Raw genomic sequence first — 109880 nt, forward strand, 5'->3', positions numbered from 1 at the left:
CTGCCAGGTGAAGTCCGCGCGTACGGGGTACACGGCGGCGGCCACCGGCGGCCAGCGGCGCAGTGCCTCCGCCACGGCCGCTTCCGGGGACGCGGCGCCCACGGCGAGCAGGGCCAGTGCCTGGAGCACGGTCTCGGCGGCGGCCCGGGACACCAGTGCGAGCGCGTGCGCGACGGCCGGTCCGGCGGCGTCCGGATCGCCTCCCTGGCGCCCGGGGCCCCGGGCCGGGAGCCGGCCCGCCAGGGAGGCGGGGTCGGGGTCGGCCAGGTACGGTGCGAGCCGGCGCCGCAGGGCCTCGGCGCGGCCGGCGTACGACCTGCTGTCGGCGGCCGCCGTCGCCGCCGCGAGCACCTCGCTGAGCAGCGTGTCCTCGACGGCCGCGGCGCCCGCCACCACCCGCCGGCTCAGTCGCAGCATGCCGCGCTGCCAGTCGTGCCACTCCAGCGTGCCGTCCCCGCGCCGGGCCGCGATCACCCGGTCCACGTCCTCGGCCAGCAGGGCGCCGAGCTCCGCGGCAGGTACGGCGGCGTCACGCGGCAGCGGCACGTGCGGCGACAGGCCGTACCGCTGTCCGCCGGCCGTGAGGCCGACCGCGGGCGCGAGGGCCCCCGCCTCGTCCGCCGCCGCGAGCAGGCCAGCGGCGTCGGCGGCGGCCATCGGCAGCAGGAACGGCCCGAAGGGGGTGCTCAGTTGGACCGGACGGCCGGAGCGGGTGCGCCGCAGGAACGACAGCAGCCCGCGCGTCACCCCGTCCCGGGTCAGCATGTCCAGCCCGAGGGCGCGGGCCGGGGCGTCCACCCAGGGCAGCCGCTGGGCGACCATCGCCGCGCTGAACACGGCGTTCTCCAGGGGCCAGGCGGTGGCGGGACGTCGCGGCGCGGCGGCCGGGCTGTCGGCAGTGGTCATCGGTCGGTCTCCCTTGTGGTCACTTGTCGCGCAGCATGTAGGGCTGGTTGCCGACGACTTCGCCGTCGTACTCGGTGATCAGCTTGTTGACCTGGTCCCGGTAGGGCGTGAACCCCCCGCGCAGCGCGTCGGAGTAGGCCTGCGGGGCGTGCGACAGCGGGTAGTCGTACGAGTCGTCCAGCCAGGCCAGTTCGACCCAGCTCGCGGGGATGTCGTGGGGCGAGGCCGGTCCGCGCCCGTCCAGTCCAGGGATCACGTCGTGCTTGTTCACGAGGCTGATCACCTGGGTGGTGTGGTCGGCGGGCCGCTTGCCGTCGATCGGGGAGCCGATCGCGATCACGTGGCTGACCCGGTAGGTGGCGGACACCTCCACGTCGGAGGCGAGGTTCATCGCGGTGATCCCGCCCAGGCTGTGACCGACGATCATGAGGTCCGAGCCGGCGGGCACCCCGGCCCGCCGCAGGAGCTTCTTCGCCGCGCGCGTGTACGTCGTGTCGGTGCGCAGCAGTCCGTCGAACGCGCCGATCAGGTCCTGCGGGGTGCTGTTGCTGAGCAGCGCGAAGCTGGTGCCGGGCAGCAGGAGCACGTACCGCACGGCGCCGTCGGTGCATTCGACGCGGCGCAGCAGGACCAGGCCGTGGTTGCCGAGGGCCCCGATGTCGTTGACGTAGCTGACGATGTCGTTGCGCGAGGTGGCGAGCACCTTGGCGAGGATCGGGTCCGGCTCGATGCGCTCGGCGCGCCCCGGTCCGGGGTTGAGGAACTTGAGGACCGAGCTGGGCAGGCCGAGGACCGGGTCGGTGGTCGGCACCCCGCCGGCGAGCGTCACCCATGAGAAGTCGTCGTTCACCGGGTTCTCGTCGAGCATGCCGAGCAGGGCCATCAGCTCCATGATCACCGGGCTGATCGTGGTCAGGGCCCGGGTCACGCCGAGCAGCTCGACCAGCGCGAGCATCGCCCGCGCCGCCTCCAGCCGGTTCCCGGCCACCATCGCGTCGGTGAGGCGGCGGGCGGCCGGGGCGTCGAGGTTGGGGTGGTCGATCGCGGCCGCCTTGATCCGCAGGGCGAAGGCGTCCACCGCCATGGCCACCTTGGCGGGCCGACGGTACGTCATGTTCCCTGCCATCCGCAGGAGTTCGCCGACCAGGCCGCCGTTGGCCCCGAACCCGAGCCCGGCCGAACCGGTGAGGGCCTGCGCGCAGGATACGGCCGTGCCCAGGGCCCACCCGGGGCGCCGCAGCGCCTCCAGCCCGAACCGCCAGCTGAACACCGCGCCGGTCAGCTCCGCACCGGACCGCTTGGCCGTGAGCGCCGCGTCGGCGAGCAGGACGGAGGCGCGGATGAGGAGTTCGGCGTCGATCCGCCCGGGGTCCGGTTCGGGCGCGGTGGGGGCGGGTACGCGTGCGGCCGGGACCGCGCTCGGGACCTCATCCGGTCCCCTCCGCGCGGGGAGACGCTGAGCCGTTTCGTCGACCACCTGAGGCGCCACTTTCGTAACCTCTCATCCCTGTGAACGGCTTCGCCGCCCTGCCTGCCCGCTGTGTGCGGGGGAATCGTGGCATTGAATGTGATCCTTTCCGCGCGGCCGGAGCTCCGTCCGCACCTCTCACCCCCGCACCGAACCTGCCCCTCGGCCCCTCACGGACCAATGCCCACGGGCCTCGGCGGATCCGGCGGGCGCCCCGTTCACCCGACGGGGTGGGACGGCCCCGGGGGGATGACCGGGTCTCCTCCCTGTTGACGTGGCCCGGTCCGGCCATCTGCTTGGCATGGACGCGGCGTACAGTCGGCTGCCGACGCCGGGACCCGACCGAGAGCAGGGGCAATGACAGGCACCGCACCGACTTCCACCCTCGCCGGCTGGCGCCGGGCCCCCTTCTCCGCCGAGGGGCTCACGTACGACTGCTTCGAGAAGGGCGAGGGGCCGGGGGTGGTGCTGCTGCCGGAGCTGCCCGGCATCACGCCCGAGGTGCTCGGCCTCGCCGAACACCTGGTGGACGAGGGGTTCACCGTCGTGATGCCCTCGCTGTTCGGTACGCCCGGCAAACCCCTGTCCCTCGCCCGGACGGCGGCGGTCTTCGCCCGCATCTGCGTCTCCGCGGAGTTCCGGGCCTTCGCCACCAACGCCCGGCGGCCCGTCGCCGACTACCTCAGGGCCCTCGCCCGCGACCTCGCCGCCCGTACGCCCGCCGCCGGGGTCGGCGTCATCGGCCTCTGCTTCACGGGCGGTTTCGCCCTGGCCGCGGCGGTGGACGACGTCGTCCTGGCCCCCGTGATGAGCCAGCCGTCGGCCCCGATCGCCCTGACCGCCGCCCGGCGCGCGGACGCCGGTGTCTCCGAGGAGGAGCTGCAGCGCGTCGTCGAGCGCACGCGGAACAACGGCCTCTGCGTCATGGGGCTTCGCTTCAGTGAGGACTGGATGGCCCCCGAGGACCGGTTCGACACCCTGAGCTCCCGGCTCGGCGACGCCTTCAAGCCCATCCGGCTCAGCTCGGCCCCGGGCAACATCGACGGCTTCGGCCGGCAGGCCCATGCGGTGCTGACCCTGGAGGTCCGTGAAACCCCGGCGGACCACCCGGCCCTGAGGGCCCGCGCGGAGGTCACCGCGTTCCTGCACGCACGGCTGGACGGCTGACCGGACGGCCTTTCGTCCGGAAATGTGCTCCAGCCGGGTTGGCTCACGGGCAACACTCGCACCATGACCGGTCTCGACCCCCGTGAACTGCCCGACCGCAATCAGCGGTTGCCCTCGGAGCGGTCGGCGGCCCCCGCGCCGCCGCCCGCCGTGCAGCCCGGATAAGGCTCCGACTACCGGGCGCCGGCGCCCGGTTCGGGACCCGCGCCGGGGAACCCGTACGCACAGCAGCAGCCGACGCCTCTGCCCCCTCCTCCGCCCGGTGTTCACGGCGGTGCGGGTCGACAGCCCGCATTCGGGATCCGGGATCAAGCCGGGCGAGGCCCCGGTCTGGCTGAGTGAGAACAGGACCGGGGTACCCGGTTCGGGGGCCTCTCCGTACGGGCCGTGGCGGGTGGGCGACGTCGTGGTCCGGGCCATGTTCAAGGAGGCCACCGCCCATGCGGTGACCGACGGGCGCAAGCTCTTCGGCACGTCGAAGACGGGCGCATGCCGTCCGGCGGCCGTCGGCTTCGGCGGCGGCGGCGCCAAATTGATCAACGTACGGGACTGCCCCGACCCGAACGACCCCGCCGGCAAGCTCCGGACCGTGATCGAGGAAGCCGACCCGGCGACGGGCGCGCCCCGGTGGAACTACCAGTACGGGAAGGGCAGTCGCCGTCGATCTGACCAACGGTGCCGAGAAGTGGCATGCGGCCGCACCCAAGGGCCGTCCCATGGTGCCGCTGGCCGTCGAGGACGGAAAACTCCTCGTCTACGTCCAGTCCGGCGCCGGGGCGGCGGGCGCCGTCGCGGCGCTCCCGGTGGCGACCGGCGGCGAACCGCAGGTGGTCCTGCCGAGTCCGGAGGGCGCCGAGGGCGCCGAATCCGTCTTCTCCCCGACTCGGTGCGCCTGGCCCGGGCCGGCGGACGGCTCTTCCTGCTCAAGGGCCGGGTGTACAGCCCCAAGCCGTCGGAGGTGACCCCCGCCATCCTCTCCTTCGGCCGGTAGGGAGACGCGGGTGTCCGTGCCGCGTCAGCCCCGTGCGCTCCCGCCGGCCGGATCGTCCGAGGCGCGGGCGATGCCGTCGAGCTCCCTGGCGATCCACGCCCGCTCGGCGGCCTCGCACGGGGACGGGGGTCCCGCGGGCGCGGACTCCTGGCGGGGGCGGGTGTTGTCCACGACCGCCCACCCCTTTCCACCGTCGGGGGCGGCCAGTTCGACGAGGCGGTGGTCGAGGTGGCCCGTGATCATCACGGCCATCAGGGACAGGTACTCGCACTGGAGGTCAGGGGCGAGATCGGTCTCTCCCGGCACTTCGAGGACGGCCTCGCGGCCGTCGGCGAGCAGCGCGCAGGTGGTCTGGACGGCCCGGATGAGCACCTCGAACCGCTCGCCGCTCAGGCGCCCCCGCAGGACTTCGAGGTAGGGACCCAGGACATCGGCCTCCTCGCCGTCGCCCGAGTCCGCCGCATGGTGCTCGATCATGTTCCCCGCCCCTCCCGGACGGCTGCGTCCCCCCGAAGTGTAGGGAGCGCCCCGCACCGCCACGGCGCTCTTCGGCCACCGGCGGGCGGCACCGCCGCCCCACCTTCAACGGGCGCCACTGCCAACCGAGTTCGCGAACGGCCGTTCCGACGGTCCGAGGAGTGGCCGGAAGACGTCCATGACGGCAGGCGATCCGGAGGATCACCTTCCGAACAGCCGGGACTATGCCGCACGCATATCCTCCGGGGATATTCCTTGCGTAATAGCAGGGAGAATGCAGTATCTCCGCACTTTCTACATTGACAGCGCGCCGCGCCCTGAGGGTTAATTACTTCACGGGTGGCCTGATGTAGTCGTGCGCAGACGGGTTCTGCTCGGTTCCTGACCGGTTCTTACCGACAGTTGCGGAGTGTGCGGCCGTGACGGCGCCTCGGCGGGGGGCGCTCCGAAATCGCATGTGTCATGACGATCGTACATTGAGCGGGTATTGGCGAATCCGACTCTTCCGTGGGGGGATCAATGGCCCGGCTCGACCCTTTCCCTGTTCCCGATTTCCACCTTCCGTTCGGGAACTCCAAGCATCCGCTGGCCGCGCGGGCCAACGCCGAGGCCACGTCATGGGCGTTGGGCCACGAGCTCGTCACCGATGCCGCCGAGCAGTTCACCGCGATCGGCTGCGGACACCTCGCGGGCCGCGTGAGCGGCGATGTGCCGTACGAGACCATCGTGCTGCTCGCCGAGTGGATGGCCTGGTCGTTCGTCCTGGACGATCAACACGACCACCTCATCCGGAAGGGTGAACTTGCCGCCTGGCGCCCCGTCACCGATGCCATCACCGAGTATCTGGCCACGGGCAGGACCTCGCAGTCGTCATCGCGCCGCAATCCACTGGTGAGCGGATTCATCGAGCTGTGCGACCGGATCCTGGACGGCATGTCCGCGGGTACGGCGGCCCGATACCGAACACATGTCCCCCAGATGCTGCACTCGTTGGATCAGGAGGCGGGCAATCGGGGTGCCACCAGGCGCCCTTCGGTCCAGGAGTACGTGCTCATGCGCCGGCACAGTTCCCAACTGCTGCCCATGATGGACATGGTGGAGGCCGGACTGGGAATCGACCTGCCGCAGCACGTCCACGACCTACCCGCTTTCCAGGCGGTCGTGGAGAGCACCGTGGACATCATCTCGTGGGGCAACGACGTGTTCTCGCTGCCGAAGGAGCACGCCTGCGGGGACAACAACAACCTGGTGTCCCTGATCGCCTCCTGGGAAGGACGTTCGCTTCCGGAGGCGGTCCGATCGGTCGAGGCGCGCATCCAAGTCCGCATAGAGGACTACCTGGAGGCGGAGCAGCGGCTGTTTCAAGTCATCGACGCCCAGGCGGAGATGGACCCCGCCGAGCGGGCCGCGATCACCCGCTGCGTACGGAGTTACGAAGACTGGATGATCGGCGCCGATCTGTGGCAGCGTTACGAGTGCACACGGTACAGCGACGAACGGTTCGCGGCCGGGCTGGAGTCTGCGTACACCCGCCCGGACCTCGTCTCGGTGGCCTGACAGGGAGTCGACCCATGGCCCGTACGGAACAACTCGGCCCTGCGGTCCACGCACCGGCGGCTCCGGGGCGGTTACCGCTCCTGGGCCACGCCGTCCCCCTGTGGCGGCAGCCGATCGCCTTCCTCGAATCGCTGCGCGAGCACGGCGACGTCGTCAGGCTCGACATCGGCACCTGGCCCGTCCACGTGCTGACGAACCCGGACCTCGTCCACGCCGTACTGGTGCAGCAGGCGCAGAAGTTCGGGCGCGGCCGGATCTTCGACCGGCTGCGGCCGATGTTCGGCAACGGCATCGTGACGACGGACGGCGAGTTCCACCGCAAGCAGCGCCGGATGATCCAGCCGGCGTTCCACCGGAGCCACATCGCCGAGTACGCCGAGGTGATGAGCAGGGCGGCGGAGGCGATGACGGCTTCGTGGACGCCGGGCCGCGAGATCTCCATGGTCACCGAGGCGCGGCGGTACGCGCTGTCCTCGGTGGCCGAGATGATCTTCTCGGGGGATCTGAGCCGGCCCGCCATCGCCGAGGTGCACCGCTCCCTGCCGATCGTCCTGGAGGGCATGCTGCTGCGGGCGGTCATGCCCAAATCCCTGGACCGGCTGCCCATCCCGCTGAACCGGCGCTTCGACGCGGCGGCCGCCCGCCTGCGCGGGATCATCGACCAGGTGATCGCGCAGTACGGCGCCGAGGAGGGCGGGGAGGGGGACCGCCACGACCTCCTGTCGCTGCTGCTGTCGAGCGTCGACCCGGAGACGGGCACGACGATGAGCCCCGAGCAGGTGCGGGACGAGGTCATCGCCATCCTGTTCTCCGGTACGGAGACCTCGGCGACCACCCTGTCCTGGGTCTTCCACGAGGTCGGCCACCACCCCGAGGTGGAGAAGCGCCTCCACGACGAGGTCGACGCGGTGGTGGGCACGCGGCGGGTGCGCCCGTCCGACATCGCTCAACTGCCGTACGCTAACCACGTATTCCAGGAGGCGCTGCGCCTCCACTCCCCGCTGCTGTTCACCCGGCGTGCGCTGGTCCCGCTCACGCTGGGCGGCGTCTCGATCCCGGCCGGCGCCGAACTGGCCTACAGCCCCTACGCGTTGCACCGCGACCCGGCACTGTTCCGCGATCCCACGGCGTTCGATCCGGACCGCTGGGAGGAGAGCGCGGACGAGCGGCCGCGCGCGCACCGGTACATCCCGTTCAGTGCCGGCCAGCACAAGTGCATCGGGGACACGTTCGCCGTGGCGGAGATCCTGACCGCCGTCGCGACGGTGGCGTCGCGGTGGCGGCTGGTGCCCGCTCCGGGAGTGACGGTAAGGGAACTCCCGGCGGGGATGCCCCAGCCCAGCGAGCTTCCGATGATCCCCGTTTCACGCCATTGACGGAATCTGATCGATTCTGCTCATTTCAAGCCGAGTTCAACGATCACCCGTCGTCACGGCCTGCGTAAAGCCAGCGGAGGATACAGCGTTGTCCCCTTACGGGTGACGTGATCCCGCAATAATGTGCTTAAGCAGCAACTTCTCGTCCCCGGGGTCGTACACTCGGCCGCACGTGCTGGAGGGGGCAAGAATGTCACATGTCACGGAACCGCGCGGGTGGGCGACTCAGCCGCTGCTCGAACGGGAATCCGAGATTCGCGCGATCCACCGCGCGGTGGACGAGCTGTGCGGCACCTCGGAGAACGGTCCCACCGCACGCCGCGGGGGTGTCCTGACCTTCGCGGGATCGGGCGGCATCGGCAAGACCACCCTGTTGGTCGAGGCCCGTCGGCACGCGGCCGAGCGCTCGTGCACCGTACTGTTCGCCCGCGGCGGCGAGCAGGAGAAACAGGTGCCGTTCCACGTGATGCGGCAGCTCATCCAGCCGGCCTTCGCCGCCATGACCGAGGACGAACGGCGTGACGTCCTCGGCACCTGGTACAGCATCGTCGCCCCGGCCCTCGGACTCACCGCAGCACCGGAAGGCCCGACGGCACCCGACCCGCAGGGCGTGCGCGACGGCCTCGACTGGGTCGTCACCCACCTGACGGTACGCAGCGCGCCCGTCGTCCTGATCCTCGACGACGCGCACTGGGCGGACGCCGAGTCCCTGGCCTGGCTGACCGCGTTCGCGGCGCGGGCCGAGGAGCTCGCCATGCTGATCATGGTGGCCTGCCGGCCGGACGAGATCCCCGCCGGCGCAGGCGCCCTGCGCGCCCTGATGGGCCGGCAGGGAACCCGGCCCCACGAGCTCGCTCCCCTCACCACGACCGCGGTGGCCCGCATAGTCCGGGACGCCCTCGGCCAGAGCGCCGACGACGTGTTCTGCCGCGAGTGCTGGGCGATCACCGGTGGAAACCCGTTCGAGGTCGTCGAACTGGCCATGAAGGGCCGCGACCGTGAGCTGAAGCCGCACGAGGACAGCATCCCCCAGCTGCGCGATCTGGCCTCCGCCGTCAAGGGCAGCGGCCTGATCGACCGGCTCGAACAGCTCGGTCCGTCCGTCGTCCGGCTCGCCTGGGCCGCAGCGGTACTCGGCACCGCCGTCCCGACCGGCATCGTCGGAAGCGTGGCGGCCCTCGGTGACGCACAGGTCGCCGACGCCATCACCCAGCTGCGGGCCGCTCGTATCCTGACCGTCCTCACGGGACTGCGCCGCAAGGAGGTCGTCGAGTTCTTCCATCCGCTCGTCGCCACCGCCGTGTACCGGTCGATTCCGCCCGGTGTGCGCGTCGCCATGCACGGCATGGCCGCGCAGGCCCTGGTCGACGACGGGCAGGGAGCCGCGGCCGCCGCCCGTCACCTGCTGGAGATGCACCCCGACGGCGACCCCTGGGTCGTACAGCAGCTGCGCCAGGCGGCGCGCGAGAGCTTCTCCGCGGGTGCCCCCGACGCGGCACGCCGCTACCTGGCCCGCGCGTTGCGCGAGCCCCCGGATGTGGAGGACCGGGCGGAGGTGCTGTTCGAGCTCGGCTCCGCGAACCTCCTGCACGATCCCGCGACCACCATCAACCAGCTCAGGGCCGCGCTGGAGGAGCCGAAGGCCGAACAGGGCCTGCGGGAGGCGATCACGTACCGACTGGCCCAGGCCCTCGCCCACACGGGCCAGCTGGCGGAGGCCGCCCAGCTGCTCCAGGAGGAGGCCAAGCAGACCACCAGCTCCCGTACCCGGCTGCGCATGCAGGCCGAGCAGTTCAAGTGGAACTCGGTCCGGGTCGACGAGGAGAACTCGCCCGCCCGCTCCCGGCTCCTCGCCCAGTTCGCCAAGCGGATCACCGGCCGCGGTCTGGCCGAGCGGCACATCCTGGGCCTTCGGGCCTGGGACGCCGCCATGCGCGGCGAGCACGCCACCACGGCGCTGGACTACGCGGAACAGGCACTGGACGGCGGGATGAGCTGGACCGACCAGGACTTCGGGTTCGAAGTACCGTCGGTCATCGCGGTCACCCTGATGTACTGCGACCAGCCCGGCCGCGCCGAGGACCTGTTCAACACCGGCATCGTCGAGTTCGAGGCGAAGGGCTGGCGCGGCGCGCACCTGTCGTTCGTGTACACCCTGCTCGGGTACGTCCGCTACCGGCGCGGGCGGCTCGCGGAGGCGGAGGACTTCGTACGCAACGGCCTGCAGATCGCCGACCGTGTCGGACAGGGGATCCCGGCGCAGTGGTACGCGATCGGAACGCTCGTCGAGACACTGCTCGCCCGCGGGAACACCGAGGAGGCGCAGCGGGTCGCCCACACCTACAAGCTGGGCGAGGGCTTCCCGAACGCCGTCGTCTATCCCGATCCGCAGGCCGTGTGGGGCAAGCTGCTGCTGGCCCAGGGCCGGACCGACGAGGCGCTGCGGCACTTGGCCGCGGCGGGCAAGCGGCTCGATCTGCGCGGCACGCGCAATCCGTCGTGGAGTCCGTGGCAACTGGACCTGGCGCTGGCGCAGATCTCCCGCTCGCCCGAGCAGGCGCGTGCCACGGCGGCCGAAGCGGTGGCCCGGGCGCGGGCGTTCGGTACGTCCAGCGTGATCGGCCACGCCCTGCGCGTGTCCGCGGCGGCCACGGACCCGGCGCAGGCGGCCGTCCTGCTGCAGGAGGCGGTGGGCCACCTCGAACAGTCCCCGGCCGCCTGCGAGCTCGCGCACGCGCTCGTCGACCACGGCACGGCCCTGCACGTCCTCGGTGATCCGCACCGGGCGGCGCAGCAGCTCTACCGGGGCATGGAGACCGCCGCGGCCTGCGGCGCCGACGGGCTCGCGCGCCGCGCCCGCTCCCAGCTGGTCTCAGCCGGTCTGCGCCCCCGCCGGCTGCACACCTTCGAACAGGACACGTTGACCGTCGCCGAGAGCGCGGCGGCGGAGCACGCCGCGCTGGGCCTCGACAACACGGCGATCGCGGCGAAGATGCACAGCGACCCCCAGACGGTCTCCGAACTCCTGTCGGCGGTCTTCACCAAGCTGGGCACCGACCGCCTCGGCCTCCGCAGAGCCCTGGGGAGCTGACCGCCTGGCCGAAACCGGTCGCTGAGGCGATCACCACTGCCGTCGCCCGCACACCCCTGCATTAGCTTGAACGGACATGCGAACGCATGCCGACGGGGGTGTGATGGCGACGCAGTCTGTGGAGAGCGATGTCCAGGGCGGGGGGCCTCCCGGGACCACCCGCCTCGGGACCTCGACCGGGGCCCGGCTGGGCGTGGTCGCCCTGGGCGTGCTGGCAGCCGTGGCGCTCGCGCTCTGTGCGTTCGGAGCCGCTCGGAGCGCCGGAACTGCGGCGCAGCGGGCGGTGCTGGGGGCCGGCGCGGTCGTGTGGGCCGTCGTGCTCCTGCCGCTGCTCGTGGAGGCCTTCTCTCCGGAGGCCCTCACCGTGGGGCCGGGCGGCGTGGAACTGCGGCGCGGGCGGCGCCGGGTGCGGCTTGCGTGGGACGACGTGGAGGCCCTCTTCCTGCTGCCCTCGCGGAAGACGGGGCCGGCCGCGGCGCCCGCCGTCGGCACCTCCGCCGTGGCAGCCGCGGTCGCGGCCTTCGACGGGCGACTCGTGATCCGGCCGCGTGCGGGCAGTCCGGCGGGGCTCGCGCTGCGCGGTTCGCCGAAGTGGGACCGGCACTGGCAGGCCGTCGCCTTCGACCTCCGGCACGTGGAGGTGGGGACTTCGGAGCAGGCGCCCTCGCGCTTGGGGCAGCTCTTCGTTCCGTACGCGGGGAGCCGCTGGCGCGGGTCTGCCTCGCTCCCCTTCGACCGGACCGGTGGAGTGACCGTACCGGGGCGCGTACTGACCTGGCCCGCTGTCCTCGTGTTGCGGGTGCGGTGGCTGGTGATCCTGGTCGGCATGGCCGCCGCGGGTGCGGGGTCGGCGGGGCATGGTGTCGGGTTCCCGACGCGGGCCGCCACGGCGGCGGCGGGCATCGCCTGCGCCGTGGCGGGTACGGGGTGGCTGGCCCGGCGGCTGTGCCGGCGCTGTCGGCTGCGCCTGGACGGAGAAGGGCTGCGGCTCACCGTGGACGGCGCCGAACGCCTGCTCGGCTGGGGCGAGTTCACCGAGGTCACGATCGGTCCGGCGCTGAGCCGGCGCGGCGGCTCCACGGGTTCGGCCAGCGCGGTCCTGGCCCGGATGGCGCCCCACGCCACGCCGCCCGCTGCGCTGCCGGGCCGGCCCTTCCCCGTCCGGTCCGATCCCCGGCTCGTCGAGATCGCGCCGCTGCACTCCCCCGGCCTGCAGTACTGGCACGGACTCGACGTGTTCCCGGAGCAGTTGGCCGCGGCGCTCGACCGGGTCCGGTCCGACGGGGGCGTCGGCTCCGCCGGCGGTGGCCCGGTGGCCCCTGCCGCCACGGGAGAGACCCTCACCCTGCGCGTCTCGGCCACCGCGCCGGGCGCGCACCGCACCATCGCCTCCGCCCTGAGGGTCGAGGCGGGGGCCCGGCGGGTACTCGTCGTGATCGAACCCGGCACGTACCCGGAGGCCCTCCAGCCCTCGGGCACCGTCGAACTGTGCGCCGCCCAGGGCGGGCACACCGTGGTGATCGACGTGCCGGCCGGGACGGCGGGTGCGGCGGCCGTCGACTGCTCCGGGCACGTCACCCTCACGGGGCTGCGCATCGTCGGCCGGGCGGTGGCCGCCGTACGGGCGGGCGGCCGGCTGCGGCTGGCCGGCTGCGCCGTCGAAGGGTGGGCCGAGGACGCCGTACAGGCTTCGGGCGGGGCGGAGTTGACCGTGGAGGACTGCGAGGTCCGGATGGGTCGCACCTCGCTGATCGGGGCCCGCGCCGTCGTCCGCCGCAGCCGGTTCCACGAAGCGAAGGCCGACGCGATCGCCCTCACCGAGGGGGCCCGCGCCGAACTCCGTGACTGCCGGGTGTCCGATGCCCGGGGCGCGGCCGTGAGCGTCATCGCGTCCACCGCCGTCATCGAGGACTGCGAGCTGTACGGCGCCGACAGCCATGCGGTGCTCGCCCGCGATCACGCGGAGGTCGACATGGCGCGCTGCCAGATCCGCGACATCGCGTCGACGGCCCTTTCGTACGTCGATCAGGCCCGCGGAACCGTCGAGGACACCACGGTCTCCGGTGCCAAGCACGGGATGTACGTGGCCCGCGGCGCCGACCCCACCGTGCGCCGGGTCCGGTTCCGCGACTGCCGCGTCACGGGGGTGAGCGTGGGCGAGCAGGGGCGCGGCCGGTTCGTCGGCTGCTCGTGGGAGGAATCCGGGGACACCGGCATCAGCGTGTCGGGCGGCGCCGCTCCCGTGATGGACGACTGCACGGTCCGGGGCGGGAGGCTCGGGTTGCTCACGGAAAAGGCGCAGGGCCGGTTCACCGGGATGCGGATCAGCGACCAGAGCACGACCGCGATCCTGATCCGCGAGGAATCGACGGCCGAGCTGAGCGACGTACACCTGGAGAAGTGCGACGACGGACTGGTGGTCCGGGGCGACGCGGTCTCCGTCACCCTCGCCGGGGCGACCATCGCCGACCTTGCCGCCTCCGGAATCTGCCTGGAGGGCAAGGCGCAGCTGCGGGCGGAGCGGTGCACCATCGAACGGGCCGGCCTGTTCGGCTTCAACTGCCGTGACAACACCAGTCTTTCGGCACTGGACTGCGTCGTGACCGGCGCCGGGGAGGCGGGTGTCCTGGCGGTGTCGAACGCCACCGTGGACGCCGAGCGGCTCACGGTCACCGATTCGGCCAAATGCGCCGTCATCGCGAACGGCAACACCCGGGTGACCGTCGCCCATGCCGTACTGCGCGGGGGCGAGCAGGACGGCATCCGGCTCGCGGAGTCGGTCATCGGCCGGTTCGAGGACTGCGAGGTGAGCGGTTTCCGCGGCGAGGCCGTCTCCGGGAACGACCGCGTCCCCCTCGTCGACGTCCGCACGGGCGCCACCGACGCGGACATCGAACAACCCGAAGCGGGCCCACTCGCCGCGCTCCACGCCCTGATCGGCCTCGACGCGGCCAAACAGCAGGTCAGCGTCCAGGTGGACCTGATACGCCTGGCCAAATGGCGCAAGGAGGCCGGCCTGCCCGCCCCGCCCCTCGCCCACCACCTCGTCTTCTCCGGGCCGCCCGGGACGGGCAAGACGACCGTGGCCCGGCTTTACGGACAACTGCTGGCCGCACTCGGCGCGTTGAAGAAGGGGCACCTCGTCGAGGTGGCCCGCGGCGATCTGGTCGGCGAATACCTCGGGCAGACCACGCAGAAGACGAATCGCGTCTTCGAACGGGCCCGGGGAGGCGTCCTGTTCATCGACGAGGCGTACAGCCTGTCGAGGCGCTTCGGTGCCGGGTCGGACTTCGGCCAGGAGGCCATCGACGTACTCACCAAGCTCATGGAGGACCAGCGCGAGGAGATCGTGGTGATCGCGGCCGGCTACACCGAGGAGATGCGGACCTTCCTGAACTCCAACCCGGGTCTGCGCTCGCGGTTCTCGCGGACCATCGAGTTCGTCGCGTACGAGCCCGAGGAGCTGACCCGGATGGTCGAGATGCAGGCCCGCGCCCTCGCGTACGAACTCGCCCCCGGCACCGGCGGAGTGCTCACGGAACGCTTCGAGCGGCGGGCACGGCGCGGCGACCCGGCCAACGGACGGGACGCACGCACCTTGTTCGAGGGCATGGTCGAACGGCAGGCGGGGCGCCTGGCCGCGCACGAGCAGCCCACGCGCGAGGAGCTCGTCCTGCTGCTCGCGGACGACATTCCGGTCGAGCGGTAGCACCCGGATCCGAGGCGAAAGGCGCACAGCCATGACGGTGGAGGACTTGGCGAACGCGATCCTCGCCCGCGTCCCTCAGGAGTCCCACGATCCGGAGGCGATGAGCTGGTTCCTGTCCGGCGCGGCCGAGGAAGCCGCCGAGGAGTTGCGCAGGGCCGCCGTGCGGCCGGACGGCAGCGTCCTGCTGATCGCGGTCCACGCCTTCGCATGGCACAGCTTCTGCCGCTATCTCGCCGGCGGGGAAACGGAACCTGCGGCTCTGGGCCGCGCCGTGCTCTGCTTCCACGACGTGTACCGCGCCGATCCCGAGAGCGTCCCGGACCCGCTGAGGCCGGTCCTCGCGGCCCTCGTGGGCGATCTCGCGGGGGCGGACACCGATCCGGGCGACATGTACCTGACCGGCACCGCGGTGCTCACCCTCTACCAGCAGGAGCGCAATCCCGTCCAGCTCCAGGCGGGGGGCATCCTGCTGCGGCGCGCGGTCGACTCCTTCCCCGCGGGCGGCGTCGAACAGGGCACCGCCCTGTCCGATTTCGGTCTCGTGCTCCTGTACGCGTTCCAGGAAGGCGCGGGCCGGGAGCTGTTGGCCGATGCCGTGCGGCACAGCCGCGCCGCGGTGGCCGCCGCGCCCGGCGACCGGGCCGAACAGGCGCGCCGGCACGGCAATCTGGGGTTCGTGCTGAGGAACTGGGCGGAGGCGACGGACGACCCGGCGGCCGCCAGGGAGAGCGTGACTGAGCTGCGGCTGGCGACCCGTACCAGCGAACCGGGGGACCCGCACCACGTACTGCACCTCGCCGCGCTCGGCACCGCCCTCACCTCGGCGGCGGTCGCCCTCACCGAGCCCGCGCTGCTGTCCGAGGGCGCCGGGCTCCTGCGGCGTGCGGTGGCGGCCGCGTCCGGATCCGGACAGCCGGCGGCCGCTCACCTCTCCGAACTGGGCATGGCACTGGTCTCCCTGTCGCTCGCGCCACCGGAGCGGGCGGACCGGCCCCTGCCGCCGGGCGAGCGCACCACCCTCTTCGAGGAGGGGGTCGACGCCCTCCGCCAGGCGTCCGCCGCAGCCCTCAACCCCGTCGAACGGGCCGTGTACCTCACCCGTCTCGCCCTCGTGCTCAACGGCCGCACCATGAACACCGCCGATCCCGACGCCCTCGACGGCGCGTACACCGCCGCGCGCGAGGCCCTGGCGGCCGCTCCTCCCGGACATCCCGCGCACACCCAGGCCCAGTACGTGCTGAGCCGGGTCCTGCGCTCCCGATACGTCGAGCGGGGCCGTCTCGACGACCTGGAGTCCGCGGTCGACCGTGCCCGGCGCGCGCTGGAGGCGACCGCCCCCGACGCCCCGCAGCACGTCATCCGGACCGTGGACCTCGCCGACCTGCTGCGTCTGCACGCCGATGCCGTCGGCGCCACCGAGGCGCTCGCGGAACCGCTCGCCATGCTGCGCGCTCTGGCCGCCGCCACGCCGCCCGGCGCACCGCAGCGGGCCGAGGTGCTGCTCAAGCTGGCCCGGGCACTCGCGGCCCTGGGACGCGGCACGGGTGCGGCCGCGGAGGCCGCCGCCGAAGAGGCGGTACGGGTGTTCCGCGAGTGCCTCACCCTGCCCGGCCGGAGCACGGGTTACGAGGCCTCGGTGCGGTTCGCCCTCGGTGGCGCGGTGGCCCGGCGCGGGCAGTGGGCCGAGGGCATCTCCCTGATGCGGCAGGCGGTCGACCTGCTCGACGCCGGCGATCCGCGCCGCTCGGAGTTCCTGTCCGACTTCGCCGGCGTGCACTTGGACCGCGCCCGCGCCCGCAACGATCCGGCCGAGTACTCCGAGGCGGTACGCCTCCTGCGCCAGGCGGTGGCGTCGGTCCCGGCGGGTGACGCGCACCAGGAGGCGATGAGCCGGTCCAACCTCGGCGTCGCCCTCGTGGGGCTCGCCACCCTGGCCGTCGACGAGGAGCTGCTGGCCGAGGGGGTCCAAGCACACCGGGACGCCGTCGCCATGAGCGCCCGTGACGACCACTACCGGCCGCACCGGCTTGGCAACCTGGGGGACGCCCTGCAACAGCTCGCGCAGTTCCGCTCCGACGCCTCCCTCGCCGTGGAGGCCGTGGAGGTGCTGCGCGAGGCGGCCCTGGCCGGTGCGCCCACCGTGCCCAGCAGCGCGGCGAGCTACAGCCGCCTGGGCAACGCACTGCGCTCGCTCATCCGTTTCACCGGGGACGGTGCTCCCCTCGAAGAGGCCGTCGCATGGCACCGCAGAGCCGTCGCCGCGTTGTCCGGGGCGGAGGGGAGCGAGGGCGCAGGGGGCGCGCACCGCACGGGCGACCAGGCCCTCAGCCTCCCCGGCGCACTGCTGGGGCTGGCGAACGTCCTCGGTGAGCACTTCCGTCTCACGCAGGACGAAGCGGTCCGCGAGGAGGCCCTGGAGTCCTACCGGGCAGCCCTCGCGGCCGCTCCCCCGGTTTCCGGCGACCGCCATGCGATGCTCAGCAGTTACGGCCACATGCTGTGGGGCTCTGCCGTCGACGCCGGCGACGAGGCCCGCATGGACACCGCGATCGGCGCCCTGCGCGAGGCCGTCGCCACCGCGCCCCCGCGCCACTCGCGCCTCGGCATGGTGCTCACCAACCTTGGTTCCGCGCTGATGCAGCGGGCCAGGATCACCGGGGACCGCGTCTGGCTCGCCGAGGCCGTGACCGTACTGCGCCGCGCGGTGGACGAGAGCCCGCCGCGCGTCTTCGAGCGCGCCGGACTGCTCTCCAACCTCGCCGAGGCGCTGCGCGCCTGGTACGGGGTCACGGAGGACCGGGCCGCGGCCGAGGAGGCGGTCGCGCTGCTGCGTGAGGCGAGCACGCTGGAGCACGGGGAGCGGCACGGCCCGGACCTGGCCCGCGTCAACCTCGGCATCCTCTTGCACGACCTCGCCCTGGAGCCCGGACCGGACGGCGAGGTGGATCCGGGAGCCCTCGCCGTGTCGTGGGAGGCTCTGGAGGAGGCCGTCGCCCGCCTCGGCGATCGCGACCCGCTGCGGCCCCTCGCCCTGGCGAATCTGGCCGGCGCGGCCGTGGAGTTCGCGGAGCAGGCCGAAGAGGACTCCGGACCGGCGGTCCGCGCGGCGCTCGAACGCGCGGTGTCCGCCGCCCGGGAAGTGCTCGACCTCACGCCCGAGGGCCATCGCGACCAGGCCCGTACCCAGTGGGTCCTGGCCCGGGCACAGTGGCGGCGCGCCCGGCTCGGCGAGAGCGTCGACCTGGCCGAGGCGTCCCGGCTGGCCCGGCAGTCCGCACGGAACGAGGCCGCGTCGCTTCCCGTTCGGGTGCTCGCCGCCCGGGCCTGGGGCGATGCGGCGGCGGCCGCGGGCCGGGACGCCGAGGCCCGTACCGGATACGCGTACGCCGTGGAGCTGCTGCCCCGGCTCACGCCGCGCACCCTGGGGCGCGCCGACCAGGCGGCCCGGCTCGGGGCCGGTCTGGGCCTCGCCTGCGACGCCGCGGCCATGGCGCTGCGCGTGGGGGACCCGGAGGCGGCCCTCACCCTCCTCGAGCAGGGGCGCGGGGTGCTGCTCGCCCAGGGTGTCGAGATGCGCGGGGACCTCTCCCGGCTGCGAGCGGCGTCTGCGGCCCTGGCCGCCGAGTTCGAGCGGATCCGGGACGCGCTGAGCGCCGATCCGGCGCCCGATGCGGTCATCCGCACCGACCTCGCGTCCCCGGCCGGACCGGTCGCCGAGCAGGAGGCGGGTCTCCTGGCGGAGTCGCGGTACGCCCTGGCGCGGAGCTGGGACGAGCTGCTGGTCCGGATCCGGCAGCTCCCGGGGATGGACGACTTCCTGCGGCCGCCGCGGGTCTCGGACCTGATCGCGGCGGCGTCCGCCGGACCGGTCGTCGTGGTGAACGTCAGCCAGTACCGCTCCGATGCCCTCGTCGTCACCGCCGCCCGCGGCGTCGAGGTGGTCCCGCTCCCGGCCGTCACCCCGGACGCCGTCCTGGCCCACGCCGCCGCCTTCGCCGCGGGGGTCGACGCGGCGTACGGGGACCTGGGCACCGACGAGGCCGTGAGCGCCATGCGGATGCTCTCCGACACCCTGGAGTGGCTGTGGGACTCCGTCGCCGCGCCGGTCCTCGACCGGCTCGGGCTGCGTACGGTCCCGATCGACGGCGAACCGTGGACACGGCTGTGGTGGTGTCCCACGGGCTGGCTGTCGTTCCTGCCGCTGCACGCCGCGGGGCGCCGGGAGGCCCGCTCCGCCGAGAACGTCATGGACCGTGCCATCTCCTCGTACACGCCGACCCTGCGCGCGCTCGTCCGTGCCCGTCAGTCTTCCGGCACGGCTCCCGGGCCGCAGTCCCCTCCCGCCCCGCTGGTGGTCGCGCTGGCCGAGACGCCCGGCGCCGCGCCCCTGCCCGGGGCATCGCGGGAGGCGAGACTGCTGCGGGAGCTGTTCCCGGCGGGGGTGGAACTCGCGGGCGCCGCGGCGACCGTCGACGCGGTGCGGCGGGCGCTGCCCGACCACCCGTGGGTCCACTTCAGCTGCCATGGCGTCAGCGACCCCATGTCCCTGTTCGAGAGCGGTCTGATCCTCCACGACGGGCGGCTGACGACGCTCGACGTCGCGGCGCAGCACCCGAGCACGGCGTTCCTCGCCGTCCTGTCGGCGTGCTCCACCTCCCAGGGCGGGTTCCTGCTGCCCGATGAGGCGGTGCACCTTTCGGCGTCGTTCCAACTGGCCGGATATCCGCATGTGGTGGGGACGCTGTGGCCGGTCTCCGACAAGCTGGCGACCCGGCTGGCGGAGGAGTTCTACGCGGCGCTCGCCGACGACATCGCGCACGGCCGCCCCGTCGACCCGGCGGCGGCCCTGCACCGGCCGGTCCGGGCCCTGCGCGGACGCCTGTCCCGCGCCCCGCACCTGTGGGCCGCGCACATCCACGCGGGTGCCTGACCCGCGGCCCTGTCAGCCGGCGGGCGGCTCGGCGGGCGGGGCCGGCTCGGCCTGCGCGGTGCCCGACCCCGCCTGGGGCAGCTCCTCCGGTTCGGCCGTGTCGCCGGTCGGCCGGTAGACCCGGCGATCGGAGAACTCCTCCAGGAGGGCTTCCAGTTCCTCGTCGGACGCCCCGTCACGATGCGGTGTCATGGACGGCTTCCCCTTCGTCGGTGGTTGGCTGCGGCTGGTGCGGTACGGGCGGCAGCAGGACTTCCAGTACGTCGATGTCGGCGGCCCGGAGATAGACCCCGCCGGTGTCGGGCACCCGGCCGAGGAACCGGCCGTCGGGTGCCATCCGGTACTGGGACTGCAGGTAGAGGTCCCCCTGCTGGGGGAAGGCGGACACGGCCGACCGGGGGCCCAGCCAACCGCCCACCCACAGGCCGCTCTTGAGGCGGGCCCGGACGAAGCACGACCCCCGGTCGCGGAACAGCGCGTCCCAGGCCGTCGGCGTCGGCTCGTACCGGGCCCTCCTGCGCCGCCTCCCCCAGGCGGCCTCCACCCAGGCGATGCCCGAGGGCACCACGACCACCAGGAGCAGCGCGGCGAGGCCCGCCTGCCGGGGGCGCCGCATCACCCCGGCCAGCGGCCCGGCTCCGTCGCCGGCGAGCAGGCCCACCAGCCACGGCCCGGCGGCGAGCGCGTACACGGTGTCGAGCAGGGCGCCGGCCGCGATCGCGCGCACGATGCGGTTCTGCGGTTCCTGCTCGGCCGCGACGGCGCCGCGCAGGTGCTCCCGGACGGCCTGGTAGAAGACCCCGGGCAGCACCAGGATCAGCAGGATGGCGAGCTGCTGCACCGTCCCCGGAACCATGGCTCCCCTCCCTCCCCCTCCATGCCCGCGCGGGCATGCCGAACCCTTGATCACACGGTACGTCGGAGAGCCGCGCGGGGGGTCGGGATCCGGCCGGCCGAGAGCGTTCAGCCGCCTGCCGCGGAGGCCGCCCGTGCGCCGCCACGGAGCGCGTGGGACCGGACCATCAGGGCGGCGACCAGGCCCGCGAGCGCCACGCTGCCGGCCGCCCACCAGAGGTTGGCGGTCTGGGCGCGCAGCAGCTCCTTCTCGATCATCTGAGGCATCACGGAGCCGGCGCCCAGGTGGTCCACTCGGCCGGAGAGCACGGTGTCGAACACGGCCGCACCGATCGCCGTACCCAGCGCCTGCGCCGTGAAGACCGCTGCCGCGGCTCCACCGGAATGCTCTGCCGCGACCGCGCCGGTCGCGGTGGCGAAGACGGGGACGAAGGCCACGCCGATCCCGAGGCCGACGAGGAGCATGCCGGGCAGCACCCCGGTCGCGTACGAGCTCTCGAAGCTCAGGCCGGTCAGCAGGAACAGCCCGACCGCCGTGAGCACCAGGCCCGCCAGGATCGGGACGCGGGGCGCGACGCGGCGCGGCAGTCGGGCGGAGACCTGGGTGGAGCCGGCCACGATCGCGGCGAGCAGGGGCAGGAAGCCCTCTCCGGCCGTGGCCGGGTCGTAGCGCGGAACGACCTGGAGGTAGTAGCCCACGACCGGGTACAGGGCGAAGACGCCGGCGCCGGCCAGCAGCATGCCGAGGAGGCTGCCCGCGCGGTTCGGGTCCGTGAAGACGTACGCCGGGAGCAGCGGGTTGGGGGCCGCGGACTGCCGCCACAGGAAGCCGGCGAGCAGGAGGACGCCCCCCACGAGCAGCACCAGGACCAGGGGGGTGCCCCAGCCGCGCGGCTGGGCCTCGCCGAGTCCGTACATCAGGGCGGTGACCCCGCCGGAGCCGAGCAGTACGCCCGGTACGTCGAAGCGGCCGGCGGGGCGGCCCGGTGGCTCGTGCACCAGGGTGAGCGTTCCGATCAGCGCGACCACGGCGATGGGGACGCCGAGGTACAGCGAGACGCGCCAGTTCAGGGCGTAGACCAGCCATCCGCCCTCGGCCATCCCGAGTGCCGTACCTCCGGCCGCGATCGCGGCGTAGATCCCGAAGGCCCTGCCGCGTTCCTTCGGGTCGGTGAAGCCGGTGGCCACGAGGGACAGCGCGGCCGGTGTCAGCAGCCCGCCGAAGACGCCCTGCAGGACGCGGGCCCAGACGAGCGTGCCGGACTCGCCGGCCGATCCGCCGAGCGCGCAGGCGGCCGCGCAGCCGAGCAGGCCGACGACCAGTGTCCGTTTGCGTCCCACGAGGTCCGCGATGTGGCCGCCGATCAGCAGCACCGCACCGAAGGCGATGACGTAGGCGTCGGCCATCGTCCGCATGTCGTCGGCGGAGACGTGCAGGTCGGCCCGAACACCCGGAATGGCGACGCTGAAGTTCGCCGCTTGCAGGAACACCATCAGCTGCACCAGGGCGACCACCGCCAGGCTCCACCAGCGCTTGGAGTGCGCAGGCGCCGGGTCGGAGGTGGCGGCCCGGGGCGGGGCCGGCGGCCAAGCGCTCGGGGGCGCAGCCGGGGGCGGCCCGAAACCCTGCGCGGGATCGAAGGGCGCGGGAGGCGTCGGGGCGTAGGCGGGCGGCAGGGGCGGCGGCTGGTCCCGGGGCTGGTCCGGTGGGACGGGCGTCCGCTCGGGGGCCGGGGCGGGGGCCTGGGCGGGGATCACGGGGGCGTAGTCGAGCAGCTCGGCGGCATGGCGGCCGAGCTGCGCCAGCACGGCACCCGGCAGCCACTCCGCCGCCTGATCCGTCGCCGTACGCTCGGCCACCTCCCGGGGGCTCGGCCGCCGGGCCGGATCCTTGTGCAGGCATGCCCGTACGAGGTCGACCAGCGCCTCCGGCACGCCGGTCAGGTCCGCCTCCTCCTCGGCGACCCGGAAGAGGTGGGCGTTCAGGCCGGTCTCCGTGGCGCCGAAGAGGAGGCGCCCGGTGGCGGCGTAGACGAGGACGGCGCCCAGGCAGAAGACGTCGCTGGCGGGGGTGAGTTCGAGGCCGCGCACCTGCTCCGGCGACATGAAACCGGGGGAACCGATCAGCATGCCGGTGCGGGTGTGAAGGCTGTGCTCCTCGGCCAGGCCGTCCATGGCCCGCGCGATCCCGAAGTCGATGACGCGGGGGCCGTCGACGGTGACCAGGACGTTGGACGGCTTGAGGTCGCGGTGGATCAGGCCCGCCTCGTGCACGGCTTGGAGGGCGAGGGCGAGGCGGTTGGCGAGGGTGTGGACGGAGTGCTCGGGCAGCGGCCCGAAGTGCTTCGCGACGACGGCGTGCAGGTCGGGGCCGGGGATGTACTGGGTCGCCACCCAGGGGATCGCGGCCTCGGGATCGGCGTCGAGCACGGCCGCCGTCCAACTGCCGCCCACCCGCCGCGCCGCGGCCACTTCGCGGGCGAAGCGCCTGCGGAACTCGGGGTGGCCGGCGTACTCGGCCTGCACGACCTTCACGGCGACGGTACGGCCCACCTCGGATCGCCCCAGATAGACCAGGCCCATCCCGCCGGCGCCCAGCCGGGCGATGAGTCGGTACGGGCCTATGCGGGTCGGGTCTTCGGCGATCAGCTGGTCCACGGGGGAAGGATAGGGCCAACTGCCCCACGGCGGCGGGTACATCAGGCGGAACGACTCCCTGCCGCTCGCACGAGCGCGACCTGCGCGGAAGCCGTCCTCGACGCGGGGCCGGGCCCGCATCCGATCCGGCACCCGAGTGCGCCACACGGCCGCCGCCGCTGCTCGGCACCACCTGGCGGGCCTGGCCGCGGGCTGCTCCACGCCGGGCTGCCGGCCACCGCGGACCTGCCCGGAGCCCCCGCCGCCGCCCCGCTCCGGCCGCGCCGGGCGCAGCCGGGGCGGGGCGGGGATAATGGGGCGCATGAGCACAGGTGCCGGGCGCGGGCGCTACGGCGAGGCGGTGTTCCGTCCCGAGCAGGCCGGCGAGGGCGATCGCATCGACCTCGGGGCGCTCACGTACGACGACATGACGATGGACCGCCTGCGGGCCTTGGGCGCGGGGCCGGGCTGGAACTGCCTGGACGTGGGGGCCGGTACCGGCACCGTCGCCCGGCGGCTGATCGAGGAGGCCGGGGTGGCGGGCGTGCTCGCGGTCGACCGCGACGTCCGCTTCCTCGCGGCCCATCCGCGGGCGGGGCTCGAAGTCCTGGAGGCGGACGTCAGCGCACCGGATTTCGACCCCGGCCGTCGCTTCCAGCTCGTCCACGCCCGGTTCGTGCTGATGCACCTGCCCTCGTGGCGGCAGGTGATCGCCCGGCTCGGCGGCCTGCTGGCCGAGGGCGGGGTCCTGGTCCTCAGCGACGCCATCGACCTGACCAGCCCTACCGCCCCGCAGACCCCGTACACCCGGGTCATGCAGGCCATGTGGCAGGGGCTGCGGGAGACGATCGGCACCGACGTCTCGTGGGTCGCGCAGTACCCCCAGCACGTGCGGGACGCGGGACTCGTATCGGTCGCCGCTGAGATACGGGTGCCTCCCCTGATCCCGGGCAGCCCCATCAGCCGTTTCTGGGTGGGGACTTGGGACCGGGCCAGGGAGTCGATCGTGGCCACCGGACTGGTGGACGACACGACGATCGAGGAGGCGGTCCGGTACCTCGGCTCACCGGACTGCGCCGCGCTCTCACCGGGAATGATCACAGCCTGGGGCAGGCGCCCGCTGCCCGTGTGACGGAGGTCAGGAGCGCCCCGTCTCGGCGCCGAGCCGCCCGGGCGCGCCCCGGCGCCGCCTGTCGCTGCGGCACCAGATGCGGTAGGCGCTGAAACAGGAGGCCAGGGCGACCGAGACAGCACACCAGAGGCCGACGATGACGAGGATCGTGGCGAGCAAGGACATGTGGATCACTCCTGTCCGGATGGGTGCGCTGTCCGGGTCCCTCCGAAGTCCGGTCCTGGGCCCGCCTCTCGTCATGAAAATACGTGTGAAGGCGGGCAACCGGTTCGGTGAGGGAGGTGGTGGGGCGGAGATGCCGAATACCTCGTCACGTACCCGCGTCAGGGCGTCCTCCAACACGCTGCACGGCACCGGCTCGTGGCGGATTTCCCCGATCGCCGACGGCGGCGGGGCGCGCCGCGGTGCGCCTGAAGCAGGACCGGCCGGTCAGGCGGAGGCGACGGCCGCCGGTTCGGGCTCCGCGGGCGGGGTCTGCGCTTGCTCCTGCGTGATCTCGCGGGGCCGAACGGCCAGGCCTCCCACCCCTCTTCGGCAGCGGGAGGAGCGCGACGCAACCGGGTGCCGGCTGGTCGGGAGCGGGTACGGCCACATCCGGTGCGGGCGGCGAGGTCGGGCCGGCGGCGGCGCAGCACGGTCGCGGCCGGGATCCGGGAACGCGAGGTCGGCGTCGAAGGGCGTGGCCGCGGCGCGGACGACGAGCGCCACGGAGGCGATCACCGCGGCACCAGACGCCGCGGGCGGCGCCCTTCGGGCGCTCGGCCCGAGCTTGCGGACACTCCCTAGCGCAGCAGTCGCTCGGGGAGGTATTCCGGGTAGGGCGACAGGGCGTGGGTGGTGGCCTCGTCGATCAGGTCCTGGATCGGGTCCGCGAGGGGCTCGGTCAGGGAGGTGCCCAGCCGGGTGGCCACCTGCTTGCGCAGGGTCGGGAGCAGGGCGTAGAGGCGGTCGCCGGGGCAGGAGGTGGAGTTGAAGTCCCGGTGGCCGTAGATCTCCGAGGCGGGAAGACCGTACTGGGTGCAGATGTGGGCGCACAGGTCCGCCAGCATCGCGAACTGCGCCGCCGGCGGCTCCTCCGTCATGTACGTGCCCTCGTTCTCGATGCCGATCGAGACCGTGTTCTGTCCGACGCAGTGCGCCGCGCGCACCTGGCGCTTGCCCGTGCGCAGTTCCGCGAGGCTGTTGTGGCGCCCCTCCATCACGAACGCCCCGCGGCTGACCGTGAAGTGCTGACCGGTGTCGATCCAGCCCTGGGCGTCCATGTGGTACGTCTGGATCGCCCGGGCCAGGGCGTAGGCGCGCTGCTGCGAGTAGTCGGTCACATTGAGCGTCGCCGTGTGGTGGACGATGATCCGCTCCGGGCGGTTGTCCAGGACCACCACGGGCTCGGACGCGGCCCGCGCCCCCCAGCCGGCACAGCTCACGATCTCCGGTCCGGCCGCGGCAGCGGCGTGCGCGCGGCCCGTCGGGACGAGGGAGAGCGCGGAGCCGGCGGCCAGGGCGAACGCGCCCGTGACGACCGCTCGGCGGGTGTGCTGCGCGGGGGAGGTCATACCGTGGCCTTTCCGTCGGAGGCTGCCCATTGAAGGGGCCCCGTCCGCCGGGAGCACGTATGACACACCGGTGATCGGGTTCCCGGCGGCGCCACGGGGTGAGCGGGGACCGCCATCCGGGTGCGGCCCGGGCCGCGTCCGGCGCCCCGGTCGGGCCGTCTCTCACATCCTGGGCCGGGAGCACTGCCGCCCGCCCGGCCATCCAGCCATCAGCCGCCCAAGGAGTACGGGATGTCCTTCGACGCCGTCGACCGCTTTCTGACCGCCCTCGACCCGGCGCACCGCGAGGCCGTCGACGGCCTGCCGCGCGACGAACAGGAGCGGCTCGCCGCGGCCTGGGAGGAGGAGCTGGAGCGGGACACCGACATCGACACCCTGGACGAGCTGTCACCCCCCGCCGCCGAGAGCGAGGCGGCGCGGCGGGTCATGGAGCACCGTTCCGAGTAGCCGGGCCCGCGGGTCACGGGCCCGGCCGCCCGCTCAGACGCGGTCGGCCGCGATCAGCAGGTACTGGAACGAGCCGTCCTTGTAGGAGTTGATGAACGCCTCCTCGATGCCGGTGACGAGCGAGGAGGTGGCCCGCAGCTCCCAGTACGGCAGGGTCGCGGGGGTCAGGTCGATGACGGCCTGCGGTACGAGGCGGTTGTCGGCCATGGCCCGCATGTACTGCCGGCGGGAGTGGATGTTGCACTCGAAGTGCGCGTTGATCTGGGAGACCCACTTGGAGGGCTGGCCGTAACGGGGGTTCCAGCAACCGGTGATGGTCACGTACCGGCCGCCGACCGACAGGACGCGGGAGTGCTCGGCGAACAGGTCGTGGAGGTCGACGTACATGCTCGACTCGTTGTTCCACGAGGCCGCGGCCTGCCCCGTCTCGAACGGCGTGTTGAGCATGTTGCAGACACGGGCACGGACGGAGTCGTCGATGCCGAGTTCGCGGGCGCGCTGGTTCGCGAAGTCGGCCTGCTTCGCCGACAGCGTCACGCCCTCGACCTTGCAGCCGAACCGCTGGTGGGCCATGACCATCGATCCGCCGCGGCCGCAGCCGGCGTCCACGAGCGTGTCGCCCCGCCCGATCGGGCCGAGGTGGTCCAGGAGGACGTCGGCCTGCGCCGACTCCAGCCGGTGGAGCTCCGCGATCAGCTTCTTCTCGTATTCGCTGTCCTCGGCGTCTCCGAGGGCCGCCCGGTTGATGTCACCGATGCCGTAGTGGTGGTGGTACAGGCCGTCGACGTCGCCGAGGCGCAGGTTCACCGGCCGGGCCTCGTGGTCCCAGTAGCGGGCGATGTCGCCCTGGTAGGGCGTGGCCGGGCCCGGGATGAACGCCGAAGCGGTGGAAGCGGCTGCGGGGGCAACGGTGAGATCGATGTTGGTCACTTATAAATCCATCCTTACCAGAAGTCGGGCAGGCTGTAGCGGTAGGTGTTGGTCTGGTGCCAGTAGTGGTTGCCGTCGACCCAGGCGGCCACGCCGCGCAGGAAGCGCGGCACGCTCGGGACGGGGCAGGCGGCGGCCAGGTCGGCGGCCGCGGCCTCGAAGGCGTGCATGAGGTCGTTGTGGACCTCGACCGCCTTGAGGTAGGCCTCCTTGACGGAGACGCCCTCGCGTTCGGCGATCACCACGGGCAGGTTCAAGTGCTTGCCGGGGCTGGCGAGTTCCTTGGTGTACGAGTACAGGTCGTTGACGATGGTCGTGGCGTTCCCGGCCAGCGCGATGACCCGCTGCATGGCGGGTTGGGCGTGCAGGTCCGCGGGGAGTTCGTAGCCGCCGACGGTGTCGGTGATGGTGGGGCACGGGCGGAAGTTGTTGAACTGGCGCATCGCCAGGTACTCCCACACCTCCGGGACGTAATCGGTCTCGGACCATGCCGCCTCCGCGAGGTACCCCATGTGCAGCCGCGCCATGTCGTGCCGGAACCGGTCGGCCTGGGAGGGGGTGGCCCCCTGGAGGAGGTGTTCCATGGCCGAGCGGTACGCGCGCCGCGGGGCGTCCGAGTGCAGGGACTGCGACCACTGCGGCTGGTACTCGGTCGTGGTGTGGAGGGGGTCGAGCGCGGTGTGGGCCAGCAGCAGGCGTCCGCCGAGGCCGACGGGCGAGCCTCCGTGGTCCTCGCAGTAGCAGTCGTCGACCACGTTCTCGGCGACCATCAGCCGGGTGGCGAGCATCAGGTGGTCGACGCTGGGGGCGTCCGGGTGGCAGGCGACCATGTACCGGCCGACGGAGAAGCCGTCGAACTGGTCTTCCCACTCCGGTGGGTAGAGGTCGACCTCGTCCGCCCATGCCTTGATCCTGCGGCTGACCTCCTCCACCCGTACGGGATCGGGCTCCGGTACGGGGTGGTGGTAGAGGCCCGGGACCGGACGGCCCGCCGCCGGCTGCGGCGGCTCCACCGGCTCCCGCGCCGCGGGCGGCGGCTGCTCGTGCCGGGCCGGGTGGAGGCCCATGGTGCCCAGGCCGCTGGGGCCGCGCAGGATCCGCTGCAGGGCGGGGCTCGGTGCGCCGGCGGCGGGCGGCCCTGCGGCGGCGGGCACGGCGAGCTGCTCGGGCCGGATGCAGCCGACGGCTTCGACGCCGCGTCCGTGGCCGTACGTCCCGAAGGCGACTGCGGCGGCGGGCAGGCTCGACTGCACGGGGGAAGGCCCGGGATCGGGCATCCGTAACTCCTTGGTGAGGTAGTGGGGCCGTCCCGTCCCGGGCGCGGCCCCGGGCGGCCCGGCCTGGGGAGACGTCCCTAGTCGTGCCTGCGGGCGATCTGCACGTTCTCCAGCACGCCGAGCGCGTCGGGCACCAGGATGGCGGCGGAGTAATAGGTGGAGACCAGGTAGGAGATGATCGACCGCTCGTCGATGCCCATGAACCGCACCGACAGGCCCGGTTCGTACTCCTCCGGCAGTCCCGTCTGGCGCAGGCCGATCACGCCCTGGTTGTCCTCGCCGGTACGCATGGCGAGGATCGAGCTGGTGTTCTCCTTGCTGATCGGAATCTTGTTGCACGGCAGGATCGGGACTCCGCGCCATGCCGGGACCTGCTGTCCGCCGAGGTCGACGTGGTCCGGGTAGAGCCCGCGGGCGTTGAACTCGCGCCCGATCGCCGCGATCGTCTTGGGGTGGGCGAGGAAGAGCTTGGTACCGCGGCGGCGGCAGAGCAGCTCGTCGAGGTCGTCCGGGGTGGGCGGGCCGGAGTGGGTCTGGATGCGCTGCTTGAAGGCGGCGTTGTGGAGCAGGCCGAACTCGCGGTTGTTGATCAGCTCGTGTTCCTGGCGTTCGCGCAACGCCTCGATGGTGAGCCTGAGCTGCTCCTCGGTCTGGTTCATCGGCTCGTTGTAGAGGTCGGCGACCCTCGTGTGCACCCGCAGGACGGTCTGCGCGATGGAGAGTTCGTACTCGCGCGGGTTGAGCTCGTAGTCGACGAAGGTGCCGGGCAGTTCGGCCTCGCCGGTGTGGCCGGCGGACATGGCGATCTCGGCCTCGCCGTGCTTGTTCTGCCGCTGGTGCGGCAGGGAGCCGAACTGCTGCACATGCGCGTGCAGATGCGGTGCCGAGGACATCACTGCGGCGAAGTCGGAGCGGGACAGGGTGAGCAGGGTGCCCGCGGTGGCCGCGGTCGCGGTGTAGTCCCAACCGCCGGCGCCGTCGAGCAGGGCGTTGTCGCCGAACCGGTCGCCGTCCGCGAGCACGGCGACCGCGACCTCGTCGCCGTACTTGCCGACGGAGGTCTGGTTGATCCGGCCGTGGGCGATCAGGTGGATGTCGTTGGCCGGGGTGCCGCGCTCGACGAGCACCTCACCGGCGCGGAAGTCGCGCTGGACGCAACGTGCGGCGAGCGCGGTCAGCACCTCCAGGTCGTCGAAGCCGCGCAGCATGGCGAGTTCGCCGAGCTCACGGGGGATCACCCGGACGTGGGCGCCGTCCTGGACGAATTCGATGCGGCCGTCGCCGACGGTGTAGGTCAGCCGGCGGTTCACCCGGTAGGTGCCGCCTTTGGTCTCCACCCAGGGGAGCGTCTTCAGCAGCCAGCGGGAGGTGATCTCCTGCATCTGCGGGGCGGACTTGGTGGTGGTGGCGAGGTTGCGGGCAGCCGCCGTGCCCAGGCTGGTCTGCCGGGGCGGTTCGAGCTGCGCCTCCGGGCTGGTGTCCACGGTCATCGGGCAGGCGCTCCTTCGTCGGGGCGGTGACCGGCGACGCGCACACGTCACCGGGGGGAGGAGAAGTCAGGGGGAATTCCGGGCAATCCGTCCAGATCCGGGAGCACACTAACCGTCAACGCGGCACATCAGCCCTTTGGGCCGTCGCCATTACCTCGATACGGCGATCTTGTCCCGCGCGGTGTTTACGGGCCGGTTCAACGACATTCAAGCCAGACCGAACACCTGTCCCCACGGCCGCCTCTGACGGATCCTCACCGGTCGACGAGGAACATCGCCGCGTCGTCCGCCAGCCGGTGCCGGGTGTGCCGGAGCAGCGCCTGGTGCAACTGGTCCAGGAACTCCGGAGCGCCGGGCGCCGCCCGCACCGCCTCCATCGCCTCGGGCAGGGCGAAGAAGTCGCGGGCGCCGTTGCGGGCTTCGATGACGCCGTCGGTGTACAGGAGCAGACGGTCTCCCGGCGCGAAGGAATAGCTGTCCGCCCCGCCGGCCGGCCCGGTGATGAACTCCGCGAGGCCGAGCGGCGGCAGCGGGCAGGCGGGCTCCAGGGGGCGGACCGTTCCGTCACGGAGCAGCAGCGGGGGCGGATGGCCGCGATTGACCACCTCGACGACGGGTCCGTCCGGAACCTGCGCCACCAGTGCGGTGACGAACCCTTCCACGAGTGCTCCCGGGTCGATCACGCCCGGCACCGCCGCATCCCGCAGCAGCGCGGCCTCGCAGCGGCCCATGACCCCGGCCAGTTCGTCCTCGTAGTGCACGGCCTCCCGGAACGCTCCCAGCACGGCCGCTGCCGCCCGTACGGCCGGCAGCCCCTTGCCCCGGACGTCGCCCACGATCACCCGGACCCCGTACCGCGTCTGCACGGCCTCGTACAGGTCTCCGCCGATCTGCGCCCCGGTCTCGGCCGCCAGGTACACGCCGGCCACGCGCAGGGGGCCCAGCCGGACCGGGACGGGCCGCAGCACGGCCTCCTGCGCCGCCACGGCGATCCGGCGGACCTGTTCGAGCTCGTCCTCCCGCCGCTTGCGGACCGTGCTGCTCGTCGCGAGGCTCGCCAGCGACACCAGGAACAGGGCGAGAAAATTGGTATAGACCTGTTGGGTACCCCAGGCCCCGTTGTACGTGGCGGTGGTCACGCTCACGGCGACGGCCAGCGCCACCGCCGCCAGGGTCCCCTTGGGGCCCATCGCCACCGCGGCCAGCGCCGGAGTCGCGACCAGGACGGGGCCGGTGTACAGCACGTGCGCGGGCGTGAATTCGAAGGTCAGCACGGAGAGCGCGATCACGAAGGGCAGACACTCCGCGAGTACGAAAAGGACCTGGTGGTGGCCGTCTGCTCCCGGTCGAGGAGGTCTGTGGAAGGGCACCCGCATGGAACCAGCCTGCGCCGTCGAAGCCGCTCGCCGCCACCGTTCGCCCGTGCGGGGCCCGTCAGGCGTAGAGCCCGCGGCCTGCGGGCATGTGACGCGGTGCGGGCGTCGGGGCGCCCGCCCCCGGCCCCGCTCCTCCCCCGGAGCGGGGTCCCGCCGAGCCTTGGAGCGGTGAGTCCGGATGAGCAGCAGCCCCGAGCGCCGGGTCTCCCGTCGGGAGTTCGACGCGATCTTCGCCGAGGTCCGCACGTGGGGCCGCTGGACCCCGGCCGACCGCGGCGCCTGGAACCGGGTCACCCCCGACCGCGTACGGCGGGCCGCCGCCCTGGTCCGGTCCGGAACGGCGGTGCCGCTGGGCCTGCCCTGGGACACCCGGTCCGGACCGGACAACCGCAGGCCCGCCCTGCACTACATGTCCGACCTCGGCGACGTGGAGGCCCCGGAACCCGCCACGTACAAGGACTTCCTCGCGGTCGACTACCACGGCAAGGCCGTCAGCCACCTCGACGCACTGGCGCACGTCGCCTACGAGGGGCGGCTCTACGGGGGCCTCCCCGCCCGGGAGGCCATCGGCGCCGGGGGCGCCCGCTTCGGTGCGGTGGCCGCTCTCGGCCCCCTGGTCACCAAGGGCGTCCTCCTCGACCTGCCGGCGGTTCTCGGGGTCGAGTGGCTGGAGCCCGGGCAGGCCGTTCACGCCCGGGACGTCCTCGCCGCCGAGCGGGCACTGGGCGTGACGGTCGACGAGGGCTGCGCGGTGCTGCTGCGCTCCGGCCGCTTCCGCCGCAGCCGGGAGCTCGGCCCCTGGGATTCCGGTGCCGTGAGCGCGGGCTTCCACGTGGACGCCGTACGGCTGCTCGCCGAGCGCGCCGTCGCCCTGCTCGGCGGCGACGGGGACAGCGACCTGCGACCCTCGCCGGTCGAGGGCGTCCACTCCCCCGTCCACGCCCTCGCGGTGGCCGCCATGGGGGTGCCGCTGCTGGACAACCTGGATCTGGAGGCGCTCGCGGCCGCCTGCGCCGAGGCCGGGCGCCACGAGTTCATGATCGTCGTGACTCCTCTGAACGTGCCCGGTGGGACGGGTTCTCCCGTCAATCCGGTCGCCGTCCTCTGATACGGACAAATGGGTGGGAATATACTCAGAAAGCACTTGCTCGGTGTAAGCGCTCCGCTGCGGCGCCCCGCTGCGGCCGAGCGCTCGGCAAGGGGAAGTGATGCACATGGGGGCCACGGGAGAGCAGATCGGCCCCGCACGCTCCCGTGAGCGGTTCCTGGTGGGCGAGCCGATCGCCGGCGGGGTGCGGAGCCCGATCTTGAACTCGTGGCAGCGCTGCAAATCCCTCGGACTCTCGCCGGACCGGACGGACCTCCCCTACCGGGACGATTTCGACCCGGACAGCCGGCTCGTGCACGCGGCCCAGCCCGTGCTCGACCAGCTGGCGTCCCGGTTCGCGGGCAGCCAGATGAACGTCTCCCTCGCCGACGGGAACGGGACGGTGCTCCAGCGCCGCTTCGGGGAGCCCACCTTGGCCCGCAGCCTGCCGCCCATCCAGAGCGTCCCCGGCTTCGTCTTCGCCGAGCGGTTCGCGGGGACCAACGGCATCGGTCTCGCGCTCGCCGAGCGGCACCTGGTGCAGGTCTACGGGGCGGAGCACTTCGCCGAGCGCTCCCAGTCGAACGCCTGTTCCGCCGTCCCGATCCGCGACCAGCTGACCGGGCACGTCGTCGGCGTGCTCTGCTTCGGGTACCCGTACGCCTACGAGCACCCGGCGCTGCCCGCCCTGGTCCGCCGGGCCGCGGAATCCATCGAGCGGCGGCTGATGGAGCAGCGTTCGGCGCGGGAGCGCGCGCTGCTGCGCGCGTACCTCGACGCGGGCCCCCCTCCCCCGAACGGCGCGGGTTCCGGCGAGGGGCCGATGATCGGGCTGGAGGAGCTCGGCGACAGCGGGCTGGACCTGCACGATCAGATGATCCTCAAAGAGAGGGCCACCGAGCTCATCTCCTCGACCCAACGGGCCGCCGTCGAGGTGTTCCTGCCCCACGGGCGGGGGGTCACGCTGCTGAGCAGCCCGGTGACGAGCCGCTCCGGGGTGGAGGGCATCGTCGTCGAGGCCGTCTTCACCGGCGAGCCGCCGCCCGGGCACCATCGCTCCGCCGCGACCGGCGCGGGACCGCCGCACGGAGTGCGTGAAGTGCACGGAGTGCATGAGGCGTACGCAGCCCGTGGTGCGCCGCACGCATCACCTCCCCCGTCCGGTGGGGACCCGGTCGCCCCCGGCGCACCCGGCCCCGGCAAGGTCAGGGGCCTGGTGCTGGTGGGCGAGCCGGAAGTCGGCAAGTACGCCGTCGCGGCGCGCCGCCGCCTGGAGCTGCTGGCCGAGGCGAGCACCCGTATCGGCACCACCCTGGACGTGACCCGCACCGCGTGGGAACTCGCCGAGATGGCGGTCCCGCGCCTGGCCGACTACGTCACCGTCGACGTGCCGGAGGCGGTGCTGCGCGGCGAGGAGTCCGCCGACCCCCGGAGCGAGCTGCACCGCACGGTGGTCCACGGCATACGCGAGGACTGCCCCTTCTACCCGGTCGGCCGGGTGGAGCTGCGCGCCGGCACCCCCCACATGCGGTGCCTGGACAGCGGCCAGGCGGTGCTGCAGCCGGACCTGCGGGAGGCCGTCGGCTGGATCGACCAGGAGCCCGAGCACGCGCGGGGGATCCTCTCCCGCGGCGTGCACTCCCTCATCTCCGTTCCCCTCCTCGCCCGCGGCGTCCTGCTGGGCATCGCCAGCTTCTACCGCTCGCAGGACCCCGCCCCCTTCGGGGAGGACGACAGCTGGCTGGCCCAGGAGCTCGCGGCCCGCGCCGCCCTCTGCATCGACAACGCACGCCGCTACACCCGAGAGCACACCCTGGCCCTGGCCCTGCAGGAGAGCCTGCTTCCGCACGGCGTGCCCGAGCAGGGCGCCGTCGAGGTCGCGCACCGCTACCTCCCCGCCGAATCCGGGGTGGGCGGCGACTGGTTCGACGTCATCCCGCTCTCCGGCACCCGCGTCGCCCTCCTCGTGGGGGACGTCGTCGGCCACGGCCTGCACGCCGCCGCCACCATGGGCCGGCTGCGCACGGCCGCCCGCAACTTCGCCGAGCTGGAGCTGGCCCCCGACGAGCTCCTCACGCACCTGGACAACCTCGTGGTGCGCCTGGACCGGGAGGAGGGCGGCGACAACGACGCCGGCAGCATCGGCATCGCAGGCGCCACCTGCCTCTACGCCGTCTACGACCCCACCTCGCGGCTGTGCACCATGGCCCGCGCCGGGCACCCCCCGCCCGCGCTCGTCCACCCGGACGGCCGGGTGACGTTCCCCGAGCTGCCCGCCGGACCGCCGCTGGGCCTGGGCGGCCTGCCCTTCGAGACGGCGGAGGTCGAGCTCCCCGAGGGCAGCACCCTGGTCCTGTACACGGACGGGCTGATCGAGGACCGGGGACGTGACGTCGACGTGGCCCTCGACCAGCTGCGTCGCACCCTGGCCCAGCCGCACCGCTCGCCCGAGGACACCTGCCAGGCGGTCATCGACGGCGTGGCACCCGAGCACCCCGCCGACGACGTCGCGCTGCTCATCGCCCGCACCCGCACCGTCCCCGCAGACCGGATCGCCACGTGGAACGTGTCCGCCGACCCGTCGCTGGTGGCCGGCGTCCGCGCCGCCGCCACCCGCAAGCTCGCCGACTGGGGGCTGGACGAGCCGGCGTTCGCCGCCGAGCTGATGCTGAGCGAGCTGGTCACCAACGCGGTCCGCTACGGCACCGAGCCCATCCAGGTACGTCTGGTCCACGACCGCTCGCTGATCTGCGAGGTCTCCGACGGCAGCAGCACCGCCCCGCACCTGCGGCGGGCGGCCACCACGGAGGAGGGCGGCCGCGGCCTCTTCCTCGTCGCGCAGCTCGCCCACGCCTGGGGAACCCGGTACACCACGCACGGCAAGGTCATCTGGGCCGAATGTGCCCTGGACGCGGCCTGATAGCCGACATATCGCCCATATCTCCATAGCCGGCAGTAGCATCACCGGTGTCCTCACCGCTCCACGCCTCACCTCCCGCAGCACCACCTCCCCAGGCGGCCCCGGAGAAGTCCGTGCATGACACTCCCGCCACTCCCGTCACTCCCCCACCCCCGGACCCGCCTCCGGCGTCGTCTTCCGGCGCAGAGCCCCTCGTCCGGATGCGCGGCCTCGCCAAGCGGTTCGGCGGCACCGTCGCCCTGGACGCGGTCAGCCTCGACGTCCACGGCGGCAGCGTCCTCGCCCTCCTCGGCCCCAACGGCGCCGGGAAGTCCACCCTGATCAAGGTGCTCGCCGGGGTCCACCGCGCCGACGCGGGCGAGGTGACCGTGGCCGGACACCCGCTCGGCTCCGACGCGGCCTCGCGCAGCATGTCCTTCATCCACCAGGACCTCGGCCTGGTCGATTGGATGACCGTCGCAGAGAACATCGCCCTCGGCACCGGCTACCCGCGCCGCCGCGGCCTGATCTCCTGGCGGCAGACCCGGGAGCGCTGCGCCGAGGCACTGGGCATCGTCGCCGGGCACCTGGACGCCGATGCCCGGATCGCCGACCTCGCGCCCGCCGAGCGCTCCCTGGTCGCCATCGCCCGCGGCCTGGCGAGGCGGGCGGAGCTCTTCGTCCTCGACGAACCGACCGCCACCCTTCCGGCCGCGGACTGCGCGCGCCTGTTCGACGTCCTGCACGCGCTGCGCGACCGGGGGCACGGCATCCTCTACGTCAGCCACCGGCTCGACGAGGTGTACGAGGTCGCAGACTCCTTCGCCGTGCTGCGCGACGGCCGGCTCGTCAGCCAGGGGCCCCTCGCCGCGTACGACCCGGCCCGGCTGGTGCGCGACATCGTGGGCCGTGAACCGGCCGGGCGCCCGCCCGCCGCCTCAGCCCCCGCGCCCGCGTCGCCCCACCGCCCGCCGGTGCTGCGCCTCGACGGCGTGACGACCGAACGCACCGGGCCGGTCAGCCTGGAGCTGCGCGAGGGCGAGGTCCTCGGCATGGTCGGCCTGACCGGCGCCGGCCACGTGCACCTCGGCCGCGCCCTCGCCGGCGCACTGCCGCCGCTCGGCGGCCGGGCGCTGCTCGACGGCCGCCCGTACCGTCCCCGTACGGTCGCCGCCGCCCTCGGGGCCGGGGTCGGCTTCGTGGCCGGCAACCGGCAGGAGGAGGGCTGCGCCGCGGAACTGACGGTACGGGAGAACTTCCTGGCCGATCCCCGTGCAGCCGGAATGCCGCCCTGTCACTGGATCGCTCCGCGGCGCGAGCGCGCCGAGGCCGCCGCCCTGATCGAGCGGTTCTCCGTACTCCCCCGCGACAGCGAGGTGCCGATCGCCACCCTGTCCGGCGGCAACCAGCAGAAGGTCATGGTCGGCCGCCGCCTCCGGGGCCGTCTGCGCCTGCTGATCCTCGAAGAGCCGACGGCCGGCGTGGACATCGGCGCCAAGGCGTCGATCCACCGGCTCCTCGGCGAGGCCCTGGCCGCCGGGCTCGCGGTCCTGCTCATCTCCACCGATTTCGAGGAGATCGCCGACGTGTGCCACCGCGCGCTGGTCTTCGGGCGCGGGACCGTGGTGGCCGAGCTGGCGGGGGAAGCCCTGAGCGTCACCGAACTCACCCGCACCGCCTCGGCCCTGCCCGCGATCACCGGAAGCGCGGAGGGCCGGTGAGCCCGTGGTCGTCCCGCCCCGCGCGGCCTGCCCGGCGGTACGGGCGGTGGCGCGGGCACGGGCACTTCGTCGGCACGTACGGCCTGCTGGCCCTCACCGTCCTGCTGTTCCTGCTCTTCGCCGCCCTCCTGCCGGACACCTTCCCCACACTGGACAACGTCTCCTCGATCCTCTCCAACCAGTCGATCCCCGCCATCCTGGCGCTCGGCGTCACGATCCCCATCGCGAGCGGCAAGTTCGACCTGTCCATCGGCTACGGCCTGGGCCTGGCGCACGTCCTGGTGCTGTTCCTCATCGTCGAGAAGGGCTGGCCCTGGCCGCTCGCCTGCCTCGCGGTCGTGGCCGGGGGGACGCTGGCCGGCGCCGTGAACGGGGTCATCGTCGAGTTCGCCCGCATCGACGCCTTCATCGCCACGCTCGGCACCGGCAGCATCATGTACGCCGTCACCGGCTGGATCACCGACGGGGGCCGGATCGTCCCGGGTCCCGACGGTCTCCCGGCCGCGTTCACCGACCTCTACGACGCCCGGTTCCTCGGCCTGCCGGTCCCCGCCTTCTACGTCCTCGGCCTCGTCGTCGTCATCTGGCTGATGCTGGAGCGGCTGCCGTTCGGCCGGTACCTGTACGTCATCGGCTCCAACCCCCGCGCCGCCGGAATCCTCGGCATCCGCACCCACCGGTACTGCGTCTACGCCTTCGCCTGCTCCAGCACGGTCGTCGGGTTCGCCGGCGTGCTGCTCGCCGCGCAGCAGCAGATCGGCAATCCGAGCGTCGGCCTGGACTACCTGCTGCCCGCGTTCGTCGGCGCCCTGCTCGGCTCCACCGCGATCAGGCCGGGTCGGGCCAACGCCATCGGCACCCTCGTGGCCGTGGCCGTACTGGCCGTCGGGCTCGCCGGGATCGGCCAGCTCGGCGCCCAGTTCTGGGCCACCCCGCTGTTCAACGGCTGCACGCTGCTCATCGCGGTGGGCCTGGCCGGCTACTCGGCCCGGCGGCGGCTGCGCACCGACGCCGTCGCGACGGCGGAAGACGGCCGCACCGGCGCCGGCATCCCCTAGACGAGCTCAGGAGCACCGTGCACTCGAAGTACCCGAACCGCAGGACCGCCCTCGCGGCAGCCGCCCTGCTGGCCGCGGCCGCCGGCGCCACCGCCGGGTGCGGGGGCGGCGGCGCGCCGAACGCCACCGGTCCGTCCGCCGCCGGCTGCCCGGCCGTCCTCCGGGAGGCCGAGGCGAGCGTCCGGCGGGCCGAAAGCACCGACACCGCGTGGAACGGACCCACCAGCGGTCCCGAGGCGGTCCCCGGCAAGACCCTCGTCTACGTGGCGCAGACCATGACCAACCCGGGCGTCGCCGGAGTCGCCAAGGGCGTACGGGAGGCCGCGCAGGCCATCGGCTGGAACGTCCGGGTGATCGACGGGGAGGGCACGCCGGCCGGCATCCAGGCGGCGCTCAGCCAGGCGGTCACCCTCAAACCCTCGGGCATCGTCATCGGCGGCTTCGATCCCCGGCTGACCTCGCAGCAGGTGGCGCGGGCCGGGGCCGCGGGCATCCCGCTCATCGGCTGGCACGCGGTCAGCGCTCCCGGACCGAGCACGAACCCCCGGCTGTTCACCAACGTCACGACGAAGGTGGAAGAGGTGGCGAAGACCAGTGCGGACTGGGTCATCGCCCGCTCCGGCGGGGCCGCCGGGGTCGTCGTGTTCACCGACGACTCGATCCCGTTCGCCGGTACGAAGTCCAAGCTGATCGAGCAGCGGCTCGCCGCCTGCCCGGGCGTCACGCTCCTGGCGCACAAGAACATCCCGATCCCGGACGCGAGCCGGCGCACCCCCCAGGAGGTCGCCTCGCTGCTGTCCCGGTTCCAGAAGCGGTGGACGTACTCCGTCGCCATCAACGACCTCTACTTCGACGATGCCGCGCCCGCCTTCCGCGCCGCCGGCAAGCCCGGCGCCGGGCCGCCCCTCAACATCGGCGCCGGGGACGGGGACCCGTCCGCCTTCCGGCGCATCAACAGCGGGCAGTTCCAGGCCGCCACCGTCCCGGAGCCGCTCTCGCAACAGGGCTGGCAGATCGTCGACGAGTTCAACCGCGCCTTCGCCGGGCAGCCGGCCAGCGGATACGTGGCTCCCGTCCACATCGCGACGGCCGAGAACAGCGCCGGGGCCACCTCCTGGGACCCCGAGGGCTACCAGGAGGCGTACGAGAAGATCTGGCACGGGTGACCCGGTCGTGTTTACGTGGATGCGCCCTCACGGCCGGTGGGGGCTCCCGCGCAGCCGCTTGTAACCCTGGGGCGGCGCCGCCCGTCACATGTGCGCAACAGGGGTTTTCTACGTTGGGCGCCACGGGATCGACCTGCACACGGCCGCGGCGCCCGGGGATCTGGGGGGTCGGCCGGTGTTCTCCGAGGAGGTCTCCTGTGTCCGAGGCGGAAGCGGCGGACGGACGCGTACGGAAGGCGGTGGCCGGACCCGCAGGGGACGCGGCGACCGGGCCCGTACGGACGGTCTGCTCCTATTGCGGCGTCGGCTGCGGGATCGTGCTGGACATCGCCCGGGGCGCCGACGGCCGCCGTACGGTGGCCAAGGCGGTCGGCGACAAGCTCCACCCGGCCAACGCCGGGCGGCTGTGCACCAAGGGCGCCACCCACGCGGACCTGCTGGCGGCGCCCGGCCGGCTCGGGACCGCGCTGGTCCGCGAGGAGCGGGGCGCCGAGCCGGCCCCCGAGGACGTGGACGCGGCCATCACCCGGACGGCCCAGCGGCTGCGGGCGGTCCTCGACGCGCACGGCCCCGACGCGCTGAGCCTGTACGTCTCCGGCCAGATGTCCCTGGAGGCCCAGTACCTGGCCAACAAGCTGGCCAAGGGGTTCCTGCGCACGAACCAGATCGAGTCGAACTCCCGGCTGTGCATGGCGAGCGCCGGCAGCGGCTACAAGCTCTCGCTGGGCGCCGACGGGCCGCCCGGTTCGTACGAGGACTTCGAGCGGGCCGATGCCTTCTTCGTGATCGGCGCCAACATGGCCGACTGCCACCCCGTCCTCTTCCTGCGGATGATGGACCGGGTCAAGGCCTCCGGCGCCAAGCTGATCGTCGTCGACCCGCGGCGGAGTGCCACCGCCGACAAGGCGGACCTGTTCCTGCAGATACGGCCGGGCACCGACCTCGCCCTCCTCAACGGGCTGCTGCACCTGCTGGTCGAGGGCGGCTGGACCGATCCGGCCTTCATCGCCGAGCACACCGAGGGCTGGGAGGACATGCCGGCCTTCCTGCGGGAGTACCCGCCCGCGACGGTCGCCGCGATCACCGGGATACCGGAGGCGGACATCCGGCTGGCCGCCCGCTGGATCGGCGAGGCGGGCGAGTGGATGAGCTGCTGGACCATGGGGCTCAACCAGTCCACCCACGGCACGTGGAACACCAACGCCCTGGTCAACCTGCACTTGGCCACCGGGGCGATCTGCCGCCCCGGCAGCGGCCCGTTCTCCCTGACCGGCCAGCCCAACGCCATGGGAGGCCGGGAGATGGGTTACATGGGACCGGGCCTGCCCGGCCAGCGATCGGTCCTCGTCGACGGGGACCGGCGCTTCACCGAGGAGCTGTGGGGACTGCCGGAGGGCACCTTGCGCACCGACGTCGGGCGCGGCACCGTCGAGATGTTCGAGAAGATGGCGGCCGGCGAGATACGCGCGTGCTGGATCATCTGCACCAACCCGGTGGCCTCCGTCGCCAACCGCAGCACGGTCATCAAGGCCCTGGAGACGGCCGAACTGGTCATCACCCAGGACGTGTTCGCGGAGACCGAGACCAACGCCTACGCCGACATCGTGCTCCCCGCCACCCTCTGGGCCGAGGCGGACGGCGTGATGGTCGGTTCCGAGCGCAACCTCACCCTGGTCCGGGGCGCCGTCGACCCGCCCGGACAGGCCCTGCCCGACTGGCAGTTGATCGCCCGCGTCGCCTGCGAGATGGGATTCGCCGAGGCGTTCACGTACGAGAGCGCGGAGGAGGTCTTCGAGGAGCTGCGGCGGGCCTGGAACCCCACGACCGGCTGGGACCTGCGCGGCGTCTCGTACGAGCGGCTGCGCGGCGGGCCGGTGCAGTGGCCGGCCGCCCCGGGCGGACCGGACCGCAACCCGGTCCGGTACCTCAACGACGGAGTCAGCCAGACCCTGGTCGAGCACCCGGACGGCAGCCGTCCGCGGCTGGCCTTCCCCACCGCCTCCGGACGGGCCTCCTTCTTCGCCCGCCCCTACCTCCCGGCCGCCGAACTCCCCGATGACGACTATCCGTTCGTCCTGAACACCGGGCGCCTCCAGCACCAGTGGCACACCCTCACCAAGACGGGCAGGGTAGCCAAGCTGAACAGGCTCAACCCGGGACCGTTCGTGGAAATTCACCCGCAGGACGCGGCAGCCCTCGGCATCGCGGAAGGCGACGGCGTGGAGGTGGCCTCGCGGCGCGGCCGGGCGGTCCTGCCGGCCGTCGTCACCGCCCGGGTGCGGCCCGGCAACTGCTTCGCACCGTTCCACTGGAACGACCTGTTCGGCGAGTACCTCAGCGTCAACGCGGTGACCAGCGACGCCGTCGACCCCCTCTCCTTCCAGCCCGAGTTCAAGGTGTGCGCGGTGACGCTGGCCCGGACGCGGGTGCCTGTTCCCGCGGCCGCGCCCTGCGCCGAAGCCCCGGGCGGGTCCGGTGGCGCCGTCGCGGCGGAGGAGACCGGCCCGGGCCGCACGACGGCGACGCTGATGCACCCCGTGACCGTCCGCCCGGCGACCGCGGTCCCCGCCCTCACCTCCCTGTTCGGGCTGGACGGGCACACGCCGCCCGCCCTCTCCGACCGGGAGCGCCAGTACCTCGCGGGGTTCCTCGCCGGGCTCGCCGCCACCCCGCCCGGTACGGACGTCCCGCTCCTTCCCGTGGGCGCCCCCTTCGAGGACGGGCACTCGCTCTGGGTCGACGGGGTGCTCGCCGGGACCTACTCCCGTACGGCGACTGCCCTCGCCGTGATGACCGGGTCCGCCGCACCGGCCGCGGCTCCGCCCTCCGCTCCGGCACCGGACCCGGCCACCGCGGGTACGCCGACCCGGCAGACCGTGGTCCTGTGGGCCTCCCAGACGGGCAACGCGGAGGACATCGCCGCGACCGTCGGGGCGGCGCTGGCCCAGGACGGCTCCGCGGCGCCCGTGCACAGCATGGCCGACCGTTCGCCCGCCTCCCTCACGCCCGGCACTGATCTGCTGGTCGTCACGAGCACCTTCGGCGACGGCGACGCCCCGGACAACGGAGCCGGGTTCTGGGAGGCGCTCAGCGCGGCCGGCGCGCCCCGGCTGGAGGACGTCCGGTACGCGGTGCTCGCCCTCGGGGACTCCTCGTACGAGGCCTTCTGCGGCCACGGCCGCCGGCTCGACCGGCGGCTCGAAGAGCTCGGGGCCGTGCGCCTGCTGCCGCGCGTGGACTGCGAGCCCGATTACGAGGAGTCCGCCGGCCGGTGGCTGGAGCAGGTACGCAGGGCCCTGGCGGCAGGCGCCGCTCCCCCGGCGGCCGCCGAGCCGCCGCGGCCCGCCGCGACCCCCGCCCGGCACACCGCCCGGCTGTCCGGCAACCGGCTGCTCAGCCTGGCGGGCGCCGCCAAGGAGGTCAGGCGGTTCACCTTCGACCTCGGCGATGACGGCCCGGCGTACGAGGCGGGCGACGCCCTCGGCGTCCAGCCGGTCAACTGCCCGGAGCTGGTGGCGGAATGGCTGGCCGCCACCGGCCTGCCTGCCGATGCCGAGGTGGCACTGACCGGACACGACCGGCCCATGCCCTTCGCCCGGGCACTGCACCGGCACCTGGACATCACCCGGGTCACGCCCGATCTGCTGCGCTTCATCACCGAGCACACCGGCGACCGCAGGCTCCGGCAGCTGACGCGCCCCGACAACAAGGACGGCCTCGCCCGCTGGATCTGGGGACGCCAGCCCGTGGACGTCCTGGCCGAGTTCCCGGTCCGGCTCGGCGCCCAGGAGTGGGCCGAGCGCCTCAAAAGGCTGCAGCCGCGCCTGTACTCCATATCCTCCAGCCCCCTCGTCAACCCGCGCGAGGTCAGCCTCACCGTCTCCGTCCTGCGCTACGAGGGTCCGCGTCGCCACCACCGCAAGGGCGTGGCCTCCACCTTCCTCGCCGACGCCGAACCGGGCAGTCCCGTACCGCTGTTCGTCCAGCGCTCGGCGCACTTCCGTCCGCCCGCGGGTCCCGGCACTCCGGCCGTGATGGTCGGCCCGGGCACCGGGATCGCCCCGTTCATGGCCTTCCTGGAGCACCGCCGCGCCCTCGGCCACCACGGCGGGAACTGGCTGTTCTTCGGCGAGCAGCGCCGGGCCACCGATTTCTACTACCGCGAGGAGCTGGAGGAACTGCACCGGCACGGCACGCTCAGCCGTCTGGACCTGGCCTTCTCCCGGGACCAGCGGGCCAAGGTCTACGTCCAGGACCGGATGCGCGAACAGGGGGCCCCGTTGTGGTCCTGGCTGCAGGAGGGCGCCCACTTCTACGTGTGCGGTGACGCGAGCCGGATGGCCAAGGACGTGGACCGGGCGCTGCGCGACATCGCCGTGGCCCACGGCGGCCTGACCGAGGACGAGGCCGCCGCCTACCTGAAGCAGCTCTCAGCCGAGAAGCGGTACGCCCGTGACGTGTACTGACGGACGCGGCTGCCGGCCGTTGGTCAGAACCAGCTGATGGTGAGGGGGAAGGTGGTGGTGGCGGTGGCTGTGGTGGAGTCGGTGGCGGTTGCGGCGATCTGGAGGGTTCCGGTGGTCCAGGGTTTGCCGGTGATGCGGCCGGTGTTGGTGTCGATGGTGAGGCCGAAGGGGAGTGTGGTGGCGGTGTAGCGGATGGGGGGTGTGCCGCCGGTGGCGGTGAGTTGGATGGTGCAGGTCTGGTTGAACGTGCAGGTCTGGGGTCCGGGGTTGGCCAGCTTCAGGTCACCGGGAGTGGGCGGGGGCGTCGGCGTGGGGGTCGGCGTGGGGGTGCCGGCGCAGCCCGGGGTGGCCTCCGGCGGCAGCGGGACCCGCCAGATCTGGGTGTCGTTCTCCGAGCCGACGAGCAGGCTCGTGCAGTCGAAGTAGGTCACCGTCTCGCCCTGCGACTGCGCGGGCAGGGCGACATCGGCGAGCTTGGTCCCGGCGGTGTCGTACACGGAGGCCGTGTTCGCGCCCAGCGGCCCTCCACTGCGCAGGGTGTACGAGGCGCCCGACGGCGAGAACGCGCCGTCGGTCGTGAAGACCGGGCCGGGCCGTAGCGCGGTGAGCGTGTTGACCTGCCCGGCCTGCGGGGGCAGTGGGGCCTTGTACAACCGGCCCGCCGAGCCGATCAGTTTGCTCGCGATGTACAGCTGACCGGTGAGGGGGTCGGCCAGCAGGGATTCGGCGTCGTGCCGGCCGTCCGCGTAGGCGAACGCGTGGGTCACCGGGGTCACGGTGGCGTTGGCGAGCTGGTCGGGCTCGGCGAAGGAGTGCACGAGGATCTCGGCACGGCCGCTGAAGTTGTCCCCGATGTCGCCCACCAGGATCACCGCCCGGCCGGCCGCGTCCTTGCCGATCGCGAGCCCCTCCCAGTCGGTGTTGCCGACGCCGGAGAGGGTGTAGGTGGCCTTGAGCCGGCCGGTCGCGCCCGTGCAGTCGACGGCGAAGACCTGGTTGGTGTTGCCGCTGTCGTTGACGGCGTAGAAGACGCCCGGGTGCTTGCGGCTCATGGCGAGCCCGCTGAGTTCGGTCATGCCGCCGGGCAGCGTGCACCTGCGCTCCGGGGCGAGCGCGGCGGCCGCGGCCCCGGCGCCGGGGGCGGCGGCCGGACCGGTGGCCGCGCCGGCGGAGCCGGCTGCAAGCCATGCGGTGGCCGGCAGCACGATGGCGAGGGCCGCGGTCGCGAGGGCGGCGGCCCAGGGGGGTGTGGGGAGTCGAGACATGCGCACCATGTGATGGCACATCAGCTGCTGATCGCCAGGCCCGACGACCCCCCGTTTGAGCATCATTCAATGCCGGGCCGGCATGCCTGGCCGAAACCCGCCGGGTTCGCGTGGGGTCCCGGCGACCTCCGGCGACGTCCGGCGACGTCCGGCGACGTCCGGCGGCTCCCGGCGGCTCCCGGTCAGCGCGCCGGCTCCCGGACAGGGGCTCTGTGCCGGGCGTGCGCGATGAACGCCCGGGCAGCGCGGGTCAGCGGCCGACGCGCGTGCGCGATGCCCACCGGGCGCAGCAGCGGCGGGGTGAAGGAGCGGATCTCGGCGCGGCTGCCGAAGGCCCTCAGCACCACGTCCCGGTACCAGATGAGGGAGCCTCGGCCGTCGGTCACGCCGGTCACCCAGGCGAGCCGCTCGTCGACCTCGAACGCGGGCACGGGCCGGACCCCGAGGCAGCTGAACATGGCCTCCATCTCGGTACGCCGCCCGGTGCCCGGGGTCGGCAGCACCATCGGGAGCCCGTCGAGCATCCGGAACGGCACCGGGTCGGGCAGCCGGGCGCCGAGCGGCGAGACCAGCACCACCTCGCGCTCCTGGATGTGGTGCGTGGACAGCTCCTTGTCGACGGGCAGGTCGACCAGGGCCAACTCGGAGGTTCCGTCGAGGAGTTCCTGTACCAGCGACTCCCGGCCGTCGTGCTGGTGGAGCCGTACCTGCACGCCGGGGTGGCGCGCGGCGTACGCCGGGACCAGCTCGGAGGCCAGGTCGAGGGCCAGGGTGGGGGTCGTGACGAGGGTGAGGGTGACACATCCGCCCTTGCCGTTCGGGGACCCGATGTCGTCGATGGCGTCCACCGCGTCGAGCACGGTGCGGGCCAGTCGCACCACCCGGGTGCCTTCGGGGGTGAGGTCCACACCTCTGCCCCGGCGGGCGAGGAGCTCGATGCCGAGGTCGCGCTCCATGGCCTGCACGGCCCGTGACAGGGCGGACTGGGCAACGAAGACCGAGGCGGCCGCGCCGGTGATGGAACCGCAGTCCGCGACGGCGACGAGGTAACGAAGCTGCGCGAGTGTGGGGGTCATGACCGGACGGTAACCGCGCGAGGTTGACCCCGTAAGGGGTGCCATGGTGAACAACTGCCCGAATTTGGCCCGGCGTTCATACCCGGGGGGCGCCGAGGCATACCGGCCGGGCATGAGACCGGGCTCCCGCCGTACGCCGGCCGCGGCCCGGGCGGCGCCCGCCCGGCCGGGGAACACCGCAGGTCGGCGCTGCGACGGGAGCCGGCAAGTGACGCCGCCGAGGTGCACTCGGGCCGTCCGGTACGTGAAGGACCTTACTCCGCATAGCCGTTGACAGTGCAGGGCGGCCACCGCACGATGCATCCCGGCGTCAGGGGAATTGACCAACGTTCAAGCCCGTCCCACCCAGACGGGTCGCCCGGCCACCCGTACCGGCGGGGAGCTGCCTGCGCGCACTCCCCGCTGCCCCCGCTCGGCCCGCTCGCCCCTGCGCCCACGCTCGGCCCCGCTCGCCCCTGTGCCCCCGCAGGCCCCGCACCCCGCTCACCCCTGCGCCCCGGCTTGCCCAGGAGGTGCACCCCCACGCCTTGCCCAGCCTCTGCGCAACCGGCGACATGTGACACAGCACTCGATGAGGAGCGCCCGTGACCCCCCAGCCCATGCCGTCCCCCCGGTCCGGCGAACCGTCCCCGCGGTCCGCCGACGCCCCGTCCGCCGACGCCCCGTCCGCCGAAGGCCTCTCCGCAGACTCCCGCTCCGCCCGAGCCCCCTCCGACGGCGCGCGGGCCGCCGCCCCCCGCGACCTGGTGGTCGCACTCAGCCCCTTCGAGGAGCCGCAGCCCCGGATCGTGATCGCCGCCGAACGGGCGGGCAGCCTCGGGCTGCTCGACCTCGGCCGGGATCCCGATGCCGCGCGGGCCGCCCTCGCGGAGCTGGCCCGGCGGCTCGGCCCCGGGCGGCACTACGGAGTGCGGGTGCCCGTCGGCTGCCCGCTCGGGCCGGAGCAGCTGCCCTCCGAGGTGGACACGGTGCTGCTCGCCGACGCCGCCGAGCACACCCCGGAGCGGGTGGCCCACTGGGCGGCGGCGCCCGGGCACCCCCGGGTCTGGGCCGAGGCCACCGGCCTGGCGGAGGCCCGGGCCGCGGTGGCCGCCGGGGCCCGGGCGGTCGTCGCCAAGGGGCACGAGGGCGGCGGCCGGGTGGGCGGGGCCACCACCTTCATCCTGCTCCAGCAACTGCTCGCGGGCCCCGGCATCGGCGTGCCGGTCGTGGCCTGCGGCGGGATCGGCCCGCATACGGCGGCCGCGGCTGTCGCGGGCGGAGCCTCGGGCGTGCTGATGGACGTACAACTGGCCCTGACGCCCGAGGGCGAGGCCGGGCTGCCCGCAGAAGTGGCGGCGGCGCTCAGGGCGATGGACGGCTCGGAGACCCGGCTGGAGGACGGCCACCGGGTGTACGCACGGCCCGACCTGCCCTCGCCGCAGGGGCCGGCCGCTGCCCTGCTCGGGGCCCGGGACCTGCGTGCGCGGCTGCTGCCCGTCGGCCAGGACGGGGCCGCAGCTGCCCGGCTGGCGGCCCGCCACCGCACCACGGGCGGTGTCCTGCGGGCGGTCCGGACGGCCGTCACCGGGCACCTGGCGGCGGTGGCACGGGCACGGCCGCTCATGGCGGCCCGGCCCCTCGCCCAGGGCCCGATGACGCGGGTCAGCGACCAGGCGGCCTTCGCGGAGGCGGTGGCCGCCGCGGGCGGGGTCCCCTACCTGGCGCTGGCGGTCATGGAAGGGCCAGACGTACGCCGGCTGCTGGCCGAGACCGCCGAGCGGCTCGGGGACCGGCCCTGGGGCGTGGGCCTGCTCGGCTTCGCCCCGCCCGAACTGCGGCGGGAGCAGCTGGCGGCCGTGGCCGAGACCCGGCCGCCGTACGCGATCATCGCCGGCGGCACCCCGGCGCAGGCGGCCCCGCTGGAGGCCGCCGGAACACTGACCCATCTGCACGTGCCTTCGCCGGGCCTCCTGGAGCGGTACCTCGCCGAGGGGGCACGGCGGTTCGTGTTCGAGGGGCTGGAGTGCGGCGGCCATGTCGGGCCGCGCGCCTCGTTCCCGCTGTGGGAGGAGCAGATCGAGCGGCTCCTCGCCTGTCCCGAACCGTCCTCCCTGGACGTGCTGTTCGCCGGCGGGATCCACGACGAGCGCTCCGCGGCGATGGCGGTCGCGGCCGCCGCCCCGCTGGCCGAGCGGGGCGCCCGGATCGGCGTACTGATGGGCACGGCCTACCTGTTCACCGAGGAGGCCGTGGCGGCGGGCGCGGTCACGCCGCGGTTCCAGCGGGCGGCGGTGGAGTGCGCGGACACCGTACTGCTGCACACCGCCCCCGGCCACGCCACGCGCTGTGCGGACACGCCGTACGCCCGCACCTTCGAGGAGACCCGGCGGCGGCTCGCGCAGGGCGGGACCGAGCCGCGCGAGATGTGGGAGGAGCTGGAGCGGCTGAACCTGGGGCGGCTGCGGATCGCCAGCAAGGGCCTGCGCCGGGGCGAGAGCGCCGAGTTGGAGGACGTGGACGAGGAACGGCAGTACGCGGACGGGCTGTTCATGCTGGGTCAGGCCGCCACGCTGCGCAGCGGGATCACGACGGTCGCGGCCCTGCACGCCCAGGTGACCGAGGGGGCGACGGAACTGCTGGAGCGGCGGGCCCTGGAACTCGCCGCTTCGGCCGGCGGGGAGCAGGTTCCCGGCGGCGGGTCCGATCCGCTCGACATCGCCATCGTCGGAATGGCCTGCGCCTATCCGGGGGCCCCCGACCTCGGCGCGTACTGGGCACAGATCCTGGCCGGCCGGGACGCGGTGAGCGAGGTTCCGGCGGAGCGCTGGGACCCGGCGCTTTACTACGACGCCGATCCGGCGCGGGCCGGCGAGCGCACCCCCTCGCGCTGGGGCGGCTTCCTGGACCCGGTGCCCTTCGACGCCCTCGCGCACGGGATCCCGCCGTCCTCGCTGGCCGGGATCGAGCCGGTGCAGCTGCTGGCCCTGGAGATCTCGGCGCGGGCCCTGCGGGACGCCGGCTACGGCAAGGACCGGGAGTTCGACCGTTCGCGGACCTCGGTGGTCTTCGGGGCGGAGGCCGGTACGGAGCTGGCGGGCGCGTACGGGCTGCGGGCGCTGCACCCCGCCTACCTCGGCGAGCTTCCGCCCGCTCTCGACGAGCAGCTCCCCAGGCTGACCGAGGACTCCTTCCCCGGCATCCTCGCCAACGTGATCGCGGGCCGGGTGGCCAACCGGCTCGACCTCGGCGGCGCGAACTGCACGGTCGACGCCGCCTGCGCCTCGTCGCTGGCCGCGCTGGACCTGGCCTGCCGCCAACTGCGCGACCGGGACAGCGACATGGTGCTGTGCGGGGGCGCCGACGTGCACAACGGGATCAACGACTACCTGCTGTTCGCCTCGGTGCGCGCCCTGTCGCCGGGCGGGCGCTGCCGGCCCTTCGACGCCGCGGCCGACGGGATCGCGCTCGGCGAGGGGGTGGGCGCGCTGGTGCTGAAGCGGCTCGCGGACGCGGAGCGGGACGGCGACCGGGTGTACGCGGTGATCAAGTCGGTCGGGGCGTCGAGCGACGGCCGCTCCCTCGGGCTCACCGCGCCGCGGCCGGAGGGGCAGCGGCGGGCCTTGGAGCGGGCCTACGCGCGGGCGGGCATCTCGCCGAGCGAGGTGGGGCTGGTCGAGGCCCACGGTACGGGCACGGTGGTCGGCGACAGCACCGAACTGGGCGTGTTGAGCGAGGTGTTCACCGCGGCCGGGGCCGGGGTGGGGTCGTGTGCGCTGGGCTCGGTCAAATCGCAGCTCGGGCACACGAAGTGCGCGGCGGGGCTGGCCGGGCTGATCAAGGCGGCCCGGGCGGTGCATTCGGGGGTCCGGCCGCCGACGCTCCACATCGACCGGCCGAATCCGGCCTGGCGGGCCGAGACCAGCCCGTTCGTCTTCGACACCGAGGCCCGGCCGTGGGCGGCGCCGGTGGAGCGGCGGATCGCGGGGGTGAGCGCGTTCGGCTTCGGCGGCACCAACTACCACGCGGTGTTGGCGGGTTACGCGGGCGCCGAGGAGCCGGAGCAGGGCCGGGAGGACTGGCCCGCCGAGCTGTTCTGCTTCCGCGGCGAGGACCGCCGGGCGGCCGGGCGGTCGATGGCCCGGATCGCGGCGCGGCTGGAGGAGAACGACGCGGCCGGGCGGCCGTGGGCGCTGCGGGACCTGGCCGCGGAGGCGTGCGCCGGCGGGGGGCCGGTGCGGGTGGCGGTCGTGGCCGCCGACCTGGACGAGCTGGCGGCCCGGCTGGAGCGGGCCCGGGCGTTCACCGCGGGTGACGGGGTCCACGTACGGGAGGAGTCGGCCGATCCGGGGCAGGTGGCGTTCCTCTTCCCGGGGCAGGGCAGCCAACGGGTGGGGATGCTGGGCGAGTTGTACGTGGCCTTCCCCGGGCTGCGCGGCCTGCTGGAGACGGCTCCGCAGGGCGTCCTCGCGGCCGTGTTCCCGCCGGCGGCCTTCACGGGTGAGGCGCGGGCCGCGCAGCGGGCCGCGGTCACGGACACCCGGGTGGCCCAGCCGGCCCTCGGGCTGGCGGGTGCGGCGGCGCACCTGCTGCTGGGGCGGCTCGGCGTACGGCCGGACTGCGTGGCGGGGCACTCGTACGGGGAGCTCACCGCGCTGTGGGCGGCAGGGGTGTTCGACACGGAGGGCCTGCTGCGGCTGAGCACGAGGCGGGCCGAGGAGATCCTGGCCGCCGCCGGGGACGACCCGGGGTCGATGGCGGCGGTTTCGGCCGCGCCGGAGCAGGTCCGGGAGATCGCGGCGCGGGCCGGGTGCGTGGTGGCGAATCACAACGCGCCGCGGCAGTGCGCGATCTCGGGGCCGGCGGCGGCCGTCGCGGCGGCCGTGGAATCGCTGCGCGCGGCGGGGATCCCGGCGCAGCCCCTGCCGGTGGCGTGCGCGTTCCACAGCCCGGTGGTCGCGGAGGCGGCGGGCGGGCTGGCCACCGAGCTGGCCGGGACGGCCCTTGCCGACGCCGCCGTCCCGGTCTGGTCGAACACGACGGCGTCGCCCTACCCGCCCGGCGCGGACGCCGTACGCGGGCTCCTCTCCCGGCAGGTCGCGGAGCCGGTCCGGTTCGTCGAGCAGGTGGAGGCCATGTACGCGTCGGGTGTCCGCACGTTCGTGGAGGCGGGGCCGGGCCGGGTCCTGTCCGGACTGGTGGGCCGGATCCTGGCCGACCGGCCGCATACGGTGGTCCCGCTGGACGTACCGGGCGAGCACGGGCTGGCCCGGCTGGTCACGGCCCTGGCCGAACTGGCGGCCGCCGGCGTCCCGATCACCCCGGAGCCGCTGTTCCGCGGCCGCACGAGCCGGCTCCCGGACCGCGCCCCGCGCCGCCCGGGCTGGCTGGTGGACGGCCACCTGGTCCGCACCGCCGCCGGAGCCCCGATCCCGAACGGCCTCCAGCCTCCGCGCCGCATCGAGGCACCCGTGCCGCCCCCGCCCGCTGCGCCGGTACCGCTGCCGCCCAGCCCCCTGCGGAACGGGGCTTCCGATCCGGTGGCTGCGTCCGCATCGGCACCCACGCCCGGCTTCACATGGCACGCCGCGCCGGCACCCGATCCGGTGCCGCCTCCGGCGCCCGGGTTGCAGGCGGCGCATGGCGCCTCCGGTCCCCCTCCGGTGCCGGCGCCTGGCCCCGGCTCGCCTGGTCCCGGCTGGTATGCGGCTCCCGCGCCCGGCACGGCGTTGCCCGCGGCGGACGCGGCGCCCGACCGGCGCCAGGAGGCGGTCCTGGAGTACCTGCGCGGCTCCCGCGAGCTGATCCAGGCCCAACGGGCCGTCCTGCTCGGCTATTTGGGGACGGCGCCGTCTCCTGACGGGGCATCGTCCCGTCCCGGCGGAACGGCAGACCCGGCAGCCCTGGCCGGATCGGCGGGGGCGCAGGCCGTGCCCGGCACCGCGGGAATCGGGGCGAACGGCCAGGCTCGGCCGGGCACCGGCGGACTCGACGCGAACGGGCGTGCGCAGGTGGGCACGGCCTGGTCCGAGGGTCCGGAGGACCAGCCGGGGCTCGCAGAACCAGGGGGCGGCGCGCCCCCGCGGCCCGGCACCTGGGAGCTCGCGAACGGGCCCGGTCCGACCGGCCCGGCGGACGCCGAGGGAGTCGCCGCGGGGGGCCACGGGGCGGCGGGGCTCGGCGGGGCGGATTCGGCGGGGTACGCCGACGGGCCGGGTTCCGCCGAGGAGGTGATGGACGCCGTCCTGGAGATCGTCCACACCCGGACCGGATACCCGCGGGACATGCTCGACCCCGAGCTGGACCTGGAAGCGGACCTCTCGATCGACTCCATCAAGCGGGTCGAGATCATCGGAGCCCTCGCCGACCGGATCGGGCTCCCCACCGACCCCGGCGGCTCAGCCGAATCGGCGGTCGAGGAGCTGTCCCGGATCAAGACCCTGCGCGGCATCGTCGACTGGGTCACCACCCACGCCTCCGGCCGGGCGGCCGCCGCGGGCGGGCCGGCGCCGTCCCCGACACCGGGAAGGGCTGCGGCGGTCAAGGCCGCACCGGCACCGGCACCGGCACCGGCAGGGATGCCGTCACCGGTCGCGAGCGGGCCCACTCCGACTCCCACTCCGGCACCGGCCGGGCCGCTCCGGCGGATGCGCGTCGAGGTGGTGCCGCTGGCGGCGCCCGGTGGCGATCCCGGTGCACTGCGGGGGCTGCGGATCGGGGTCGTCGAGGACGGGCAGGGGGTGGCTCTCGCGCTCTGCGGGGAACTGGAGGCGCACGGGGCCCGGGCCGAGGTGCTGGCCGAGGCCGACGCCGGGTTCGACGGCATCGTCGACCTGTCCGCGCTCCGGGCCGGCCAGGAGGCCGTGCTCCCCTCCGCCTTCCCCGGGTACAAGCGCGCCCTCACCGGCGGTGTCCGCCGGCTGGTACTCGGCTCCGCACCCGGGAGCGGGCTGCACGGCTTCGCCCGCAGCGCCGCCCTGGAGTTCCCCGGCACCCTCGTGCGCGCCGTCGATCTGCACCCCAAGGAAGACCCCGGGCGGATCGCCGCCCAGCTGCTCGCCGAGCTGTCCGACCAGGATGCGGGGCCGGCCTCCGTCGGGTACACCGCCGAGGGGCTCCGGGTCACCCGTCGCCCGGTACCGGCACCACTCGCCCCGTCCGGCGGAAGCCCCCTCGGGCCCGGGTCGGTCGTACTCCTCACCGGAGGGGCTCGGGGGATCACGGCTCGGACGGCCGTCGCGTTGGCCCGCGCCACCGGATGTCACGTCGAGTTGGTCGGGCGCACCCCGGAACCGGTCGGCCGGCGGGACGAGTTCGTCCATGCCGGTGACCGCGTGGCACTGCGCGCCGCGCTCATCGGAAGCGGCCTTCGAACCCCCGCCGAGATCGAGGCCGCCGCCTCGCGGATACTGGCCGAGCGCGAGGTACGGGCCACGCTGGCCGCCCTCACCGGCGCCGCCGCATCCGTCCGGTACCACTGCGCCGACGTCACCGACGCGGCCGCCGTACGGGCCGTCGTGGCCGACGTACGGGCCCGGCACGGCCGGCTCGACGGCATCGTGCACGGAGCCGGGACCCTGCGCGACGGGCTGCTCTGCGACAAGGAGCCGGCCGTGTTCACCGAGGTGTTCACCACCAAGGTGGCCGGCGCCCGCCACCTGGCGGCCGCGGCCGCCGAGCACGGCGGCACGCCCGCACCGGCCTTCCTGGCCCTCTTCGGCAGCGTCGCCGGGGTGTACGGCAACCGCGGCCAGACCGACTACGCGGCCGCGAACGACGCCCTCGACGGGCTCGCCCTCACCTGGGCCGAGACCTTCCCGGGCCGGGTGCTGTCCGTCGACTGGGGCCCCTGGGCGGCCGGGGCGGGCGGGATGGTCACCCCCGAGCTGGAGCGCGCCTACGCCCGGCGCGGCATCCCCCTCATCTCCCCCGAGGCGGGGACCGCCGCCTTCCTCGCCGAACTCGCGTACGGCGGCGACGTACAGGTGGTCCTGATGGCCGAGGAGGGTGCGGACCATGAGTGAGCGGGCGCGGCGCGGCCCACGACCGACCGACGCCGCCATCGTCGGAATGGGCGCCGTCTTCCCCGGCGCCGCCGACCTGGCGGCCTACCGGGGCAATCTGCTCGCCGGTAGGGACTGCATCTCCGAGGTGCCGCCCGGGCGTTGGGACCCGGAGGTGTACTACGACCCGGAAGGCTCCGGCGGACCGGTGCGCGGGGACCGCTTCTACTGCCGGCGCGGCGGCTTCGTCGACGGACTGGCGGCCTTCGACCCGACCCGGTTCGGGATCATGCCGACCGCCGTGGAGGGGGCCGAGCCGGACCAGATGCTGGCCCTGCACGTGACGGCCGAGGCGATCGCCGACGCGGGCGGCGGGGACCGGCTGCCGGCCGACCGCTCCCGGATCGGGGTGGTGCTGGGCCGTGGCGGCTTCATGGGGGTGGCCACCGCCCGGCTCGACCAAAGGGTCCGCACCGCACACCAGTTGGCCCAGACCCTGCGGGAGCTCGCGCCGGAGCTCGGTGAGCGGCGGATCGCCGAGGTGCGGTCCGCGTTCCAGGAGGCGCTGGGGCCGGAGCGGCCGGACGCCTCGATCGGGCTGGTGCCGAGTTTCACGGCCGCCCGCACGGCCAACCGGCTGGACTTCCGAGGCCCCGCCTACACCCTGGACGCGGCCTGCGCCTCCTCCCTCCTGGCCGTGGACCAGGCGGTGGGACTGCTGGCGGGCGGGCGGTGCGACGCGGTGGTCGCGGGAGCGGTCCACCACTGCCACATCGCCACGCTGTGGAGCGTTTTCACTCAGCTGCGGGCGCTGAGCGTGAGCGAGCGGATCCGGCCCTTCGACCGGCGGGCCGACGGAACACTGCTGTCCGAGGGCACGGGCGTGGTGCTGCTGAAACGGCTGGCGGACGCGGAGCGGGACGGCGACCGGATCTACGCCGTGATCCGCGGCACCGCAGTGGCCGGGGACGGCCGGGCGGCCAGCCTGATGAGTCCGCTGGTCGCCGGCCAGGTACGGGCGCTGGAGCGGGCCTGGCGTGAGGCCGGTCTCGATCCGCGGGCCCCGGGCGCGCTGGGGCTGCTGGAGGCGCACGGCACCGGCACACCGGTGGGGGACGCCGCCGAACTGGACACGCTGGCCCAGGTGTTCGGCCCGAACGGGACCGCAGGTCCAGAAATCGGCTTCGGATCGGTGAAATCCATGGTGGGGCACACCATGCAGGCCTCGGGCATGGCCGGGTTGATCAAGGCGGCGCTCGCCGTGTACGAGGGGGTGCTGCCGCCGACCCTGCACCTGGAGGAGCCGCACGCGGACCTGGCCCGGACCCGGATGCGGCCGGTGACGGCGGCGGAGCCGTGGGACCGGGGGCCGCAACCGCGCCGGGCGGGGGTCAACGCGTTCGGCTTCGGAGGGATCAACGCGCACGCGGTGCTGGAGGAGGCACCGGGTTCCACCGCACCGGCGCCGCCCGTACGCCGCTTCCTGCCGCTCGGGGCCGCGGGCCGGCCGCCGGAGGCGGCCGGTGCCGGGGCGCGGGAGGACGGACTCCTGCTCGGCGCAGGCAGTCCGCCGGAGGGGGCCGGTGCCGGGGCGCGGGAGGACGTACTGCTGCTCGGCGCGGGCAGTCCGGCGGAGCTGGCGGACCTGCTGGCCGCCGGATCGGCGTCCGCGGGCGACGGGCCGTGCCGGCTGGCCGTGCTCGGGCCGACCCCGCAGCGTCTCGCGCTCGCCGCGAAGGCGGTGGAGCGCGGCCGGGCCTGGCGGGGGCGGGGCGACGTGTGGTTCGCCCCGGAGCCGCTGGGCGGTGCGACGGCCTTCCTGTTCCCCGGCCTGGAGCCGGAGTTCGCCCCGGTGCTGGACGACGTCGCGGACCGGATGGAACTGGAGCGGCCGCGGCTCGGCGGGGGCTCCGAACTGATGGAGCGGGCGCTGGACGCCCTCGCGACGGGCCGGTTCTTCGCGCGGGTCCTGCCGGAACTCGGTATGCGGGCGGACGTGTTGGCCGGGCACAGTCTCGGCGAATGGGCGGCGATGGTGGCCGGGGGCATGTACCCGCAGGATGCGGCCCTTCCTGGACTCGCTGCGACCGGGGTCGCTGAAGGTCCCGGATCTCGTGTACGCGGCACTGGGCTGCGGGGCGCGCCGGGCGGAGGCAGCGCTGCACGGCCTGGACGGGGTGGTGGTCAGCCACGACAACTGCCCGCACCAGTCGGTGGTGTGCGGGGATCCGGCGGAGGTGGCACAGGTCCTGGAGCGGCTGCGGCCTGAAGGGGTGCTCGGGCAGGAGCTGCCGTTCAGGTCGGGATTCCACACGCCGATGTGGGAGCCGTACCTGGGGCAGGTCCGGGCGGCGTTCGCGCGGCTGCCGCTGCGCAGGCGCGATCTGCCGGTGTGGTCGGCGACGACGTGTGCGCCGTTCCCGGACGGGCCGTCCGAGGTACGTGAGTTGGTGGTGCGCCATCTGCTGGAGCCGGTGCGCTTCCGGGAGCTGACGCTCCGCCTGTACGAGGAGGGCGGGGTCCGGACGTTCGTGACGATGGGGCCGGGCAGCCTGCCGGGGTTCGTGGAGGACACCCTGCGGGACCGCCCGCACCTCTCGGTGGCCACGTCCTCCCCGCGCCTGTCGGGACTGGCCGCCCTCCGGCGCACCTGTGCCGCGCTGTGGGCCGGGGGCCACGCCCCGCGCTGGGACCGCCTCCGGGACCCGGCCCCCGCCGCCCGCCCCGCCGTACGGGGCCGCTCCGTCCCCCTGGACCTGGGTTCCCCGCTGGTCCGCCTCCCCGAGGACGCCCGCACCCGCCTGGGCCTCCTCGCCGGCACGGCGCCCCTCGCCACGGACGGGCCGGGGCGGCCGGTGTTGCTGTCCTCGCTGGACGCGGCGCACGACGACGCGCCCGCGGGATCGCGGGCCGCCGCCGAATCGCGGTCGCCCGCCCCCGAGTCCGCCGCCCCCGGTCCGCTGCCGCTCCCGGGAGCGGTCGCCGGCTCCGGCGGGGGGCGCGGGGGTTCGGCGAGGGCTGCGGGGCGACACCGGCTCCGGGTGTCGCTCGACGCCCTGCCCTACGTACGCGACCACTGCGTGTACCTGCAGCCCGACGGCTGGCCGGAGGATTCCGACTGGTTCCCCGTCGTGCCCATGACGACCATGCTGGAGCTCGCCGCCGGCGCGGCCAGCCGGTACGCCCCGCCGGGCGCCGCCGTCCTCGGCTACGACGACGTACGGGCCATGCGGTGGCTCCCCGCCGCGCCCGCGCTCGACGTCGAGGTCAGCGCCCGCGCCGACGGCCCCGGACGGATCCGGATCGGGCTGGGCCCGTACGCCTCCGTCGTCGTCCTGCTGGGCCCGGTCCACCCGCAGCCGCCCGCGCCCGACCCCGCACCGCTGCGGGATCCGCGCCCCGCGCCCGTCAGCGCCGGGGCCCTGTACCGGGACCGGTGGATGTTCCACGGGCCCCGCTTCGCCGGGGTCCACGAGGTCCGGGCCGTCGGAGCGGACGGCATCCACGGGGTCCTGCGCGCGCTCCCCGACCCGGGCGCGCTGCTCGACGCCGCCGGACAGCTCTTCGGGCACTGGATGCAACTCCGGCTCCCCGTGGACCGGTTGGTGTTCCCCGCCACCGTCGACCGGATCCGGTTCTACGGGCCCCCGCCCCCACCGCACGCGCTGGTCACGGCCACGGCCCGGATCCGGGAGGTCCGCGATGTCACCGTCCGCGGCGATCTCGAACTCCTCGACGGCGCGGGCCGGTTGTGGGCCCGGATCGAGGGCTGGACGTACCGCCGCTTCGGCGCGGACGAGCGGGTGTGGCCGATGAAGTTCACTCCCGAGGTGTGCGCCATCGGCGAGCCGCAGCCTGCCGGCTGGTGCCTGGCCCGCCGCCGGTGGACGGATCCCGCATCGCAGGAGCTCGTGATGCGCCGCTACCTCGGCGCCGCCGAGCGCGCGGCGTACGAGCGGCTGGCGCCGCGCGCCCGGGCGCCGTGGCTGCTGGGCCGCATCGCCGCCAAGGACGCACTGCGGCAGCTGCTGTGGGACGGCGGCGGCGGGCCGGTGTTCCCGGTGGAGGTCCCCGTCGGCAACGATCCGGCCGGGCGGCCCGTGCCCGAGGGCGTCCTGACCCGCGGCTTCCGCCTGTCGATCGCGCACAAGGACCGGCTGGCCGTGGCCCTCGCGCACCCGTCCCACCCCGTCGGCATCGACGTGGAGCCGGTGACCGCCGATCCCGACGCGCTGATCCGGGTCGCGCTCACCCCGGCCGAGCTGCTCCTCGCCGAGCACCTGGCCGCCCGCGAGGGCACCGGGCTGCCGGCGGCGCTCACCGCCCTGTGGTGCGCGAAGGAGGCTGCCGCCAAGGCCCGCGGCACCGGGCTCGGCGGCCGGCCGCGTGACTGGCGGGTCGCGGAGGACCCCGGATCGGGCGGGCTGCGCGTCCTGTCGCCCGAGGGACGACCATACCCGGTCCGTACCACCTCCTTGCCCCCGGCCGAGACCGAGAGCGCGACCGGCTCCGGCTCCGGCTCCGGCGGGTACCTCGTCGCCTGGACCGCCCACCCCGCGGTCCCCTCCCCCGCCCCCTCCCACCTCACGGAGACCAGCCATGGCCACCACCACTGACGTCCTCGCCGAGATCACCGGCATGCTCGTGGAGATCCTCGGCGACGAGTTCCTTCTCGCGGAGGAGGTCACCATGAGTACGAGCTTCAACGAGGATCTCGCCCTGGAGAGCATCGAGTTCGTCGCCCTCGCCGAGCTGCTGCACGAGCGCTACGGGTCTGAGGTGGACCTGATGGGCTTCCTCGCGGAGAAGGACATGGACGCGATCCTCGCCATGTCGGTCGGCGAACTCGTCACCCACATCGGCCGGGTCACCCACGCCTCCCTGGCCCGTACGTCGTCGGCGGCTGCGACCGCCCCGGCGACGACGGCCCGGGAGACGAACGCCGCGGCACCGACGGCACCGGCCGCGGCGGCCTCCGCGCCGACGGCCGGCTGAGCCCGCCATGGCCTTCGTCCCCGCGGGTCCTCTGCGCTTCCACGTCCAACGGCTCCCGGCCACCGCCGGGGCCGCCGGTCCCGACCGTCCCGTCGTCGTCTTCCTGCACGGGCTGGTCGTGGACAACCTGTCCTCCTTCTACTGCCCGCTGGCCGTCCCGGTCGCCAGGGCGGGCCACGAGGCCGTCCTCTACGACCTCCGCGGCCACGGCCGCACCGAGCGCCCGGCCACCGGCTACGACAGCCGGACCGCCGTACGGGACCTGGTGTCGCTGCTCGGCGCGCTGGGCCTCGGCCACCGCCCGGTGCACCTGGTCGGCAACAGCTACGGAAGCACGCTGGCCCTGCACGCGGCCCTCGCCCGCCCGGACCTCGTCGCCGGGCTGACCTTGCTCGAACCCCCGCTCAGCGGGGCCTGGGTGGAGAACATGGTGGACACCCTCTCGGCGGCCGCGCTGAGCCTGGAGGACAGCCCGGTCCCCGCCGAGCTGCTCACCCTGCGGCTGCGAAAAGCCGCCAACCTCACCTCGATCGCCGACGAACTGCTGAACCGGACCAGCCTGATCGACGACATCGCGGCGAGCCGCACCTTCACGGCCGCCGACTTCGCCCGGCTGGGCTGCCCGACGCTGATCGTCTGCGGCGAGCACTCAGAACTGGTTCCGGGAGCAGTGGAGTTGGCGCGCCGTGCGCCCCGGGCCACGATCGAGATCCTGCCCGGCCTCGGCCACGACGTACTGAAGGAGAGCAGCGGCGTGCTGCGGGAGGCCGTGCTCGCCCACCTCGAAGCGACGGCGGCGGGCGCGGTGCGCAGGGCGCGCGCCCCGCGGGCGGGAGCGCTGGTCCGATGAGGGTGCTGTTCACGGTCCCGCCGCTGGCGGGGCACGTCAACCCGACGGTGGCGGTCGGCGCCGAACTGGCGGCCCGCGGCCACGAGGTGGCCTGGACCGGGCCGGCCGGGGCACTGGCCCGGCTGTTGCCCGCACACGCCCGCGTCCTGCCGGCCGGGGACGAGGCGGGCGGCGGCTACGCGGCCCTGCACGAGCGCTGGCGCGATCTGCGCGGGGTGGGGGCGCTGCGCTTCCTGTGGGAGGAGGCGCTGGTGCCGCTGGGTCTGGCGATGGTGCCCGGGGTGACGCAGGCCGTGCAGTCCTTCGAGCCGGATCTGCTGGTCGCCGACCAGCAGGCGCTGGCCGGCCCGGTGGTCGCCCGCCGGCTCGGGATCCCCTGGGCCACCTCGGCCAGCACATCGGCGGAACTGACCCGCCCCTTCGCCGATTTCCCGAAGGTCGGGGAGTGGGTCTCCGGGCAGATCTCCGGATTCCTCTCGGCCTGCGGAATGCCGGACGCGGACTGGGATCCGCGGTTCTCCGAGCGGCTGGTGATCGTCTTCTCAACTCCTGAACTCGTGGGTGCGGAGCAGGAGTTCCCGGCCCACCACGCCTTCGTCGGACCCGCCTTCGGGGCCAGGCCGGACGCCCCGTACTTCCCGTGGCAGCGGCTGGATCCGGAGCGGCGGCGGGTGCTGGTCTCGTTGGGCACCCTCAACCAGGAGGCCGGCGGCCGGTTCTACGCCACCGTGCTGAACTCCGCCGAACGGCTGGCCGACGACGTGCAGCTGGTGCTGGCGGCGCCCGCACCGCTGGTCGGGCCGCTGCCGCGGAACGTGCTGCTCCGAGAGCGGGTGCCGCAGCTGGAGCTGCTGCCGCACCTGGACGCCGTGGTCAGCCACGGCGGACACAACACCGTCTGTGAGGCGCTCGCGCACGGGCTGCCGCTGGTGGTCGCGCCGATCCGGGACGACCAGCCGATCGTGGCCCGGCAGGTCGTCGAGGCGGGGGCGGGGGTGCGGGTGCGCTTCGGCAGGACCCGGGCCGAGGAACTGTGTGATGCGCTCACCGCCGTGCTGGACCATCCCGGCCATCGCCGGGCCGCCCGGCGGATCCAGGCCTCCTTCGCCGCGGCCGGCGGGGCCGCCGCCGCGGCCGACCGGTTGGAGAAGCTGTCATGACACCTCCCCCCTTCCACGGGGTCCGGTGGACCTCCGCGCTGACCCTGGCCGCGCTCGGCGCGGGTACGGTGCGCGCCCGCCGCCGGCTGCGGGCGATCCCGGTACTGCCCGCGCCCCCGTCCGCGGTGGACGGGCTGCCGCGTGCCGCGGGGTGGCGGCTGCTGACCGCGCGCGGGCTCGAGGTCGACCCCGCCACGTTCCTCGCCGCGTGCGCGCACGCCGACCGGGAGGGCCTGCGGGTGCTGGACCTGCTGCCGGCCGACCTCGCAGCCGAGCGGGTGCTGGGGCTGCTGCGGCTGGTCGACCCGGTCGGGTACCGGGAGGACCGGCTCGCGGAGGGTCGCGGGGCCGGGTATGCGGTGCTCGTGGCCGAGGAGGTACTGGCGAGGGCGGGGGTGGAGCCGGGCGGGAGCGGCCCGGACGCCGCCGGCCGGGAGCCCGCCGATCTCCTGGCGCTGACCCGCCGTTTGAAGGAGTACGCCGCCGCCGCGACGGGCCTGGCCATCGCCCCCGCTCTGTCCGTCGGCCGGGCCGGCGATCCGGCGGGGGCGGTACGGGCGGCCGAGCTGCGGGCCCAGGGGCTCCCGCCGGGGGTGCTGGCCGCCGCGCAGCTCGCCGGGCTGGGGCTGCTGGCCGGGCTCGCCGTGCGCCAGGGCCGGTGGGGTGCGGCAGCGGCCGGACTGTACTGGCTGCAGCCGTACCTGGTGCTCGGGGGGCCGGGCGCCCCCGTGCGCTCCGCCGATCTCCCCGGGGTCACCGCCGCCCGGCCCGCGCGCTCCCTCGGCGCCGCCCTGCGTACGGCCGCCGCGGTCCTCCGTACGCCCTCCGACGCGGACTCCGGCGCCGACACCGCCCGCGCTGCCGCGTACCGGGCCGAACTGGCCTTCGGCACCGACCGGTTCCTGGAACCGCGGCGGACGACCTGCCCCTGGTGCGGCTCCCGGCAGCTCTTCGTGCGCGTCCGGGTGCCCGATCTCCTCCAGGGCAAGCCCGGCCGGTTCACCCTGGAGCAGTGCGCGGACTGCCGCCACGTCTTCCAGAACCCCCGACTGAACCCGGACGGGCTGGAGTTCTACTACCGGGACTTCTACGACGGGCGCGGCGAGGAGGGAGCCGGAACGGTCTTCGGACGGCTCGGTGACTCGTACCGCAAGCGCGCCGAGATGCTCCGCCCGCACACGGTGGACGCCCCGGGCTCCTGGCTCGACGTCGGGACCGGGCACGGCCACTTCTGCAATGCGGCGCGGGCCGTCTGGCCGGACACCCGCTTCGACGGGCTGGACATGGGCGACGGGGTCGGCGAGGCCGAGCGCCGCGGCTGGGTGGAGACCGGGTTCCAGGGCCAGTTCCCGGAGTTCGCGCAGAAGCTGGCCGGCCGGTACGAGGTGGTCAGCATGTACCACTACCTGGAGCACACCCGGGACCCGCTCACCGAGCTGGACACCGCGGCCGCCGTCCTCGCGCCCGGCGGGCTCCTGGCGATCGAGCTGCCCGACCCCGAATCCCGGATGGCACGGCTGCTGGGCTCCGCGTGGCTGCCGTGGTTCCAGCCGCAGCACCAGCACCTGATCCCGGCGTCGAACCTGCGCGAGGCGCTGGCCGAACGCGGGTTCACGGTCCTCGCCGAGGAGCACGGCGCCGCCCACCAGGGCAACGACTTCTTCGGCGCGGTGGCCCTGACCACCACCCGGCTGGCACCGGATCCCGACCGGCCGTGGGCTCCCCCCGCCACGCGCCGCGGGCGGGCGCTGGCTCGTGCCGTACGGGCGGCCGCGCTGCCCTGCTTCGCCGGCGCGGCGGTGCTCGACGCGCTGCGGACGGCCGCGGCCCGGCGGACGGACGGCGGGAACGCCTACCGGCTGCTGGCCCGGCGGGACGACCGGCCGGCGACGGCGCGGGAGGACCGGTGACGGCGGCCCGGACCGGCGCCTCGGCGCGCGGCGGCGGCGCCGCGCCCGGCGGCCCCCAGCCGGACGGAACCCAGCCCCTCGGCTCCGAGCCCGGCGGAACCCTCCCCCTCGGCTCCGTCCCTGTCGGCTCCGTCCCCTCTGCTCCCGCACCCGTCGAACCCGTCCCCGTTGGCCCCGTCCCCTCTGCTCCACTCCCCATGGGCCCCGTCCCCCCTGCTCCCGCACCCGTCGAACCCGTCCCCGTTGGCCCCGTCCCCTCTGCTCCACTCCCCATGGGCCCCGTCCCCCCTGCTCCCGCACCCGTCGGCCCCGTCCCCTCCGCTCCCGCACCCGTCGCCCCCGTCCCCCCTGCTCCCGCACCCGTCAGCCCCGTCCCCGTCGGCCCTCCGCCCGTCGGCCTTCCGCCCGGCGGCCCCGTCCCCGTCGCCCCCGTCGGCCCTCCGCCCGTCGGTCCCGTGCCGCCGGATCTGGCGCGGCGGGCCACCGCCGATCCGCTCTTCCGGCTCGTCGCCTACGCCCTGGAGGCCGCGCACGGGCGGCCGCCTACCGCTGTCTGGAGCGCTCCGTACGCCTTCCACCTGGGCTCGCCCGGGCTGGTCGCGGCGGCCGGCTGGCCGGTGGCGGTTGCCGCCGCGCCGCGTGTGGACGGGCTGGTGCGGCTCAGCTCCCTCGGGCACCCCGCCGACAGCTGCGATCTGCCGCTGACCCCGGACGGGCCGCCTCCCGCCGCCCCCGCGTGGGCCGTCCGCCCGTACGCCCTGCTGCGGGCGCTGGCCCGCGCCGGGTACGGGCGCGGCGGGACCGACCTGCACCTCCAGGGCTCGCTCACGGCCGCCGCCGGGCTGGCCACGGCGGAGCCCGCCGACTGCGCGGTGGCGCTCGCGGTGGCCGACGTACACACCCCACCGGACGCGGAACCCGACCGGGACGGGCTGGCCCGGCTGCTGGCGCGGGCACTGCCGGACGGCGACGACGCCCTGCGCAGGGGGGTGCTGTTCGCCCGGCCCGGCCGGGCCCTGCTCCTGGACACCGGGGAGGAGCGGCGCCACGTCGCCTTCGACCCGGCCGCTTCGGGGACGCGGCTGGTCCTCCTCGCCGTCCGGGGCGATCCCGCGGAGCGGGCCGCCGAACTGGCCCGGGCGGTGTCCTGCGCCCGCCGGGCGGGGGCGCTGAGCGCCTGGCCGCCCGGGCGGCGGCCGGGGCGGAGCGTGCTGGTGCTGCTGCCCGCGTCGCGCCTGACGGCGGTACGGGCAGCGGTGGCGGAGGACTTCCGCGGCCGGGGCCGGCCGGTTCCGCGCTTCCTGAACATCGCCGTGGCCGGTGCGGCCCGGCGGGAGGAATGAACCACTCACGAGGAATGAACCCCCACACCGAGGAGGAACCGCTCATGCCCTCACCCATGGCCGCCCCGAGACGCAGGGCCCGCCGGTCCGCGCTCGTGGCGGCGCTCGGCGCGCTCTGCCTGCTGGGCGCGTTCACCGTGGCCAACTCGCAGGCGGCCGAGACGGACTCGGCGACCTCGCGATCACCCGTGGCCGCGGCCGCCCTGCCGGCCTACGACCACGTGGTGGTCGTCGTCTACGAGAACAAGCAGTACGGCGAGATCATCGGCAGCGCGAACGCCCCGTACGTCAACCAGCTCGCGAACGGCGGCGCCAGCCTGACCGGCATGAAGGCGCTGACCCATCCCAGCCAGCCGAACTACTTCAACCTGTTCTCCGGCGCCACCCAGGGCATCACCGGCGACGGCTGCTACACCCCGCAGTCGATGAGTGCGGCCAACCTCGGCCAGGAGCTGATCGCGGCCGGGAAGACCTTCGCGACGTACAACGAGGACCTGCCGGCCGAGGGGTCCACCGCCTGCACCAACGGCCAGTACGCGCAGAAGCACAACCCGTGGTTCGCCTTCAAGAACGTACCGCTGAATACGGGGAAAACCTGGACACAATTCCCACAGAACGACTTCGCGGCACTGCCGAACCTGTCCTTCGTCGTGCCGAACCAGTGCAACGACATGCACTCGTGCTCGGTGAACACGGGTGACACGTGGACGAAGAACAACCTCGACGCGTACGCGCAGTGGGCGAAGGCCCACAACAGCCTGCTGGTGCTGACGTGGGACGAGGACAACTACCTCGGCTCCAACCAGATCGCCACGATGTTCTACGGGGCGAAGGTGAAGACCGGCAAGTACGCCACGGCCTTCAACCACCACCACCTGCTGCGGACCTTCGAGGACCTGTTCGGTACGGCGACGCACGCGGGCAACGCGGCGAACGTCCAGCCGATCACGGACGTCTTCGACGGCTCCCCGACCCCGACCCCCACGCCGACGCCGACGCCGACGCCCACCCCCACGCCGACTCCCACACCCACGCCCACACCCACGCCCGGTGACCTGAAGCTGGCCAACCCCGGACCCCAGACCTGCACGTTCAACCAGACCTGCACCATCCAACTCACCGCCACCGGCGGCACACCCGCCATCCGCTACACCGCCACCACACTCCCCTTCGGCCTCACCATCGACACCAACACCGGCCGCATCACCGGCAAACCCTGGACCACCGGAACCCTCCAGATCACCGCAACCGCCACCGACTCCACCACAGCCACCGCCACCACCACCTTCCCCCTCACCATCAACTGGTTCTGACCAGCGGCCGCGGGGGCGGGCGTGCACCACCCGCCCCTGCGGCCCCGCTTGGTTCCATGCGAAACAGTGACATGCATCACGGCAGGACAACTGATCACGGAAGCATTACGTCCGTTCAACCTTCCCCGACATGTCAATATTTGTCCCACTCGAATCGACATTCCCCTCTTCGCCCGACATGGTCATCCCGAGCAAAAGCACCGTCTGCGGCAACTCGCCACGTCACAGCCGTGCCTGATGGTGGGTTCCGATCTCACGCGGCCGGCCGACCACCCGGTCAGCACGACTCTGCGCCCTTTTCAAGCCCGGCGCCCAGCCCTGCCCCGCGGCCCGGCGGCGAGACTTGCCAGCCCGTTACGGGGCTTCTCAGAATGGCGGCCCGGCCCCCGCGCTCCAGCAGCTCAGGCGCAGGACGCATCGCAGAAACCACGTGAGGTCACGCATGCACAAGCACCGCAAGAAGACGCACTACAAGAAAATAACCATCGCCGCCGTCACGCTGGGCCTCGTGGGCATACCCACGGCCGCCATGGCATGCCTGCACACCAATGAGGCAGGTGGGGCGAAGGCCGGCGGCAGGCACGGCATGCGCCCCTCCCACACCGCACCCTCCCCCACCGAGTCGATCCTGACCCTGGCGGAGCCGACGGACGCCCCGCTCCCGGTCGAGACGGCGACGGCCACGCCGGTCGCGCAGACCACACAGGCCCCTGAGCCGACTCAGCCGGCCACCGAGCCGACGCAGCGGCCCCCCGCTGCGAAGCCCGCGCGCCCGGCCCCCGCGAAGCCGACGGCTCCGCCCACCGCGCAGCAGCCGACCGCCCCGACCGGTACCGGTTCCGGTTCCGGCCCGGCGGCCGAGGTGGTGGCCCTCGTGAACCAGGAGCGCGCCAAGGTCGGCTGCTCGGCGCTCACGGTCAATCCGAAGCTGACGGCCGCCGCGCTCAACCACAGCCAGGACATGGCCGCGCACTCCAACATGTCGCACACCGGCTCCGACGGTTCGGACCCGGGCGAGCGCATCACGCGCAGCGGCTTCAGCTGGATGACGTACGGCGAGAACGTCGCGTACGGCTACAGCACGCCCGAGCAGGTCATGACCGGCTGGATGAACAGCCCCGGGCACCGCGAGAACATCCTCAACTGCGCCTTCAAGGAGATCGGTGTCGGCCTCGCGCAGCCGAACTCCTACTGGACGCAGGACTTCGGCACGGCCCGCTGACGGCCCCTGCGCACGGTGTCCGGCGACGCCTCCGCCCCCGTCGGCCGGAGGTGTCGCCGGGCCGGGAAGAAGCAGACGACCCTGTCGTCCCGCGCGCGCTCCTTCATCGCGCCCCGCTCCTCGGCCGTGCATCCGTCGTACTTCTCGGTGTCCTGACCGTTCCGTAGGCGCTCGGCGGTACGCCGACCCGCTCGGTGAAGCGGGTGCTGAAGCTGCCGGGGGAAGGGAAGCCGACCGCGGAGCAGACCTCGGTGGCGCCGAGACCGCCCCGGCGCAGCAGCACGGTGGCGCGCTCGATGCGACGCGTCATCAGATATCCGTACGGCGACTCCCCGTACGCCAGCCGGAACTCCCGGCTGAGGTGCCCGGCCGCCATGCCGGCGCCCAGGGCGAGCGCCTCGACGTCGAGCGGCTGCGCGTACTCCCGGTCGATCCGGTCGCGCACGCGGCGCAGTCGGGCGAAGTCCTTCAGGCGCTGCGCCTCGGTGAGTGCGCGCGCCCACGCGGGATTGCACATGCGGGGACCCCCCTCTGCTCGGTGCCGCGGCTCAGCGGAGTTCTTGGATGCGGATGAGGTTGCCCGCCGGGTCGCGGAAGGCGCAGTCGCGGACGCCGTACGGCTGCTCGGTCGGCTCCTGGACCACCTCGGCGTCGCCGGCCTGGACCTTCTCGAAGGTCGCGTCGAGGTCCCGGGTGGCCAGCAGGATCCAGCCGTACGTGCCCTTGGCCATCATCTCGACGATCGTGCGGCGCTCGTCGTCGGTGATACCGGGGTCGGCGGCCGGCGGCGCCAGCAGGATGGACGTGTCGGGCTGGCCGACGGGGCCGACGGTGATCCAGCGCATCTTGCCGTGCCCGACGTCGCTGCGGACCTCGAACCCGAGGACGTCGCGGTAGAAGGACAGCGCGGCGTCCGGGTCGTCGTGCGGCAGGAAGCTCGTGTGAATGGAGATGTCCATGACCAACACGGTAGTTGGGGGGCGGCGCCCCGCGCTTCTCCGTTCCTGATCCGTCCGCCGGTCACTTTCCGACGGTGTTCATCAGGATGATCGCCGCGAGGTCGGCGAGGATGACGAAGAGGACGCCGAAGATCATGATCCAGGCGCGGCGTGATTCGTCCATGCGTCTCAGTCAAGCCCGACGGCCGCCGAGCGGCAACCAGAGCGCCTCCGGTGCGGGGTTTGTATCCGTCGCGTATCAGCGGGCGCTTGGTTGTCCATCGAAGCGGGAGGCCGGGTCGGCAGGGCCGTCGCCGCGCCCGCCACCTGCCGTATCGTTCCTTTTCGGGCCGTCCGCCGCCCCGCCCGTCCGCCCCCACAGGAGCCCTCCCCGTGTCCTCGTCCGCCCCCTTCCCGGCCGCTGCGCGCCCCGTACGCGTCTTGCTGGTGGAGGACGACGAGCTGATGCGCCGCTCCTTCTCGGTCGCCCTCGAACGCTACGGCTACCGCGTGGAGGCGGCGGCCGACGGGCTCGCGGGGCTGGAGCTCTTCCGTGACAGCGGCAGCGACTGCGGCAGCGCGGGCGACCGCGGCAGCAGCGACGACGGCTTCGACCTGCTGATCCTCGACGTGATGCTGCCCGGTCTGGACGGCATCGGCCTGTGCCGCAGGGTCCGGGAGACCAGCCTCGTGCCGATCCTGATGATGTCCGCCCGCGGCGACGGTCTCGACATCGTGGCCGGTCTGGAGGCCGGGGCGGACGACTACGTCGTCAAGCCCGTGGACACCTACGTACTCGTGGCCCGCATCCGCTCGCTGCTGCGCCGGGCCACCTACGCGCCCCCCGCCGCGGGGGCCGTGCGCGCCGCGGGCGAGGGGGCGGCGCCCACCGAGGGGGACCTGCTGGTCTTCGGGGACCTGACCCTCGACACCGGCGGCCTGGAGGTCTCCGTCTCCGGAAGCCCGGTGGCGCTGACGCCGACCGAGCTGAAGCTGCTGCTGGAGTTCGCCGCCCACCCGGGCGTCGTGCTGGAGCGGCACACCCTGCTGCGCAACGTCTGGGAGTACGGCTGGGACGGCGACAGCCGGGTCGTGGACCTGTGCGTGCAGCGGCTGCGCCGCAAGCTCGGCCGGGACCGGATCGAGACGGTCCGCGGCTTCGGCTACAAGCTCAGGCGCTGAGACCGGTGCGCCCGTACCGCCGCCTCCCCCGGCCGGACCGCGTCTCCCTCCGCTGGAAGATCGCCGCTCTGGCCGCGGCCACCGCCTGCCTCGTCGCGGCGGCCGTCGGCCTGCTCGTCCACCTGTGGACCGCGAACGACATCCGCAGCCGGGCCGAGATGCGGGCCTTCAACGGCGTGTACGCGGCCATGGAGACGTACCGGCGCACCGGGACGCTGGTGGACGGTGCCGAGCTCGATCCCGCCGAGCTGCCCCCCGTACTGCACCGGCCGGCCGACGGCGACCGGCACACCGCCTACGACGGGCACGTCGACAACAACGTCGGGCCGAGCATCTGGGCCGCCCAGCGGGTCGGCGGACCGGACAGCCCGGTGCTGGCCGTGCAGGTCAGCATGAACGCGGAGCTCCACGAGCTGCGCAGGCTCGACATGAGCATGGCGGTGGCCTCCCTCGTCTCCGTCGCGGCCGCCGTGCCGCTGGCGGCCTACGGGGCCGGGCTGCTGGGCCGCCGGCTGCGCCGGGTATCCGAGACCGCGGGCCGGATCTCCGCCGGCGACCTGGACGCCCGTACCGGGCCCACCAAGGGCGGCGACGAGGTGGCCGACATCGCCGCCACCGTCGACCTCATGGCCGACAGCCTCGGCCGGCGGCTGCGGACCGAGCGCCAGTTCACGGCGGACGTGGCCCACGAGCTGCGCACCCCGGTCGGCGGCCTGCTCGCCGCCACCGATCTGCTGCCGGCCGGCGAGACGGAGGACCTGGTCAGGGGCCGCGTACGCGATCTGCGCGGTCTGGTCGAGGACCTGCTGGAGATCTCCCGGCTGGACGCGGGGGCCGAGCACCCGGTCCGCGCCCACGTGCCACTCGGTGCGGTCGTCCGCGAGGCGGTGTCGCGTACCGGATTCGACGCGTCGGTCACCGTGGCCGACCCTGCGGGTACGGCGGCTGCCGAGGCCGAGGAGACCGTCGAAACCGATCCGCGCCGCCTCGAACGGATCGTCGGCAACCTCGTCGTCAACGCCCACCGGCACGGCGCGACCCCGGTCGAGGTCACCGTCGGGGGCCGGACCGTCGTCGTACGCGACCACGGCCCCGGCTTCCCTCCCGACCTGCTGCGCGAAGGTCCGCGGCGCTTCCACACGGGCGCCGCGGAGCGCGGCTCGGGCCACGGCCTGGGCCTGACCATCGCCCTGGGCCAAGCCAGGATCCTCGGCGCCGAGCTGCGCTTGGACAACGCCCCGGACGGCGGCGCCGTCGCCACCCTGAGCCTGCCGCCGTCCTGAGCCCGCCGCCCTCCTGAGCCCGCCGCCGTCCTGACCGCTCGGCACGGCCCGGCCCTACACGACCGATACGAAGCGACGCGGACGCCGATACACGGCGGCCCGGGTCCCGATACACGTCCCGGACACCCTTCGAAGTGCACCCACACGCACCGAAGAGGAGTCCCCGTGACCGCCGCACCCTTTGACGCCCTCGCGCCGCACCCCACGACCGGGTTCGCCGCGGCCACCAGCGACCTGTCGAAGGTCTACGGCGGCGGCGACACCCGCGTCGTCGCCCTGGACCGGGTCAGCATCGCCTTCCGGGAGGGCGAGTTCACCGCGATCATGGGCCCTTCCGGCTGCGGCAAGTCCACCCTGATGCACTGCGCAGCCGGGCTCGACCCGGTCAGCTCCGGCTCCGTGCGCATCGGCACCACCGAGCTGAGCACCCTGAACGACCGGCAGCTCACCGAGCTGCGCCGCGACCGGATCGGCTTCATCTTCCAGGCCTTCAACCTGCTGCCGACACTGACCGCGCTGGAGAACATCACGCTGCCGCTCAGCATCGCCGGCCGCCGCCCCGACCAGCAGTGGCTGGACCGCGTGGTCTCCATGGTCGGCCTCTCCCAGCGGCTCGGCCACCGGCCCGGACAGCTGTCCGGCGGGCAGCAGCAGCGCGTGGCGGTGGCCCGCGCCCTGGCCTCCCGGCCCGCGGTCGTCTTCGGCGACGAGCCCACCGGCAACCTCGACTCCCGCGCCGGGGCCGAGGTCCTCGGCTTCCTGCGCGACTCGGTGCGCGAGCTCGGCCAGACCGTGGTCATGGTGACCCACGACCCCGTGGCCGCCGGATACGCCGACCGCGTGGTCTTCCTCTCCGACGGCCGGCTGGTCGACGAGATGTCCCGCCCCACCCCGGACCGGGTCCTGGACCGGATGAAGGCGTTCGACGCCCGCTCCCGCACCAGCTGACCCCGGCCCCCTCCCGGATCCCCGTACACCCCCGTCCCCGAAAGCTGCCCATGCTGAGAACAGCCCTGCGCAACGTCCTGGCGAACAAGGCCCGTCTGGTCATGACCGTCCTCGCCGTCTGCCTGGGTGTCGCGTTCGTCTGCGGCACCCTGGTCTTCGCGGAATCCTCCGCCGCGGCCTACCGCGCCGCCGCGTCGAAGGACTTCGCGGACACCGCGGTCTCCGTGACCCCGAAATCCGCCCCGCCCGGGGCCTCCGGGGAGGAGGCCGGAGCGCTCGACGACGCGCTCGTACGCAAGCTGGCGGAGGTGCCCGGTGTCGCCGCCGCGCGGCCGGCGGCCGATGGCTCGGCCACCCTGAACGGCGCGGACGGCCGTCCGCTGCGGGTCGGCAAGGCACGGTCGAACCTGGCCGCCGCCTACGTACCCGGCAAGGACGGCAAGGACGGCCGCCATCCGCTGGTCGAGGGCCGCGCCCCGCACGGCGGCGGGGAACTCGCCGTGGACAGCGGCACCGCGGCGGCCGGCGGGTTCTCGATCGGCGACACGGTCACGCTGGCCACCGACGGCCCGGTCCTGCGGAAGCGGCTCGTGGGCATCGTCAGGACCGAGGACTCGCGGGTCACGGCCGGAGGCACCCTCGCCGTGTTCGACAAGGCGACCGCCCAGGAGCTGTTCGCGTCCCCGGGCCGCTACACCTCGATCGACGTGTCCGCCGAGCCCGGCACCGACGAGTTCGAGCTCGCCGAGCGGATCAGCGCCCTGCTCCCGGCCGACCGGGCCGAGGCCGTCACCGGCACCGCACAGGCGACCCAGCAGGCCACCTACACCGACACCCTGACCCGCGGCCACCAGAAGATGCCGACGATCTTCGCCGGGGTCTCGCTGTTCATCGGCTCCTTCCTCATCGTCAACACCTTCACCATGCTCGTCGCCCGGCGCACCCGGGAGATCGCGCTGCTGCGGGCGATCGGCTCCACACGCCGCCAGGTGGTCCGCTCCATCCTCTGGGAGGCCGTCCTGCTCGGCCTGGTCTCGTCGGCGGCCGGCTTCGTGCTCGGTCTCGGCATCGCCTCCGTACTGCCGGACCTGCTGAGCACCTCGCAGGACGCCCTGCCCGACGGCCCCCTGGTGATCGGCCCGCTCCCCGTGGTGGCGGCGCTCGGCGTGGGCGTGGGCGTCACGGTGCTCGCCGCGTGGCTGCCGTCCCGCAAGGCGGCGAAGGTCGCGCCCATCGAGGCGCTTCGCTCCTGCGAGCAGCCGCCCACCGCGACCGCTTCCCGGGTCCGCGGTGTGGTGGGGCTGCTCCTGCTCGCAGCCGGGGCCGGGCTGCTGGTCTCGCTCACGGGGGCGAAGGACGCCTCGGAGGAGAACCTGCAGAACGCGATGTTCGGCTGCGCCCTGCTCGTCGGCGCCCTGATCGTGCTGGCGCCGCTGCTCGCCGTCCCCGTGATCCGCCTGACCGGACGGCTGACCGGCCGCTTCGGGATCGCCGGGCGCCTCGCCCGGGAGAACGCGCTGCGCGATCCGCGGCGCACCGCGGCCACCGCCTCGGCCCTGATCGTCAGTACGGCGCTGGTCGCCGGGCTCGCCGTCATCGGCAACTCCACCGGGCAGGCCCTGGACCGGCAGGCCGCGGCCGGGCTCGGCGCCGACTACGTGATCGGCACCCGCAGCACCATGGCGGCCCTCGACCCGGGCACCGAGAAGCGGGTGGCCGCCACCCCCGGGGTGAGGACGGCGGCGGGCATCGCGGACTCCACCGTCTTCACCGGCGGCGGCGTCCGCAGCATCGCCGGCGTCGACCCCGCCACCGTGGACGACGTCATGAAGCTCGACTTCGCCAGCGGATCCCTGAAGGACCTGGGACCGGGCCGCATCGCCCTCTCCGCCTCCTTCGCGCGGGAGCAGGGCGTGAGCGCCGGCAGCCGGGTCAAGGCCCGCATCGGCCGGAACCAGGAGTTCACGCAGTACACCGTCGTCGGCGTCTACGAGGACAACCCCACCGCCGGGGAGGTGCTGGGCTCGCGTGCCGACGTACAGCGGGACGGCTTCCTGCCCGGCTCCGTCCAGCGGATCCTCGTCCGCGCCGACGGCGCCGCGATCTCGAAGACCACCGAGGACCGGCTGCGCGCCGCCGCGGGCAACAGCCCGCTGGTGCAGGTGAAGGACCGGCAGGCGCTCGTCGACGAGGCCGCCGGCTCCCTGGGCGACCTGCTGACCCTGATGTACGGGCTGCTCGCCATCGGCGCCGCGATCTCGCTGCTCGGCATCGTCAACACCCTGGCCATGTCGGTCGCCGACCGCACCCGTGAGATCGGCGTCCTGCGCGCCATCGGGATGGACCGCGCCGGCATCCGGCGGATGATCCGCCTGGAGGCGGTGACCGTCGCCGCCTTCGGCACGCTGCTGGGCCTGGCGGGCGGGCTGTTCGGGGCCTGGGCGGTGGGGTCGCTGGCCAACGGCGCCATGAAGGAGTACTCCCTGGCGCTGCCCTGGGAGACGCTGCTCCTCGTCTGCCTGGTGTCCCTGACGATCGGCGTGCTCGCGGCCGCCGTACCGGCCCGCCGCGCCGCCTCCCTGAGCCCGCTGGAGGCCGTGGCGGAGAGGTGACGGACGCACGCGCAGGGGGCCGGGCTGGTCGGACCCGGCCCCCTGCGCCGTGCGCTCAGCTCCCGAGCGCGCTCACCAGAGGACGGGCATCCGCTCCGGGATCCGCTTCATGAACCCCGTGCGCCAGACGAGTTGCTCGATCGGCACCGCAAGGTCCAGGCCGGGCAGCCGCTCCAGGAGCACCTCGATGGCGATCTGTGCGTGCCGCTTGCCCAGGGCGGTGGCCGGGCAGTAGTGGCCGCCGCCGCCGAACGACAGGTGCGCGTTCGGGTTCGGCCGGTCGAGGCGTACGGTGTGCGGGTCGTCGAACTCGGCCGGGTCGTGGTTCGCGGCCTCGACCAGGACGAGGACCAACTCCCCCTTCTGTACGGTGACGTCGCCGAGCTGCATGGTCTCGGTGGCGATGCGGGGCAGCCCGTCGGCGATCGACAGGTTGATGCGCAGGAGCTCGTCCACGGCGGCCGGGACGAGCGTCCGGTCCGCGATCAACTCGTCCTTGAGCTCCGGGTGTTGGATCAGCGAGACGAGTGCCATGGTGAGGAACCCCATGACGCTGATGACGCCCGCGCCGAACATCGTGACGCCGACGGTGGCGAGCATCTCGTCGGTCAGGTGCGCGTAGTCGGGGTCGTTGCGCAGGGCGGCGAGTTCGGCCATGAGGCCCGTCGTCGCCGGGTCGTCGAGCCGGTCGATCATGTGGCCCATGTCGCGGTCCCAGTTGATGCCCGCCGCGGGGATGGTGCGCGGGCTGTTCATGAACGCGACGTGCAGCGACCGGTAGAGGTCGGGGCCGTCGCTCTGGGGGATGCCGAGGATGTGGCAGTGCAGCCCGGTGGAGTACGGGACGGTGAAGTCGCGGCGCAGGTCGGCCGGCACCCCGGTGGCGACCATCTGGTCGACGAGGGCGTGCGCGTGGCCGATCAGCCACTCCTCCAGCCCGGGGGCCTTCGGGTTGAGGGCCTTCATCACGGCCTTGCGCAGCCCGGCGCCCGTGATGTTCCCCATGTTGTTGACCACCTCCGGGGGGATGGTCAGCGCGTACTGGCGGGGCGCCCCCTCGGCCGAGGTGTCCTTGAGGGAGAACCGGGGGTCGTCGAGCACCTGCCTGCACAGGCGATAGGAGGACACCAGCCAGGCTTCCGCGCCGGCTATGGTGCGGACCTTCTTGACCGGCTCATGGGCCAGGAGGTGTGCGATCTCGTCGGGCAGTCGCGTGCCGTTGGCGTCGAACGGGAACCGGGTGAGCGCGTCGGCCGCGGCCGCGGAGGTGGGTTCGATCGTGGTGGTCATGCGCGGCGGTCCTGTCCTTCGGGTTCTTCGGCGGGGGTGATGACGGCGTGGCCCTGATTGCGCGAGGCGCGCAGACCCCAGCCCCGTGCGTACAGCAGCTCGGCCAACGGCAGTGCCTGGTGGTAGCAGTTGAGCGAGGACGAGACCCCGAGGATGGCCGGGGTGTCGAGGAACAGCGGCACTTCGGCGCACACGTACTTGATGCACACCTCGCGCTGCAACCGGGTGGGCGGTTGGCCGCCCAGCTTGTCGGCGAGGAACCGGGCCGCGAGTTGGTCGCACACCTCGCGGAACTCGGGGTCGTCGGCCATGAGGGTGTCGAGCCCGGAGCGGATGCGCTGGTAGGCGGGGAGCTCCAGGAGTGCGGACATCGGGCGGCCGCGCAGCCGTTCTCCTTCGGGATCGAGCGTGGCGACGGCAGCGGTGACCTTGGCCCGTACGCCGCGGAGGTTCTTCACCGCCTTGCGCTGCGCTTCGACCTCGGGATAGCCGAGGGCCACGAACATCTCGGCCACGTGCATGTCCGTCCAGATGAGGTCGACTTCTCGGAAGTGGTCGAGTCCCCATCGTGCGAGTTCGAGCACGCGGTCGTGGGTGAAGTAGGAGTTCCCTGACGAGATGCCGATGACGGCATGGTCGCCCTCGTCGTGGATGACCTGGCAGTGAGGAGTGTAGGGACGGACGGCGAAGATGCCTTGGATGGCAGTCGTCAACGTGAGTAATTCCCCTGCGCCGCAAGTCCCGGCAGGGCCGAGTGCCCTGGGTGTGGCGGCGCGAGCATGACGCTAGCCGACAACAGGCGAGATGATCCAGAGCTACCGACCGGTTACTCTACGGATTTGCGCCGCCCAAGCTGTGTGATCGCACAATCAGCCCCCTCGGCGGATCCCCCGGGCCACCCCGCCGAGCACCCCCGACGACGTTCACCGCAGCACGTCGCGGGTAGGCGGTCCACATGAGTTACGTGACGCGCGGCAAGGAGTACTCCCGCGACGACCGGTACCTCACCACGCGGATCACCGCCGACGGACGCGACGGATATCCCGTGGAACCCGGCCGCTACCGGCTGGTGGTGAGCCGCGCCTGCCCCTGGGCGAGCCGGGCGGTGATCGTACGGCGCCTCCTCGGCCTGGAGGAGGCACTGCCCATGGCCATCGCCGGACCCACGCACGACGAGCGCAGCTGGCGCTTCGACCTCGATCCGGGCGGCCGCGACCCGGTGCTCGGAATCGAGCGCCTGCGGGAGGCCTACCTCGCCCGCGACCCCGGCTACACGCGCGGCATCACGGTCCCGGCCATCGTGGACGTACCGACGGGCCAGGTCGTGACCAACGACTTCCCGCAGATGACGATCGACATGTCGCTGGAGTGGCAGCCGTACCACCGCAGCGGGGCGCCGGCGCTCTACCCGCCCACCCTGCGCCAGGAGATCGACTCCGTGAACGAGGTGGTCTACCGGGACGTCAACAACGGCGTCTACCGGGCCGGGTTCGCCGGGTCGCAGGAAGCGTACGCCGCCGCCTACGGGCGTCTGTTCCAACGGCTCGACCTGCTCTCCGCACGGCTGGAGGGGGCCCGCTACCTCGTCGGGGACACGATCACGGAGGCGGACGTCCGGCTGTTCACCACGCTCGTGCGGTTCGACGCCGTCTACCACGGCCACTTCAAGTGCAACCGGCAGAAGCTGGCCGAGATGCCGGTGCTCTGGGCGTACGCCCGGGACCTCTTCCAGACCCCCGGATTCGGCGACACGGTCGACTTCGACCACATCAAGAGGCACTACTTCCTGGTGCACGACGACATCAACCCGACCGGGATCGTGCCCCTCGGCCCGGACCTGTCGGGCTGGCTCGCCCCGCACGGGCGCGCGGCGCTGGGCGGACGGCCGTTCGGCGACGGCACACCCCCCGGCCCCGCCCCGGCGCCGGAGACCGTTCCGCCCTCGCACACCCCGTCGGCCGCCGCCTCCTGAGCCGGTGATGATGCCATGCCCGTACACGTCGGTACCTCCGGATGGCAGTACCGGGACTGGTCAGGGATCCTCTACCCGCCCGACCTGCCCCAGCGGCTCTGGCTGGAAGCGTACGCGGAGCACTTCCGCACGGTGGAGAGCAACAACGCGTTCTACAGACTGCCCTCGCCGGAGATTTTCGCCCGGTGGCGGGAACGCACGCCCCCAGGCTTCGTCATGGCGGTCAAGGCCAGCCGGTACTTGACGCACATCAAGCGACTGCGCGACCCGAAGGAACCGGTCCACCGGCTGATGGAGCACGCGGCCTCCCTGGGGGAGCGGCTCGGGCCGATCCTGCTCCAACTCCCGCCCACCTTGCAGGCCGACGCGGGTGCGCTGGACGCGTGCCTGGCCTGCTTCCCCGCCGGCACCCGCATCGCCGTCGAACCGCGCCACGCCTCGTGGTGGACCGCCGCAGTACGCGGGGTCCTCTCGGAGCGCGGTGCCGCCCTGTGCTGGGCGGACCGCGGCTCACGCCCGGTGACACCGCTGTGGCGGACCGCCGACTGGGGTTACGTGCGCTTCCACGAGGGGCGGGCCGATCCGGCTCCCCGCTACGGCCGGACGGCGCTGCGTTCCTGGGCGGAGCGGATCGCCGACGCCTGGCCGGCGGACGCCGACGTCTTCGCGTACTTCAACAACGACCCGGGCGGGGCCGCCGTCGTCAACGCACACTCGTTCGAACGACTCACGGCGGGCGGCGACCCCTGACCTCGCAGCGGTCGACCGGGTCCCGGCTCCCGGCCGGGGCCCGAACGTCCACGAGTGGCTGACGGGCCCGCCGCCAACCCGGGGGGGTCAGCCGCCGGACTTCCCGCCCTCCTCGTGGGGGATCTCGCGTACCGGGCCGGGGCCCTTCTTGGGGACCTCCCCCGGCCTGTCGAGACGACTCGCCTCGTCGGTGTCCGCCGCCCGGACGGCGTGCTCGTCCTTGCCGGGCCCGGTCCGTTCGGCGTGCGGGGCGCGACGGCGTTGCTCGTCGCCATGACCGTGCAGGGGTGCGCCTCCGGCGCCGCCTTGGTCTTCCATGACGTGTCACTCCTCGAAAAGCATCGTGTACCCCCGCGCAGGGGCGCCTGCCCGCCCACCGGTGCGGGAAACCCGCCCCCCGCCCGCCCTCACCCGCGGTCCGCGTCGGTCCTGTCCTTGGCCTTGCTGCGCAGGAGCATGCTGGGCATGACCAGCCAGCAGACCGCGAACCAGCCCGTGACGCAGGCCGTCACCGGCCAGGCGATCCAGTGCGAGGTGGCGACCCGCAGCAGGAGCAGCACCGAGAGGGTCACGGTCATGGCGAGGAGCACGATGCCGATGGAGACCAGACGGCCCGCCGCCCGGACCAGCTGCGGCTTGAGGTGGTGTCCGGCCAGGAGTTGGTGGTAGGCGACCGGGGCGATCATGGTCCCGGTGGCCAGGGCGCCCAGCGCCACCGTGACGACGTACAGGCCCCGGTCGAAGGGGCCCAGCTGGGCGAAGCGGGGGGTGAAGGCAACGCTCAGCAGGAAGCCGAAGAGGATCTGGGCCCCGGTCTGGGCGACGCGGACCTCCTGGAGCGTTTCGTTCCAGCGGCGATCGGCCCGCTCCGCCGGGGTCTCGTCCCGCTCGTCGTCTGACATGGGCGCGGGCCTCCTCCGCATGGGGACAGGGACAGGGACAGGGCCCGGTACGGGTACCCGCGACCGGGTCGGTCATTCTCGGCGGCTCTCCGTCCGCGTCCACCCTCCGGCTGCGGCAGGACGGTCCGTTCCCCGACCCTAGCCCGACGCCGGGCGACAGCGCGGCGGTGGCGAGGCCGTTCGGCCTCCGGCCGCCCCGGCAGCAACCGAATGGCCGCAACCCCGGGCCGGGCACACCGGTCCTGACGCCGGCGGGCACACCGGTACGGCGAGCCCGCCCGGCGCTGATTGAGACGCGCCCGTGCGGGCAGGCGTCCCGATGCGAGACGGGCCCGGGACGTTCGCGCCCCGGCACCCGAACCGAACCTGTACCGATCCGGCACCGGCCCGACAGCCCGGCCGCGTCCCGGCGACGCGCCCGGGGTGCCGGAACCACCCGACCGAACGAGGGGGTACGAGATGCGTATCGCATTCCTCACCGCGCCCGAGGGCGTCGAGGAGATCGAACTGACCCGGCCATGGCAGGCCGCGCTCGACGCCGGATGGAATCCGCGGCTGGTGTCGACCGGGCCCGACCGCGTCCGCGCGTTCCGGCACTTCGACAAGGGGGACACCTTCGCCGTCGACCACGTCCTGGCGGGTGACACCTCGGAGGCCTTCGACGCGCTCGTGCTGCCCGGCGGCGTCGCCAACCCCGACGCCCTGCGCATGAACGAGATGGCCGTCGGCTTCGCCCGCGACTTCTTCGAGGCGGGCAAACCCGTCGCCGCGATCTGCCACGCCCCTTGGACGCTGGTGGAGGCGGACGTGGTACGCGGCCGGACGCTCACCTCATGGCCCAGTCTCGCGACCGACATCCGCAACGCGGGCGGCACTTGGGTGGACGAGGAGGTGCACGTCTGCCGTGCGGAGCCCGCCACGCTGATCACGAGCCGCAAGCCGGACGACCTGGACGCCTTCTGCGGCGCGTTCGTCCAGGAGTTCGCCGCGTCCGGCGCACGAGCCGGCTCCGGTCGCGTCTGACCCGTGCGACGGAGGGCACCCGCACACCACATCGACGAGCCCCCTGAACGGAGGCCCACCATGTCAACAGGAACACTGATCGCCATCATCGTGCCCGTGGCGGTCGTACTGATCGCGCTCGCTGCAGGACTGTGGACGATGTCGCGACGGCGCCGCTTGCAGGACCGGTTCGGACCGGAGTACGAGCGCACCGTCGAACAGGAGGGCGGCCGGCTGGCCGCCGACCGGGAGCTGCACGCCCGCGAGGAGCGCCACGCCTACCTCGCCATCAAGGAGCTTCCGGAGGACCGCCGCCAGGCGTACGCGCAGGACTGGAGCGACGTACAGCAGCACTTCGTGGACCGCCCCGAAGGGGCCGTGACACAGGCCGACGAGCTGGTGTCCCGGCTGATGAAGGAACGGGGCTACCCCACCGAGGGGTACGACGAGAACGTCCGCGACCTCTCGGTGGACCACGCGGGCACCCTCCAGCACTATCGCGCGGCGCACGCGGTCAAGGTGCGCAGCACGGACGGGCAGGCGACGACGGAAGAGCTCCGCGGGGCGATGGTGCACTACCGCGCCCTGTTCGACGAGCTGCTGAGCGACCGAGGAGGTCGATGACATGCGCGACAACGGCGAGTTCGAGGGCCGTGCCGAGGGCGAGGAGCGCCCGGGCGGCAGCGGGCTGAGCACGCAGGACCTGGCCGATCCCGGCCGGGAGGCGGGGACGGCGGTCTACCCCGGCGAGGCCACTCCGGAGGCCGCGGCGGAGCAGGACGACGCCCGCGGCACCGAGGCGGAGTCCGGCACCCCGGCGACGGAGCAGAACGCTCCCGACGAGGCCGAGGACCAGCCCCTGCTCGACAGCAAGGACACCGAGGAGTACCGGACGGCGTGGCGCGAGATCCAGGGCCGTTTCGTGGACGACCCGCAGGACGCGGTCCGCTCCGCGGACACCCTGGTCGCGGAGGTGATGCAGACGCTCGCCCGTTCGTTCGCGGACCACAAGCAGTCGCTGGTCGGCCAGTGGGGCCGCGGCGAGGAGGTGCCCACCGAGGAGCTGCGGCTGGCGCTGCAGCGCTACCGCTCGTTCTTCAACCGGCTGCTGAAGACCTGAGGTGGCCGCGACCGGGCAGGCCGATGCCATGGGCGACCCCGCTACGCACTCCGCGCGGAAGCGGAATCGGGACAGCGAGACCCGCTTCACGGTCTGGGTGGCCCTCGCGGCCAATCTGGTCATCGGCGTGGCCAAGGCCGTCGGCGGTGTCATCGCCGCGTCTCCCGCGTTGCTGTCCGAGGCCGCCCACTCGGTGGCCGACAGCATGAACGAGGTCTTCCTGCTGGCCTCGCTCAAGCGCAGCCGGCGGCCGGCCGACCGGCGACACCCCTTCGGCTACGGCAAGGAGCGCTTCTTCTGGTCCCTGCTGGCCGCCGTCGGCATCTTCGTCACCGGAGGCTGCTTCTCGGTGTTCCAGGGCATCGAGGCGTTCCGCTCGGGCGGCTCCGAGACCCACGAGGGCTACCTGATCGGCTTCGCCGTGCTCTTCGTGGCGCTGCTCGCCGAAGCGGCCTCGCTGGTCCGCGCCGTCCGCCAGGTCCGCGGCGCGGCCGCTGCGGCCGGCCACGGCGTGCGCGAGGAGATCCGGGCGGGCCGGGACCCGGCGCTGCGGACCGTCCTCGCGGAGGACGGCACGGCTTGCGCGGGCGTCCTGCTGGCGATGGCGGGGATGGGCCTCCACATGGCGACCGGGCAGGTGGCGTACGAGGCGTCCGCCTCGGTCCTGATCGGCGTCCTGCTGGTCTACGTGGCGTACACGCTCGGCAAGGGCGCCCGGGCCCAGCTGATCGGTGAGGCGGCCGGTTCCGAGGTGCAGCGCGGGGTGGGCGAGCTGCTGCGCAAGCAGCCGGAGATCGACTCGGTCACCGCCCTGCTGACCATGCGGCTGAGCCCGGATTCGGCACTGCTGGCCGCGAGCGTCGACCTGACGCCCGGGTACGACAGCGAGACCGTCGAGGACGCGATGGTCCGCATCAAGGAGGAGCTGAAGACGCGCTGGCCCGAGCTGGACCAGGTGTTCCTCGACGTCACGGACGCCGCGGCGGCCCGCCGCACGGCCGCTCGGAGCCGGGGCCCGGCGGGGGCCTGACCACCCCGGCGGCCGCGTGCCCGTGCTTCCGATCCGAGGTGGTGCCCGCCCTGTCCTTGGCGGCAGGGCGGGCGGCGAGCGGGGGCGGGTTCAGGTCTGCAGGCGGCAGTTGGGGCCGTCCTGGCCGTCGGCGCCCTCGTCGTTGAACCAGTAGTCCCCTGCCGCGAGGTAGCGGAAGGAGTGGGTGGCCTTCGCCGGCAGCGCCACCGTCACCGCGCGCGTCCCGTCGGGGCGGGGTTCGAGGACGTGGGAGCCGGGCTGCCAGCCGTTGAACGTTCCCACCACGCTGACCGGGCCGGGCGGGTCCCCGTCGGGCAGCACGAACGTGACTTCGGTGGCGTTCTTGCGACGCTGTCTTTCGAGCACGGACAACTCCTTCTCACTGTCAGGGGGCCATCCTGACGGCACGGCCCGTCCCCGACCCGCGACCCGCCGTACGGCGGGACACGTCACCCGTCCGGGCCGGTCCCGTTCATCGGAAAACCCGCCTTTCCTGAATTCCTCAGCGTCCGGAAGAGTTCTGCGTGTTCTCGTGGCGGTGCGGTCTGCGGTGCGCGACCATACGGACGCCCAGCAGTCAGCAGCAGAAGCACAAACAGCCAAAGACACCGAGACAGGAAGAAGGGCGGACGTGTCCGGCAGCGAAAGCGAGAACCCAGTAATTCCCTCCCCGACCCCCGCGCCGGCTCGCCCCAGGACGAACCGGGACTGGTGGCCGAACCAGCTGGACCTCCAAGTCCTCCACCAGCATTCACCCCTGTCCGATCCGATGGGCGACGACTTCGACTACGCGAAGGAGTTCGCGACCCTCGACGTCGACGCGCTGAAACGGGACGTCTTCGAGGTGATGACGAAGTCCCAGGAATGGTGGCCCGCCGATTACGGCCACTACGGTCCGCTGTTCATCCGGATGAGCTGGCACGCCGCGGGCACGTACCGCATCGCCGACGGCCGGGGCGGCGGCGGCGCCGGCGCCCAGCGCTTCGCCCCCCTCAACAGCTGGCCGGACAACGCGAGCCTCGACAAGGCGCGCCGCCTGCTCTGGCCGGTCAAGCAGAAGTACGGACCGAAGATCTCCTGGGCGGACCTTCTGATTTTCGCCGGTAACTGCGCCATCGAATCCATGGGGCTCAAGACGTTCGGATTCGGATTCGGACGAGAGGACACCTGGGAACCCGAGGAGATCTTCTGGGGTCCCGAGGACACCTGGCTCGGCGACGAGCGCTACAGCGGCGATCGGGAACTCTCCGGTCCTTTCGGCGCGGTGCAGATGGGATTGATCTACGTCAATCCGGAGGGGCCCAACGGCAACCCGGATCCACTGGCCGCCGCCCGGGACATTCGCGAGACGTTCTCGCGCATGGCCATGGACGACGAGGAGACGCTCGCGCTCATCGTCGGCGGCCATACGTTCGGAAAGTGCCACGGCGCCGTCGATCCCTCCTACATCGGTCCGGAACCCGAGGCCGCCCCCATCGAGCAGCAGGGCATCGGCTGGAAGAACACGCACGGCACCGGCAGCGGCGTCGACACGCTCACGAGCGGGCTCGAAGGCGCGTGGACCACCGCGCCGACGAAGTGGGACAACGGGTACCTGGACAACCTGTTCGGATACGACTGGCAGCTGACGACCAGCCCCGCCGGCGCCAACCAGTGGACTCCCACCGACCCGGCGGCCCAGGGCACGGTGCCCGACGCCCATGACCCGTCGAAGCGGCACGCTCCGATGATGCTGACGACGGACCTCGCGCTGAAGGTCGATCCGATCTACGCCCCGATCGCGAAGCGCTTCCACGAGAACCCGGACCAGCTCGCGACGGCCTTCGCCAAGGCCTGGTACAAGCTGCTGCACCGCGACATGGGGCCCCTCCCGCGCTACCTCGGCCCGTGGGTCGCCGAGCCGCAGCTGTGGCAGGACCCCGTCCCCCAGGTCGATCACCCGCTGGTCTCGGACGCGGACGTGGCCGCCCTCAAGGCCAAGATCCTCGCCTCGGGACGGTCCATCCCCCAGCTGGTCACCACCGCCTGGGCGGCGGCGGCCAGCTTCCGCGGCACCGACAAGCGCGGCGGGGCCAACGGGGCCCGGATCCGGCTCGCGCCGCAGCGGGACTGGGAGAGCAACGCCCTGCCCGAGGTGGGCGAGGTGGTGGGGACCCTCGAAGAGATCCAGCAGGACTTCAACGCGTCGGCGACGGGCGGGACGAAGGTCTCGCTCGCCGACCTGATCGTGCTGGGCGGATGCGCGGCGGTCGAGCAGGCCGCGAAGAACGCCGGGTACGACATCACGGTCCCGTTCGCGCCGGGGCGTACGGACGCCTCGCAGGAGCAGACCGACGTGGAGTCGTTCGCGGTGCTCGAACCCAGGGCCGACGGGTTCCGCAACTACCTCCGGCAGGGGGAGAAGCTCGCGCCGGAAACCCTCCTGCTGGACCGCGCCAACCTGTTGAACCTCACCGCCCCCGAGATGACGGTCCTGATCGGCGGCATGCGCGTCCTGAACACCGGCTTCGGGCAGTCCGCCCACGGCGTCTTCACCGACCGGCCGGAGACGCTGACCAACGACTTCTTCGTCAACCTGCTCGACATGGGTACGGAGTGGAAGGCGTCGGCAGCGGCCGAGAACGTGTTCGAAGGCCGCGATCGGGCCACGGGCGAGGTCAAGTGGACGGCCACCGCCGTCGACCTCGTCTTCGGTTCGCACTCGCAGCTGCGGGCCCTGTCGGAGGTCTACGCCTCCCAGGGCGCGGGAGAGAAGCTCGTACGTGACTTCGTGTCCGCGTGGGACAAGGTCATGAACCTCGACCGGTTCGACCTCCGCTGAGCCGGGGCCGGGGCCGGGGTCGGGGCCGGCCCCGGCCCTGACCCGACGGCCACTGCGCCGACGGGGCGGGCGTCCCGGCTCGCGGGGTACCTTGGGAGCGTTCTCCGCTTCGTATGCTCGCCTGCCGGTCGGCGGTGTGCCCGCCCGACAGGTCTGCTCCTTGCCCTTGCCCCACTCCACTGTGTACCTGCCCGCGCGGCTGCGCGGGTTCCGGCCGTCCTGGCTGTCGCCGAAGGTGCTGCGCACCGAGGTGCTGGCCGGGCTCGTGGTCGCGCTGGCGCTGATCCCGGAGGCGATCTCGTTCTCGATCATCGCCGGGGTGGATCCGGCGATCGGGCTGTTCGCCTCCTTCACCATGGCCGTCACCATCGCCGTCGTCGGCGGGCGGCCCGCGATGATCTCCGCCGCCACCGGGGCCGTCGCCCTGGTCATCGCACCGCTGAACCGGGAGCACGGGTTCGGCCACCTGGTGGCCGCCGTCATCCTGGCCGGGGTGTTCCAGATCGTGCTCGGCGCGCTCGGCGTGGGCACGCTGCTGCGGTTCGTCCCGCGCTCCGTGATGGTCGGCTTCGTCAACTCCCTCGCCATCCTGGTCTTCATGGCCCAGGTGCGGGAGGTGAGCGACGTGCCGTGGGCCGTCTATCCGCTGCTGGCGGCCGGCCTGGCGCTCATGGTGCTGTTCCCGAAGATCACCACATTGGTCCCGGCCCCGCTGGTGTCGATCGTGATCCTGACCGTGATCACCGTCGCCGCCGGCATCGCGGTGCCGACCGTCGGAGACAAGGGCGCGCTCCCGTCCTCGCTGCCCGTCCCCGGGCTGCCCGACGTACCGTTCACGCTCGACACGCTGACCACCATCGCCCCGTACGCGTTCGCCATGGCGCTCGTCGGGCTGATGGAGTCCCTGATGACGGCGAAGCTGGTCGACGAGATCACCGACACGCACTCGTCGAAGACCCGCGAATCCGTCGGGCAGGGCATCGCGAACATCGTCACCGGGTTCCTCGGCGGCATGGGCGGCTGCGCGATGATCGGCCAGACCATGATCAACGTGAAGGTCTCCGGCGCCCGGACCCGGCTCTCCACGTTCCTCTCGGGCGTGTTCCTGATGGTGCTGTGCGTCGTCTTCGGGCCGGTCGTCTCCGACATCCCGATGGCGGCCCTCGTCGCCGTCATGATCATGGTCTGCTTCGCGACCTTCGACTGGCACTCGATCGCACCCAAGACCCTCCGGCGGATGCCGGCGGGCGAGATCGCCGTCATGGCCGTCACCGTGGCGTGCGTGGTCGCCACCCACAACCTGGCCGTCGGTGTCGTCGCCGGATCCGTCACCGCCATGGTCGTCTTCGCGAAGCGGGTCGCCCGGCTCGCCGACGTCACGGCGGTCGTCGACCCCGACGGCGGCCGGGTCGTCTACGCGGTCAGCGGCCAGCTGTTCTTCGCCTCCTCCAACGAGCTCGTCGGCCGCTTCGACTACGCCGGCGACCCGGACAAGGTCGTCATCGACCTGTCCGCCACGCACGTCTGGGACGCGTCGTCCGTGGCGGCACTCGACGCGATAGAGCACCGCTACGCCCAGCGCGGCAAGACGGTGGAGATCGTGGGCCTGAACGGACCCAGCGCCCGCCTGCACGAGACCCTCAGCGGGGAACTCAGCGCGGCCGGCTGACCCTGACCGGGGGCGCGTTGCCCTGGCCGCCGGGGGCGCCGCCACGGTCGCCGCGGGGCCCTGGTTCAGCGCATCCGGGCACGGGAGGGCCGGCTGCCCCCGGTCGGGCGGGAGCGCTACGGCTCGCAGTGGGTGCCGGCCTCCGCCTTGACCGCGTACACCGTGGGCGCGCTCGGCGGGGCCCTCGCCATAGCCCGTCGGCAGCCGCGCTCGCCGGGCTGGGCGGCCTTCGCCGGGCTGGCGGCGTACGGCGTCGGCCCGTTGCGCCTGATGCTCCTGGTGTCGTACGTTCTGGCACCCGTCTGGCTCGCCCCGATCGCCCCCGCCACCGAGCCCTTCGGGGCAACGGCGGTACTGGTACCCACCGCCCGCCACTTCGCCGGCCCCGGCACGGCGACGACGGACCGAAACACCGGCACTCGGCAAACCCGCCGGCCCGGGTGGACCCGCGCGGCAGGAATCTCTCCGGGTGGAGATCTCCAAGGCGTGGACGCAATTTCTCTGCCCCAGTGCGGGGTTACGTCGGCCGTACAGCCCGCACAAAACCCCTCTGCATAGGGATTCCCGCGTACGCGGGGTGCACTATCCCTCTTACAGAGGGTTCCGCAGTCTATTAACGGTGTGCACTGTCTTCAGCTGACAGGGCTTTGGAATGGTCTCACTCAGCTTCCGAGGTCCGTTTCGGGGGTGGCTCCCCCGGGCGGCCTCGTACTCATGGAGCACATGTCCAGGCGGCCGCATCCCCCAGGGGGTGCGGCCGTCTCGCGTTTACCGAGCGACGGGCGGACCGGACCAACAACCTTTGGGGAGAGCTTTGTTGAATTCCGATCCCGGGCTCGTCTCGCGACCATGGACACGAATTCCCTCCACGAGGAGCGAATTTGGGGCCGGGTCACTCAGGTGGCGTATTCTACGAGCCAGCCGGTTCGACCCCTCGCCAGGGTTCGCGCTCAGCCGGTCATGCGTCGCAGATAAGGGACCATTCCAAAGCTGCGGTCGAGCTGCGCCCTCCCCTTCGGGAGCGGTACGGCTCGGCCGCCGTACCCCTGAAGGTAACCGTGTCCGAAGGAATTCTCGCGGCTGTCCTGATCGTCGCGATCGTCGTGGGAGCGGCCTGCTTCACCATCCGCCACCTCGACAAGACCGCCGGCCGCATCGCGGTCGTCATCGGCTCCCTGGCCGCCCTCGTGGCCGCCCTCGCGCCGGTCGTCAAGATCCTCGTGGAGTCGCCGTCTCCGGCGCCCGCCCAGGTCGTCGCGCCCGTCGCCCCGGCCGCGCCCGGCCAGGGGCTTCCCCAGGCCACCGGCCTTGGAGGCGATGTCCGATGACCGACATCCTTGAGGTCTACGACCCCGGAACCAAGGTGCGGTCCTGGCCGTACGAGGCGATCTCCTCCCACTTGAAGTCGCTGGGCCTCCCCTCGTACGCGATCGAGTCCCTGATCTCCGCCGGGCGGGTCGAGGCCCGCCCGCGAGGCGACATCGTCGCGTACGGCCAGGAGTGGATCCACATCGTGGCCCGGGGCGTCATCAAGGAGACCACCCCCCACGGAACCACCCGCCTCTGGCGCAGGGGGGCGATCCTCGGGGACATCAGCCGGGTGATGCTCAGGAAGGGGACCACCGACGAATCGGGTTCCCGGGGCGCGGGGCCGCACATCACCTTCCTGTCCACGGGTGCTGCTCTGAGCCTCACCGCCCGCACGTTCGCGACTCTGATCCAGAAGGAGCCCGTGCTGGCCCTCCTCCTCGCGCAGCTGGCCAACGAACGTGCGCAGACCGTCGAGTCGGTCTACGCGGCCTCCAAGGCTGACCCGGTCATCCGGGTGGCCCGGCTCCTGGAGTACCTGGTCCCGGCCGGCAGGTTCACGAGGGGAGTCGAGCGCTTCAGGTGGACCAGGACCGGGATGCACCCGGTGCCCAACGAGGCGGCCACCATCACCGGCCCCAGCCAGGCCGATATCGCCGACGCGCTCGGCCTCGGCCGGACCACGGTCGAGAAGGCGATCGCATCCCTCCGTGCCGAAGGGATCCTCACCGCCCTGGCGCCCGGTACCCGGTCGAACCGGTACTACGAGATCATGGACTTCAGCCGTCTGAGGTCCACGGCCCGCTCGGAGGCGTGACCCCCACGGCCCCGGCCGGGCCTTGTCCGGTCGGGGCCCGTCGCGGTACCGCGTCTGGCAAGCTGCCGTCCATGACCGTGTTGCAACCAGTCGATTTCGCGCAGATCACCCGCCCGCGGGAGCTGCCCGCCGAACTCCGGGAGCAGCTCGTCGACTGCTGGGTACGGGTCATCAACACCGGGGGCGCCGTCATCCCCCTGGGGCTCCCCATGCCGCCGGTGAGCACCGGCCAGGCCGACCCCGCCCTGGGCCTGCTCGTCGGCACGCTCGATCCGCGCCGCGCCCGGATGCTGATCGCCACGGTCGGCGGGAAGCTCGCGGGGTGGCTGGTTCTGCGCCGCGACCCGCATCCGCTCGTCGCGCACTGCGGCGCCGTCAACCACGTCATGACCCACCCCGACTTCCGGGGCCGCGGCATCGGAACGGCGCTGATGCACCGGGTCCGTGATCTCGCCCGGCAGGAGATGGGGCTGGAGCAGCTGCACATCGGCGTCCGCGCCGGGCTGGGGCTGGAGGAGTTCTACGGCCGTCTGGGCTGGCGCGAGATCGGGCGCTGGCCCGGCGCTCTGCGGGTCGCTCCCGACGACGACCGCGACGAGGTCCTCATGCACCTCGCACTCTGACCGCGCCGTCGCATTTCGGCCAACTACCGCCAGCGCGCGTCCACACCATGCCGGCAGGGCAGGAACAGGGCCGCGAGGAATATCGTCGTACGATCGGCGCGCGGGAGGAGCAGCTGGGATGGACACCGGCCCCCTGTACCTGGAACCGCGGTTGGCCGCGCGGCTCGCCGCACTGCTCGACTCGGCCCCGTTCCTGCACCTGCTCGTCGACGCCCTCGGCTCGCCCCTCAACGTCCTCCTGCCCGACCAGATCACGGAGAACACCGAGGCCTTCCGGTCCGTCTACCGCCGCCACCGGCTCGGCGGGCAGGTCTTCTTCGCCCACAAGGCCAACCGCTCCCGGTCCCTCGTCCGCCGGCTCGCCGCCGAGGACGCCGCCGTGGACGTGGCGTCCGTCGGCGAGCTCCGGCACGCCCTCGGCGCCGGTTTCACCGCGGACCGCATCATGGCGACCGGCCCCAAGGATCCCGCGTTCCTCTGGCTCGCCGCACGGTCGGGGGCCACCGTGAACGCCGACGGCCCCGATGAGTTGGAGGCGCTGGCGGGCCTCGTACGCCGCCACGGCCTGCCCCGCCCGAAGGTCTTGCTCCGCCTGTCCGAGTTCGAGGCCTCGGGACCGAGGACGCTCTCCCGCAGGAGCCGGTTCGGTACCTCCGTGAAGGCGTTCGGGCCGCTGCTGGACCTGCTCGAACGCCACCGGGACCGCGTCGATCCGATCGGTGTCGCCTACCACCTCGACACGACGAGTCCGGACGAGAAGGCCATCGCCCTCGAAGGCTGCCTGCGGGCCATGGACGACCTGGGATCACGGGGCTTCCAGCCGCGCGTGGTCGACATCGGCGGCGGCTTCGGGGTCAGCTACCTCGCCCACGCCGCCCAGTGGGACCGCTACACGAGCGAGCTCGCCGCCGCGGTGATGGGCCGCCGCCCGCCCCTGGCCTGGGGCGGTCACGGGTACGGCCTGCACGCCGAGGGCGGTACGCTGCGCGGCGCCCTGAGCATGTACCCCGGCCACCGCCCGGTGGCCGGCGCCGGCTACCTCGACGCGCTCCTGTCGCAGCCCGCCCCCACCCTGGGACGGGGCCTTGGCACCCTGCTGCTGGAGAGCCTCTACGACCTGTACACGGAGCCGGGCCGGGCCCTGGCCGACCAGTGCGGGCTGTCCCTGGCCCGGGTGCTGGAGGTACGGCACCCGGACGCCGGCCCCGCGCTCGTGCGCCTCGCCATGAACGCGAGCGACGTCGCCCTGGAGGACCACGGGATCCTCATGGACCCCGTACTGGTGTCCCGCGAGGGCGGACCCGCCGGCCCGCCGGAGCCGGTCGGCGTCCACCTCATGGGCAACCTCTGCCTGGAGGCCGACCTGATCACCCGCAGAACGGTGTTCCTACCGCGGCTGCCGCGCCCGGGCGATCTGCTCGGATTCGCCAACACGGCCGGGTACTGCATGGACTTCGGCGTCACGCGCGCCCAGCAGCAACCGGTGGCGCGCAAGGTGGCGGTCCGTCAGACGCAGGGCTCTTGGCGCTGGTGTCTGGACGAGGAGTACTGGCCCATCGAGGAGTACGGGCCGATCACCGATTCGGGGGGACGGGCATGAGGTACGACAGCATCACCGAGGCCATCGGCAACACCCCGCTGGTCCGCATCGACCCGGCCGTACACGGCCTGCGCCACATAGATCTCTACGCCAAGCTGGAAATGCTCAACCCCTTCGGCTCGGTCAAGGACCGGGCCGCCTGGAACATGGCCCGGGCCGGGCTGCCCGGCGCCCGGGAGCGCGGCGAGACGCTCGTCGAGCTGTCCAGCGGCAACACGGCCAAGGCGCTGGCCGTGATCGCGGGCATGCACGGGCTGTCGTTCAAGAGCGTCACCAACCGGATGCGCATCCCGGAGGTCAAGGACCTGCTCCTGCTGCTGGGCGCCGAGATCGAGGAGCTGCCGGGCCGCAGCGAATGCCTGGACCCGACGGACACCGAGGACCCGCTGACCCTCTTCCACCAGAGGCTGAACGAGTCCGGCAGCGCCCATCTGCACACCGACCAGTACTTCAACGCGCTCAACACCGAGGCGCACGCGACGGGCACGGGCCCGGAGATCGTCGCGGATCTGGACGGCCGGGCCCCGGACTGGTTCCTCGCCTGCGTCGGCACGGCCGGATCCTCCACGGGCGTGGCCCGGTCCCTGCGCGCGCACGATCCCGCCGTACGGGTGATCGGGCTGGTGGGCGAGAAGTCGGACTTCATTCCCGGCATCCGCAACATCGACGAGGTCCACCAGGTCGGCCTCTTCGACCCGGCCACGTACGACACGATCGAGTCGGTGGGCGCCGACGACGCGATCGACGGCATGCTCACCCTGGTGCGGCGCTGCGGGATCCTCGCCGGCCCGACCGGCGGCGCCGCGTACCAGGGCACCGTGCGCCATCTGCGGCCGGTCGACGCGGAGTTGACGGGCGCCCCGGAGCGCAGGACCGCGGTGTTCATCGTCTGCGACCGGGTGGAGAGCTACCTCGGCTACGTCAAACAGCGCCGCCCGGAGCTGCTGGGCCGCCCGCCCGCGCGCAACTCCGTGTCCGCGCTGACCGATTCCGAGGTACGGGCGGCGCAGGTCATCGAGGTGGCCGACGCGCAGAAGTGGATCGCGGCGGAGCGGCCGCTGGTGGTCGACCTGCGCAGCTCCTTCGCCTACGCCGCGCTGCACATCGACGGCTCGGTGAACATCGTGGACGAGCTCTTCGACGAAGTGGTGCGGGGCGGGCTGCCGTTCGGCAAGCGGCAGCCCGTGCTGCTGGCGTGCCCGGTCGGCGAGCAGTCCGCGCGCTACGCCGCACTGCTGACCCGGATGGGGCATCCCGACGTGCGCAGCCTCGCGGGCGGGATCATCGCGTGGCGGGACGCGGGCGCGCCGCTGGTGCGTGACTGACGTGGCCGACGCCCTGGAGCAGCTGCGCTCCTGGCAGCGCCCGCTGCGGGCCCAGTTCCCGATCGTCGTGGCGAACCCGGAGCTGGCGTACCTGGACAGCGCTGCCACCGCCCAGAAGCCGGGGGCCGTACTGGACGCCGTGCAGCACTACCTCACCACCTCCAACGCCAACGCCGGCCGCGGCTCGTACCCCTGGGCCAACGCGACGACGGCCGCGGTGGAGCGGGCCCGCGAGCGGGTCAAGCGGTTCCTGGGCGATCCCGCGCCGGACCGCTCGTCCGTGCACTTCACCAGCGGGACCTCCGAGGGGCTGCGGACGGTCGCCCGGGACTGGCTGGCGGGCCGGCTCTCCGACGGGGACGAGATCGTCGTCCCGTTCGCCGACCACGAGGCGAACCTGGCCCCGTGGCTGGAGGTACGGCAGCTGCTGGCGCGGCAGGGCACCGAGATCCGGGTCCGGGAACTGCCGTACCAGGACGGCTCCGGCGACTACGATCCGGCGGCACTCGCCGCCACGGTGGGCCCGCGCACCCGCTTCGTGGCGGCCACCCACGTGCACCACGTGTACGGCGCCGACATGAACGTGCACCGGATACGCCGGGTGGTCGGGCCGGACGTCCCGATCTGCCTCGACGCCGCGCAGAGCATCGGGCACCTGCCGCTGTCCGTGGCCGGACTCGACGTGGACTTCGTCGTGTTCTCCGGCCACAAGGCCATGGCGCTGCCTGGTACGGGTGCGGTCTGGGCCCGGGGCCGACGCGGGCCGGAGTTCCGGCCGGGCGGCTGGGCCGGAACCCCGAACACCGTCGGCATCGTGAGCCTGGCAGCCGCCCTCGACTGGCTCGGCGCGGCCGGCACGGACCGGATCGAGGCGTGGACGGTGGCCCTGGCGGCCCGGCTGACCGACGGCCTGAGCCGGCTGGACGCGTACGAGGTGCTCGGCTGCCGCTCCAGCCTGGCGGCCGACTCCGAGGTGCAGCGGCGCCGGAGCATCGTGGCGTTCCGGCATCGTGAGATACCCTCCCGCGACCTCGGGTTCATCCTCTACAGCCACGGCTTCATGGTGCGCTCCGACGGCCACTGCCAGGCGGGTGCGGGGGAGGCGGACGGCTCGGTGCGGGTCAGCCTGCACGTGCACAACACGGCCGAGGAGATCGAGGGGTTGCTCGCCACCCTCATCAATCTGCAATGATTTTCATGTGGAGTTCAGGGCCGTGAGAACGGCAGAAGCACGAGTGGACAGAAACATGAACGTGGGCAGCGCGGGCACGGTCGCGGCGGCCAGCCGGTGGGTGGAACGCTGGGAGCGCCAGCAGCAGCGGTACGCGATCGACCGCGAGGAGCGGTTCACGGTCATCACCGACGTGGTCGAGCGCGTCACGGCGGGCCACCCGGCTCCCCTGCTCCTCGATCTGGGCTGCGGGCCCGGCTCCCTGGCCGCGCGGCTGGCGGAGCGCATGCCCGCGGCCGAGGTCGTGGGCGTCGACGCCGATCCGCTGCTGCTGGAGCTGGGGCGGGCGCACCACGGGCCGGCCCTGCGCTTCGCCGAGGCCCGGATCGGGGAGCCGGGCTGGCTCGACGCCCTCGTACTGGACCGCCCGGTGGATGCGGCCGTCTCGACGACCGCCCTGCACTACCTCGGCGAGGACACGCTGCGGCGCACGTACGAGGGGCTGGCCGAGCGCATTCGCCCTGGCGGGGTCCTCGTCAACGGCGACCACCTCGACCCGGACTCCCCCAAGGTCCACGAGCTCGCCGCGGACATCGGCCGGCGGCGCGCCGAGCGCCAGCAGGCCCTCGCGCACGAGGACTGGGAGTCGTGGTGGTCGGGCGTGCGGGCCGACCCGGAGCTGGCGCCCCTCTTCGCCACCCGCGACCGCCGCACCCACCCGCACTGCGAGGGCAACGCGCTGACCCTCACCGCCCACCTCGCACTGCTGCGCGAGGCCGGCTTCGAGCACGTCGGAACGGTCTGGCAGTTCGGCAACAGCCACGTGGTGGTGGCGGTCCGCTGATTCAGGCGGCGGTGACGTGGAGGCCGCAGGAGAGGGAAAGGCTTCCCGGGAGGCCGTGCGGTCCCAATGACGACGGGGAGCGACCGGGAGGATACCCGGAGCGCACGATCGCGGCGTTCCGGAGCGGGCGGGGTCCATCGAACATACGATGGGCGGGAAACCGGCGCGGGCGGCTCGCCGGGCGGCCCGCCCAGAAGCACTCGGGGTGGAGACGTATGGCACAGGCCGCCGATACGGCGCGGACCGTCATCCTGACCGTGGACGACGACCCGGGGGTCTCCCGTGCCATCGCCCGTGACCTGCGGCGTCACTACGGCGCCGACTACCGGATCGTGCGCGCCGAGTCCGGCGAGTCCGCGCTGGAGGCCTTGCGCGAGCTGAAGCTGCGGGGCGACCTGGTGGCGGTGATCCTCGCCGACTACCGCATGCCGCAGATGAACGGCATCGAGTTCCTGGAGCAGGCCCTGGCGGTGTACCCGGGCGCGCGGCGCGTGCTGCTGACCGCGTACGCCGACACCAACGCGGCCATCGACGCGATCAACGTCGTCGATCTCGACCACTACCTGCTCAAGCCGTGGGACCCGCCGGAGGAGAAGCTCTACCCCGTCGTGGACGACCTGCTCACGGCGTGGCGCTCCAGCGACTACCGACCGGTACCCGCCACCAAGGTGGTCGGGCACCGCTGGTCGGCGGGGTCCTCGCGCGTCCGGGAGTTCCTGGCCCGCAACCAGGTGCCGTACCGCTGGTACTCCTCCGACGAGCCCGAGGGGCAGCGGCTGCTGGGCGCCGCCCGGGCGGAGGGGGCGGACGGGCAGCGGCTGCCCCTGGTGGTCACACCCGACGGCACCGTGCTGATCGAGCCGGAGCCGGCCGAGCTGGCCGCCCACGTGGGGCTCGCGACCACGCCGACCGCCGACTTCTACGACCTCGTCGTCATCGGCGGCGGACCGGCCGGGCTCGGCGCGGCGGTGTACGGGGCCTCCGAGGGGCTGCGTACCGTCCTCGTCGAGCGGTCGGCGACCGGCGGGCAGGCCGGCCAGAGCTCCCGCATCGAGAACTACCTCGGCTTCCCCGACGGCGTCTCGGGCGCGCAGCTCACGGACCGGGCCCGCCGCCAGGCGGGCCGGTTCGGCGCCGAGATCCTCACGGCGCGCGAGGTCACGGGACTGGAGGTCAACGGCGCGGCCCGCGTCGTCCACTTCTCCGACGGCTCGGCGGTCGCCGCGCACAGCGTCATCCTGGCGACCGGCGTGTCGTACCGGCAGCTGCTTGCACCGGGCTGCGACTCCCTGACCGGCTGCGGGGTGTACTACGGCTCCTCGCTCACCGAGGCGGCCGCCTGCCAGGGACAGGACGTGTACATCGTGGGTGGCGCCAACTCCGCCGGGCAGGCGGCGATGTACCTGGCGCGCGGCGCGAAGTCGGTGACGGTGCTGGTGCGCGGGGAGTCCCTGAAGGCGTCGATGTCGTACTACCTGATCCAGCAGATCGAGGAGACGCCGAACATCACGGTGCGGCCCCGGACCGTCGTCGAGGAGGCGCACGGCGACGGGCACCTGGAGCAGCTGACGCTGCGGGACGTCGACAGCGGTGCGACCGAACTCGTCGACTGCCAGTGGATGTTCGTGTTCATCGGCGCGGCCCCGCTGACCGACTGGCTGGACGGTACGGTGCTGCGCGACGACCACGGCTTCATCCTGGCCGGGCCGGACCTCACTGCGGACGGGCGGCCGCCCGCCGAGTGGGAACTGGATCGGCCGCCCTACCACCTGGAGACCAACATTCCCGGCGTGTTCGTGGCGGGCGACGCGCGCGCCCAGTCCGCGAAGCGCGTCGCGTCCGCCGTCGGAGAGGGAGCCATGGCCGTGATGCTCGTCCACCGGTACCTGGAGCAGTCATGAGCGGTGGCCGGTCCATGCCCTGCAGCCCGCAGGAGATCTCCTCGCTGTTCCTGTTCGAGAAGCTCACCCCGGAGCAGCTCGGGCGGCTGTGCGCCGAGGGGCGGGTGGAGCGGTTCGACGCCGGCCCCGTCTACACCGAGGGCGACCCGGCCACGTGCTTCTACGTGATGATCGCGGGAACCGTCGTACTGTCCCGCCGGGTCGGGGGCGACGACGTCGAAGTGAGCCGGACCTCGCAGCGCGGCGTGTACGCGGGAGCCATGCAGGCGTACCTGGGCGACCAGGTGCCGCAGACGTACACCAACTCGATGCGGGTGACGGAGCCGACGCGGTTCTTCGTCCTGCCCGCCGAGTCGTTCGCGGACATCATGCGGGACTGGTTCCCGATGGCCGCGCACCTGCTGGAGGGGCTGTTCTTCGGGTCGAGGAACACGCAGCGCGCCATCGGCCAGCGCGAACGGCTGCTGGCGCTGGGATCGTTGTCCGCCGGTCTCACCCACGAGCTCAACAACCCGGCGGCGGCGGCCGTACGGGCCACCGCGTCACTGCGGGAACGGGTGGGCAAGATGCGGCACAAGCTGACCGTCATCGCCCGGGGCCCCTACTCGCGCGAGGCGCTCGCCGAGCTCATCGAGATCCAGGAGCGCACCGCTGAACGCGTGGCCAAGGCACCGGTGCTGAGCCCCCTGGAGGCCTCCGACCGGGAGGACGAACTCGCCGACTGGCTCGACGACCACGGCATCCAGGAGGGCTGGCGGGTCGCCCCGACCTTCGTACAGGCCGGGCTGGACACCGACTGGCTGGAGCAGGTCGCGGCGACCGTGGCCGAGGACATCCTGCCGGGGGCCATCGGCTGGCTCAACTACACGGTGGAGACCGAGCTGTTGATGGACGAGATCAACGATTCCACCACCCGCATCTCGCACCTCGTCGACGCCGCCAAGCAGTATTCGCAGCTGGACCGCGCCCCGCACCGGGTCGTCGACGTGCACGAACTCCTCGACAGCACCCTGCTGATGCTGTCCGGCAAGATCGGCCGAGGGGTGCGCGTGGTGAAGGACTACGACCGCTCCCTGCCCGAGGTGCCCGCCTACCCCGCGGAGCTCAACCAGGTGTGGACGAACATCATCGACAACGCCGTCTTCGCCATCGGGAGCACGGGTGGCGAGGGCACGCTGACGGTCCGCACGGCGCGCGAGGGCGACCGGCTGCTGGTGGAGTTCCGCGACACCGGGCCCGGCATCCCGGCGGACATCCGCAGCCGCATCTTCGACCCCTTCTTCACCACCAAGCCGGTCGGCGAGGGCACCGGTCTCGGCCTCGACATCTCCTGGCGGATCGTGGTCAACAAGCACCACGGCAGCCTCCAGGTCGAGTCCGCGCCGGGCGACACCCGGTTCCAGGTGCTGCTGCCGCTGACCGCCCCCGAACCCGAGACCTCCAAGGAGCCGGCATGACCGACGACATCAACGGCATCGACCCGACCGTCCCGCCCACCGGAACCGGCTGCGCCGACTGCGACGCGGTGGGCGGCTGGTGGTTCCACCTGCGCCGCTGCGCCCAGTGCGGCCACATCGGATGCTGCGACTCCTCCCCGGCCCAGCACGCCACCGCGCACTGGAAGTCCGCCGGCCATCCGCTCGTGCAGAGCTTCGAGCCGGGGGAGGACTGGTTCTGGAACTACGACACCGACGCGCTGTACGAATCCGGACCCGCGCTGGCCCCGCCGTCCGCCCACCCGGCGGACCAGCCGGCGCCCGGCCCGGCGGGCCGGGTCCCCCAGGACTGGACGCGCCAGCTGCACGGCTGATGACGCCGCGGGTCCCCCGGGGGCCGAGCTGCGTGCCCCGCCCGGCGACTGCGGGGCCCAGCCGGCGTACGGGCATGCCGATCAGCGGTGTTCGGCACGCAGGGGCCGTGTGCGTCCGCCTGCGAAGCCCCGGCGCTGCCGGCCGGCGCGGTGGTGCCGGCCTCCTGCGAGGAGTGCCCGGAACAGGCCTTCCGCATCGGCGCCGGCGCCTGGGGCATCCACGGGGTTCCGCCTCCGGTCGTGCCCTCCCTGGCGTCTCAGCCTCCTGATCAGCGTCCTGATTGGAGTTTCCGCTGATCGAGTCCGGCTTCCGTGGTGGGGAAGGCGCATTGCACGGAGGGGTGGTGAGGGCTTGGCTTGACCCAGGAACGGGACCGAAGGAAGACAATGGCACCCATGCTCGCCGGCTGCACGCCCTGGCCCGAGGAGTTCGTCGACCGCTACTGGGCGGCCGGGCACTGGCGGGGCAACACCCTGGACAACCTGCTGCGCGGCTGGGCCCAGCAGTACGGACCGCGGACCGCTCTCGTGCACGGCGGTGGCACCCGCATCACGTACGCGGGCCTGAACCGGCGCGTGGACCGCATGTCCGCCGGATTCCGGCTGCGGGGCCTGCGGCCCGGACAACGGGTCGTCGTCCAGCTGCCGAACGTGGCCGAGTTCGTCACCACCGTCTTCGCGCTGATGCGCATCGGCGCGGTCCCGGTGCTCTGTCCGGTCTCGTACCGCGCGTCCGAGGTGGCCCACGTCGTCCGGGTCGCGGAGGCCGTCGGCTACGTCGGCCCCTCGACGTACCGCGGCTTCGACCACACGGCGATGGCGGCCGACATCGCGGCTCAAGGGCCCTTCCTGCGAAGGGTGTTCACCTTCGAGGCGCCGGGCGCGTCGTCCCCGTACGGCGGCTTCTCGACCGACCCGGCCGGCTGCCACTACTTCCCGCTGGGCTCCCTCGACTCCCCGCCCGGGCCGACGCTCGCGCAGGGCGCGGGCCAGGTGGCGTTCTTCCTGCTCTCCGGCGCTGCCGCCGAGCCGACCAGGCTCGTTCCGCGTACGCACGACGACTACGCCTACCAGGCGCGGGCCGCCGCCGAGCTGGTGTCCCTCACCGAGAACGACGTGTACCTCGCCGCGCTGCCCGCCGAGACCAACCTCGCGCTCGGCTGTCCCGGCATCGTCGGCACGCTGTCCGCCGGCGGCACCGTCGTCCTGGTCGAGGACCCGGACCCCGCCGAATGCCTTGCGGCCATCGCACGGGAGCGGGTCACCATCACCTCGGTGACGCCCGCCGCCGCCCGGCACTGGCTCGACGTACTTCCCACGGTCCAGGCGGACTTGAGCAGTCTGCGCCTGGTGCAGGTCGGCGGCGCCGCGCCCTTGCCGCGGGCGACCGCCGAGCGGATGGGCCCCGAACTGGGCTGTCGCCTCCAGCAGGTCTTCGGCGCGGCCGAGGGGCTGCTCACGTTCACCCGGCCCGCGGATCCGGACGAGACCGTACTCACCGCGCAGGGCCGCCCGCTCTCGCCCGACGACGAGATCCGCATCGTCGACGCCGGGGGCAAGGACGTGCCCGACGGGGAGCCCGGCGAACTCCTCGCCCGCGGCCCGTACACCCTGCGGGGCTACTACCGGGCTCCCGAGCACAACGCACGCTCCTTCACCGCCGACGGCTACTTCCGCACCGGCGAACTCGCCCGGCGGACCCCGCAGGGCGGCCTGCTCATGACCGGCCGCCTCCGGGACGGGCCGCGGCCGTAGGCGACCTTCACCCGTCCGGAACCCGAAGCCGCCGCTCCGCGCCTCGCCCCTACGGGAACGGCGGCGGGTCCTGGCAGGTCACGTCTGCGGCGGGCAGCCGGCCCGTGGCGAGGTACGTGTTGACCGTGGCGTCGGCGCAGGAAGCCGGGTCGGAGAGGTACACGCCGTGCTTCTCGCCGCCCAGCGCCAACACCATCCGCGAGCCCTTCAGCGCCTTGTGCAGGCCCTGACCGCTCGCCAGCGGGGTCACCAGGTCCCACTCGTTCTGTACGGTCAGCACGTCGGCCCGCGTCTTCATGGGCGTCGGGGGCTCCGCCGGACGCTGCCAGAAGGCGCACGGCTTGATGTTCGACGCGAAATCCCCGTACAGCGGATACTTCGCCTTGTCCCGCACCGCGTCCCGCGCGTACTGGTCGGGATCACGCGGCCAGGCGTCCGTGTCCCCGCAGACGACGGACCAGTAGACGGCCGTGGCCTCGTCATCGAAATCGGGGGCGGCTGCCGGGCCGGCGGCCGCCGCGGCGTTCGTGGCGGAGGCGCTCGCCCCGGAGGGCCGGGGACCCGCGAGCAGTTGCTTCAGGTCCGGCGCGTCACCGTCCGCCGGCCGGGATCCGTTCTCGGCCAACGACTTGAGGTGCTTGACGACGGCCGAGGCCCCGTACGGGGAGGAGAACAGGGACGGGTCGGCCCTGATGTCGTCACCCGTGACCTTCCGCCCTTCGTAGACGATCGGATCCCGGTCGGCCCGGGCCACCAGGGCCCAGAAGGTGGCGGACACCTCTTCGGGGGTGGTGCCGAGCCCGTACCGGTCCGAGCGCTCCGCGGCCCACCGCGTCCACCGCGCGAAGGCGGGCTCCGCCTCGGTGGCCCACACCTGGATCATGCCGCGCCAGACGCGCTGCGGGTCCACCCCGCTGTCCAGTACGAAGCGGTCGGTGTGCTGGGGGAACATCTGGGAGTACACCGCGCCGAGGTAGGTCCCGTACGAATAGCTCAGGTACGAGATCTTCCGCTCGCCGAGCGCTTCACGGATCACGTCCAGGTCGCGGGCCGTGTTGCGGGTGGTGATGTGCGGGAGGACGTCGCCGGACTTCTCCCGGCACTTGTCGGCGATGCCCCGCGCCCAGGCCACGTCCGAGGCGAAGGTCTCCGGGCGGTACGCGCCCCCGATGCCCTGCTCGGCCCGGCTCAGCCCGCCACAGGTGACCGGGCTGCTGTTGCCGACCCCGCGCGGGTCGAAGCCGATGAGGTCGTACTGGTCCCGGACGTCCTTGGGCATCTCTGCGTTCAGGACCATCGGCCGGAACAGCCCTGAGGTGCCGGGACCGCCCGGGTTGAAGAGCAGGACTCCGCGCCGCTTGCCCGGGTTCTCGCTCTTCATCCGCGATATCGCGAGGTCGAGCGTGCGTCCCTCGGGGTGCCGGTAGTCGAGCGGCACCTTCAGGGTCGCGCACTCGTACGCCACCGGCTGGTCGGGGCTGCAGCGGTGCCAGTCCGGTTTCTGGCGCATGTGGCCCGGGGTCTGGGCGGCGGCCGCCTGGGGAGCCGTCAGCAGGGGCAGGGAGGTCGCTACGAGTCCGACCGTGGCGAGCAGCGGTGCGAGGCGTTTCATGGGCGTACCGTCCTTCATCCGGTGAAATCCCTGGTGTGCCCACTGTGTTGCATCGGGGCCAGCCGCGAATCCCCTGGAAGAGCCGTCCCGGGTCCCTCTCCCGTACCACGCGAAATCCGGTCAGTTGACCGAAATCAGGCTCCGGGATCCCTCCCCTGCCCCACGGACACCGCCCGAGCCGCCGGTAGTCCACTCCGCCTCAAGTACGACGTCCGGTGATCCGGACGGAGCGCGCGCTCTCACCTGGTGCAGGTGGCGCCGGAGCCGCGGGATGCCCGCGGCTCCGGCAGGTTCCTGCTCCTGGCCGGCCCGTGGCGCCCTACAGGGCGCCGTCGGGGATCCAGGAGCCGTGGAGTCCGGCGCTCACCCTGTGGGGAAGGTGGACGGTGGCGACCCGATCGAGGCCGGAGGCGTCGAGCACCAGGAGCTGCGAGGCGTCCTGCTTGAGGTCGGAGACGACGGTCAGCAGATAGCCGTCGTCCTCGCACGTGGCGTCGGCGGCGGGGACGAACACGGCCTCGCCGGGCATCCGTGCATCCCCCACCCGGTGGATGCGGCGTGCACCGCTGGCGCGGTCGTACTTGACGACGCCGTAGCCGCCGAGCCCCTCCTCGTTCGGGAAGGAGATCGCGTACTGGTAGCGGTTCTCGGTGCCCAGGTACTCCTCGTTGAGGGTCGGGAACTCCACCGGCAGGTCGTCGACGATCTGCTCGTCGACGGTGCCGGCGGACATGTCGAGCACCCAGCGGCGGGTGTACGAGCGGCTGACGGGCTCGCTGCCGCGCCCGGGCGCGCCGACCCACCAGTTCCAGGAGAGCCGGAAGCCCTCGCGGTCCACGGTGGGGCCTTCCAGGACGACGCGGCCCTGGCCGTCCTCGTAGGCGTTGGAGACGTGGAGCATGTTGCCCGGTTCGATGGAGAACCAGCGGATGTGCCGGGCACCGTCTTCGACGCGGGGCATGACGCCGATGCGGGCGGGCTGCCGATCGCTCCAGCTGTAGGGGATGCCCGAGGCTTCCGTGTGGTCGAAGGTGACGTTGCCCTCGACGAAGACCACGTGGCGGCGGGTGAGGGCGAAGTCGTGCTTCAGTGCGGCGGTCGCCCCCGGCACCTCGGCGCTGTGCGTGATCGATCCCTTGGCGTCGGCCACGTAGTGGGTCAGGAACGGCGGGAACGGCGAGGACCCGAAGAAGTGGAGCTCCCCCGTCACCGGGTCCTCCTTGGGGTGCGCGGTCATCGCGCCGCGCAGCTTTCCGTCGTAGTCGTAGGCACCGACCGTTTCCAGCTCGGGGGTGAGCTCGAAGGGGAGGTTCGCCTCGCACAGCGCCAGCAGGCGTCCGGCGTGTTCGATGACGTGCGTGCCCGCGGCGCTGGCGGTCAGGTCGGGTCCGTGCTCGGTCACGTAGGGGGCGCCGTCGAGGGCGGGCGTGTGCACCCAGCGGTTGCGGTACCACTCGGCGCGGCCTTCGCGCAGCCGGATGCCGTGCACCATGCCGCTGCCCTTGAACCAGTGGGTGGGGGTGACGCCGGGCTTGGGGTTGTGGCCGTTGCGGAGCAGCCGGCCGGTCAGCTCCGGGGGCAGGGTGCCCTCGACGGTGAGGCCGGTGGCGGTGATCTCGTCGGCGACGGGGGTGAAGTGGCCGGTCAGGTACGGCTTCGCAGTGGTCATGGCTGGACTCTCTCTCCGTGGTGGTGACGTGTGCTCAGGCAGCGTGTTCGGCGACGGACTTGAGGTGGGCCGGTGTGGTCGGGGTGGTGGGTGTTCGTGAACCCTTACGGCGGGTGAGGAGCAGTGCGAGGAGGGCTGTGGCGGCCAGGACCGCGGCCGAGACCGTGAAGGCGGTGCGGTAGCCGGCCGTGAGGGCCTCCAGTGGGGGCGTACCGGCGGACGCGCCGGCGGTGACGGAGCCGGCCAGCGTGGCCAGGGCGGCGAGGCCGATCGCTCCGCCGACCTGCCGGGTGGTGTTCACCAGTCCCCCGGCCAGGCCCGCGTCGGCGCGCGGGACACCGTCCACGGCGAGGGCGGTGAGCTGGACGAAGGCGATACTGAGGCCCAGGCCCACCAGGATGCTCGGGCCGAGGAGGTCCGTCAGGTAGCTTCCGTCGGCGCTGATCCGTGACAGCCAGAGCAGTCCGGCGGCCTCGGTCAGCAGGGCCGTGGTCACCGTCGCGGTGGCTCCGATGCGCCGGGAGACGCGTGGTGCGAGGGCGGAGCCGAGCATATGGGCCACGGCGAGGGGGAGTTGTCCGGCTCCGGTGGCCAAGGGGTCCGATCCGAGCACCTGTTGCTGGTAGAGCGGCAGGAAGAAGAACAGGGCCAGCCATACGGATCCGAGCAGGGCCATCAGCAGATTGCCCGCGGCGACCCGGCCGGTGGCGAACAGGCGTGCCGGGATCAGTGCGTCGGGCCGGCGGACCTCGATCACGGCGAACGCCGCGAACAGTGCGGCGGCGGCGCCGAGTGCGCCCAGCACCCGGGCGTCGGTCCAGCCGGCTCCGCGCGCGGTGGTCAGACCCCAGACCAGGCCGGTCAGTGCCAGGGTGACGGTGGCGGTGCCCAGCAGGTCGAACCGCCCGGCGGACTGCCGTCCGGCATCGCGTCCCGCGTCCCGTGGGACGAGTACGGTCACCGCGGCCAGGACCAGGGCCGCTCCGAGCGCGACCGAGTGAAAGGTCCAGGGCCAGCCCCATGCCTGGGTGAGCGCGCCGCCCAGCAGGACGCCACCCGCCGCTCCCGCGCCGGAGACCGCTCCCCACACGCCCAGGGCGCGGCCGCGCTCGGGGCCGGACGATGCCCGGTCCATCGCCAGGGCGAGGGCGGCCGGGGCGATCGCGGCGGCCCCCAGGCCCTGCACCGCACGGGCCGCGATCAGCACTTCGGCGGAGGTGGCCAGTCCCGCCGCCAGCGAGGCCAGCGCGAACAGGGCGAGGCCGGCCATCAGCACCCTGCGGCGGCCGAGGAGGTCGGCGACCCGCCCGCCCGCCAGGAGCAGCGCCCCGAACGCCAGGCCGTAGGCGTTGACCACCCAGGTGGTGCCGCTGTCGGTGAGCCCGGTGCCGGCCCGGATCTGCGGGAGCGCCACGTTGACGATCGAGGTGGCGAGCATGACGGTGAACTGGGCGGCGGCGAGGGCCGCGAGGACCGTTCCCGGCCGGGGGGTCCGGCGTGCCGCCCGGTCGGTCTGCGCGTGTGCAACGTTCATGGCGCACAGACTCGGCGCGGAAGGTGTCCACTATCCAGGCCCGACGGGGAGGGCCGCTGTCCACCCCTGTCCGCACCTGCCCATCCGGCTCCCGCGTCCACCCCGGTCCGCCGGTTCCGCCCCGGGCACGTCGGCCGCCGGTGCTACCTGGGGTCGTGCAGCTCCTGCTGCCACAGGGCTTCCGAGAGCAGGTCCAGGCCCTGGCGCAGGTGGCGACGGTAGGTGCCGTACGGAAGGCCGAGTCGCCGGGCGGCGGCCTCCTGGGTGGGCGCACCGGAGAAGTAGCCCGCCGCCAGGGCCTCGCGTGCGCGTACTCCGCGCGGATCACGGGCGAGGTCGTCGACGGCCCGGCGCAGCAGCCCGCGCAACTCCCCCACCGGATCGCCGAGGTCGGCTGCGAGGCGCGTGCGCATCAGGGCGCAGGCCGCGAAGGCGCCCGCATCCCGCCAGTGGGCCAGCGCTTCGCGCACGGCCTGGTCGAACGCCGTACGCGAGACGGGCGACGGTCCGGAGCGGACCGGCTCGTCGGTGGCCGGGGATATGAACCGCAAGAGCCATGTCTCCACGGGGACTTGGCGCCAGTCGACGCCGAACAGCCCGTACGTGTGCTCACCGACTCGCGGGCGGGCCCCGGTGTCGCTGAGGGTGCCCTTGACGCGCTCCGCCCAGGTCTCGGCATCCCGGAACACGGCGAATCCGTACGCCCGACCGCGGGCGCGGGCCGCCTCCGCCTGAGCCCGGGAGCTGCTCAAGTCAACGACACGGGAGGGGACTTGGTACTGCTCGGGATAGATCGAGAAACGGCTGACGCCGATGTGTTCGCCGGGGCTCACCGGCTCGGTGGCATCGGTGTACCGCCACGCGGCGGCGACGACGGGATCGGTGGCCAGGTCCTGGGGGTCGGGCGGGGACGGCAGGGCCAATCGGGCCGTGAACGCCACGATCCGTCCCGTGCTCACGAGCCGGTAGACGCTGAAGGCCTGCGGCTGGCGCCGCGTCCAGTACCGGACCAGCTCCGCGGAGGCGGCTCCCTCGGTCTCCTCGGCCATGCACAGCACGGCATCGATGTCATCGGGGTGCAAGGGACGGTCGTGCACCTCGTCCTCGCGGGACCAGGACCGCAGTCGGGCCAGGGTCTCGCCCTCCCGGTAGAGGTAGAAGAGCTCGTCGGTGACGGTCCACACCCGCTCCTCGGGCGCTTCCCGCAGTATGCGCAGGTACTCGTCCGCGAGGCGCCGGCGCATCGCCTCGAACGCGTTGGGCGCCCGCCAGCGCAGGTCGGCGGCGAGCGTCTCGCGTGCGGCGTCGTGCGGGTGGAGCCCCCGGTGGGTCGACTCCATGAAGGGCAGGTCCCGCAGCCAGGAGAAGAGCAGATGGGCGTCCTCTTCGGGCAGCACCGCGGCGAGCAGTTCCTCGGACGTCGAGTGGGCCTGCGCCGCCACTTCCAGGGCGCGGCGGTGGGCCGCGGTGGGCACCTCCCCCACCAGCCCCGCCAGCAGGGTGCGCAGCACGTCCGCCGTCGGGGCCCAGATCTCCTCCCGGCTGCAGCCCGCCGATCCCGCCGCGGCCGCGAGGGACAGGGCCAGCGGGTTGCCCCCGGCGAAGCGCAGTACGCGGTCCCGCAGTTCGGGGCGGATCTGCGCCGCCACCAGCAGGCTCCGGGCCTGCTCCTCGGAGAACGGCCCCAGTTCGGTCACGTGCAGGAGACGGGACCAGGCGGGGTCGGCGGTCCACTGCGGCTGCGGAGCGCGCCGGCCGGCCAGGACGACCAGGGTGTCGTCCGCGGCCCGGGGCAGGAGGTGGTGCCACAGCCAGCTCTCCAGCCACTGGCAGTACTCGAAGGAGTCCACGAACAGGACCGTTCCCGGAACGTCCAGGAACGGACCGGCGGCGCGCTCGAAATCGGCCGGGTCCCGGCTGACGAACCGGCCGTCGAGTTCGATGAGGAGTCGGCCGGCCGCACGGGCGTGGTCCGCCAGGCGCCGCAGCAGCGTCGACTTCCCTATGCCGCCCGGTCCGCACACGTAGAACGCGAACGGCGCCTGCGGATCGCCGGCCAAAGCCTCCTCGAAACGCCCGAGTTCCTCGTCCCGGCCGACGAAGGCCCGTACGCGCGCTCTGCTCAGTCTTTCCCCCACGGACACCATGGCGGCTCCCAACTCCCTTGTGCGCCGCCCGGCTTCGACCGGGCGAACGGCGATCCTAATGGAGGTGTCACGTGGCGGGTCCGGGTCCCGTCAGCCGAGGTGGACGGGGGTGAAGTCCAGCGACAGCGAGAGCGGGCCCCGGGTGTACAGGCCGGCCTCCCGGTAGTGGAAGCCGGGGCTGTAGCGGACCTCTTCGAGCAGGGGCAGGAGCATCGCGGCGACGGTCTCGATCTCGGCGCGCGCGAAGGCCGCGCCGACGCACTGGTGGAGTCCGGTGCCGAAGGCCAGGTGCTGGGCGGCCGCGGTGAACGAGCGGGCGGTGCCCAGGTCCGGGCGGTGGATGTCGAAGGCGTCCGGGTCGGTGAAGGCGGCGGGGTCCCGGTTGGCCGCACCGATCATGCAGAAGACGGTGGCACCGGCGGGCACGGTGCCGCCGGCGAACACGGCGTCCTCCTCCGCCTGGCGGGGGATGAGCTGGACCGGCGGGGTGTGGCGCAGGGTCTCGGCGATCGCGGCGGCCAGCAGGTCCGGGTCCCTGCGGACCTGCGCCAGTTGCCCGGGGTGGTCGATGAGGTGCTTGAAGAGCAGGGCGAGGGTCTTGTCCGCGGGCTCGGTGGCGGCCGCCAGAACGTTGATGATCAGTGCGGTGACCTCGCGGTCGCTCATGGCGATGCCGTCGAACTCGGCCGTGCACAGCTTCGATATGAGGTCGTCGCCGGGGTCGCGGCGCCTCTGTTCGATGACGGGGCGCAGGTACGCCTCCAACTGCTCGGCGCAGTCCAGGCAGTGGCGGCGGCGCTCGGGGGTGAGGGCCAGGCTGGTGATGAACTCGGCGACTCCGCTGTGCCAGGCGGCGACCTGCCGCCAGTCCCGTCTCTCCAGACCGAGGACGTCGAGCGCCACGTGGACGGCGAGGGTTTTGCCGAAGTCGTTGACCAGGTCCATCCGGCCCCGGGCGAGGAAAGGGGCCATCAGCTCGGCGGCGTTGGCGCGGACGGCACGCATCTGGTCCTGGAGGGCCTGGCCGGTGAAGCCCCGTATGACGATCTTCCGCTTCGCGGTGTGCTCGGCCCCGGTCATCTGCGCGAGGACCGGCCCGCGCATCACCGGCTCCGCGCGCACCTGCAGCGTCTCGGTGGTGAACGCCTCGTGGTCGGTCAGCACCCGTTTCACGTCCTCGTGGCGCGAGAGGAAGTAGCCGTCGATCGCCGGCTCGTGGTGCACGGGAGCCTGCACCCTCAGCTGTGCGAAGTACCGGTAGGGGTCGGCGGCGAAGTCCTCGGACAGCACGCTGAAACGGGTGTCGGCAACGAGCACGGGTGAAGGCCTCTCACAGGACGCAGTACACGGAACGGGCAGGGCCGGAACGGGACACGAGAGCCGGCGCTCACGCCGAACCGCGGCCTCGCCCTCGTCCTCGCCCTCCCCTTCGGCTGCGCTGCAAGACGAGCGGATGACCGCGCGGGTTCCGCTCGGGGCTCAGACGCCGCGGACCGGGACGATGTCGGGGGCACCCAGGCGTACCGCGTCGGCGGTGCGGTCGTCCGGCTGGAGCTGGGCCTCGCGTTCGGCGGCCACCCGCTTCTCGTAGTGGTCGACTTCGCGGTCCTGCTGCGCCCGGTCCCAGCCCAGGTGGGGTGCCATCAGTTCGGCGACGGTCCGTGCCGCGTCGACCCCGCGGTCCCAGGACTCGATGGAGATCCGGGTGCGTCGCGCGAGGACGTCGTCGAGGTGGCGGGCTCCCTCGTGGGTGACCGCGTAGACGGCTTCGACCCGGAGGTAGTCGTCGGAGCTCGGGAGGGGCTCCCCGAGCGAGGCGTCCTCCGCGACCAGGGCGAGCAGTTCGTGGACCAGGGAGCCGTAGCGGTTGAGCAGGTGCTCGATCCGGGCGACGTGCAGTCCGGAGCGGGCTGCCAGCCTGTGCCGCGAGTTCCAGAGGGCGGAGTAGCCGTCGGCTCCGACCAGCGGGACTCGTGCCGTGGCGCAGTCCGGCACCTTCTCGTCCAGGCCCCGGGCCGCCTCGTCGACCGCGTCCTTGGCCATCACCCGGTAGGTGGTGTACTTGCCGCCGGCCACGACGACGAGCCCGGGAACCGGGTGGGCGACGAGGTGTTCCCGCGAGAGCTTGCTGGTCTCGGCGGCCTCCCCCGACAGGAGCGGGCGCAGGCCCGCGTACACGCCCTCGACGTCCTCGGGGGCGAGGGGCGTGGAAAGGACCGCGTTGACGTGCTCCAGGAGGTAGGCGACGTCCTCCGAGCTGAGGGCCGGGTGCGCCTTGTCGAGGGTCCAGTCGGTGTCGGTGGTGCCGATGATCCAGTGCCGTCCCCAGGGGATCACGAACAGGACGCTCTTCTCGGTGCGCAGGATCAGCCCCGTGCGGGAGTTGATCCGGTCGCGGGGAACCAGCAGGTGGACGCCCTTGGAGGCGCGGACGTGGAACTGTCCCCGGGTGCCGGCCATGGACTGGGTCTCGTCGGTCCACACACCGGTGGCGTTGATGACCTGGCGGGCGCGGACCTCGGTCGCGCTGCCGGTCTCCAGGTCGGTGACGACGGCGCCCACCACGCGTTCGCCCTGGCGCAGGAAGCGGTCGACGCGGGTGCGGTTGGCCGCCAGTGCTCCGTAGCCGGCGGCGGTCCGGACGAGGAACATGGTGTGGCGGGCGTCGTCGACCTGGGCGTCCCAGTACTGCACGGCGCCGACGAGGGCGTCGGAGCGCAGTGCGGGCGCTTCGTGCAGGGCCTGCCGTTTCAGCAGGTGGCGGTGGTGGGGCAGGCCTCCGGTGGTGCCGGAGGCGGCGGCCATGGCGTCGTACATCAGCACGCCCGCGCCGACGTAGGGCCGCTCCCAGATCCGGTGCGTGAGGGGGTAGAGGAACGGCACCGGGCGGACCAGGTGCGGGGCGAGGTACCGCAGGAGGAGTCCGCGTTCGCCGAGGGCCTCGGCGACGAGGCGGAAGTCGAGCATCTCCAGGTAGCGCAGGCCTCCGTGGATCAGTTTGCTGGAGCGGCTCGACGTGCCGGAGGCCCAGTCCCGGGCCTCGACGATGCCGACGCCCAGTCCCCGGGTCGCGGCGTCCAGGGCCGCACCGGCGCCCACGACGCCGCCTCCGACGACGAGGACGTCGAGTTCGTCCTCCCCCATTGCTTCGAGGGCCTGCGCCCGCGCCCCGGGCGAGAGGGCCGCCGTGGTCGCCATGGTCTCCTCCTCGTGCTGCGGGGCCGTACGGGCGGCCCCGTGCGGTGGGGGCGGGGGGGCCCCCCCCCCCCCCCCGCGGGGCGAAAAGAACCTCGGGCCGGCGGGCGGGGGGTGGAAAGGCGGGGTGACCCCCGCCGAAGACACCCACGGGCCGAGAAGGGGCAC

Annotated in this window: 74 protein-coding genes (1 of these 74 running past the window's edge); 47 read left to right on the forward strand and 27 right to left on the reverse strand. The window is 73.3% G+C overall.

Annotated features, from left to right (window positions below):
- Both ACIBAD_RS04895 and ACIBAD_RS04900 read right to left on the reverse strand, forming a co-directional pair.
- Positions 1 to 906 carry the 5' portion of a hypothetical protein gene (locus tag ACIBAD_RS04895; RefSeq protein WP_398904516.1) on the reverse strand. Its footprint begins 588 nt before the window's first position, so 906 of the gene's 1494 nt are visible here — the first part of the coding sequence; it begins with the start codon at positions 904 to 906; its stop codon lies beyond the left edge, outside the window.
- Positions 907 to 925: 19 nt separating this feature from the next.
- On the reverse strand, positions 926 to 2395 hold the full coding sequence (locus ACIBAD_RS04900) for a hypothetical protein (protein ID WP_398904518.1): 1470 nt from the start codon (positions 2393 to 2395) through the stop codon (positions 926 to 928).
- A gap of 336 nt (positions 2396 to 2731) precedes the next feature.
- Here ACIBAD_RS04900 and ACIBAD_RS04905 point away from each other — a divergent pair, with 336 nt between their 5' ends.
- Positions 2732 to 3541, forward strand: a complete 810-nt coding sequence (locus ACIBAD_RS04905) for a dienelactone hydrolase family protein (RefSeq protein WP_398904520.1) — start codon at positions 2732 to 2734, stop codon at positions 3539 to 3541.
- A 1015-nt stretch (positions 3542 to 4556) separates the two neighbouring features.
- Here ACIBAD_RS04905 and ACIBAD_RS04910 read toward each other — a convergent pair.
- A complete protein-coding gene (locus tag ACIBAD_RS04910) occupies positions 4557 to 5009 on the reverse strand; it encodes a hypothetical protein (RefSeq protein WP_134069022.1) in 453 nt (150 codons plus the stop codon).
- A gap of 519 nt (positions 5010 to 5528) precedes the next feature.
- Between ACIBAD_RS04910 and ACIBAD_RS04915 the strand changes: the two genes are divergently transcribed.
- The 5 genes from ACIBAD_RS04915 to ACIBAD_RS04935 all read left to right on the forward strand — a co-directional run bounded on the left by ACIBAD_RS04915 (position 5529) and on the right by ACIBAD_RS04935 (position 19672).
- Positions 5529 to 6566, forward strand: coding sequence for a lyase (locus tag ACIBAD_RS04915; RefSeq protein WP_398904522.1), 1038 nt, complete (start codon positions 5529 to 5531; stop codon positions 6564 to 6566).
- A gap of 14 nt (positions 6567 to 6580) precedes the next feature.
- Positions 6581 to 7942, forward strand: coding sequence for a cytochrome P450 (locus ACIBAD_RS04920; protein WP_398904524.1), 1362 nt, complete (start codon positions 6581 to 6583; stop codon positions 7940 to 7942).
- Positions 7943 to 8132: 190 nt separating this feature from the next.
- Entirely contained in the window at positions 8133 to 11033 is a 2901-nt protein-coding gene (locus ACIBAD_RS04925) for an ATP-binding protein (RefSeq protein WP_398904526.1), read from the forward strand.
- A gap of 103 nt (positions 11034 to 11136) precedes the next feature.
- Positions 11137 to 14742 carry a right-handed parallel beta-helix repeat-containing protein gene (locus tag ACIBAD_RS04930; protein ID WP_398904528.1) on the forward strand — a complete coding sequence of 1202 codons (3606 nt, stop codon included), beginning with the start codon at positions 11137 to 11139 and terminating at the stop codon, positions 14740 to 14742.
- Between the two features lie 31 nt (positions 14743 to 14773).
- Positions 14774 to 19672, forward strand: coding sequence for a CHAT domain-containing protein (locus ACIBAD_RS04935; RefSeq protein ID WP_398904530.1), 4899 nt, complete (start codon positions 14774 to 14776; stop codon positions 19670 to 19672).
- Between the two features lie 12 nt (positions 19673 to 19684).
- Here ACIBAD_RS04935 and ACIBAD_RS04940 read toward each other — a convergent pair whose 3' ends face one another.
- The 3 genes from ACIBAD_RS04940 to ACIBAD_RS04950 all read right to left on the reverse strand — a co-directional run bounded on the left by ACIBAD_RS04940 (position 19685) and on the right by ACIBAD_RS04950 (position 23185).
- On the reverse strand, positions 19685 to 19864 hold the full coding sequence (locus ACIBAD_RS04940; RefSeq protein ID WP_134069026.1) for a hypothetical protein: 180 nt from the start codon (positions 19862 to 19864) through the stop codon (positions 19685 to 19687).
- Positions 19848 to 20528 (reverse strand): DUF6338 family protein, encoded by a 681-nt coding sequence (locus ACIBAD_RS04945; protein WP_398904533.1) that lies wholly within the window; start codon positions 20526 to 20528, stop codon positions 19848 to 19850. Before ACIBAD_RS04945 ends, ACIBAD_RS04940 begins: the two co-directional genes overlap by 17 nt.
- 107 nt (positions 20529 to 20635) lie before the next feature.
- Complete coding sequence (locus ACIBAD_RS04950) at positions 20636 to 23185, reverse strand: MDR family MFS transporter (RefSeq protein WP_398904535.1); 2550 nt, start codon at positions 23183 to 23185, stop codon at positions 20636 to 20638.
- 292 nt (positions 23186 to 23477) lie between these two features.
- Between ACIBAD_RS04950 and ACIBAD_RS04955 the strand changes: the two genes are divergently transcribed.
- Complete coding sequence (locus tag ACIBAD_RS04955) at positions 23478 to 24296, forward strand: class I SAM-dependent methyltransferase (RefSeq protein WP_398904536.1); 819 nt, start codon at positions 23478 to 23480, stop codon at positions 24294 to 24296.
- A 6-nt stretch (positions 24297 to 24302) separates the two neighbouring features.
- Here the strand turns inward: ACIBAD_RS04955 and ACIBAD_RS04960 are convergent, their stop codons facing one another.
- Together ACIBAD_RS04960 and ACIBAD_RS04965 are read right to left on the reverse strand one after the other, a co-directional pair.
- Positions 24303 to 24461, reverse strand: coding sequence for a hypothetical protein (locus tag ACIBAD_RS04960; protein WP_166681994.1), 159 nt, complete (start codon positions 24459 to 24461; stop codon positions 24303 to 24305).
- A 617-nt stretch (positions 24462 to 25078) separates the two neighbouring features.
- Positions 25079 to 25849 carry a peptidoglycan recognition family protein gene (locus ACIBAD_RS04965; protein WP_398904538.1) on the reverse strand — a complete coding sequence of 257 codons (771 nt, stop codon included), beginning with the start codon at positions 25847 to 25849 and terminating at the stop codon, positions 25079 to 25081.
- Between the two features lie 231 nt (positions 25850 to 26080).
- Between ACIBAD_RS04965 and ACIBAD_RS04970 the strand changes: the two genes are divergently transcribed.
- Positions 26081 to 26296 (forward strand): hypothetical protein, encoded by a 216-nt coding sequence (locus ACIBAD_RS04970; protein WP_134069029.1) that lies wholly within the window; start codon positions 26081 to 26083, stop codon positions 26294 to 26296.
- Between the two features lie 33 nt (positions 26297 to 26329).
- Here the strand turns inward: ACIBAD_RS04970 and ACIBAD_RS04975 are convergent, their stop codons facing one another.
- The 4 genes from ACIBAD_RS04975 to ACIBAD_RS04990 form a co-directional block, all read right to left on the reverse strand.
- A complete protein-coding gene (locus ACIBAD_RS04975; RefSeq protein WP_134069030.1) occupies positions 26330 to 27226 on the reverse strand; it encodes a geranyl diphosphate 2-C-methyltransferase in 897 nt (298 codons plus the stop codon).
- A gap of 14 nt (positions 27227 to 27240) precedes the next feature.
- Complete coding sequence (locus ACIBAD_RS04980) at positions 27241 to 28503, reverse strand: family 2 encapsulin nanocompartment cargo protein terpene cyclase (protein WP_398904541.1); 1263 nt, start codon at positions 28501 to 28503, stop codon at positions 27241 to 27243.
- Between the two features lie 77 nt (positions 28504 to 28580).
- Positions 28581 to 29993, reverse strand: a complete 1413-nt coding sequence (locus ACIBAD_RS04985; protein ID WP_134069032.1) for a family 2B encapsulin nanocompartment shell protein — start codon at positions 29991 to 29993, stop codon at positions 28581 to 28583.
- 254 nt (positions 29994 to 30247) lie between these two features.
- Complete coding sequence (locus tag ACIBAD_RS04990; RefSeq protein WP_398904543.1) at positions 30248 to 31282, reverse strand: PP2C family protein-serine/threonine phosphatase; 1035 nt, start codon at positions 31280 to 31282, stop codon at positions 30248 to 30250.
- Positions 31283 to 31547: 265 nt separating this feature from the next.
- On the opposite strand from ACIBAD_RS04990, the gene ACIBAD_RS04995 reads away from it, so the two are divergent.
- From ACIBAD_RS04995 to ACIBAD_RS05020, 6 genes are all read left to right on the forward strand, one after another.
- A complete protein-coding gene (locus tag ACIBAD_RS04995) occupies positions 31548 to 32477 on the forward strand; it encodes a cyclase family protein (protein WP_398904545.1) in 930 nt (309 codons plus the stop codon).
- A gap of 106 nt (positions 32478 to 32583) precedes the next feature.
- Entirely contained in the window at positions 32584 to 35376 is a 2793-nt protein-coding gene (locus ACIBAD_RS05000) for a SpoIIE family protein phosphatase (RefSeq protein WP_398904547.1), read from the forward strand.
- Positions 35377 to 35489: 113 nt separating this feature from the next.
- Positions 35490 to 37076: a sugar ABC transporter ATP-binding protein gene (locus ACIBAD_RS05005; RefSeq protein ID WP_398904550.1), complete on the forward strand. Its 1587-nt coding sequence runs from the start codon at positions 35490 to 35492 to the stop codon at positions 37074 to 37076.
- Positions 37073 to 38134, forward strand: a complete 1062-nt coding sequence (locus tag ACIBAD_RS05010; RefSeq protein ID WP_398904552.1) for an ABC transporter permease — start codon at positions 37073 to 37075, stop codon at positions 38132 to 38134. The genes ACIBAD_RS05005 and ACIBAD_RS05010 overlap by 4 nt, the downstream gene beginning before the upstream one ends.
- Before the next feature lie 17 nt (positions 38135 to 38151).
- Positions 38152 to 39300: a substrate-binding domain-containing protein gene (locus ACIBAD_RS05015; protein ID WP_398904554.1), complete on the forward strand. Its 1149-nt coding sequence runs from the start codon at positions 38152 to 38154 to the stop codon at positions 39298 to 39300.
- Positions 39301 to 39539: 239 nt separating this feature from the next.
- A complete protein-coding gene (locus ACIBAD_RS05020) occupies positions 39540 to 43766 on the forward strand; it encodes a molybdopterin-dependent oxidoreductase (RefSeq protein WP_398904782.1) in 4227 nt (1408 codons plus the stop codon).
- 23 nt (positions 43767 to 43789) lie between these two features.
- On the opposite strand, the gene ACIBAD_RS05025 is transcribed toward ACIBAD_RS05020, so the two are convergent.
- Positions 43790 to 45031 carry a putative Ig domain-containing protein gene (locus tag ACIBAD_RS05025; protein WP_398904556.1) on the reverse strand — a complete coding sequence of 414 codons (1242 nt, stop codon included), beginning with the start codon at positions 45029 to 45031 and terminating at the stop codon, positions 43790 to 43792.
- 182 nt (positions 45032 to 45213) lie between these two features.
- On the reverse strand, positions 45214 to 46107 hold the full coding sequence (locus tag ACIBAD_RS05030) for a LysR family transcriptional regulator (protein ID WP_398904558.1): 894 nt from the start codon (positions 46105 to 46107) through the stop codon (positions 45214 to 45216).
- A 599-nt stretch (positions 46108 to 46706) separates the two neighbouring features.
- Between ACIBAD_RS05030 and ACIBAD_RS05035 the strand changes: the two genes are divergently transcribed.
- From ACIBAD_RS05035 to ACIBAD_RS05080, 10 genes are all read left to right on the forward strand, one after another.
- Positions 46707 to 54110, forward strand: a complete 7404-nt coding sequence (locus tag ACIBAD_RS05035; RefSeq protein WP_398904784.1) for an SDR family NAD(P)-dependent oxidoreductase — start codon at positions 46707 to 46709, stop codon at positions 54108 to 54110.
- Positions 54103 to 56358, forward strand: a complete 2256-nt coding sequence (locus tag ACIBAD_RS05040; protein ID WP_398904559.1) for a beta-ketoacyl synthase N-terminal-like domain-containing protein — start codon at positions 54103 to 54105, stop codon at positions 56356 to 56358. The genes ACIBAD_RS05035 and ACIBAD_RS05040 overlap by 8 nt, the downstream gene beginning before the upstream one ends.
- Before the next feature lie 958 nt (positions 56359 to 57316).
- A complete protein-coding gene (locus ACIBAD_RS05045) occupies positions 57317 to 58705 on the forward strand; it encodes a 4'-phosphopantetheinyl transferase superfamily protein (RefSeq protein ID WP_398904786.1) in 1389 nt (462 codons plus the stop codon).
- Positions 58689 to 59084 (forward strand): acyl carrier protein, encoded by a 396-nt coding sequence (locus tag ACIBAD_RS05050; protein ID WP_398904561.1) that lies wholly within the window; start codon positions 58689 to 58691, stop codon positions 59082 to 59084. The genes ACIBAD_RS05045 and ACIBAD_RS05050 overlap by 17 nt, the downstream gene beginning before the upstream one ends.
- Before the next feature lie 7 nt (positions 59085 to 59091).
- The gene (locus ACIBAD_RS05055; RefSeq protein WP_398904563.1) at positions 59092 to 59934 is read left to right on the forward strand and encodes an alpha/beta fold hydrolase; all 843 of its coding nucleotides are present in this window, start codon (positions 59092 to 59094) and stop codon (positions 59932 to 59934) included.
- Positions 59931 to 61094, forward strand: coding sequence for a glycosyltransferase (locus ACIBAD_RS05060; protein ID WP_398904565.1), 1164 nt, complete (start codon positions 59931 to 59933; stop codon positions 61092 to 61094). The genes ACIBAD_RS05055 and ACIBAD_RS05060 overlap by 4 nt, the downstream gene beginning before the upstream one ends.
- On the forward strand, positions 61091 to 63004 hold the full coding sequence (locus tag ACIBAD_RS05065; protein ID WP_398904567.1) for a methyltransferase domain-containing protein: 1914 nt from the start codon (positions 61091 to 61093) through the stop codon (positions 63002 to 63004). Before ACIBAD_RS05060 ends, ACIBAD_RS05065 begins: the two co-directional genes overlap by 4 nt.
- Before the next feature lie 455 nt (positions 63005 to 63459).
- The gene (locus ACIBAD_RS05070) at positions 63460 to 64347 is read left to right on the forward strand and encodes a galactokinase (RefSeq protein WP_398904570.1); all 888 of its coding nucleotides are present in this window, start codon (positions 63460 to 63462) and stop codon (positions 64345 to 64347) included.
- Positions 64348 to 64391: 44 nt separating this feature from the next.
- Entirely contained in the window at positions 64392 to 65660 is a 1269-nt protein-coding gene (locus ACIBAD_RS05075) for an alkaline phosphatase family protein (RefSeq protein WP_398904572.1), read from the forward strand.
- 442 nt (positions 65661 to 66102) lie between these two features.
- Positions 66103 to 66882, forward strand: a complete 780-nt coding sequence (locus ACIBAD_RS05080; RefSeq protein ID WP_398904574.1) for a CAP domain-containing protein — start codon at positions 66103 to 66105, stop codon at positions 66880 to 66882.
- Between the two features lie 103 nt (positions 66883 to 66985).
- Here the strand turns inward: ACIBAD_RS05080 and ACIBAD_RS05085 are convergent, their stop codons facing one another.
- Together ACIBAD_RS05085 and ACIBAD_RS05090 are read right to left on the reverse strand one after the other, a co-directional pair.
- Entirely contained in the window at positions 66986 to 67399 is a 414-nt protein-coding gene (locus ACIBAD_RS05085) for an AraC family transcriptional regulator (RefSeq protein ID WP_134069044.1), read from the reverse strand.
- 31 nt (positions 67400 to 67430) lie between these two features.
- Positions 67431 to 67841 carry a VOC family protein gene (locus ACIBAD_RS05090; protein WP_134069045.1) on the reverse strand — a complete coding sequence of 137 codons (411 nt, stop codon included), beginning with the start codon at positions 67839 to 67841 and terminating at the stop codon, positions 67431 to 67433.
- A gap of 444 nt (positions 67842 to 68285) precedes the next feature.
- On the opposite strand from ACIBAD_RS05090, the gene ACIBAD_RS05095 reads away from it, so the two are divergent.
- The 4 genes from ACIBAD_RS05095 (at position 68286) to ACIBAD_RS05110 (ending at position 73845) form a co-directional block, all read left to right on the forward strand.
- Positions 68286 to 69002, forward strand: a complete 717-nt coding sequence (locus ACIBAD_RS05095; RefSeq protein ID WP_398904788.1) for a response regulator transcription factor — start codon at positions 68286 to 68288, stop codon at positions 69000 to 69002.
- A 5-nt stretch (positions 69003 to 69007) separates the two neighbouring features.
- Entirely contained in the window at positions 69008 to 70285 is a 1278-nt protein-coding gene (locus ACIBAD_RS05100; RefSeq protein ID WP_398904576.1) for a sensor histidine kinase, read from the forward strand.
- Positions 70286 to 70450: 165 nt separating this feature from the next.
- Positions 70451 to 71233, forward strand: coding sequence for an ABC transporter ATP-binding protein (locus ACIBAD_RS05105; RefSeq protein ID WP_398904578.1), 783 nt, complete (start codon positions 70451 to 70453; stop codon positions 71231 to 71233).
- Between the two features lie 50 nt (positions 71234 to 71283).
- Positions 71284 to 73845: an ABC transporter permease gene (locus tag ACIBAD_RS05110; RefSeq protein WP_398904580.1), complete on the forward strand. Its 2562-nt coding sequence runs from the start codon at positions 71284 to 71286 to the stop codon at positions 73843 to 73845.
- A 72-nt stretch (positions 73846 to 73917) separates the two neighbouring features.
- Here ACIBAD_RS05110 and ACIBAD_RS05115 read toward each other — a convergent pair whose 3' ends face one another.
- A complete protein-coding gene (locus tag ACIBAD_RS05115) occupies positions 73918 to 75135 on the reverse strand; it encodes a cytochrome P450 (RefSeq protein WP_398904582.1) in 1218 nt (405 codons plus the stop codon).
- Positions 75132 to 75848 carry a tRNA-dependent cyclodipeptide synthase gene (locus tag ACIBAD_RS05120; RefSeq protein WP_134069049.1) on the reverse strand — a complete coding sequence of 239 codons (717 nt, stop codon included), beginning with the start codon at positions 75846 to 75848 and terminating at the stop codon, positions 75132 to 75134. The genes ACIBAD_RS05115 and ACIBAD_RS05120 overlap by 4 nt, the downstream gene beginning before the upstream one ends.
- Before the next feature lie 242 nt (positions 75849 to 76090).
- Between ACIBAD_RS05120 and ACIBAD_RS05125 the strand changes: the two genes are divergently transcribed.
- Entirely contained in the window at positions 76091 to 77107 is a 1017-nt protein-coding gene (locus ACIBAD_RS05125) for a glutathione S-transferase C-terminal domain-containing protein (RefSeq protein ID WP_208328939.1), read from the forward strand.
- Between the two features lie 15 nt (positions 77108 to 77122).
- Positions 77123 to 77857, forward strand: coding sequence for a DUF72 domain-containing protein (locus tag ACIBAD_RS05130; protein ID WP_398904585.1), 735 nt, complete (start codon positions 77123 to 77125; stop codon positions 77855 to 77857).
- A gap of 87 nt (positions 77858 to 77944) precedes the next feature.
- Here ACIBAD_RS05130 and ACIBAD_RS05135 read toward each other — a convergent pair whose 3' ends face one another.
- On the reverse strand, positions 77945 to 78175 hold the full coding sequence (locus ACIBAD_RS05135; RefSeq protein WP_398904587.1) for a hypothetical protein: 231 nt from the start codon (positions 78173 to 78175) through the stop codon (positions 77945 to 77947).
- Between the two features lie 89 nt (positions 78176 to 78264).
- Complete coding sequence (locus tag ACIBAD_RS05140; RefSeq protein ID WP_134069052.1) at positions 78265 to 78759, reverse strand: DUF6328 family protein; 495 nt, start codon at positions 78757 to 78759, stop codon at positions 78265 to 78267.
- A 459-nt stretch (positions 78760 to 79218) separates the two neighbouring features.
- Between ACIBAD_RS05140 and ACIBAD_RS05145 the strand changes: the two genes are divergently transcribed.
- Genes ACIBAD_RS05145 through ACIBAD_RS05160 form a run of 4 tightly spaced genes read left to right on the forward strand, consistent with a single transcriptional unit; the run spans position 79219 to position 81911 of the window.
- Complete coding sequence (locus tag ACIBAD_RS05145) at positions 79219 to 79782, forward strand: type 1 glutamine amidotransferase domain-containing protein (RefSeq protein WP_134069053.1); 564 nt, start codon at positions 79219 to 79221, stop codon at positions 79780 to 79782.
- 60 nt (positions 79783 to 79842) lie between these two features.
- On the forward strand, positions 79843 to 80385 hold the full coding sequence (locus tag ACIBAD_RS05150; protein WP_134069054.1) for a hypothetical protein: 543 nt from the start codon (positions 79843 to 79845) through the stop codon (positions 80383 to 80385).
- Between the two features lies 1 nt (position 80386).
- Positions 80387 to 80881 carry a hypothetical protein gene (locus tag ACIBAD_RS05155; protein WP_134069055.1) on the forward strand — a complete coding sequence of 165 codons (495 nt, stop codon included), beginning with the start codon at positions 80387 to 80389 and terminating at the stop codon, positions 80879 to 80881.
- Positions 80882 to 80909: 28 nt separating this feature from the next.
- Entirely contained in the window at positions 80910 to 81911 is a 1002-nt protein-coding gene (locus ACIBAD_RS05160) for a cation diffusion facilitator family transporter (RefSeq protein WP_134074225.1), read from the forward strand.
- 90 nt (positions 81912 to 82001) lie between these two features.
- Here the strand turns inward: ACIBAD_RS05160 and ACIBAD_RS05165 are convergent, their stop codons facing one another.
- Entirely contained in the window at positions 82002 to 82277 is a 276-nt protein-coding gene (locus tag ACIBAD_RS05165) for an isoamylase early set domain-containing protein (protein ID WP_134069056.1), read from the reverse strand.
- A 265-nt stretch (positions 82278 to 82542) separates the two neighbouring features.
- Here ACIBAD_RS05165 and katG point away from each other — a divergent pair, with 265 nt between their 5' ends.
- The 13 genes from katG (at position 82543) to ACIBAD_RS05230 (ending at position 99555) form a co-directional block, all read left to right on the forward strand.
- Positions 82543 to 84732, forward strand: coding sequence for a catalase/peroxidase HPI (katG, locus tag ACIBAD_RS05170; protein ID WP_134069057.1), 2190 nt, complete (start codon positions 82543 to 82545; stop codon positions 84730 to 84732).
- A gap of 166 nt (positions 84733 to 84898) precedes the next feature.
- Positions 84899 to 86401 carry a SulP family inorganic anion transporter gene (locus ACIBAD_RS05175; protein ID WP_398904590.1) on the forward strand — a complete coding sequence of 501 codons (1503 nt, stop codon included), beginning with the start codon at positions 84899 to 84901 and terminating at the stop codon, positions 86399 to 86401.
- A gap of 1058 nt (positions 86402 to 87459) precedes the next feature.
- Positions 87460 to 87729, forward strand: coding sequence for a hypothetical protein (locus ACIBAD_RS05180; RefSeq protein WP_398904593.1), 270 nt, complete (start codon positions 87460 to 87462; stop codon positions 87727 to 87729).
- On the forward strand, positions 87726 to 88526 hold the full coding sequence (locus ACIBAD_RS05185) for a helix-turn-helix domain-containing protein (protein WP_398904595.1): 801 nt from the start codon (positions 87726 to 87728) through the stop codon (positions 88524 to 88526). The genes ACIBAD_RS05180 and ACIBAD_RS05185 overlap by 4 nt, the downstream gene beginning before the upstream one ends.
- Positions 88527 to 88597: 71 nt before the next feature.
- Complete coding sequence (locus tag ACIBAD_RS05190) at positions 88598 to 89149, forward strand: GNAT family N-acetyltransferase (protein ID WP_398904597.1); 552 nt, start codon at positions 88598 to 88600, stop codon at positions 89147 to 89149.
- Between the two features lie 118 nt (positions 89150 to 89267).
- Entirely contained in the window at positions 89268 to 90749 is a 1482-nt protein-coding gene (locus ACIBAD_RS05195; protein ID WP_398904599.1) for a Y4yA family PLP-dependent enzyme, read from the forward strand.
- Positions 90746 to 92074, forward strand: coding sequence for a pyridoxal-phosphate dependent enzyme (locus ACIBAD_RS05200; RefSeq protein WP_398904601.1), 1329 nt, complete (start codon positions 90746 to 90748; stop codon positions 92072 to 92074). Before ACIBAD_RS05195 ends, ACIBAD_RS05200 begins: the two co-directional genes overlap by 4 nt.
- The gene (locus ACIBAD_RS05205) at positions 92067 to 93266 is read left to right on the forward strand and encodes an aminotransferase class V-fold PLP-dependent enzyme (protein ID WP_398904603.1); all 1200 of its coding nucleotides are present in this window, start codon (positions 92067 to 92069) and stop codon (positions 93264 to 93266) included. Before ACIBAD_RS05200 ends, ACIBAD_RS05205 begins: the two co-directional genes overlap by 8 nt.
- Before the next feature lie 55 nt (positions 93267 to 93321).
- Positions 93322 to 94089, forward strand: coding sequence for a class I SAM-dependent methyltransferase (locus ACIBAD_RS05210; RefSeq protein WP_398904605.1), 768 nt, complete (start codon positions 93322 to 93324; stop codon positions 94087 to 94089).
- A 215-nt stretch (positions 94090 to 94304) separates the two neighbouring features.
- Positions 94305 to 95990, forward strand: a complete 1686-nt coding sequence (locus ACIBAD_RS05215; RefSeq protein ID WP_134069064.1) for an FAD-dependent oxidoreductase — start codon at positions 94305 to 94307, stop codon at positions 95988 to 95990.
- 14 nt (positions 95991 to 96004) lie between these two features.
- Positions 96005 to 97447, forward strand: coding sequence for an ATP-binding protein (locus ACIBAD_RS05220; protein WP_398904791.1), 1443 nt, complete (start codon positions 96005 to 96007; stop codon positions 97445 to 97447).
- On the forward strand, positions 97444 to 97800 hold the full coding sequence (locus ACIBAD_RS05225) for a UBP-type zinc finger domain-containing protein (RefSeq protein ID WP_398904608.1): 357 nt from the start codon (positions 97444 to 97446) through the stop codon (positions 97798 to 97800). The genes ACIBAD_RS05220 and ACIBAD_RS05225 overlap by 4 nt, the downstream gene beginning before the upstream one ends.
- 387 nt (positions 97801 to 98187) lie before the next feature.
- Positions 98188 to 99555 (forward strand): (2,3-dihydroxybenzoyl)adenylate synthase, encoded by a 1368-nt coding sequence (locus ACIBAD_RS05230; protein ID WP_398904610.1) that lies wholly within the window; start codon positions 98188 to 98190, stop codon positions 99553 to 99555.
- Between the two features lie 49 nt (positions 99556 to 99604).
- Here the strand turns inward: ACIBAD_RS05230 and ACIBAD_RS05235 are convergent, their stop codons facing one another.
- The 6 genes from ACIBAD_RS05235 to ACIBAD_RS05260 form a co-directional block, all read right to left on the reverse strand.
- The gene (locus tag ACIBAD_RS05235) at positions 99605 to 101167 is read right to left on the reverse strand and encodes an alpha/beta hydrolase (protein ID WP_398904612.1); all 1563 of its coding nucleotides are present in this window, start codon (positions 101165 to 101167) and stop codon (positions 99605 to 99607) included.
- A 319-nt stretch (positions 101168 to 101486) separates the two neighbouring features.
- The gene (locus tag ACIBAD_RS05240) at positions 101487 to 102836 is read right to left on the reverse strand and encodes a carotenoid oxygenase family protein (protein WP_398904614.1); all 1350 of its coding nucleotides are present in this window, start codon (positions 102834 to 102836) and stop codon (positions 101487 to 101489) included.
- A 34-nt stretch (positions 102837 to 102870) separates the two neighbouring features.
- On the reverse strand, positions 102871 to 104370 hold the full coding sequence (locus ACIBAD_RS05245) for an MFS transporter (protein ID WP_398904616.1): 1500 nt from the start codon (positions 104368 to 104370) through the stop codon (positions 102871 to 102873).
- 143 nt (positions 104371 to 104513) lie between these two features.
- Complete coding sequence (locus ACIBAD_RS05250; protein ID WP_398904618.1) at positions 104514 to 106508, reverse strand: AAA family ATPase; 1995 nt, start codon at positions 106506 to 106508, stop codon at positions 104514 to 104516.
- 99 nt (positions 106509 to 106607) lie between these two features.
- Positions 106608 to 107834, reverse strand: coding sequence for a cytochrome P450, cyclodipeptide synthase-associated (locus ACIBAD_RS05255; protein ID WP_398904620.1), 1227 nt, complete (start codon positions 107832 to 107834; stop codon positions 106608 to 106610).
- A 162-nt stretch (positions 107835 to 107996) separates the two neighbouring features.
- Entirely contained in the window at positions 107997 to 109715 is a 1719-nt protein-coding gene (locus tag ACIBAD_RS05260) for a glycerol-3-phosphate dehydrogenase/oxidase (RefSeq protein ID WP_398904622.1), read from the reverse strand.
- Positions 109716 to 109880: the final 165 nt, after the last annotated feature.

Origin of the sequence: Streptomyces sp. NPDC051109 (assembly GCF_044455885.1) — a bacterium.
In the GTDB taxonomy this organism is placed as follows: Bacteria; Actinomycetota; Actinomycetes; order Streptomycetales; family Streptomycetaceae; genus Streptomyces.

Coding starts and splice junctions, on each gene's coding strand:
- ACIBAD_RS04905 (WP_398904520.1), top strand. CDS start 2,732: ATGACAGGCACCGCACCGACTTCCACCCTCGCCGGCTGGCGCCGGGCC.
- ACIBAD_RS04910 (WP_134069022.1), bottom strand. CDS start 5,009: ATGATCGAGCACCATGCGGCGGACTCGGGCGACGGCGAGGAGGCCGAT.
- ACIBAD_RS04915 (WP_398904522.1), top strand. CDS start 5,529: ATGGCCCGGCTCGACCCTTTCCCTGTTCCCGATTTCCACCTTCCGTTC.
- ACIBAD_RS04920 (WP_398904524.1), top strand. CDS start 6,581: ATGGCCCGTACGGAACAACTCGGCCCTGCGGTCCACGCACCGGCGGCT.
- ACIBAD_RS04925 (WP_398904526.1), top strand. CDS start 8,133: ATGTCACATGTCACGGAACCGCGCGGGTGGGCGACTCAGCCGCTGCTC.
- ACIBAD_RS04930 (WP_398904528.1), top strand. CDS start 11,137: ATGGCGACGCAGTCTGTGGAGAGCGATGTCCAGGGCGGGGGGCCTCCC.
- ACIBAD_RS04935 (WP_398904530.1), top strand. CDS start 14,774: ATGACGGTGGAGGACTTGGCGAACGCGATCCTCGCCCGCGTCCCTCAG.
- ACIBAD_RS04940 (WP_134069026.1), bottom strand. CDS start 19,864: ATGACACCGCATCGTGACGGGGCGTCCGACGAGGAACTGGAAGCCCTC.
- ACIBAD_RS04945 (WP_398904533.1), bottom strand. CDS start 20,528: ATGGTTCCGGGGACGGTGCAGCAGCTCGCCATCCTGCTGATCCTGGTG.
- ACIBAD_RS04955 (WP_398904536.1), top strand. CDS start 23,478: ATGGGGCGCATGAGCACAGGTGCCGGGCGCGGGCGCTACGGCGAGGCG.
- ACIBAD_RS04960 (WP_166681994.1), bottom strand. CDS start 24,461: ATGTCCTTGCTCGCCACGATCCTCGTCATCGTCGGCCTCTGGTGTGCT.
- ACIBAD_RS04965 (WP_398904538.1), bottom strand. CDS start 25,849: ATGACCTCCCCCGCGCAGCACACCCGCCGAGCGGTCGTCACGGGCGCG.
- ACIBAD_RS04970 (WP_134069029.1), top strand. CDS start 26,081: ATGTCCTTCGACGCCGTCGACCGCTTTCTGACCGCCCTCGACCCGGCG.
- ACIBAD_RS04980 (WP_398904541.1), bottom strand. CDS start 28,503: ATGCCCGATCCCGGGCCTTCCCCCGTGCAGTCGAGCCTGCCCGCCGCC.
- ACIBAD_RS04985 (WP_134069032.1), bottom strand. CDS start 29,993: ATGACCGTGGACACCAGCCCGGAGGCGCAGCTCGAACCGCCCCGGCAG.
- ACIBAD_RS04995 (WP_398904545.1), top strand. CDS start 31,548: ATGAGCAGCAGCCCCGAGCGCCGGGTCTCCCGTCGGGAGTTCGACGCG.
- ACIBAD_RS05000 (WP_398904547.1), top strand. CDS start 32,584: ATGGGGGCCACGGGAGAGCAGATCGGCCCCGCACGCTCCCGTGAGCGG.
- ACIBAD_RS05025 (WP_398904556.1), bottom strand. CDS start 45,031: ATGTCTCGACTCCCCACACCCCCCTGGGCCGCCGCCCTCGCGACCGCG.
- ACIBAD_RS05030 (WP_398904558.1), bottom strand. CDS start 46,107: ATGACCCCCACACTCGCGCAGCTTCGTTACCTCGTCGCCGTCGCGGAC.
- ACIBAD_RS05035 (WP_398904784.1), top strand. CDS start 46,707: ATGCCGTCCCCCCGGTCCGGCGAACCGTCCCCGCGGTCCGCCGACGCC.
- ACIBAD_RS05040 (WP_398904559.1), top strand. CDS start 54,103: ATGAGTGAGCGGGCGCGGCGCGGCCCACGACCGACCGACGCCGCCATC.
- ACIBAD_RS05045 (WP_398904786.1), top strand. CDS start 57,317: ATGCGGTGGCTCCCCGCCGCGCCCGCGCTCGACGTCGAGGTCAGCGCC.
- ACIBAD_RS05050 (WP_398904561.1), top strand. CDS start 58,689: ATGGCCACCACCACTGACGTCCTCGCCGAGATCACCGGCATGCTCGTG.
- ACIBAD_RS05055 (WP_398904563.1), top strand. CDS start 59,092: ATGGCCTTCGTCCCCGCGGGTCCTCTGCGCTTCCACGTCCAACGGCTC.
- ACIBAD_RS05060 (WP_398904565.1), top strand. CDS start 59,931: ATGAGGGTGCTGTTCACGGTCCCGCCGCTGGCGGGGCACGTCAACCCG.
- ACIBAD_RS05065 (WP_398904567.1), top strand. CDS start 61,091: ATGACACCTCCCCCCTTCCACGGGGTCCGGTGGACCTCCGCGCTGACC.
- ACIBAD_RS05075 (WP_398904572.1), top strand. CDS start 64,392: ATGCCCTCACCCATGGCCGCCCCGAGACGCAGGGCCCGCCGGTCCGCG.
- ACIBAD_RS05080 (WP_398904574.1), top strand. CDS start 66,103: ATGCACAAGCACCGCAAGAAGACGCACTACAAGAAAATAACCATCGCC.
- ACIBAD_RS05085 (WP_134069044.1), bottom strand. CDS start 67,399: ATGTGCAATCCCGCGTGGGCGCGCGCACTCACCGAGGCGCAGCGCCTG.
- ACIBAD_RS05090 (WP_134069045.1), bottom strand. CDS start 67,841: ATGGACATCTCCATTCACACGAGCTTCCTGCCGCACGACGACCCGGAC.
- ACIBAD_RS05095 (WP_398904788.1), top strand. CDS start 68,286: ATGCGCCGCTCCTTCTCGGTCGCCCTCGAACGCTACGGCTACCGCGTG.
- ACIBAD_RS05110 (WP_398904580.1), top strand. CDS start 71,284: ATGCTGAGAACAGCCCTGCGCAACGTCCTGGCGAACAAGGCCCGTCTG.
- ACIBAD_RS05115 (WP_398904582.1), bottom strand. CDS start 75,135: ATGACCACCACGATCGAACCCACCTCCGCGGCCGCGGCCGACGCGCTC.
- ACIBAD_RS05125 (WP_208328939.1), top strand. CDS start 76,091: ATGAGTTACGTGACGCGCGGCAAGGAGTACTCCCGCGACGACCGGTAC.
- ACIBAD_RS05130 (WP_398904585.1), top strand. CDS start 77,123: ATGCCCGTACACGTCGGTACCTCCGGATGGCAGTACCGGGACTGGTCA.
- ACIBAD_RS05135 (WP_398904587.1), bottom strand. CDS start 78,175: ATGGAAGACCAAGGCGGCGCCGGAGGCGCACCCCTGCACGGTCATGGC.
- ACIBAD_RS05140 (WP_134069052.1), bottom strand. CDS start 78,759: ATGTCAGACGACGAGCGGGACGAGACCCCGGCGGAGCGGGCCGATCGC.
- ACIBAD_RS05145 (WP_134069053.1), top strand. CDS start 79,219: ATGCGTATCGCATTCCTCACCGCGCCCGAGGGCGTCGAGGAGATCGAA.
- ACIBAD_RS05150 (WP_134069054.1), top strand. CDS start 79,843: ATGTCAACAGGAACACTGATCGCCATCATCGTGCCCGTGGCGGTCGTA.
- ACIBAD_RS05155 (WP_134069055.1), top strand. CDS start 80,387: ATGCGCGACAACGGCGAGTTCGAGGGCCGTGCCGAGGGCGAGGAGCGC.
- ACIBAD_RS05160 (WP_134074225.1), top strand. CDS start 80,910: ATGGGCGACCCCGCTACGCACTCCGCGCGGAAGCGGAATCGGGACAGC.
- ACIBAD_RS05185 (WP_398904595.1), top strand. CDS start 87,726: ATGACCGACATCCTTGAGGTCTACGACCCCGGAACCAAGGTGCGGTCC.
- ACIBAD_RS05190 (WP_398904597.1), top strand. CDS start 88,598: ATGACCGTGTTGCAACCAGTCGATTTCGCGCAGATCACCCGCCCGCGG.
- ACIBAD_RS05195 (WP_398904599.1), top strand. CDS start 89,268: ATGGACACCGGCCCCCTGTACCTGGAACCGCGGTTGGCCGCGCGGCTC.
- ACIBAD_RS05200 (WP_398904601.1), top strand. CDS start 90,746: ATGAGGTACGACAGCATCACCGAGGCCATCGGCAACACCCCGCTGGTC.
- ACIBAD_RS05210 (WP_398904605.1), top strand. CDS start 93,322: ATGAACGTGGGCAGCGCGGGCACGGTCGCGGCGGCCAGCCGGTGGGTG.
- ACIBAD_RS05215 (WP_134069064.1), top strand. CDS start 94,305: ATGGCACAGGCCGCCGATACGGCGCGGACCGTCATCCTGACCGTGGAC.
- ACIBAD_RS05220 (WP_398904791.1), top strand. CDS start 96,005: ATGCCCTGCAGCCCGCAGGAGATCTCCTCGCTGTTCCTGTTCGAGAAG.
- ACIBAD_RS05225 (WP_398904608.1), top strand. CDS start 97,444: ATGACCGACGACATCAACGGCATCGACCCGACCGTCCCGCCCACCGGA.
- ACIBAD_RS05230 (WP_398904610.1), top strand. CDS start 98,188: ATGGCACCCATGCTCGCCGGCTGCACGCCCTGGCCCGAGGAGTTCGTC.
- ACIBAD_RS05235 (WP_398904612.1), bottom strand. CDS start 101,167: ATGAAACGCCTCGCACCGCTGCTCGCCACGGTCGGACTCGTAGCGACC.
- ACIBAD_RS05240 (WP_398904614.1), bottom strand. CDS start 102,836: ATGACCACTGCGAAGCCGTACCTGACCGGCCACTTCACCCCCGTCGCC.
- ACIBAD_RS05245 (WP_398904616.1), bottom strand. CDS start 104,370: ATGAACGTTGCACACGCGCAGACCGACCGGGCGGCACGCCGGACCCCC.
- ACIBAD_RS05260 (WP_398904622.1), bottom strand. CDS start 109,715: ATGGCGACCACGGCGGCCCTCTCGCCCGGGGCGCGGGCGCAGGCCCTC.